Annotated in this window: 104 protein-coding genes and 1 riboswitch (1 of these 105 cut by a window edge); of the genes, 59 read left to right on the plus strand and 45 right to left on the minus strand. The window is 68.1% G+C overall.

The features are described 5' to 3' along the window. Nucleotides 1–776, minus strand: a 776-nt coding sequence (locus ACXJ3V_RS10030; protein WP_457100155.1) for a hypothetical protein, incomplete at its 3' end; no start/stop codon positions are given. Nucleotides 777–827: 51 nt separating this feature from the next. On the opposite strand from ACXJ3V_RS10030, the gene ACXJ3V_RS10035 reads away from it, so the two are divergent. Then, the gene (locus tag ACXJ3V_RS10035; protein ID WP_457100156.1) at nt 828–1,601 is read left to right on the plus strand and encodes a hypothetical protein; all 774 of its coding nucleotides are present in this window, start codon (nt 828–830) and stop codon (nt 1,599–1,601) included. A gap of 158 nt (nt 1,602–1,759) precedes the next feature. Further along, nucleotides 1,760–3,286: a hypothetical protein gene (locus ACXJ3V_RS10040; protein WP_457100157.1), complete on the plus strand. Its 1,527-nt coding sequence runs from the start codon at nt 1,760–1,762 to the stop codon at nt 3,284–3,286. A gap of 332 nt (nt 3,287–3,618) precedes the next feature. Here the strand turns inward: ACXJ3V_RS10040 and ACXJ3V_RS10045 are convergent, their stop codons facing one another. Continuing rightward, a complete protein-coding gene (locus ACXJ3V_RS10045) occupies nt 3,619–5,307 on the minus strand; it encodes an AAA family ATPase (protein ID WP_457100158.1) in 1,689 nt (562 codons plus the stop codon). Nucleotides 5,308–5,465: 158 nt separating this feature from the next. Between ACXJ3V_RS10045 and ACXJ3V_RS10050 the strand changes: the two genes are divergently transcribed. The 4 genes from ACXJ3V_RS10050 to ACXJ3V_RS10065 all read left to right on the plus strand — a co-directional run bounded on the left by ACXJ3V_RS10050 (nt 5,466) and on the right by ACXJ3V_RS10065 (nt 13,639). After that, the gene (locus ACXJ3V_RS10050; protein WP_457100159.1) at nt 5,466–6,461 is read left to right on the plus strand and encodes an NINE protein; all 996 of its coding nucleotides are present in this window, start codon (nt 5,466–5,468) and stop codon (nt 6,459–6,461) included. Between the two features lie 160 nt (nt 6,462–6,621). Beyond that, nucleotides 6,622–7,140 carry an HNH endonuclease gene (locus ACXJ3V_RS10055; protein WP_457100160.1) on the plus strand — a complete coding sequence of 173 codons (519 nt, stop codon included), beginning with the start codon at nt 6,622–6,624 and terminating at the stop codon, nt 7,138–7,140. Nucleotides 7,141–7,160: 20 nt separating this feature from the next. Continuing rightward, nucleotides 7,161–10,298, plus strand: a complete 3,138-nt coding sequence (locus tag ACXJ3V_RS10060; protein ID WP_457100161.1) for a PD-(D/E)XK nuclease family protein — start codon at nt 7,161–7,163, stop codon at nt 10,296–10,298. Then, complete coding sequence (locus ACXJ3V_RS10065) at nt 10,295–13,639, plus strand: UvrD-helicase domain-containing protein (protein ID WP_457100162.1); 3,345 nt, start codon at nt 10,295–10,297, stop codon at nt 13,637–13,639. The genes ACXJ3V_RS10060 and ACXJ3V_RS10065 overlap by 4 nt, the downstream gene beginning before the upstream one ends. Before the next feature lie 121 nt (nt 13,640–13,760). Here the strand turns inward: ACXJ3V_RS10065 and ACXJ3V_RS10070 are convergent, their stop codons facing one another. The 7 genes from ACXJ3V_RS10070 to ACXJ3V_RS10100 form a co-directional block, all read right to left on the minus strand. After that, a complete protein-coding gene (locus ACXJ3V_RS10070) occupies nt 13,761–14,618 on the minus strand; it encodes a hypothetical protein (RefSeq protein WP_457100163.1) in 858 nt (285 codons plus the stop codon). A gap of 294 nt (nt 14,619–14,912) precedes the next feature. Beyond that, complete coding sequence (locus tag ACXJ3V_RS10075) at nt 14,913–15,305, minus strand: hypothetical protein (RefSeq protein ID WP_457100164.1); 393 nt, start codon at nt 15,303–15,305, stop codon at nt 14,913–14,915. A 22-nt stretch (nt 15,306–15,327) separates the two neighbouring features. After that, nucleotides 15,328–16,227 carry an FRG domain-containing protein gene (locus ACXJ3V_RS10080; protein WP_457100320.1) on the minus strand — a complete coding sequence of 300 codons (900 nt, stop codon included), beginning with the start codon at nt 16,225–16,227 and terminating at the stop codon, nt 15,328–15,330. 40 nt (nt 16,228–16,267) lie between these two features. Continuing rightward, complete coding sequence (locus tag ACXJ3V_RS10085) at nt 16,268–17,239, minus strand: N-formylglutamate amidohydrolase (RefSeq protein WP_457100165.1); 972 nt, start codon at nt 17,237–17,239, stop codon at nt 16,268–16,270. 44 nt (nt 17,240–17,283) lie between these two features. Next, nucleotides 17,284–17,556 (minus strand): hypothetical protein, encoded by a 273-nt coding sequence (locus ACXJ3V_RS10090; RefSeq protein ID WP_457100166.1) that lies wholly within the window; start codon nt 17,554–17,556, stop codon nt 17,284–17,286. Further along, on the minus strand, nt 17,549–17,905 hold the full coding sequence (locus ACXJ3V_RS10095; protein ID WP_457100167.1) for a protein-tyrosine phosphatase family protein: 357 nt from the start codon (nt 17,903–17,905) through the stop codon (nt 17,549–17,551). The genes ACXJ3V_RS10090 and ACXJ3V_RS10095 overlap by 8 nt, the downstream gene beginning before the upstream one ends. A 30-nt stretch (nt 17,906–17,935) precedes the next feature. Next, a complete protein-coding gene (locus tag ACXJ3V_RS10100) occupies nt 17,936–18,997 on the minus strand; it encodes an ADP-ribosylglycohydrolase family protein (protein WP_457100168.1) in 1,062 nt (353 codons plus the stop codon). Nucleotides 18,998–19,040: 43 nt separating this feature from the next. Here ACXJ3V_RS10100 and ACXJ3V_RS10105 point away from each other — a divergent pair, with 43 nt between their 5' ends. The 6 genes from ACXJ3V_RS10105 to ACXJ3V_RS10130 all read left to right on the plus strand — a co-directional run bounded on the left by ACXJ3V_RS10105 (nt 19,041) and on the right by ACXJ3V_RS10130 (nt 27,026). Next, entirely contained in the window at nt 19,041–20,486 is a 1,446-nt protein-coding gene (locus ACXJ3V_RS10105; RefSeq protein ID WP_457100169.1) for a DUF2130 domain-containing protein, read from the plus strand. Beyond that, nucleotides 20,483–22,519 carry a hypothetical protein gene (locus ACXJ3V_RS10110; RefSeq protein ID WP_457100170.1) on the plus strand — a complete coding sequence of 679 codons (2,037 nt, stop codon included), beginning with the start codon at nt 20,483–20,485 and terminating at the stop codon, nt 22,517–22,519. The genes ACXJ3V_RS10105 and ACXJ3V_RS10110 overlap by 4 nt, the downstream gene beginning before the upstream one ends. A gap of 314 nt (nt 22,520–22,833) precedes the next feature. Further along, nucleotides 22,834–24,141, plus strand: coding sequence for a hypothetical protein (locus ACXJ3V_RS10115; protein WP_457100171.1), 1,308 nt, complete (start codon nt 22,834–22,836; stop codon nt 24,139–24,141). After that, entirely contained in the window at nt 24,134–25,405 is a 1,272-nt protein-coding gene (locus ACXJ3V_RS10120) for an FG-GAP repeat domain-containing protein (RefSeq protein ID WP_457100172.1), read from the plus strand. Before ACXJ3V_RS10115 ends, ACXJ3V_RS10120 begins: the two co-directional genes overlap by 8 nt. 116 nt (nt 25,406–25,521) lie before the next feature. Further along, a complete protein-coding gene (locus tag ACXJ3V_RS10125; protein ID WP_457100173.1) occupies nt 25,522–26,031 on the plus strand; it encodes a hypothetical protein in 510 nt (169 codons plus the stop codon). 29 nt (nt 26,032–26,060) lie between these two features. Continuing rightward, nucleotides 26,061–27,026, plus strand: coding sequence for a 5' nucleotidase, NT5C type (locus ACXJ3V_RS10130; RefSeq protein ID WP_457100174.1), 966 nt, complete (start codon nt 26,061–26,063; stop codon nt 27,024–27,026). A gap of 25 nt (nt 27,027–27,051) precedes the next feature. Here the strand turns inward: ACXJ3V_RS10130 and ACXJ3V_RS10135 are convergent, their stop codons facing one another. Next, nucleotides 27,052–27,432 carry a DUF7882 family protein gene (locus tag ACXJ3V_RS10135; RefSeq protein WP_457100175.1) on the minus strand — a complete coding sequence of 127 codons (381 nt, stop codon included), beginning with the start codon at nt 27,430–27,432 and terminating at the stop codon, nt 27,052–27,054. A gap of 144 nt (nt 27,433–27,576) precedes the next feature. Here ACXJ3V_RS10135 and ACXJ3V_RS10140 point away from each other — a divergent pair, with 144 nt between their 5' ends. The 3 genes from ACXJ3V_RS10140 (at nt 27,577) to ACXJ3V_RS10150 (ending at nt 28,981) form a co-directional block, all read left to right on the plus strand. Further along, nucleotides 27,577–28,245: a response regulator transcription factor gene (locus ACXJ3V_RS10140; protein WP_457100176.1), complete on the plus strand. Its 669-nt coding sequence runs from the start codon at nt 27,577–27,579 to the stop codon at nt 28,243–28,245. A gap of 108 nt (nt 28,246–28,353) precedes the next feature. Continuing rightward, nucleotides 28,354–28,704: a hypothetical protein gene (locus ACXJ3V_RS10145; RefSeq protein WP_457100177.1), complete on the plus strand. Its 351-nt coding sequence runs from the start codon at nt 28,354–28,356 to the stop codon at nt 28,702–28,704. Between the two features lie 130 nt (nt 28,705–28,834). Further along, nucleotides 28,835–28,981: a hypothetical protein gene (locus ACXJ3V_RS10150; RefSeq protein ID WP_457100178.1), complete on the plus strand. Its 147-nt coding sequence runs from the start codon at nt 28,835–28,837 to the stop codon at nt 28,979–28,981. A gap of 54 nt (nt 28,982–29,035) precedes the next feature. Here ACXJ3V_RS10150 and ACXJ3V_RS10155 read toward each other — a convergent pair whose 3' ends face one another. Continuing rightward, nucleotides 29,036–30,025 carry a LacI family DNA-binding transcriptional regulator gene (locus tag ACXJ3V_RS10155; protein WP_457100179.1) on the minus strand — a complete coding sequence of 330 codons (990 nt, stop codon included), beginning with the start codon at nt 30,023–30,025 and terminating at the stop codon, nt 29,036–29,038. Between the two features lie 84 nt (nt 30,026–30,109). Here ACXJ3V_RS10155 and ACXJ3V_RS10160 point away from each other — a divergent pair, with 84 nt between their 5' ends. The 4 genes from ACXJ3V_RS10160 to ACXJ3V_RS10175 all read left to right on the plus strand — a co-directional run bounded on the left by ACXJ3V_RS10160 (nt 30,110) and on the right by ACXJ3V_RS10175 (nt 33,995). Then, nucleotides 30,110–31,132, plus strand: coding sequence for an alpha/beta hydrolase (locus ACXJ3V_RS10160; RefSeq protein ID WP_457100180.1), 1,023 nt, complete (start codon nt 30,110–30,112; stop codon nt 31,130–31,132). Beyond that, the gene (locus ACXJ3V_RS10165) at nt 31,129–32,121 is read left to right on the plus strand and encodes an alpha/beta hydrolase fold domain-containing protein (protein WP_457100181.1); all 993 of its coding nucleotides are present in this window, start codon (nt 31,129–31,131) and stop codon (nt 32,119–32,121) included. Before ACXJ3V_RS10160 ends, ACXJ3V_RS10165 begins: the two co-directional genes overlap by 4 nt. 24 nt (nt 32,122–32,145) lie before the next feature. After that, nucleotides 32,146–33,423, plus strand: coding sequence for an MFS transporter (locus tag ACXJ3V_RS10170; protein ID WP_457100182.1), 1,278 nt, complete (start codon nt 32,146–32,148; stop codon nt 33,421–33,423). Nucleotides 33,424–33,623: 200 nt separating this feature from the next. Further along, nucleotides 33,624–33,995, plus strand: coding sequence for a hypothetical protein (locus tag ACXJ3V_RS10175; RefSeq protein ID WP_457100183.1), 372 nt, complete (start codon nt 33,624–33,626; stop codon nt 33,993–33,995). A 36-nt stretch (nt 33,996–34,031) separates the two neighbouring features. On the opposite strand, the gene ACXJ3V_RS10180 is transcribed toward ACXJ3V_RS10175, so the two are convergent. From ACXJ3V_RS10180 to ACXJ3V_RS10190, 3 genes are all read right to left on the minus strand, one after another. Next, on the minus strand, nt 34,032–34,370 hold the full coding sequence (locus ACXJ3V_RS10180) for a type II toxin-antitoxin system PemK/MazF family toxin (protein WP_457100184.1): 339 nt from the start codon (nt 34,368–34,370) through the stop codon (nt 34,032–34,034). Beyond that, on the minus strand, nt 34,363–34,602 hold the full coding sequence (locus ACXJ3V_RS10185) for a hypothetical protein (RefSeq protein ID WP_457100185.1): 240 nt from the start codon (nt 34,600–34,602) through the stop codon (nt 34,363–34,365). The genes ACXJ3V_RS10180 and ACXJ3V_RS10185 overlap by 8 nt, the downstream gene beginning before the upstream one ends. 83 nt (nt 34,603–34,685) lie before the next feature. Beyond that, the gene (locus tag ACXJ3V_RS10190) at nt 34,686–35,957 is read right to left on the minus strand and encodes an amidohydrolase family protein (RefSeq protein ID WP_457100186.1); all 1,272 of its coding nucleotides are present in this window, start codon (nt 35,955–35,957) and stop codon (nt 34,686–34,688) included. 110 nt (nt 35,958–36,067) lie between these two features. On the opposite strand from ACXJ3V_RS10190, the gene ACXJ3V_RS10195 reads away from it, so the two are divergent. Next, a complete protein-coding gene (locus tag ACXJ3V_RS10195) occupies nt 36,068–36,739 on the plus strand; it encodes a TetR/AcrR family transcriptional regulator (protein ID WP_457100187.1) in 672 nt (223 codons plus the stop codon). Nucleotides 36,740–36,787: 48 nt separating this feature from the next. On the opposite strand, the gene ACXJ3V_RS10200 is transcribed toward ACXJ3V_RS10195, so the two are convergent. Next, nucleotides 36,788–37,654 carry an AraC family transcriptional regulator gene (locus ACXJ3V_RS10200; protein WP_457100188.1) on the minus strand — a complete coding sequence of 289 codons (867 nt, stop codon included), beginning with the start codon at nt 37,652–37,654 and terminating at the stop codon, nt 36,788–36,790. 117 nt (nt 37,655–37,771) lie between these two features. On the opposite strand from ACXJ3V_RS10200, the gene arfB reads away from it, so the two are divergent. After that, nucleotides 37,772–38,209 carry an alternative ribosome rescue aminoacyl-tRNA hydrolase ArfB gene (gene arfB / locus ACXJ3V_RS10205; RefSeq protein WP_457100189.1) on the plus strand — a complete coding sequence of 146 codons (438 nt, stop codon included), beginning with the start codon at nt 37,772–37,774 and terminating at the stop codon, nt 38,207–38,209. An 11-nt stretch (nt 38,210–38,220) separates the two neighbouring features. Here the strand turns inward: arfB and ACXJ3V_RS10210 are convergent, their stop codons facing one another. Together ACXJ3V_RS10210 and ACXJ3V_RS10215 are read right to left on the minus strand one after the other, a co-directional pair. Beyond that, complete coding sequence (locus tag ACXJ3V_RS10210; RefSeq protein ID WP_457100190.1) at nt 38,221–38,505, minus strand: putative quinol monooxygenase; 285 nt, start codon at nt 38,503–38,505, stop codon at nt 38,221–38,223. A gap of 14 nt (nt 38,506–38,519) precedes the next feature. Next, on the minus strand, nt 38,520–38,852 hold the full coding sequence (locus ACXJ3V_RS10215) for a cupin domain-containing protein (RefSeq protein ID WP_457100191.1): 333 nt from the start codon (nt 38,850–38,852) through the stop codon (nt 38,520–38,522). Nucleotides 38,853–39,169: 317 nt separating this feature from the next. On the opposite strand from ACXJ3V_RS10215, the gene ACXJ3V_RS10220 reads away from it, so the two are divergent. The 3 genes from ACXJ3V_RS10220 (at nt 39,170) to ACXJ3V_RS10230 (ending at nt 42,510) form a co-directional block, all read left to right on the plus strand. Then, nucleotides 39,170–40,609, plus strand: a complete 1,440-nt coding sequence (locus ACXJ3V_RS10220; protein ID WP_457100192.1) for a DUF222 domain-containing protein — start codon at nt 39,170–39,172, stop codon at nt 40,607–40,609. 126 nt (nt 40,610–40,735) lie between these two features. After that, complete coding sequence (locus ACXJ3V_RS10225; protein ID WP_457100193.1) at nt 40,736–41,338, plus strand: EamA family transporter; 603 nt, start codon at nt 40,736–40,738, stop codon at nt 41,336–41,338. Between the two features lie 23 nt (nt 41,339–41,361). After that, nucleotides 41,362–42,510: an alpha/beta hydrolase gene (locus ACXJ3V_RS10230; protein WP_457100194.1), complete on the plus strand. Its 1,149-nt coding sequence runs from the start codon at nt 41,362–41,364 to the stop codon at nt 42,508–42,510. A gap of 51 nt (nt 42,511–42,561) precedes the next feature. Here the strand turns inward: ACXJ3V_RS10230 and ACXJ3V_RS10235 are convergent, their stop codons facing one another. Then, nucleotides 42,562–44,046, minus strand: a complete 1,485-nt coding sequence (locus ACXJ3V_RS10235; protein ID WP_457100321.1) for a CitMHS family transporter — start codon at nt 44,044–44,046, stop codon at nt 42,562–42,564. A 213-nt stretch (nt 44,047–44,259) separates the two neighbouring features. On the opposite strand from ACXJ3V_RS10235, the gene ACXJ3V_RS10240 reads away from it, so the two are divergent. From ACXJ3V_RS10240 to ACXJ3V_RS10270, 7 genes are all read left to right on the plus strand, one after another. Continuing rightward, nucleotides 44,260–45,921: an ATP-binding protein gene (locus ACXJ3V_RS10240; RefSeq protein WP_457100195.1), complete on the plus strand. Its 1,662-nt coding sequence runs from the start codon at nt 44,260–44,262 to the stop codon at nt 45,919–45,921. Next, nucleotides 45,918–46,574, plus strand: coding sequence for a response regulator (locus ACXJ3V_RS10245; RefSeq protein ID WP_457100196.1), 657 nt, complete (start codon nt 45,918–45,920; stop codon nt 46,572–46,574). Before ACXJ3V_RS10240 ends, ACXJ3V_RS10245 begins: the two co-directional genes overlap by 4 nt. Nucleotides 46,575–46,633: 59 nt before the next feature. Further along, nucleotides 46,634–48,025, plus strand: a complete 1,392-nt coding sequence (locus tag ACXJ3V_RS10250; RefSeq protein WP_457100197.1) for a sigma 54-interacting transcriptional regulator — start codon at nt 46,634–46,636, stop codon at nt 48,023–48,025. 132 nt (nt 48,026–48,157) lie between these two features. Then, on the plus strand, nt 48,158–50,200 hold the full coding sequence (locus tag ACXJ3V_RS10255) for a vWA domain-containing protein (RefSeq protein WP_457100198.1): 2,043 nt from the start codon (nt 48,158–48,160) through the stop codon (nt 50,198–50,200). Between the two features lie 59 nt (nt 50,201–50,259). Next, nucleotides 50,260–51,576: an MFS transporter gene (locus ACXJ3V_RS10260; RefSeq protein WP_457100199.1), complete on the plus strand. Its 1,317-nt coding sequence runs from the start codon at nt 50,260–50,262 to the stop codon at nt 51,574–51,576. A gap of 184 nt (nt 51,577–51,760) precedes the next feature. Beyond that, nucleotides 51,761–52,363 carry a hypothetical protein gene (locus ACXJ3V_RS10265; RefSeq protein ID WP_457100200.1) on the plus strand — a complete coding sequence of 201 codons (603 nt, stop codon included), beginning with the start codon at nt 51,761–51,763 and terminating at the stop codon, nt 52,361–52,363. 49 nt (nt 52,364–52,412) lie between these two features. Continuing rightward, nucleotides 52,413–54,077, plus strand: a complete 1,665-nt coding sequence (locus ACXJ3V_RS10270; RefSeq protein WP_457100201.1) for an ABC-F family ATP-binding cassette domain-containing protein — start codon at nt 52,413–52,415, stop codon at nt 54,075–54,077. 77 nt (nt 54,078–54,154) lie between these two features. Here the strand turns inward: ACXJ3V_RS10270 and ACXJ3V_RS10275 are convergent, their stop codons facing one another. Next, complete coding sequence (locus tag ACXJ3V_RS10275) at nt 54,155–54,505, minus strand: LysR family transcriptional regulator (protein WP_457100202.1); 351 nt, start codon at nt 54,503–54,505, stop codon at nt 54,155–54,157. A gap of 282 nt (nt 54,506–54,787) precedes the next feature. Here ACXJ3V_RS10275 and ACXJ3V_RS10280 point away from each other — a divergent pair, with 282 nt between their 5' ends. Further along, on the plus strand, nt 54,788–56,575 hold the full coding sequence (locus ACXJ3V_RS10280) for a hypothetical protein (protein ID WP_457100203.1): 1,788 nt from the start codon (nt 54,788–54,790) through the stop codon (nt 56,573–56,575). A 236-nt stretch (nt 56,576–56,811) separates the two neighbouring features. Continuing rightward, a complete protein-coding gene (locus ACXJ3V_RS10285) occupies nt 56,812–58,734 on the plus strand; it encodes a hypothetical protein (protein WP_457100204.1) in 1,923 nt (640 codons plus the stop codon). On the opposite strand, the gene ACXJ3V_RS10290 is transcribed toward ACXJ3V_RS10285, so the two are convergent. Further along, complete coding sequence (locus ACXJ3V_RS10290) at nt 58,718–59,179, minus strand: phage tail protein (protein WP_457100205.1); 462 nt, start codon at nt 59,177–59,179, stop codon at nt 58,718–58,720. The genes ACXJ3V_RS10285 and ACXJ3V_RS10290 overlap by 17 nt on opposite strands. A 101-nt stretch (nt 59,180–59,280) precedes the next feature. On the opposite strand from ACXJ3V_RS10290, the gene ACXJ3V_RS10295 reads away from it, so the two are divergent. Both ACXJ3V_RS10295 and ACXJ3V_RS10300 read left to right on the plus strand, forming a co-directional pair. Then, entirely contained in the window at nt 59,281–59,859 is a 579-nt protein-coding gene (locus ACXJ3V_RS10295; protein WP_457100206.1) for a carboxymuconolactone decarboxylase family protein, read from the plus strand. 93 nt (nt 59,860–59,952) lie between these two features. Next, nucleotides 59,953–61,443 (plus strand): hypothetical protein, encoded by a 1,491-nt coding sequence (locus ACXJ3V_RS10300; protein ID WP_457100207.1) that lies wholly within the window; start codon nt 59,953–59,955, stop codon nt 61,441–61,443. Nucleotides 61,444–61,504: 61 nt separating this feature from the next. Here the strand turns inward: ACXJ3V_RS10300 and ACXJ3V_RS10305 are convergent, their stop codons facing one another. The 9 genes from ACXJ3V_RS10305 to ACXJ3V_RS10345 form a co-directional block, all read right to left on the minus strand. Beyond that, nucleotides 61,505–62,197, minus strand: a complete 693-nt coding sequence (locus ACXJ3V_RS10305) for a hypothetical protein (protein ID WP_457100208.1) — start codon at nt 62,195–62,197, stop codon at nt 61,505–61,507. Nucleotides 62,198–62,483: 286 nt separating this feature from the next. Then, nucleotides 62,484–62,669, minus strand: a complete 186-nt coding sequence (locus ACXJ3V_RS10310) for a hypothetical protein (protein ID WP_457100209.1) — start codon at nt 62,667–62,669, stop codon at nt 62,484–62,486. Nucleotides 62,670–62,807: 138 nt separating this feature from the next. Beyond that, nucleotides 62,808–63,494, minus strand: a complete 687-nt coding sequence (locus tag ACXJ3V_RS10315; protein ID WP_457100210.1) for a response regulator — start codon at nt 63,492–63,494, stop codon at nt 62,808–62,810. Further along, nucleotides 63,491–66,022 (minus strand): DUF4118 domain-containing protein, encoded by a 2,532-nt coding sequence (locus tag ACXJ3V_RS10320; RefSeq protein WP_457100211.1) that lies wholly within the window; start codon nt 66,020–66,022, stop codon nt 63,491–63,493. The genes ACXJ3V_RS10315 and ACXJ3V_RS10320 overlap by 4 nt, the downstream gene beginning before the upstream one ends. Before the next feature lie 24 nt (nt 66,023–66,046). Next, nucleotides 66,047–66,655: a potassium-transporting ATPase subunit KdpC gene (gene kdpC / locus ACXJ3V_RS10325; protein WP_457100212.1), complete on the minus strand. Its 609-nt coding sequence runs from the start codon at nt 66,653–66,655 to the stop codon at nt 66,047–66,049. Nucleotides 66,656–66,683: 28 nt separating this feature from the next. Next, nucleotides 66,684–68,936, minus strand: coding sequence for a potassium-transporting ATPase subunit KdpB (gene kdpB / locus ACXJ3V_RS10330; protein ID WP_457100213.1), 2,253 nt, complete (start codon nt 68,934–68,936; stop codon nt 66,684–66,686). 3 nt (nt 68,937–68,939) lie between these two features. Next, on the minus strand, nt 68,940–70,631 hold the full coding sequence (kdpA, locus tag ACXJ3V_RS10335) for a potassium-transporting ATPase subunit KdpA (RefSeq protein ID WP_457100214.1): 1,692 nt from the start codon (nt 70,629–70,631) through the stop codon (nt 68,940–68,942). Continuing rightward, nucleotides 70,631–70,720 (minus strand): potassium-transporting ATPase subunit F, encoded by a 90-nt coding sequence (locus ACXJ3V_RS10340; RefSeq protein ID WP_457100215.1) that lies wholly within the window; start codon nt 70,718–70,720, stop codon nt 70,631–70,633. Before ACXJ3V_RS10340 ends, kdpA begins: the two co-directional genes overlap by 1 nt. After that, complete coding sequence (locus tag ACXJ3V_RS10345; protein ID WP_457100216.1) at nt 70,717–70,878, minus strand: hypothetical protein; 162 nt, start codon at nt 70,876–70,878, stop codon at nt 70,717–70,719. The genes ACXJ3V_RS10340 and ACXJ3V_RS10345 overlap by 4 nt, the downstream gene beginning before the upstream one ends. Before the next feature lie 137 nt (nt 70,879–71,015). On the opposite strand from ACXJ3V_RS10345, the gene ACXJ3V_RS10350 reads away from it, so the two are divergent. From ACXJ3V_RS10350 to ACXJ3V_RS10360, 3 genes are read left to right on the plus strand one after another with little or no spacing between them, the layout of a single operon-like run. Further along, on the plus strand, nt 71,016–71,522 hold the full coding sequence (locus tag ACXJ3V_RS10350; RefSeq protein ID WP_457100217.1) for a sigma-70 family RNA polymerase sigma factor: 507 nt from the start codon (nt 71,016–71,018) through the stop codon (nt 71,520–71,522). Beyond that, nucleotides 71,519–72,244, plus strand: a complete 726-nt coding sequence (locus tag ACXJ3V_RS10355) for a zf-HC2 domain-containing protein (RefSeq protein WP_457100218.1) — start codon at nt 71,519–71,521, stop codon at nt 72,242–72,244. The genes ACXJ3V_RS10350 and ACXJ3V_RS10355 overlap by 4 nt, the downstream gene beginning before the upstream one ends. A 39-nt stretch (nt 72,245–72,283) precedes the next feature. After that, nucleotides 72,284–73,120, plus strand: a complete 837-nt coding sequence (locus ACXJ3V_RS10360) for a DNA-formamidopyrimidine glycosylase family protein (protein WP_457100219.1) — start codon at nt 72,284–72,286, stop codon at nt 73,118–73,120. A 170-nt stretch (nt 73,121–73,290) separates the two neighbouring features. Here the strand turns inward: ACXJ3V_RS10360 and ACXJ3V_RS10365 are convergent, their stop codons facing one another. Next, a complete protein-coding gene (locus ACXJ3V_RS10365; protein WP_457100220.1) occupies nt 73,291–74,808 on the minus strand; it encodes a DHA2 family efflux MFS transporter permease subunit in 1,518 nt (505 codons plus the stop codon). Nucleotides 74,809–75,057: 249 nt separating this feature from the next. Between ACXJ3V_RS10365 and ACXJ3V_RS10370 the strand changes: the two genes are divergently transcribed. Then, nucleotides 75,058–77,046: an ABC transporter ATP-binding protein gene (locus ACXJ3V_RS10370; RefSeq protein WP_457100221.1), complete on the plus strand. Its 1,989-nt coding sequence runs from the start codon at nt 75,058–75,060 to the stop codon at nt 77,044–77,046. A 5-nt stretch (nt 77,047–77,051) separates the two neighbouring features. On the opposite strand, the gene ACXJ3V_RS10375 is transcribed toward ACXJ3V_RS10370, so the two are convergent. From ACXJ3V_RS10375 to ACXJ3V_RS10400, 6 genes are read right to left on the minus strand one after another with little or no spacing between them, the layout of a single operon-like run. Then, entirely contained in the window at nt 77,052–78,011 is a 960-nt protein-coding gene (locus ACXJ3V_RS10375; RefSeq protein WP_457100222.1) for a glycosyltransferase family 2 protein, read from the minus strand. After that, complete coding sequence (locus ACXJ3V_RS10380) at nt 78,008–79,159, minus strand: cysteine desulfurase family protein (protein ID WP_457100223.1); 1,152 nt, start codon at nt 79,157–79,159, stop codon at nt 78,008–78,010. Before ACXJ3V_RS10380 ends, ACXJ3V_RS10375 begins: the two co-directional genes overlap by 4 nt. A 2-nt stretch (nt 79,160–79,161) precedes the next feature. Then, complete coding sequence (nadC, locus tag ACXJ3V_RS10385; RefSeq protein ID WP_457100224.1) at nt 79,162–80,037, minus strand: carboxylating nicotinate-nucleotide diphosphorylase; 876 nt, start codon at nt 80,035–80,037, stop codon at nt 79,162–79,164. After that, entirely contained in the window at nt 80,037–81,692 is a 1,656-nt protein-coding gene (nadB, locus tag ACXJ3V_RS10390; RefSeq protein ID WP_457100225.1) for an L-aspartate oxidase, read from the minus strand. Before nadB ends, nadC begins: the two co-directional genes overlap by 1 nt. Beyond that, nucleotides 81,689–83,038 carry a quinolinate synthase NadA gene (gene nadA, locus ACXJ3V_RS10395; protein ID WP_457100226.1) on the minus strand — a complete coding sequence of 450 codons (1,350 nt, stop codon included), beginning with the start codon at nt 83,036–83,038 and terminating at the stop codon, nt 81,689–81,691. The genes nadB and nadA overlap by 4 nt, the downstream gene beginning before the upstream one ends. An 11-nt stretch (nt 83,039–83,049) precedes the next feature. After that, nucleotides 83,050–83,766 (minus strand): NUDIX hydrolase, encoded by a 717-nt coding sequence (locus ACXJ3V_RS10400; protein WP_457100227.1) that lies wholly within the window; start codon nt 83,764–83,766, stop codon nt 83,050–83,052. Nucleotides 83,767–83,882: 116 nt separating this feature from the next. Further along, nucleotides 83,883–83,974: riboswitch (glycine riboswitch) on the plus strand. A 290-nt stretch (nt 83,975–84,264) separates the two neighbouring features. Here ACXJ3V_RS10400 and gcvT point away from each other — a divergent pair. The 3 genes from gcvT to gcvP are packed head-to-tail and all read left to right on the plus strand — an operon-like array spanning nt 84,265 to nt 88,654. Further along, nucleotides 84,265–85,401, plus strand: coding sequence for a glycine cleavage system aminomethyltransferase GcvT (gene gcvT / locus ACXJ3V_RS10405; protein ID WP_457100228.1), 1,137 nt, complete (start codon nt 84,265–84,267; stop codon nt 85,399–85,401). Next, nucleotides 85,398–85,781: a glycine cleavage system protein GcvH gene (gene gcvH / locus ACXJ3V_RS10410; protein ID WP_457100229.1), complete on the plus strand. Its 384-nt coding sequence runs from the start codon at nt 85,398–85,400 to the stop codon at nt 85,779–85,781. The genes gcvT and gcvH overlap by 4 nt, the downstream gene beginning before the upstream one ends. 53 nt (nt 85,782–85,834) lie before the next feature. Further along, nucleotides 85,835–88,654: an aminomethyl-transferring glycine dehydrogenase gene (gene gcvP / locus ACXJ3V_RS10415; protein ID WP_457100322.1), complete on the plus strand. Its 2,820-nt coding sequence runs from the start codon at nt 85,835–85,837 to the stop codon at nt 88,652–88,654. Between the two features lie 37 nt (nt 88,655–88,691). On the opposite strand, the gene ACXJ3V_RS10420 is transcribed toward gcvP, so the two are convergent. Continuing rightward, nucleotides 88,692–89,510 (minus strand): CPBP family intramembrane glutamic endopeptidase, encoded by an 819-nt coding sequence (locus tag ACXJ3V_RS10420; protein ID WP_457100323.1) that lies wholly within the window; start codon nt 89,508–89,510, stop codon nt 88,692–88,694. Between the two features lie 193 nt (nt 89,511–89,703). Between ACXJ3V_RS10420 and ACXJ3V_RS10425 the strand changes: the two genes are divergently transcribed. The 3 genes from ACXJ3V_RS10425 (at nt 89,704) to ACXJ3V_RS10435 (ending at nt 94,257) form a co-directional block, all read left to right on the plus strand. Beyond that, the gene (locus tag ACXJ3V_RS10425; RefSeq protein WP_457100230.1) at nt 89,704–91,560 is read left to right on the plus strand and encodes an ABC transporter family substrate-binding protein; all 1,857 of its coding nucleotides are present in this window, start codon (nt 89,704–89,706) and stop codon (nt 91,558–91,560) included. A 104-nt stretch (nt 91,561–91,664) separates the two neighbouring features. Then, nucleotides 91,665–93,176, plus strand: a complete 1,512-nt coding sequence (locus tag ACXJ3V_RS10430) for an ABC transporter permease (protein ID WP_457100231.1) — start codon at nt 91,665–91,667, stop codon at nt 93,174–93,176. Between the two features lies 1 nt (nt 93,177). After that, complete coding sequence (locus ACXJ3V_RS10435; protein WP_457100232.1) at nt 93,178–94,257, plus strand: ABC transporter permease; 1,080 nt, start codon at nt 93,178–93,180, stop codon at nt 94,255–94,257. Between the two features lies 1 nt (nt 94,258). Here the strand turns inward: ACXJ3V_RS10435 and ACXJ3V_RS10440 are convergent, their stop codons facing one another. Further along, nucleotides 94,259–94,852 (minus strand): PH domain-containing protein, encoded by a 594-nt coding sequence (locus tag ACXJ3V_RS10440; protein WP_457100233.1) that lies wholly within the window; start codon nt 94,850–94,852, stop codon nt 94,259–94,261. Between the two features lie 102 nt (nt 94,853–94,954). On the opposite strand from ACXJ3V_RS10440, the gene ACXJ3V_RS10445 reads away from it, so the two are divergent. The 4 genes from ACXJ3V_RS10445 (at nt 94,955) to ACXJ3V_RS10460 (ending at nt 99,800) form a co-directional block, all read left to right on the plus strand. Then, the gene (locus tag ACXJ3V_RS10445) at nt 94,955–96,652 is read left to right on the plus strand and encodes an ABC transporter ATP-binding protein (RefSeq protein ID WP_457100324.1); all 1,698 of its coding nucleotides are present in this window, start codon (nt 94,955–94,957) and stop codon (nt 96,650–96,652) included. 89 nt (nt 96,653–96,741) lie between these two features. Then, nucleotides 96,742–98,652: a translational GTPase TypA gene (typA, locus tag ACXJ3V_RS10450; protein ID WP_457100234.1), complete on the plus strand. Its 1,911-nt coding sequence runs from the start codon at nt 96,742–96,744 to the stop codon at nt 98,650–98,652. An 81-nt stretch (nt 98,653–98,733) separates the two neighbouring features. Next, nucleotides 98,734–99,489, plus strand: coding sequence for an AzlC family ABC transporter permease (locus tag ACXJ3V_RS10455; RefSeq protein ID WP_457100235.1), 756 nt, complete (start codon nt 98,734–98,736; stop codon nt 99,487–99,489). Then, complete coding sequence (locus tag ACXJ3V_RS10460; RefSeq protein WP_457100236.1) at nt 99,486–99,800, plus strand: AzlD domain-containing protein; 315 nt, start codon at nt 99,486–99,488, stop codon at nt 99,798–99,800. The genes ACXJ3V_RS10455 and ACXJ3V_RS10460 overlap by 4 nt, the downstream gene beginning before the upstream one ends. 15 nt (nt 99,801–99,815) lie before the next feature. On the opposite strand, the gene ACXJ3V_RS10465 is transcribed toward ACXJ3V_RS10460, so the two are convergent. Further along, a complete protein-coding gene (locus ACXJ3V_RS10465; RefSeq protein ID WP_457100237.1) occupies nt 99,816–100,256 on the minus strand; it encodes an acyltransferase in 441 nt (146 codons plus the stop codon). A 165-nt stretch (nt 100,257–100,421) separates the two neighbouring features. On the opposite strand from ACXJ3V_RS10465, the gene ACXJ3V_RS10470 reads away from it, so the two are divergent. The 5 genes from ACXJ3V_RS10470 to ACXJ3V_RS10490 all read left to right on the plus strand — a co-directional run bounded on the left by ACXJ3V_RS10470 (nt 100,422) and on the right by ACXJ3V_RS10490 (nt 105,352). Continuing rightward, complete coding sequence (locus tag ACXJ3V_RS10470; protein WP_457100238.1) at nt 100,422–100,793, plus strand: DUF6113 family protein; 372 nt, start codon at nt 100,422–100,424, stop codon at nt 100,791–100,793. 9 nt (nt 100,794–100,802) lie between these two features. Continuing rightward, on the plus strand, nt 100,803–101,120 hold the full coding sequence (fdxA, locus tag ACXJ3V_RS10475; protein ID WP_457100239.1) for a ferredoxin: 318 nt from the start codon (nt 100,803–100,805) through the stop codon (nt 101,118–101,120). A gap of 1 nt (nt 101,121) precedes the next feature. Beyond that, a complete protein-coding gene (gene dapC, locus ACXJ3V_RS10480) occupies nt 101,122–102,231 on the plus strand; it encodes a succinyldiaminopimelate transaminase (protein WP_457100240.1) in 1,110 nt (369 codons plus the stop codon). Between the two features lie 118 nt (nt 102,232–102,349). Beyond that, nucleotides 102,350–103,648 (plus strand): citrate synthase, encoded by a 1,299-nt coding sequence (locus ACXJ3V_RS10485; RefSeq protein WP_457100241.1) that lies wholly within the window; start codon nt 102,350–102,352, stop codon nt 103,646–103,648. Nucleotides 103,649–103,741: 93 nt separating this feature from the next. Next, on the plus strand, nt 103,742–105,352 hold the full coding sequence (locus ACXJ3V_RS10490) for an L-lactate permease (protein ID WP_457100242.1): 1,611 nt from the start codon (nt 103,742–103,744) through the stop codon (nt 105,350–105,352). A 6-nt stretch (nt 105,353–105,358) separates the two neighbouring features. On the opposite strand, the gene ppk2 is transcribed toward ACXJ3V_RS10490, so the two are convergent. After that, nucleotides 105,359–106,168 (minus strand): polyphosphate kinase 2, encoded by an 810-nt coding sequence (gene ppk2, locus ACXJ3V_RS10495; RefSeq protein ID WP_457100325.1) that lies wholly within the window; start codon nt 106,166–106,168, stop codon nt 105,359–105,361. Between the two features lie 25 nt (nt 106,169–106,193). Then, nucleotides 106,194–107,150 (minus strand): 2,3,4,5-tetrahydropyridine-2,6-dicarboxylate N-succinyltransferase, encoded by a 957-nt coding sequence (gene dapD / locus ACXJ3V_RS10500; protein ID WP_457100243.1) that lies wholly within the window; start codon nt 107,148–107,150, stop codon nt 106,194–106,196. A 42-nt stretch (nt 107,151–107,192) separates the two neighbouring features. On the opposite strand from dapD, the gene dapE reads away from it, so the two are divergent. From dapE to ACXJ3V_RS10515, 3 genes are all read left to right on the plus strand, one after another. Further along, nucleotides 107,193–108,269, plus strand: a complete 1,077-nt coding sequence (gene dapE, locus ACXJ3V_RS10505) for a succinyl-diaminopimelate desuccinylase (RefSeq protein WP_457100244.1) — start codon at nt 107,193–107,195, stop codon at nt 108,267–108,269. After that, nucleotides 108,251–109,468, plus strand: coding sequence for a mannosyltransferase family protein (locus tag ACXJ3V_RS10510; RefSeq protein WP_457100245.1), 1,218 nt, complete (start codon nt 108,251–108,253; stop codon nt 109,466–109,468). Before dapE ends, ACXJ3V_RS10510 begins: the two co-directional genes overlap by 19 nt. A gap of 105 nt (nt 109,469–109,573) precedes the next feature. After that, nucleotides 109,574–109,747, plus strand: coding sequence for a DUF3117 domain-containing protein (locus ACXJ3V_RS10515; protein WP_127095811.1), 174 nt, complete (start codon nt 109,574–109,576; stop codon nt 109,745–109,747). Between the two features lie 58 nt (nt 109,748–109,805). Here ACXJ3V_RS10515 and ACXJ3V_RS10520 read toward each other — a convergent pair whose 3' ends face one another. Next, nucleotides 109,806–110,441 carry an O-methyltransferase gene (locus ACXJ3V_RS10520; RefSeq protein WP_457100246.1) on the minus strand — a complete coding sequence of 212 codons (636 nt, stop codon included), beginning with the start codon at nt 110,439–110,441 and terminating at the stop codon, nt 109,806–109,808. A 74-nt stretch (nt 110,442–110,515) separates the two neighbouring features. Between ACXJ3V_RS10520 and ACXJ3V_RS10525 the strand changes: the two genes are divergently transcribed. After that, nucleotides 110,516–110,890, plus strand: a complete 375-nt coding sequence (locus ACXJ3V_RS10525; RefSeq protein WP_457100247.1) for a Sec-independent protein translocase TatB — start codon at nt 110,516–110,518, stop codon at nt 110,888–110,890. 21 nt (nt 110,891–110,911) lie between these two features. Here ACXJ3V_RS10525 and ACXJ3V_RS10530 read toward each other — a convergent pair whose 3' ends face one another. The 3 genes from ACXJ3V_RS10530 to ACXJ3V_RS10540 are packed head-to-tail and all read right to left on the minus strand — an operon-like array spanning nt 110,912 to nt 113,882. After that, nucleotides 110,912–112,054: an Mrp/NBP35 family ATP-binding protein gene (locus ACXJ3V_RS10530; protein ID WP_457100248.1), complete on the minus strand. Its 1,143-nt coding sequence runs from the start codon at nt 112,052–112,054 to the stop codon at nt 110,912–110,914. Beyond that, nucleotides 112,051–112,590: a DUF1003 domain-containing protein gene (locus ACXJ3V_RS10535; RefSeq protein ID WP_457100249.1), complete on the minus strand. Its 540-nt coding sequence runs from the start codon at nt 112,588–112,590 to the stop codon at nt 112,051–112,053. The genes ACXJ3V_RS10530 and ACXJ3V_RS10535 overlap by 4 nt, the downstream gene beginning before the upstream one ends. Beyond that, on the minus strand, nt 112,590–113,882 hold the full coding sequence (locus ACXJ3V_RS10540) for a magnesium transporter MgtE N-terminal domain-containing protein (RefSeq protein WP_457100250.1): 1,293 nt from the start codon (nt 113,880–113,882) through the stop codon (nt 112,590–112,592). Before ACXJ3V_RS10540 ends, ACXJ3V_RS10535 begins: the two co-directional genes overlap by 1 nt. Before the next feature lie 45 nt (nt 113,883–113,927). On the opposite strand from ACXJ3V_RS10540, the gene ACXJ3V_RS10545 reads away from it, so the two are divergent. Continuing rightward, on the plus strand, nt 113,928–114,433 hold the 5' portion of the coding sequence (locus tag ACXJ3V_RS10545) for a general stress protein (RefSeq protein ID WP_457100251.1). Its footprint extends 112 nt past the window's final position; the window shows 506 of its 618 coding nt (coding positions 1–506); it begins with the start codon at nt 113,928–113,930; its stop codon lies off the right edge, out of view.

Below are 114,433 nucleotides of genomic sequence, written 5' to 3' on the forward strand. Positions count from 1 at the left end.
GCGAAGAGCTGGTTTACCCGAGCTCCTGCGACGATTTCTGTGCAGAACTGGTCGAGCGTGCTGACGGATGGTTCGCCGTGGCTCAGGTCGGAAGCGAGCTCCAGTGTTTGCCCGTCAGATTTGCGAGATCGAGTGTCCTCGGCGCGCGTCTCGATCGAACCCGTACTGTTTGCCGAAACTGCCGGCTCATGCTCAGTCGGTGGCAAATACTTCCCGGCGGAATGCTCCTCCGCACTCTTGGAAACGACGCCAGGATCGGTTTGGTCGCGACGGTCGGTCTGGATTGCGGGCGTTGCCGCGTCCGTCAGTTCGAACAGAAATGGCCAACGGGCGCGCGCATCATCTGGCAGAAGATCCGGTCGATCTTCCGAATCCCAAGTCAGTCGCTTTCCTTCGCGTGGTGACACACCAGCGATCTTTCGGAACTGGGTGCTCAGACGATCCCACTCTTTCTGAGCAAGTGCGGGAGTACCGAGGTCTTGGGCCCTCTTGCGGAGGATGCGGAAGAAGGTCGCGTCGCCCTGCTCGCTGAGGATCAAGGCAAGGATCTGGGCGGAAGACTCGGGATTAGCCCAGGCGGCATCCCAAACATCCGGGAGGGCGTAGCGAATGAAGGTGGAACTTCCAAACTCGGTGTCTAGAAAGGCGCCGGACTGCACTGTTTGGAAGCTGCMATCCTCCCACTCGACGTCKAGCGACTCGCCGGACTTCGATCTCAACCTACCGACGCGGGCGGGCGAGTTCCTCTCGAAGACGACTGTGGGGCGATCAGGCACGGCACGAGTCTATGGTTTCGGCGCCCGCGGAGAATCTGAGAGTGTATGGCTATGCGTCAGCTCTTCGTATTCGAGACCGTTGATGGTGATGATCGGGTGGCTGAAATTGCGTGCCTTGCGGTGAGCGAGCAGGAGGCGCTCGAAATGCTCGTGGCAGAAGGGTACGAAGGATCGCTTCTCGGGGCGGTCGCCCTCGGCGGAGAGCCGTTTAGGGCGCGCCGGCCGGAGGACCAATCAGCCAGCGAGACCGACGTCGCGTGGCCGGATGACATCGGCGAAGTCCCTGAAGCTACGGCGCCCCTGGAGGTTCAGTCGACGGACGGTTCGCAGATCGGCGACAACATGGGTGCGGTCGCCGAGGAATCCGGAACGCAGCCTGTGTCCGCGGAACCTGGTTCCGATCAGGATGTGACACCAACGGTCCCGCCGCTGACTGGGCTCCACATCGTCGCACGTGACTATGCAATGGTGAGCGTGTACGCGGTAGGTCTGGATGTAGCGAGCGTGGCGGGCGCGGTCGGCGTCACTCCGCGCGAAGCGGCGCGTCGTCTCGCGTTCCATCTGCTCGGCACCGTTGACGAGGGTTCGCAACGTGCAGACGCGAGTCGAATGGTTCTCGAGATCGACGAAAGGCTCGCCTCCGTCGCTGACCTTTACCTAGGCGGTATGTCGATCACCGAAATGGCCGATGCCTTGGGTCACAGCGGTTCAGATGTCGTGTGGGCTCTGCTGGACGCACCCTCGCGGGTCGTCGCCGTAACGCCCGCAGTTCTTCGCTCGCTGAGAAGTGACCTCGATATTCGCAGAGGTGTGGCGGCTCGCTGATCTGCCTGCTGCCCACTCCGCGCGGTGATCTGGGCCTCGCCTACAGCTCCCATCCAGGCTCCCGCGGGCGAGTGGGAGACAATGATATGGGCTCGCGATGGCGTGAGCTCGATCAGACGTGAATCGCGTCTCGAGTGGACGCGCTCCTGGGGTAGTTGATGGACTTTCTGGCTGTGCTCGCGACGATCATCGTCGTCTTGGCATTGGTGTTTGTGGTGTCGTCGCTTACTGAGCTGAGACGCGACAGAGTTCGCCGTAAGGCCATGGAGTCGGAGCGACTCCGCGTCCACGCCGAAAGGGCGAAGGCGGAAGCCGCACGACGAGTCGCAGTTGCGAAAGCCGCCAAAGCCGCGGCCGCCGCGGCCGCCGCGGCCAAGGATGCCGACGCGCGCCGAACCCAGATGCTCCAGGACGTCGCCGCGCAGCGGCAAGCTTCACGACCTGTACCCCCGACGCCATTGATGAACCCGCGCGACGAGGCGTTTCATATCGAAGCTGCGAAGAAGCGGGATCAACAGGCACGAGCGGATGTCCTCCGGACCGCGGCTCAGCAGAAGCCGGCCGCTCCCAAGGTCGTGTCGCGGACTAGCACCGCCCGAGTTCGGCAACTCAGCGAACCATCCAACGACAGCGAGCGCGAATGGGCCGCCGGCGAGGACCTTGAGCTCATAAGACTCTATGAAACCCACGCTCCCGTCGTCGTCATTGCTCAAACTATGCAGATCGACCAACTGCAAGTTGCGCGACGTCTCGTGCGGGTCATGCTGAACCCGCGCGGAGAGATAAACGATCGCGAAGGATCACCGCGATCCGGCGCCGCCTACAGTCACGACGAACGGGCCAAGCTGATCGCATGGCATCACGCAGGGGTTCCGTTGCCGGTAATCGCTGTCAATGTGGAACGGACGCAGCTTGGGGTTGGGTGGCAGATCGTCGAGCAGGGGCATCTTGATGTGCCGCTTGCCGTCAGGGAGCGGCTGAAGGCGGGCAAGACCGCGATCTCCACAGTGTGGCTTGCACGGCAGCGAAGCAAGAATGACGACGCACAGTCTCGTCGCCCAGCACCTGCCATCGTTAGTCCGGGAGATGTCTCGTCCGCCTCGCTCAAGTCGAGACCTGTCGCTCCGATTCACACGCGACCTGTACCCGCTTTAGCGGCGCCGTCGATACCGCGGCCTATCCCGAAGGCGAGTCTCGCGCCGGCGGCAGCTGCGGTGGGTAGTCCGCACAAGGTGGCTGCCTCGAAACCTGCCGCGTCAACCTCCAAGCCGAAGGATCAGCGGCCGTCGGGTGCAGCGTTCCCGCATCGCAGATGGTCGATCGAGGAAGATAATCAGCTGGCGGCGATGTATGTGAGGAACGCAGACCTCGCTGACATCGTGGACGAGGTGGGGGTCGAGTTGCGCCAAGTTGTTCATCGGCTCGTCGACATTGTTCTCGACAACATGCCTCACGGTGACCGCGTGACGTGGCCTGTCGAAGATCGAGAGCTCCGAGACGACGATTTTCGACGGATCAAGGCCGACTACGAAGCTGGCGCGCGAGTGAAAGCAATCGCGAGCGCCATGAATACGCACCGCGACGTCGTGGGTCGGGCCATTCTCGTTCACGTCCGCCCGAGGATCCCCGCCGAGGTCGTCGAGCGCGCACGCAGGGGCGAGCGACTCACGGAGAGCGATCACTGAGTCGCGCCGAGTAGAACGCGAACCCGCTGCTCGGGGTTGAACGAGCGGAGCGAGACGAAACGGCGCGGCCGTTTACCTACTGGGGCGGGGTCTCCGCGGAGCCGTCGAGCTTCTTCCGTTTGGGCGCGGGGGCGAGGAGCTCCGCGGACCCCGGCCGCAAACGTCGAGCAGTACCGATTCGAGCGTCAAACGTTGATATTCCAACTGATGGCAGCCACCACGCAGGAGTCCTCCCGGTGGGCGCCAAAGTAGATGAGCGCTCTTGGGGAAACGATGCGCGAAGTTCTGGAGCGAGCAGAGAGCGTTCCTGCCACGACGCATGAGGATCGGTCTCAGCCGAGCCCGTCCCACGCTGTCAGCACCACGAGCCGGTCAGTCGCGCGCGTCGCGCCGGCGTAGATGAGGTCGAGCATCCGATCGCTGCGCTGGCCCGAGATGTCCGTGAGGATGACCGCGGGTGCCTCCATCCCCTTGAACTCGTGGATCGTGCCCCATCGCACGTACGAGGCGTCGCGGATGCCGGAACCCAGCGTCGACACGAGCTTCCTCTCCATCGACCGCAGGGCAGCCGAGTCGCGGAACGGGGCGAGGATCACGACATCCTTCGGTCCGTAGCCTTCCGACCGCAGTTGTCGGACGGCGGCGTCGAGCAGACCGATCTCGTCCTCGCGGGAGCCGAACCGCTGGACGGTGACGGCGTTCTCGTCGTAGCCGTCGCGCCGATAGGTCGCGCAGAGTCCGTCACGCCCGCTGGCATGCTCCGCCCACGCGCCGATGTCGCGCCGGTTGCGGCAGTTCGTGTTGAGGTCGACTGGTGTGGCATGGGGGATGCGCCGCTCGAACACTGCGCGTGAGTCGCCGGTGCCCGACTTGTAGATGTTCTGGTTCGAGAAGTCGCCGAGTACGAGCAGTCGTCCGAGTGAAAGCCCGCCGACGAGGAGCGCGTCGAGGAAGTCGAGGTTCACGTCTGTCGCGACATCCTGCGCTTCATCGATCACGAGGTAGTCGTACAGCGGCTCGAACCCCGCGGTGGTGGCGGCATCCAGCGCGCGCAATGGCAGCTCGATGCTGTACCAGTCGGATGCGACGTCCGCGCCGTCGGCGGGGGAGGCGACGCCGGCTACCCGTTCCATCTCGGCGTGCAATCGTCGCACCGTGACCCCGTCGACATCGTTCAGGTGCTCCTGCAGCTGCTCCTCGAGCAGGCGGTTGAAGCACACCACGAGCACCTGGTCGCCCTGCGCGGCATGCCGGCGTGCGGCGGCTTCGGCCATGTACGTCTTGCCCGTGCCCGCCGGCCCTTCGACGATCACCTGCCGCGCACGGGCGACCATGTCGAGCACCGCTAGTTGGTCCGCGGTGTGCTTGAGGAGTTCGCCCTCGCGCCGCCGTTTGCGCTCGGCAGGCTTGATCTCCGCATCGAACACCGGGGAGAGCGCCGCGCGGATCCGCTCCACGCGCTCCGCCGACGGCTCGCCGTCGACGTGCCGATATCCGACCTTCTTCGCGGGTGTGTCACGGTCGATCGCGCCCAGCACCCGACGGACCGCGGATGCCGCGTTCCCCAGGTCTGCGGCATCCATCACTGCCCACTCGTGCCAGCCGATCGCCGAAGGGATGTTCTGCCGCGCGATCGCGGTGAACCACACCGCATACCCTGCCGGGTAGGAAACCGGCTCGAGGGACCGCTGCCGCAGGAACTCCATGATGCTGTGGAACTCGCCGCTGGCCTGCTGGAACGGAGAGCGGGTGGTCCAGTCGTCGTTGCCGAGCTTCCAGCGAGCGGACGCGTCGGCCTGCACGCGCAAGTGCGACTTCACCTCGATCACCAGGATGCCGTGACCCGGCGCGAGCACGACGAAGTCCGCCTCGCCCTCGAACTGGCTCACGTGCCGGCCGATGCCGAGCGAGTGGAAGACGACCCAGTCGTCGGTTGCGGGGGCGTCGCGGAGCGATTCGAAGGCCGCGTGCTCGCCCGGTGGTGCGTCGTCGGCGATCGTGGCCGGGATCATGCGCGACATGATCGGACTCTACCGAGCGACGGTGGCGCACGGTTGATTCGCGGTCGCGCGCCGCCTTCGCCCTGCGGATGTCGGTGCCAGGTCGCATAATGGCGAGTGCCGGACGGCACTGCCGCCGACTCGGGCAGCCGAGGGGTGCTGAAGAACCAGCATCCAGCGTGAACAACGAAGGGGAAGGCTTGTCCAGTATCCCGCCGCCGCGGATGTCGCCTCCGCCGGCCGCACCTGAAGTGCCCGAGGGCGACAAGAGCTTCGTCGTGACGGTGCTTCTGTCTTATCTGCTGGGCGTCCTCGGTGTTGATCGCTTCTACCTCGGGAAGATCGGTACGGGGTTCCTCAAGCTCCTCACTTTCGGCGGCTACGGCATCTGGTGGCTCATCGATCTGCTGATCACGCTCTTCGGCGCCCAGCGCGACGCGTCCGGCAGGCGTCTGGCGGGATACGACGAATACAAGAGGTCGACATGGGTCGTCGCGGGCGTCGTCGTGGCGTACCCGATCTTCATCCTCTTCGTCGCCGGCATGATCAGCGCGGCCTTCGGCACCACCGATTCGGGGCGATTCGGATGGATACTGCTGGGACTTCTCGCGGCTACCGCGGTCGCCGGTGTGGTGATTTGGCTACGGTATCGGCGCCGCAGGCCCGGTACGGATACGAGCGCCATGAGTGCGGCGCGACAAGTCCCGGCTCACATCCGCACGCGCATCGAGAAACTTCTGGGGCTCCAACAGGTCTATGTGGAGCGTGCCTCTATCGGGGACGAAGTCTCTGCGACGGTCGTCGGGCAGGTGGATTCGCTCGTCGCGAATGTCACCGAACTGTTCCGGCGGCTGGGGCTCAAAGCCGACAAGGCGCAGCGGGGTCTCGCCCAGGCTGAGTACGAAGACAAGTTGGACAAGCTCATCGCGGCTCTTGACCGCGACTATCTGCTGGACCTGCTCGCCAACCCTCGATTGTGGGACAACCCGGAGCACCGCGTCCAAGAGGTGCACACGGCGATCGACGCCGTGGATTCCCAGTTGCTCGAGAGCATCAAGCAGGTCAACGCTCGACGGGGGCTGGTGTTTCGGGTCCCGCTCGGCAGCCTGATCGGTCGACGTAAAGCCCTGGACGACTGGCAGCGCGACTTCGACAGTGCCTCGGGCGCCGAGTAGTGCGGGTGCGCGGGCTGCAGTCGTGGTGCAACAACGTGAGGCTGGGCATCGGAACCGGCATGGATGAGGATTAGCGCACGTGGCCCCTTCAGCATTTCGTTTCGCAATGCCCAAACCTGTCCGGATCACAGGCAGGTCGTCGAGCATCACGAACTCCTTCGTGAATGGCATCGTGCCGATCATTTGGCCGACCGAGGACCAGATCGACGAGGCGCTTGCGATTCTCGGCATGAGCGCCATGGTCGTCTGCGCCTATTGCGGCGACGGCGCCACGGAGTGGGATCATCTGCGTCCGCTGGTCATCGGCAAACAGCCGACGGGTTACATCCACGAGATCCACAATCTTGTCCCGGCATGCGGCAAGTGCAACCAGAGCAAGGGCAACAAGGCCTGGCAGGCGTGGATGTTCGGGCCGGCGAGACTCTCACCGCTGACCCGCGGAGTCTCAGGCCTGGAGGCGCGCGCGGAGCGACTTACGGCGTACGAGGAATGGGGAACGCCGACGCAGGTCGACTTCGCCGCAGTCGTCGGCGAGGAGTTGTGGGCCCAGCATTGGCGCAACCACGAAGCCATCCTTCAGCTCATGCGGGACGCCGAAGCGACGGTGAATCTGATTTGCGACAGGGTGGCGGCGTCGAGCTCAACGCTCGAGCCACCGCCGCTCGCTGCGAGTGAGTAGCATCGCCGGAGGGAGGCCGCATGCCCACGCATACGACCGCGTATGGCGATGACGCCGTCGCGAAACTGAGGGACCTCGTGGCGGAGGCGAAGGCAGGTTCGCCACTCGCGCCCGTCACCGTCATAGTTCGCGACAACATCGCCGCGATCAGCGTGCGCCGCGCGCTCGCTGTCGGCGTCGGAGGCCAACGCGGAGTCGCCGCCGTCAACGTGACGACGCTCCGTCGCCTCGCGGAGCAGCTGCTCGCCGCGGCGGGCGACACGCTGCCACCGGTCACATCGGCACTGCTGACAGCGCTCTGGCGGCGCGAGCTTGCAGATGATTCCGGATGCTTCGCCCCGGTCGTCGAGCATCCCGCCACGGTTCGCGCACTCGTGCGGGCGCACGGCGAACTTCGGGAACTCGACGACCAGCAGCTCTCTGTCATCGCCGAGTCGAACGAGCTGTCGGCAGATCTTGTTCGGCTGCACCGACGAGTCGCAGAGCGCGCACTTGCGGGCAGGCGCGACGAGACGGCCGTGATCGAGGCCGCGACGACCTTGATCGCCGAGGGCGGAGCGCAGAGCGCCGAGCTCGGGCCGGTCATCCTGTACGTTCCCGACGATCTCGCTCCGAAGGAGCTGGGCCTGCTCGCGGCGTTGGATGCGGCATCCCGTGTCACAACGCTCCTCGGACTCACGGGGGAACCGAGCGTGGACGGGGCGCTGTTCGAAGGGTTCGGCGAGACCGGCGACGCGGACGCTTCGACAAGCTCAGCGACCGCGCTGGGCTCAGCGACCGCGCCTGGCGCGACGACCGGGGCTCATCGGGTCCTGCACGCGTCGGACTCCGACGACGAGGTGCGCGCGATCGTGCGCGAGGTGCGTGCCCTGCTCGCGGACGGCGTCCCAGCGCACCGGATCGCGGCGCTCCATCCGGTTGCAGGGCCGTACGCCCGGTTGCTGCATGATCACCTCGCGGCATCCGGAATCGCGACCAACGGACCTGGGGTACGACCGCTGCGCGACCACGCGATCGCCGACGGGTACCTCGCACTCCTCGCCCTCGACTCGGACGACCTGCGCCGCGACGCGTTCTTCGACTGGCTGGGACGGGTGCCGGTGCGCATCGGCGACGGCACGGCGACAGTTCCCCGCACGCGGTGGGAGCGACTTTCACGTGAGGCCGGCATCACCGGCGGCGATTGGGCCGAGCGCCTCGCCGATCACGAGGCCCGGCACCAGGCTCGTCTCGATGCGGATCGGGACAATCCCGACGCGAGCGAGCGATCTCTCGCCTACCGCGAACGCTCCATCCTCGAAACGCAAGAGTTCGGGGCTTTCGTCGCCGAGCTGCGGCATCGACTTCAAGAAGGCCGCGCGCTCACCGGCTGGGCAGCACTGGGGGAGTGGGCGCGGGCGATGTTCCGCCGATACGTGGGTCCCGCCGACGCGATGACCCGGCTGCCCGAGCCCGAGCAGCGCGCCGCGAGCGCGATCGATGTCGTGCTCGGAGCGATCGTCGAGCTCGAAGGCATCGGGGACTCGCCACGGCTGAGTGAGCTCGTCGAGATCCTGGAGGTCGATCTCGACGCGCGCAAACCCCGCGTCGGTCGGTTCGGCGACGGGGTGTTCGTCGGGCCGATCTCCGCCGCCCCCTCGCTCGACGTCTCGCATTTGTTCGTGCTCGGGCTATCCGAAGACCTCTACCCCGGCCGCCACCGGATCGATCCGCTGCTCTCCGAGCCCCTCCGCATTGCCACGGGTGGGGCGCTTCCGACCGCCCGGGATCGACTGCGGCGAGACCATCGTGCTGTGCTTGCGGCGTTCGCGGCCGGAGACCAGGTCGTCGCGAGCTTCCCGCGCGGAGATCTGCGCCGCGGCGCGGAGCGCCTGCCGAGCCGTTGGCTGATGCCGACCCTTCGCGCCTTGACCGAGCAGCCCGAGCTCGAGGCGACGCGCTGGGCCGAGGCATCCGGTGCGGAACTGCGCTCGGTCGCCTCGCACTGGGAAGGTGTCTCGCGCGCCGATCGTCCGGGCAGCGAGCAGGAATGGCGACTGCGGCACTTCGCCGGCGGCGGCGTACTCGTCGACGACGATGCGCTCGGCAGCGCCCTAGAGCACATCGATGCCCGTCGCGCGGATGACTTCACCCGCTTCGACGGCAATCTCGAAGGCGTCGAAGGTCTGCCCGACTACGCCGACGGCTCCGCGCTGATCTCGCCGACCGCGCTCGAGCGCTACGCGGACTGCCCACATACGTTCTTCGTGGAGCGGATGCTGAACGTCAAACCGCTCGAGACGCCCGAGGAGATCATCACGATCCGACCGTGGGACCTCGGCTCGATCGTGCACGAGGTCATGGACCGCCTGACGACCGAGGCCGACGCACTGCCCGGGTACGGCGAGCCGTGGAGCGCCGCAGATCGCGAACGGATGCACGCCATCACCAACGAGGTCATGAGCGACTTCGAGCGCCGTGGACTCACCGGCCACCCGCGACTCTGGGATCGCGAGCGCGACCGCCTTCACCAGGACCTCGAGGCGATCCTCGATCTGGATGACGCGGCACACCGCACCCGCGACTCGCGCGTGGTGGCGAGCGAGCTGCCCTTCGGCATGCGCGGACACGCCCCCGTGCGCATCGAGCTCGAAAAGGGCTCGATCGCCATGCGCGGCAGCGCCGATCGTGTCGACGAGACCCGCGACGGAACCTTGATCGTCACCGACTTCAAGACGGGCAGTGCGAAGAGCTTCACCGACATCTCCAAGGACCCGGTCGTCGCGGGCAAGAAGCTGCAGCTGCCCCTCTACGCGCACGCTGCTCGCGCCGCCTTCGGCAACGACAACGTCGATGCCGGGTATTGGTTCATCGGCCGACGAAATCGCGGCGAGCGTGTCGATGTGCGGCTCGACGCTCACCTCGAGGAGGTCTACCGTTCTGCACTCGAGACGCTGACCACCGGCATCCGAGACGGACGATTCATCGCCCGACCCCCGGCATCCGATGACTTCGCGTGGGTGCAATGCGCGTTCTGCAACCCTGACGGTGTCGGCTACGGACACGTGCGCGGCGCCAGCGAGCGCAAGAGGGCGGATGCCGCGCTCGCGAACCTCTTCGCTCTGCTCGACCCGTCCGTGCTCAGCGCGTCGGCATCGAACGGGGAGGTGAGCGAATGACCCTCGCCGATGAGCCGGACCGCGGCGATGAACCGCCCCTGGCCGATCAGCCGGCCCGCGACCAGATCCGCGGCGAGCTGCACGAAAACCTCTTCGTCGACGCCGGTGCGGGAACGGGCAAGACCTCCGCCCTCGTGGATCGCGTCGTCGGCTCGGTGATGGTCGACGGAGTGCCGCTCGCCGAGACGGCCGTCGTCACGTTCACCGAGAAGGCCGGAACCGAACTGCGGGATCGGCTGCGCGCCGCGTTCGAGAAGGCCCACACGGCAGCCGACGATCGGGCGACCCGTGCGCGCGCGCAGACTGCGCTCGATGACCTCGACGCGGCGGCGATCGGGACGCTGCACTCGTTCGCGCAGCGGGTGCTCTCGGCCTTTCCGATCCAGGCGGGCATGCCGCCGCTCATCGAAGTGCTCGACGAGGTCGGTTCGTCGGTCGCGTTCGACGCCCGCTGGTCGGTGATGTGGCGACGGATGCTGGACGACGACGCCCTCGCCGAGCCGCTGGAGCTCGCCCTCGCGGTGGGCCTCAACGCCGATCAGCTGCGCTCGCTCGCGCGTGCGTTCGGCAGCGACTGGGACCTCATCGAGTCGCACGTGCTGGCCGATGAGCCACGACCGATGACGATGCCCGACACCGGCGCGCTGCTGCGCCGGGCGATGCTCGTGAGCGAGGAAGGCGGGCGCTGCACCGACGACTCCGACCTCTTCCTCGGCGTCACCGGCAAGGTCACCGCCTGGGTGACGGCCTTCGCGGGGGCGAGCGACGACCGCGAGCGCTTCGCACTCGTGCGCGACCTCGGCGGGCTGAAGCTCGGTCGCGGCGGCCGAGCCGGGAACTGGCCCGATCTGCCTGGTCTCAAGAACGAGTGCAAAGAGCTCGCTCTTGACGCGTCTGCGGTGGCCAAGGCGTACGGCGACGCGGCGCTCCGCCCGCTCGCACGCTGGATCGCCTCCGCGGTGCTCGACGATGCGCGTGCGAGGGTGGCATCCGGCGCCCTCGAATTCCACGACCTGCTCGTCGCATCGCGCGACCTGCTGCGGACGAACGCCGACGCACGGGCCGAGCTGCAGGCGACGTACCGACGGCTGCTGCTGGATGAGTTCCAGGACACCGACCCGATTCAGATCGAGCTGGCCGTGCGGATCGCGGGCGGGCGGGAGGCCGTTGCCGAGGACTGGCGAGACGTGGCCGTGCCAGCCGGCTCCCTCTTCGTCGTCGGCGACCCGAAGCAGTCGATCTACCGCTTCCGCCGCGCGAGCATCTCCACGTACCTCGACGCGGGCCAGCGACTCGGACGCCGACTGTCGCTCGTCACGAACTTCCGCACGCTGCCCCCGATCCTCGACTGGGTGAACGCCGTCTTCGGCGTCGTGATTCAGGAGAAACCGGGCGCGCAGCCGGCGTACGAGGCGCTGAGCGCCCACCGCACGCTCGATCCGGTCGGCGGTACGACCTTCTCGGGAGCTTCGGTGACGGCGCTCGGCGCTGCGGCGCATGCCAAGGGGACCTTGGTCGGAGTGCAGCGAGAGGCGGAAGCGGCGGACGTGGCATCCGTCATCCGCACAGCCCTCGCGGAGGGCTGGACCGTCTTCGACGAGCGGGCGAAGGAGTGGCGCCCGATCACCGCCCGTGACATTGCAATCCTGATTCCGGCGCGCACGTCCCTGCCTGCGCTGGAGCAGGCACTCGATGCGGCGGGCATCGCGTACCGCACCGAGTCGAGCTCGCTCGTCTACCAGTCGACCGAGATCCGATCGCTCATGGCGGCGGCGCGCGCAGTCGCCGACCCCAGCGACCAGCTCTCCTGCGTGACAGCCCTGCGCTCGTCGCTGTTCGGCTGCGGCGACGATGACCTCTTCGCGTACAAGCGCGACGGCGGTAGCTTCACCGTGAGCGCGCCGGTGAAGGAGGAATTGCTCGACACCCCGGTCGGCCGTGCGATGACGTACTTGAACGACCTCTTCCGCGGCAGTCGCTGGGCGACACCCGCTGAGCTGCTGACCAGTCTCGCCATCGACCGGCGTGTGCTGGAGGCCGCGACCGCGAGGGAGCCTTCATCGCGTGCTCGCGACCAGTGGGGGCGTGTGCGGTTCGTCATGGATCAAGCGCGCGCATGGTCGGATGTCGAGCACGGCGGGTTGCGGGAGTACCTCGCGTGGGCCGCCCACCAGGCGGGGGATTCCGCGAGGGTCGCCGAATCGCTGCTGCCCGAGACCGATCTCGACGTCGTCCGGATCATGACCGTGCACGGGGCGAAGGGCCTCGAGTTCGGGATGGTCGTGCTGTCCGGCATGACGAGCCACCCGCGCCGGCAGAATGGCGTGCGACTGCTCTGGGGTGACCGCCGCTACTCCGTGCACCTGTCTGGCTCGATCGAGACCAACGACTTCGCCGAGGCGGCGCCGCTCGATGAGCAGATGGACGGCGAGGAGCGCCGACGCCTGCTGTACGTGGCCGCGACCCGCGCCCGCGACCACCTTGTCGTGTCGCTGCACCGTGCCGAGCGCGACGGAGATCAGAAGACAGCGGCCGAGATCTTCGTCAACGCGGGTGCGCTGGAGGCGCCGGGCGTGACCGTCTTCGAGGGCGGTTCCGGCGATCTGCCCTCAGCGGTGAGCCGGCCCGCACCGGGCCCCGGACCCTCGTGGGAGTCGTGGGCTGCGGAGACGGATGCCGCACGCCGGCGCTCCCGCGCGCCTTCCGCGCGGACGGCATCCRGTCTGGAGGGCACCGAGCCCGAGGTCGTGTGGGCTCTTGCCGAGGCGTTGGCGGACGGCGATTCGGAGTCTGCGGATGTCGTCGCCGGGCGAGCCAAGGGCGCTCGCGACGTCGAGCTCGCGCCCTGGATGAAGGGCCGGTACGGCAACCTCATCGGCCGTGCTGTGCACGGCACGCTTCAGGCGGTGGGCGGCGATTCGGCTTTGGTTGACGCTGTCGCGTCGGCCCAGGCGCTGGCGGAAGGCATCCCGGATCTCGCCGCGACCGTGGCGTCGTTCGTCCGGTCGGCGCTGGCGACCGACATCGTGCGCGACGCCTTCGCGCGTGAGCATTGGAGCGAGCTCTACGTCGGCACGGTCGAAGACGACGGACTGGTGCTCGAGGGCTTCATCGACCTGGTGTTCCGCGAGGAGGCGGGCGCGCTCGTGATCGTCGACTACAAGACCGACACGATTCGGGATGCCGCGACCCTCGCCGAGCGGGCGACCTATTACAAACCGCAGCTCGACGCCTACGTGCGCGCGCTCGAGGCGGCGACGGGGGAGCGGGCGCGGGCGGAGCTGGTGTTTCTCGACTCCATGGGTGCGACTGGGCGGGTCGTGCCCGTGCCCGGCGGCTAGGTCGGGGGCGCTTCCGGTCTTCTCGACCGTCGGCAGGTGCATCAGGGCGTCAGTCAAGCCGGTGTGATCGCGACCGCAGTTCAGTCTGCGGCAGGGTTCGCGGCCGCGATCACACAATCGCCTAGGTGCTCGGAACTTGRATGAGTTCCATGGCGGGCTCGGACTCGAGGGCTAGGACAATCCGCGCCGCCTCGATTCCGGAAGCGTCCGACTGGGTCCTTTCAAGCTGCTGTACGAGCTCCTCGACCACTTCCGTGGCGGCAATCTGCATATCAAGATGCTCCTTTGCTGCCGCGATCGCAGTGGTTCGCTGTTCGAGGAGTGTGTCGCGATGCTGCGCCGCATGGTTTACTGCCGTCGCGAACTTACGCACGTTCGCCCCGTCATCCGGGTCACAGGTCAGCATCGTTGCAAACTCGGCACCCTGGATGAACAGGTAGAGCTCGCGCATGTCATGCATCTTGCGCTTCTTGGCGGACGCGCCGACGATCGCGCCGACCGGGCCGAACAGAACCGCGCCTGCGGCGACGCGCGTCGCCGTGGTCCGGCTGCTTGTAGCGAAGTTCCCCGCGGTGTCCACGGTCGCCGTGACACTGGGATCCAGCCGGAAAGTACCCTGCGGAACGGTAATCGCGAACTCCGTCGCGGAAACCTTGCCGTCCTTCGCAGCGTACGAACCGATCTTTCGGGATCCGATCTGTTCCGCAGCAGCGACTTCGCGACGGGCCCGCCTAACGGCCTTGTCGTAGGCGGATCGCCCGTGCGCCAGTTCCTTCTCCGCGGACTTGACGTGCGAAGCGTGCTCCTTCTCCGCAGCGGTCAGTCCCTTCGCTGCCGTCTTCAGGCGCTCTGCGTGCGCAATAGCCTCGTCGTGGGCTTCGCGTTCGGCGGGCGACATCGCTTCGATGCGCGCACGGTTTCGTCGACGTCGCATCCATACGATGCCGGTGACCGCAGTCGCGATCAGGAGGAGTGCCAAGAACACAACCATTGTTCTTCAACTACTTTCTACCGTTGACCTTCACGCGGCGTCCCGTTGCGTAGTGCTGACTCGCGAGGGCGTCCTGATCATGCCGCTGGCCGACTGGCAAGAGCGGAGTGGTCACTCACAGTGCGGCTGAGTCTGGGTGCAGTCGCGACCGGTCAGACTCAACAGCAGGCGTAAAGTTGTGTGGTCTGACCATACTATCGGACCGCCTAACCGCAAGCTGGGAACTTCTCGGGTTCTCCCAGGTCATGGGCAAGTTAGGGGGGACTCAGCCGCCCGGGCCTGTCAGCCAGTGAGCTTCGCGGAGCGGGTCGCCGTCCAGGTCTTCTCGACGGTCGGCAGATCCATCAGGTCGTTCGCGTAGCCGAGCATGATCGCCTCGATGACACGGTTCATGTTCGTTCGGTCGGCGATGGCGCGAACTTTCGCACGTTCCCAGACATCGTCGCTCGACCGAATCGAGTGGGTGGAGGTTGCGGCATCCGACGAACTGCTCGTGGGGCGCGACACCGACGGCAGATCGATCCGCTCGAGGGCGTAGCCCTCGAGGATCTCGGTGATCGCAAAGTTCGTTGTGACACCTTCGCGATCAGCGCGCGCTTTCGCGCCGATCCACGTCTGCTCCGTGCACCGGATCGAGTGCACGCTCGTCTGCCTGCCCAGTGAGTACTCCGTCATTGCGATGCTCGATTCCTCAACCTCAGACGATCGATTCCGGCCAGCGCCTGACGAAGTCTGACAACCCCTCGATGTCTGCGTAAACACTCGAGAACCCGTATCCGAATCGGTTCTCGAGCTGATCGCGAATCTCCGCCTTCGCCTCGGGCGTGATCCGAAATGTGAAGACCGGCGCCTTCTTGGGCAGTCGATCCTCGCCGACGTGCGTGAGCCGCATCGGCACCGATGCGAAGCGCCGCAGTTCGGATGCCGCCCACTTCGATCGGCCGTCACGACGATCGCTGCCGGCATCCAGCGCGTCGATCGGTGCGCCGTCGAGAATGAACGCGGCATTCTGCGCGGGGATCCGGTTGTGCAGCGCCGGCGGTCGCCAGATCTTGCGGCCCAGGCCGGTGCCCCAATCGACTGATCGTCGCGCCTTGTCGTCTGGCAGACGGTGCCAACGCGGCGTGTTCGTGTTCCAGCCGGTGTGGAGCTGGAGCGGGTTGTTGCTGTCGGTGAAGACCAGCAATCGAGCGGGCAGCTCATCGGTCTTTTGATCTCGCGCGACTGCGAACCACGCGGCGATGAGGGGGTTGAAGGTGACGTCGAGCAGTCGCGTCGGCACACCGACATGCTGCATCTGCGCAAACAGCTGCAGGGCCGGGATCCCGTCGAGGCGCCACTGTATCCGGGCGAGATTGAGAAGCTTCCGCTCTGCGGCGACGAGCTGGTCTTCCGTCGGAGGTGCGCCGCGCTGCTCTGTGAGCACCCGATAAAGAGAGCTGCGCAAACCCCAGCGCGCATCCGACTGTCCGCGCCAGACGAAGTGCTGATCGTGGTAGGTCGAGGTGAGGTTGTTCACTTCGTACTGGAACGACGCCCAGCTGTCGATGTGGCCCTCCCATTCCTCGAAGAGGTCACTCGCATCTGGGTCTGTCATCGACGTCACGCGCCGATCCTGGCAGAAGTCGCGTCGGCAGTCACGCTACGAGTTCCACGAGCGTCCTCACGCGCTTCGCGATGTCGTCCAGACCGGCGCGCCGGACCGATCCGCCGGTCATGTACATGTCCCGGCGCACTTCGAGCATCACCGCATGTACTCGCGGCTCGGTGCGGTAGAACCGCCGCGGCACGTAGGCGCCTTGGAACGGTTCGTTCTCGACGATCTCCCACCCATCGAACGCGGTAGCGACGGCATCCGTCAGTTCCTGGTTTGCGTGGAACGGGTCGAACCCGACGCACAGCTGAGGGCGGCGCAGGTCGGCATGGAGTTCATAGGGGAGGGGATCGCGAGGGAACGAGTGGATGTCGATGATGACAGCGCGATCGTGGTGCGCGAGTGCGGTCGAGGTCAGCCGTTCGATCGCCCAACCGTAGTCTTCGTAGAAGCGCCTGAGTTCGGTCGTGTCGGTCGCGGCCAGGTCGCGGATCGGCTGCCGCTTCGTGTCATGCGTGTAGAGCATGCCCATGCCGACCTCGTTCATCTCCTCGGACTCGTCGTCGAAGCGCTCGACGTCGACGACGAACCGCGAGAGCCGGTTGATGACGCGGCTGGTGCCGATGACGGCCGCGGCGACTTTGTCGGTGCCGCGATCGGTGAGGGCGACGATCTCGGACTTCAGTTCGTCGTCAGTGATCGCGAAGGGCGCGCGATGCCGCGGGGGCACGCGCGTTCCGCCGTGCGGCGCGTGGACGATGATCGGCGACGTCGCCGTTGCGTCAGCGAGCCGGACCAGTGAGGTCATCATCCGCCCGTTCACCTCGGACAGGCCCCACGCGAGAGCGCACGCCCGGCAGCGCCACGCCGTGGCACCGGGTTCGATGACGCAGCCGGCAGCGATCACTCCCGGAGGCGGCGAGCCGGCCGGCATGCCGTATTCCACGCGCCACGGATCGGGTGTGCGGCAGTCGGGGCAGGCGTCTCCGCGGGAGAGGTCGGTGATCGTGGGCATTCGTGCAGCTTCCTGTCGATGGCGGGGATTCTTCGCGGAGGTGATCAGTCGTCCATGTCCATCCACACGAACGCCGTGTGGAACGGGATGCCGTGATCATTGAGCCAGGCGATCGTGGCCGACGGACCGTCGCCGGCGTCGAGGTCGCGCCAGCCGTCGGGGATCCTGTCGATCGGAACGCCCAGCGCCGCTGCCAGCAGTGCAGCGTCGGCCTCGGCGACCTCGTAGTACGCCTCGACCCAGCGGCTTTCGGCGTGCACCACGATCACGCCATCCTCGCGTCGAGTGATCTCCGTGAAGGCCCATGGATCAGACAATGGTCACCTCCGCCGCCACGCGCGCGACCGCCTCCCGCAGGAACCCCTGCGGGGCGAACTTCGGCAGCGTCGCGCGCACGTCGTCCCAGGCCTTGTCGAGCCGGACCCCGCGATGCCGCGCGCCGTACAGCGCCGCAACGGATGAGGTCCGTGAACGCCCCTCGGCGCAGTGCAGGAATACGTTGCGACCTTCGGCGCGCAGCGTGGCCACAGCATCCGCCGCCTCCGCGAGGACGAAGTCGAGATTGTCGTTGCGGTCGGGCTGGTCGATGAGCCATACCTGCACGCTCTCGAGCCCGGCGGGCACCTGATGGGTGCCGACGCGGCACAGCGAGACGACGGCATCCACCTCCGCGGGCAGGCGATCCAGCGCGGCGATTCATCCGATCCAGACGCGCTCATCGTGCGGATGTGGGAAGAGAAAGTCGCTGGACGGATACACCGTCGCAAGCCCGGCGAGCGGCCACCCTTCGCGGTCGGTCCTGCCGTGGCGGACGGCGAGGGCGGCAAGCCGAGTCAGCTCGTTCGCGTCGATGCCGGGCCAGCCGTGCAGCCGGCGCTTCCAGGCGAGGCGCACCGCGCTGCCGCCATGCACCGCGCCGGCGAGCGAGCCCGCGATGGCGGCCACCGTGTCGGTGTCGCCGCCGCCGCGAACCGCGCGCTCGAGGGCGTCCGTCAGCGACACAGCTCCGGTGATGGCGGAGAGGGCGCCCTGGAATGCCCGCAGCACCCCGCCATTGTCGGGGGAGAAGTCCCGTGGATGGGTCCCGGGTTCGAGAGCCTCGTCGATCAGTGCGGCCCAGCGGTCACGCCGCGGCGCGGCGATGAACGCGAGCTGGGCCCGCACGTCGAGCTCTCCGTAGAGGATCGCGTGACGGATGGCGAGGCACCAGATCGCGGACGCGTCGGCGTTGTCGTCGTCCCAGTGCGTCAGGCGCGCGATGCGGCCTGCGGCGGAGGCGAGTTCTTCGGGGGAGCGGTCGAGGTAGCCGAGCGCGATCGGACCGGTGCGCATCAGCGATCCGTTGCCGGTGCTGTGCCCGGATATGCGGTGCACCGACTCGGAGCGGGCAAGTGCGGCGGCGGCGGTCGGCTCAGCCAGATGCGACAGCACGCTGCGGGTCTGGTTGCCGACATCCTTCGAAGTCCTCGACCAGTCGCGCCAGCTCACGACGATTTGGTCGAGGGTCAGGCTGTCTTCGAGGGCGTGACCGTCCGCGAGTGAGCGGAGGATGGGCATGGCCATGCTGGTGTCGTCGGTCCATTCGCCGATGCCGTGGCCGAAGCATCCGATTCCGAACTCCGGTGTGACGTCGTCGGCCAGTGACGGACCGAACTCATACCGCGAGCCAAGCGCGTCGCCGGCGGCGGACGCGAGGATGGCGCCGACGGCGCGGTCGAGCTGCTGTGCGGACAGGTGCGTAATGGTGATCCTTCCCACCCTTCCTTTCGATCACTCCTGCGTTATTTCCTTCACTCTCAGTATGGCCGACCCCTCCGACATTGCGCGATTGTGCGCAAATGAGGCGCGCGAGAGATACAGAACGCTCTCAGCATGTGGTCAGACCACACCGTTATGCTGTTGTTATAAACCGAATTCAGGGCTGACGGAGGTAGAGGAAATGCACGAGATCAAGTGCCCGCACTGCGGGACCGTATTCACCATCGATAAGGCGGAGTACGCAGACATCGTGCAGCAGGTGCGAACAGTGGAGTTCGAGAAGGACCTTCACGCGCGTCTGGCCGAGGCCGAGAAGGCAAAGCGGACCGAGATCGCGCTCGCTGAAGCAAAGGTTGCTCAGCAGGCGCAGCAGGCTGCTGCGGAGAAGGACGCCGAAATCCTGCGCCTGAAGGCCGAGCGCGAGAGCGCGGACACCGCACAGGAGCTCGCAGAGGCGAAGGTCGCCCAGCAGGCGCAGAAGGCCGTTGCGGACAAGGATGCCGAAATCCAGCGCTTGACGTCAGAGCTCAAGGCCGCCGCGACTGACCAGGAGCTCGCCGTGACCAAGGCCGTCGCGGCTGTGGAGCAGCAGCTGGGCGAGGCCGAGCACAAACTGGCTCTGGAGTCGGCCGAGCAGAAGGTCCAGGCGGCTGCGCTGAAAGAGTCACACTCCAAGGAGGTCGCGCTCAAAGACGAGATGATCGATCGCCTCAAGGACCTGAGAGCCAAGCTCTCGGTGAAGCTCCTTGGCGAGACCCTCGAACAGCACTGCGAGCTCGAGTTCAATCGCGTTCGCTCGCTTGCGTTCCCGAACGCGGAGTTCAGAAAGGACAATGACGCCTCTGGGGGCAGCAAGGGCGACTACATCTTCCGCGACTTCAGCGATGACGGGGTCGAGTTCATCTCGATCATGTTCGAGATGAAGAACGAGGCCGACGAATCAGTGAACAGGAAGAAGAACAGCGACTTCTTCGCCAAGCTGGACAAGGACCGCAACGACAAGGGCTGCGAATATGCGGTGCTCGTGTCGATGCTCGAAGAGGATTCCGCGCTCTATACCGGCATCACCGATGTCTCGCATCTGTACCCGAAGATGTTCGTCGTCCGCCCGCAGTTCTTCCTCCCCATCATCGGACTGCTGCGCAACGCGGCCGAGGACACGATCCTGGTCAAGGCCGAGCTGGAGCAGGTCAAGCAGCAGAACATCGACATCACCACCTTCGAGACCGAGCTCGACGACTTCAAGACGGCGTTCGGCAAGAACTACGACCTTGCCAAGCGCAAGTTCGACACGGCCATCAAGGACATCGACGCCGCCATCGATCGCCTTCAGAAGGTCAAGGAAGGTCTGCTCGGGTCTGAGAACAACCTCCGCCTGGCCAACGACAAGGCGACGGCCCTGACCATCCAGAAGCTCACCAAGGGCAACCTGACCATGCAGGCCAAGTTCGCCGAACTCGAATCCCCGGACGAGCTGGAAGCCGCATGAGCGAGGCCGAAGCCGAGGAGATGGAGTGGAGTGCCATGCAGGATGCCGGGGGCGACTTCGAGTCCCCGTACTTTGATTGGGCGCACGACCGACTCTTCGACGCGAACACGCGTGCACTCATCGATCGCATTGCGGCAGATCCACGATTTTCCGCAGGGTGGGAGGGAGTCGGAGTTGTTTCAGAGCTCGCAGGCGACCGCACCGAGCAAGAGCAGCGTGACATCCAGCACGCCGCATGGCAGGTCTTCAACCTCACCGTCGGTGCAGACCTGACAGCCCGAGCATCGGCGCTCGTTGCCCGTGCGATCGCAGACCCCGAATTCGAGTGGTTGCCGACATTCAACGGGGAGGATCCCAACGACGACTACTTCGCCAGGCACTCCCCGGATCAAKACCCCCGACTGCGCGTCGAGTTCGAGGGTCAGCTGTGGGCGACCAACGACTTCGCGCAGAAGCAGGAGCTGGCTCGCACGGAGGTCGAGCAGTTCGCCGCGACCATCCTCCAAGAGCTTCCGCGTAAGACACGGGACAGATTGGTGCTCGTGAGTCGGAACGCCGACAGGGAAGCACTCCTCGCGCCGTGGATCGGGGACGTGTCGTCCCGACGCCTGGGCTGGGTGGCCTACTACGCCCAGCGATTGGCGAAAGAGGCAGACGGCGATACAGTCCTCGACCGCTACTCGGCCGCCACGAAGATCTTGAGCGCACGAGGCTGGAGCAAGAAGTCTCTTGCGCAGGCGCTCGACATCAGCACGAGTCGGGTGGACTCGTTCGTCGATCGAGCGACGGGGACAGACCTGGACGACTGTGACCCTTTGTGTGAGTTGGTTCCTGAGCTGCGCGGTTCGGGCGCCGAATGGCGTGCGGCGACGTCTGCGCAATCGCTTCAGAAGCCGAAGCCCTTCTCTCGGTTGACCGTCGACGAGCGAGTCCTCCTCGCGGCGGAGTCTCACGACCCAGCGATGCTCGAACGACTGGCCCGGCAGGGGTCACGGCGCATCTCGGAGGAGCGCGTTGATCGCCATGGGCGGATCGGGGACGTCAGCGACGACATCCTGCTCGCCATACTGTCCACCTACCCAAGTCCATGGATGCGCGAGGAGATGATCGACGCACACCGCAGGCGACCACTCCCGCAGCGGACCGTCCTGGCTATGGCCGAGGAGGATCCGGAGGTACTGCTGCACGCCGATGACGACAGCGCCTTGCGGGCCGCCGCACTCGGTCGGGAGGAGTTCGATGCCGTTCTGGCGGTTTGCGATTCCGACGTCGAAGCGATGCAGCGAATCCTCGCGGAAGACCCTTCATCCCCGCGGATGCAGCGACTCATCGGACTTCTCTTGGAGCTTCCGTTGGGCGCGGCCATGCTCGAATCCGCTGACCTGCTGAAGGCGCTTCTTCACGTGGCAGAGCGGGCCGAAGATCCGGCACTCGCTGCAACGTTGCGGCTGATCGCCTGCCAAGACCGAGCAATTCTCGACGATCACATTCGTGCCGGCGTGGCAGGATCTGTTCAAATGGCGCCGGCGACGCTCGTGACGGTCGCGCTCGGCGCGTATCACTTGTCTCGTTCCCAAGGGAGGGGTGGTGTGCGTCCGAGCGCCCTCGCGCTCTGGTCTTCCGCCGACCTCACAGTGGAGCATCGTCTCGCAAGGGCGGCGATCGCAGACCGTGGCAGCGATGTCGTGACTGTGGAAACAGCCCACAACATCTACGTGGCAACCGCTGACGCGATCCGCAGTTTCAGCAAGTCAGAGACCACTGCTTACACATACGTCCATATGCATCTGACTGCAGCGACCGAGATCCAGTTTGCGGGCGGCGTGATCCGGTTGCCGTCCAGCCTTCCGGCGCTGCCGTACCACCGGGAGATGCGACCACACCCGTCGGACCCAGACGGACCCGAGGTGGAATCGATTGTGTGGCCGATGCTCTTTCAGCCCGCAATCTACTCACTCGAACTTGGACTCGGGGACCCTGCTGCGTTCATCGCGGTGAGCGACGGACGGGTGGCGATCGTCGATGATCTCTGATTGCACCTGTCACAACCTCCGCCTCGGCATCCGCAAATGAACGGCCGCAAGCCTCGGGCGGGCTTGGTTGTGCTCGTCAGGAGTCCCGCATTTGCCGCAAATAGACTGACGGAGACGCGCATCATGACAAACGGGCGTCGATCGGCGCCATTTCGCGCTGCTCGATGGGCCCCGAAGTGTCATGGCGACGGCGTCCGGGTAGACAACCGCCGCAATGGTGCGCGGGTACCCGGTCGCAGTGTCGTAGTCGCGCGCCATAGTGGGACGATCATCCGTCGCGCGGGTAACTCCTGCCGACAGTTCAGGAGCCAGTGTTGAACACCGATATTCAGCTGATCAGCGACGGAGATGGGCTGGCGGTGATCGGTGATCCGGCGGCTGTCGAACGGTTCCTCGTTGCCGAAGGTCTGCCGTCGAAGGACCTCGGTCTGCAGCGACTCAGAACTGTCGCCCGTGCCGGATCCGCAATGGCGCAGGCCGGCTCCGAGCTCGCGTCCAACTCAGGTCGCTGGGTGCAGCTCTCCAGCGACTCGGCGAAACTCGCAGCGAAATACCCGATGGTGACGAACTCGTCGACCGGCCTCAGCACCGGCGTGCTGCGCGGAGACAACGGCCAGTTCGTCGGCATGCTCCAGTTCGCGAAGGACTCCGGATCGCTGGGATCGATGCTGGCCAACCCGGCGATTCTGGCCGGCGCGGCGGGGATCATGGCGCAGGTTGCGATGCAGCAGGCCATGGACGAGATCACCGAGTACCTCAAGACGATCGATGAGAAGCTCGACGACGTGCTGCGCGCCCAGAAGGACGCGGTGCTGGCGGACATGATCGGCGTGCACCTCATGATCGAGGAGGCCATGACGGTCCGCGATCACATGGGGCGGGTCTCTGAGGTGACCTGGTCGAAGGTGCAGGCCACTCCGTCGACGATCGCAAGAACTCAGGCGTACGCCATCCGTCAACTCGACGCACTCGCCGAGAAGCTGGAGCGCAAGAGCCAGATCGGCGACGTCGCCAAGGCGGCCAAGGAAGCTGAGGCCAAGATCCAGGAGTGGCTCGCCGTTCTTGCCCGCTGCTTCCGGCTGCAAGATGCGATCGCCGTGCTCGAACTCGACCGCGTGCTGGACACCTCCCCTGACGACCTCGACCGGCACCGCCTTGCCCTTCAGGCTGCCCGGCGGAACCGGCTGCAGCTCATCACGCGGAGCACCGAGAATCTGCTCGCGCGCATCGCTGCGGCCGCGCGCAACGCGAACACGAAGGTTCTGCTGCACCCGATGGATTCGCGGGCTGTCGTGCATTCGAGCAACCAGGTCACGGGTGCCGTCGTCGACTTCCACGGAGTGCTCGGTATCGACGGCGGTCAGCAGGCCCTGGAGGCGAAGCGCTGGGTGGTCGCCGCCACGGAGGCCAAAGACAAGGCACTCGAGACGGGTGCCGACGGTGTCGATACCGCCCTGCGCGTCAGCAACGAGACGTTCACGCGCGCGAAGTCGCTGACGGACAAGTTCTCCACCAGGCTCACCGAGCGCGCGCTGCGACGGCGTGGCGACGACGGAAACGAAACGGATGCCGCGGCCGCCGCAGACGACGAATTCACGCACGGAGAGCCGAGCCATGACTGAAATCCCGACGATCGTCGTCGAAGCCGAACTGACCCAGCAGGCCGCCGATCGGGCGATCGAGCGCGCAGTCAAGGGGCGGCCCGCGGTCGCTCGCCAGTATGTCCGGTGGGTCCGTCGCGCCCAGCCCGAAGCCACGCCCGCGCAGCTCATCGCCTCACTGAGCCGCCATTACATCACCGCCATCTCGGCCGAGGGTGCGATCGTGGCGGCTGCCGCGATCGCCGTCGAGACCGCGATCGCTCTTGCTGTCGACGACCCCGCAAAGCCGGCCAGTGGCGGCGCCATGAAGGCCGCCGCCAAGGGTATGGCGAAGGATGCGGCGAAGTCCGGTGCGCCGACCGCTCTCGTGGCCGCCGACCAGAAGCTTCAATTCGAGCTCACCGCGATGTACGCCCTCGCTCTGGCTGACATCCACAGCATGAGCCTCGACAAGGCTCAGATGCGCGCGCTCGTCCTTGGCCTGTCGAACGGACGCGTCAGCCAAGGCCAGATCGCGGCGATGGCTGCGGACCTCGCGCGATCTCAGTCGAGTTCGATGGATGTCGGAAAGAACATCGCATCGGGACGCCAGGACTGGTCGCACTGGGCTGAGACGCTTGCGCATTCGCTGCCGGCGGGCGCCGCTCAGGAGCTTGTGCGGGGCGTGGAGACCGGTCGCCTCGAACAGGTGCGCACCGGGCTGGGAACGAAGAAGCAGGGAGCAATCGAGTACGGCGTCGGGGCCGTCGTCGGCGGCGTCACCCAATTCCAGTTCGGACGTCACGTCGTCGCCGCCGCACAGGAGGCATTCGCGCAGCCGCCGACCCACTTTCCGGCGCATCTCTCCGTGGCGATGAAGGAGAAGCCAGGGAAGGTCGATGAACCGAATCGGGCAGTGCTCGCTCTGCAGGAGGCGGCGCGTTCCACCGCACGCGTGGCGGGCGGCTCTGCCCACGCGATCGGGACAGGTGTTGGGGCTGCGGCCGGTACGGTGACTCGTCCGTTTCGGAGCGTCGACCTGGACGGTGACGGCATCCCGGACGCGCCGAGGGCTCTCACTGCGGTGAAGGGCGCGGGCAGCAAGATCGCCGGCGGTGCGAGTGCTGCGACGAGCCCGTTCCGGAGCGTCGACCTGGACGGTGATGGCATCCCGGACGCGCCGAGGGCTCTCACTGCGGTGAGGGGCGCGGGCAGCAAGATCGCCGGCGGCGCGACCGCGGTTGCAGGAAAGGTCTCGAACCCGGTGAAGCGCAAGGCCGTGGAGCCGGAGACGTCCGGATCCTGACCTCGGTCGTTCGCTCGGCGCGCTCGAGCAGATCGTCCTGTCCCAGCATTTAGCGCGGTCCTGCGTGAATGTCGGAGGTCCCTGAGATCATTCAGGTGTACCGAGAGAGGACCTGGATGCAAGAGACGTGGACGCCCGAAGTACGGCCTGAGGTGGCGCCGATCATCGCCACCGCGAATGAAATCGTGTTCGCCGCCGATGTCGAGGAGTGGCTCCGCACACGCCGGCACGTGCCGGTGACCTGGAGCCCCCGCGGGAATGGGCTCCTGGCTGTGCGCGACGTCGCCGAAGTCGCCGCGCGTGTCGGAGAGCTCCGCGACGAAGGCCAGTGGGGTCTTCTGCGGCGCGAGAACGCCGCGCGATGGGCGCAGTGCATGAGGGTGGACGGGGGATGGATCGTCGAGGTCAACGGCATCCCTGGTCCAGAGTGCTTCGCGCGGCGTGTGCAGCGCGTGGCGAAGCCGCGTCGCACGCTCCGCGGCCCACGTCGCGTGAGCGATAAGGGCCGACTCATGGCGATCTACCTTCCCCAGGACGTGGTGCCGACAGCGCTCGGCGTGGCCGAGATCATGTGGTCGTGGCTGCGCGGGTCGGTGCTTGACGGATATGCGCTGCGTGACCTCTGAAATCCGCAGCAGACGAGGAGAAAAGAAGAATGACTGAAACCAAGACGAAGAAGATCCTGTACGTCGACATGGACAACACGCTCGTTGATTTCAAGAGCGGAATCGACCAACTCGCACATGCGCTGCAGATCGAATACAAGGACAAGCTCGATGAAGTGCCCGGCATCTTCGCGCTGATGAAGCCGCTGGATGGCGCTGTCGAGGCGTTCGAGGAGCTGTCGAAGAAGTTCGACATCTACATTCTCTCGACAGCGCCGTGGAAGAATCCCTCGGCGTGGCAGCACAAGGTCGAGTGGGTTCACCTGCATTTCGGCACTGCCGACGGCACGGTCGCTCATAAGCGGCTCATCCTGTCCCACCACAAGAACCTGAACCGGGGTCACTTCCTGGTGGATGACCGACCGAACAACGGCGCCAGCGAGTTCGAGGGCGAATGGATTCAGTTCGACTCGGATCAGTTCCCCGACTGGAAGACCGTGACCGACTACCTTCTGGCGCGGGCGGAGATCACGTCAGTCCGCGATCTCAGTGCCGACGAGCGCGCTGAGCAGGTCGCGCGGGCGAAGGCGATCGCAGTCGCCGCGCACACCGGACAGCCGGACAAGCTCGGCGTCGACTACATCCAGCATCCCGCCGCTGTCAGTCGGCACTTCGATGCCAAGACGCAGACCCTCGAGCACTGCGCGGCGTGGCTGCACGATGTCATCGAAGACACGCCGGTGAAGGCCGACCGGCTTCTGCTCGCCGGCGTCCACCCCGAGGTCGTCGAGGTCGTCGAATTGCTCACCCGCGCAGAGGGGGCCGGCGACGAATACTACGAACGGATCGCCGCGCACCCGGCGGCCCGGGCGGTCAAGTACGCGGACATCACCCACAACACCGACCCGAGCCGCACCGCACAGCTGGATGAAGATACGCGGGCGGGTCTGCGCGAGAAGTACGAGCACGCGCTTGACGTGCTCGGCCTCGAATGGCCCAATCATCCGCAGGCTTAACTCGTCGCTGGCTTGATGTTGGTGGTCATACTTTCAGGATGTCTTCGACCCGGCCGTCAGCTCGGGCGGATTCACGGTGAGGTATCCCGGTGCCCGGTGTTTCGAGCGCGGGCTCTGCGGGTTCGGGGAGGATGGTAAGGCCCTTCGGGCCGTTCGCGGCGGTCATCAGCAGTTCGATCCACGCACGGTTGAGTCGCGGACTGCGGCTGCCGAAGAACTGAAATTGGATAGGGACGGCGGCGTTGATCCAGAAGCTGCGGCTGCCGCTGCCGTCGCCCATCGTCAGGTCGAACATGAACGATTCGGAGCGGCGCAGCTTATTCATGACGACGACCCGGATGTGAGCAAGGGTGCGGTCCTCGATCTCGAACGCATTGGTCGTTGCTCCATACATGAATCTGCCCACCGCAACCTCCTCACAGGGATCGGTTCGAACGCACGAACGACGCGGCATCCCGACATCCGGAGTACCCGACCGCAAGATGCGATACACCGACTGAAACACCCCTACGGGTGTAGCGGCACACCCCTGAGGGTGAAAAGGTGAATCATGTCCGTCTCCTCCCGCCGACCTGTCACTGTGGCGTTGGTGGACGACTATGAGGTCGTCCTCAAGGGGTTGGCGCATCTGTTCGACGACTACCGCGACCGCGTCGCGGTAGTCGAGATCGATGCGAATGCAACCGTGGCTGACACCGTCGACGTCGTCCTATACGACTCCTTCGCGCAACCGGAGTCGGATCAGGACCAGATCGCCGAACTGATCGCCAACCCCCGCGCTCGCCACGTCGTCGTCTACACGTGGAACCTGCAACCGGAGCTCATCGACGCCGCCCGACGACTGGGCGTGCACGGTTACCTGTCCAAGACCCTTCCCGCGGCCGAACTGGTCGCGGCGATCGAGGCGGTCAGTTCGGGCCAGAACGTGATCAGCGATCAGCGTGGTCGCGCCACGAGCGCTGCCGGGCTGGACTGGCCGGGCAGACGGGAGGGCATCACGGATCGCGAATCGGAGATCCTCGCGCTGATAACACAAGGGATGAGCAACGCAGACGTGGCGCGTCTGACATACCTGAGCCCGAACACCGTCAAGTCCTACATCCGCTCCGTTTACCGCAAGATCGGCGCCACCAGCCGGGTCGAGGCGGTGCTCTATGGCGTCCGCCACGGATTCACCCCCGACACGAACCGGATTGAATACTGGCGCGGAAGTTCATGAACCCATCGTCGAACGGTCGTTGGTCGCCGCGACAGGGTAGGCCCGAGGCCCACACGACACAAGCCCGCTGACGACGGGCACGCCGATCGCGATCATTGAGTGATGCGGATGCTGCACTACACGGGCGACGCCGTCCTGGTGGCGGATGACGTCTGCCACGCAATGCTGCGGTACGCCCTATCTCTCGCCGAGACGCAGCGCTCCGACCTTGTCACCATTCCGGTGATCGCCGACGACGGCTCGACGACCTTCGCCGACTTCCTGATCGGACCAGCCAGCCAGCTGTATGCAACCGCCGCGCCCCACCGCCCGCACCAGGCCTACAATCCTGACGCCGTGGGCGAGCTCGATCGCCGAACGCGTCGACTGCACCCCGTCGCCATTGTTGAACGATTCGACTCGGATGCCCCGGCGAACCGCTCAACTGCCCACGACTGGTGGGCAGACGAAAGCATCTGACTGACCGGCTAGTTGCTGGCGCGAATGCCATGCGCCCGCCGCTCGACCTCTAGCAACGGCCGGTGGTTCCCGGATAGCCTCTGCGTGTCGGACGACGTGGTCCGGCGTCTTCGACCCGAGAGGAACTCACATGCCAAACAACAAGGCCGCCGCCGGCAACAAGGCCGCCGCCGGCAACAAGGCGGCCGCAGGCAACAAGGCGATGAAGGGCGGCCCGGCGGCCGCCAAGATCCCGGCGCCGAAGGGCCATTCCCCGAAGGGCCTGGACAAGCAGTAACGGGCTGAAAGGCTCTCAGTCGACGAGGCTGAGAGCCTTTCGCCAGTCGCGGCGCTACGTGCTCGACCGAACGACCAGCGACGGAACCAGGTCGACCCGGCGAACGGGTATGTCGATGCCCGCGGCGATGCCCAGCACGAGGTCCAGCGCCACCCGGCCGGACTCCTCGAACGGCTGTCGCACGGTCGTGAGGCCGAGCCCATCGGCGAGCGGCCCGTCATCGAAGCCGACGATCGCGACATCGTCGGGCACGGAGAGGCCGCTCTTCGCCAAGCCCCGCCAGGCGCGCGCGGCGAGCTCGTCGTGATTGGCCATGATCGCGGTCGGGGCGTGGGGTCCTGAGAGGGCCGCGAGGAGGGCCGGGGTGGGGTCGGCCTCGAGCGGGCAGGTGACGAGCGTCATCGCCACATGCTCGGACAGCCCCTGCATGCGCAGCATCCCTGCGGAGATGTAATCCTGCGAAAGCTGCGGCTCGCCCAGGTAGATCACCCGTTCGTGCCCGCGTTCGCGCAGGTGCTCGCCGGCCAGGCGTCCACCGGCTTCGTCGTCCATCAGCACGACTGGTGCGTCGTCGCCGACGGGCCTGGCGCGACGCACGTCGATGAGCACCAGGGGGAGCGCGGCCTCGCGGCTCGCCCGCATCGCGGCGCTGCCGAGCGGCACGCCCATCACGATCAGACCCTCGATACCGCGCCGGGCGGGCAGCGCGTCGAGCAGCGGGGCACGGACGCTGGCCGCCGACTCGAGGTCGTGGGCAGTCAGGTCGATCGCGGTTTCACGCGCCCGCACGAGCATGCCCGCGAAACGACGGAAGTACGTCGCGTAGGTGCTGAACGGCGCCGCCACGGCGATGCGGGTGCCACCGCTCGGGCGTCCCTTTGCGGTTCCAGCACGGTAGCCCAACGCGCCGGCGGCCGCGACGACCCGGGCGCGGGTCTCCTCGCTGACCCGATGCGGCGCGTTGATGGCGAGCGAGACGGTGGAGATGCTGACGCCCGCGCGCTCGGCGACGGAGTAGATCGTCACCTTCGCGGCGCCGGGCATCGGCATCCTTCCTTCAAAAAAGAACTTCATCGAAGTACTTCGATGCCTTCAGACTAGTCCCGAGACCAAAGGAGGTCCACCAGGATGAATCTCAAGAAGGCGCGGACGGACGCATTCGTCGCCGCCGTCGAGCAGCGCCTCGCGCCGCTCCAGCCACCCCAGGGCAAGACCGCCCAGGAGCGTCGTCGCAACGCCGAAGCGTTCGATGTTGTGATGACCACCGAGCTCGGCATCGCGCCGATCGACGTCGCGACCGAGGAGCACACGATCCTGGTGCCCGGTCACCCCGACGCACGACTGCGCGTCTACTGGCCGACTCCGGAGCGCAGCGATCCTGTAACCGCCGGCGGCCTGCCGATCCTCGTCTACTTCTTCGGCGGCGGCTTCGAGATCGCCGGGATCGACTGGGTCTGGTGGGACGCCTCCTTCCGCGATCGTGCTCGGGATGCCGGCATCATCGTCGTCGCCGGCGAGTACTCACACGCACCCGAGGTGCAATACCCGGCGCAGCCCGAGCAGTGCTGGTCGGTGTTCGAATGGGCCGCGACGAATGCTCGCCAGCTCGGCGGCGACCCGGAGCGCCTCGCGATCGGCGGTGGATCCTCCGGCGGCAACCTCGCCGCCGCGACGGCTCTGATGAACCGCGACCGCGCCAACCGCCCGGTGCGGCTGCAGCTGCTCGAGGTGCCGATCCTCGACCTGACCGCCGGGCACCTCGACCTCGACGCACAGGCATCCCTCATGCCGAAGCCGCTGCTCCGACGGCTGGTGCAGATGGTCATCGGGCAGTACGTGGGGCGCACCAAGGCGACCCGGCGCGAGCCCTACGCCTCGCCGCTGCTCGCCGAGTCGCTCCAGGGCATGCCGCCCACGGTCATCTACACCGCCGAACTCGACGCCCTCCGCGGCGACGGCGAGGCCTACGCCCGCGCCCTGAGCGACGCCGGAGTGCCGGTCTCGTGCGTTCGCATGATCGGCCAGAACCACGGCTCCGCGGGCTACCGCGGCTACGTGCCCGCGGCCGATCACCTGCACCGCGACATCGTCGCCACCTTGCGCACGCTGCAAGACGAACAGATCACCTACCCGGAAGCCGCGACACGATGACCACGCTCGCCGACCTGACCCTCGACAGCGGCATCCTCCGCTGGATCGCCCGCATCGAGGAGCTCGCGCCCGGTCTCCCCGATCTCGCCAACCCCGATCCGCTGCTGCAGCGCGTCGCCGCGCGCGAACTGTCCGACCTGCTCGCGGTCGATTTCACGCTCCCGATTCCGGACGGCGTGGAGATCGACGATTTCGAGATCCTGGGGCGAGGCGGTGCGCTGCGGATGCGCCGCTACCGGCCCTCCGGCGCGGAAGGCCTCATGCCATCCCAGCTCTGGCTGCACGGCGGCGGGTTCTACGCGGGCACGATCGACGAGATCCTCAACGACCGGCTCTGCGCCCGCCGCGCACTCGACAGCGGGGTGCAGCTCTTCTCGCTCGAGTACCGCCTTGCGCCCCAGCATCCGTATCCCGCACCCGTACTCGATGCCGTGGCGGCCCTCGAGGCGCTGGTCGCCGATCCGGCGCGGTTCGGCGTCGACCCCGATCGCCTGGGCATCGGCGGCAACTCCGCCGGCGCGGCCATCGCTGCGAGCACCGCGCTGCGGATTCGGGATGCCGGGGCCCCGCGCCTCGCTCATGTCGATCTGGAGGTGCCGCCGACGGCGATGCACCCGGTGGGCCAGTCCGCGGTGGACTACGCGATCGGATTCGGGCTCGATCGGATGGACTTCATCGTCGCGATGTACGCCGGAGCGGACGGACCCGCCGACGCGAACATCTCGCCGCTCGACGTGGATGACGTCGGCGGACTGCCGCCGACCCTCATCATGGCGGGGGAGCACGACCCGCTGCGCGACTCGGGAGTGCAGTACGCCGACCGACTGCGGCAGGCGGGCGTGCCCGTCGAGCTGTTCGTCGGTGCCGGGCACCTGCACGGCACCCCGGGCATCACCGCCGCCTTCGACGGCGCCCGAGAGTGGCAGGAACAGCACGCTCGCTATCTCGCGGCCGCCTACAACACCCACCCCGTCCCGCTCGCCCGCTGACCTCCCACCACCAAGGAGACGATGATGTCCCAGACCACCCTCGACCCGATCGGCGCCGTCGGCCCCGACGTGATTCCCGGCAGCAAGCAGCCCCGGGGCTTCCTGTTCGCCTACGTCGCCGCCTGGTTCGGCATCAGCCTGGTGCTCAGCACCCTCGGCGGCGCGGCGATCCCCAAGGTGTTCGCGTTCCTCGACGACGCCACGAAGGGCGTCAACCTCTCCATCGTCGCGGCGATCGGCGGCGTCGTGGTCATCGTGATCACCCCGCTCTTCGGCCGCTTGAGCGACCGCACCATGTCGAAGCTCGGCAAGCGGCGCCCGTGGATCCTGGGCGGCGCACTCGTCGGCATGGCGGGCGTCGTCGTGCTCGCCTTCTCCACGGCGCTCTGGCAGGTCATCGTCGGGTGGGCGATCATCCAGACCGCCTACGGCGCGACGAACAGCGCCGTGCACGCACTCCTCGCCGATCAGATCCCCACGCGCATCCGGGCGCGCGTCTCGGCCGCGGCGAGCGTCGCCAACGCGCTCGCGCTCATCGTCGGCTCGCTCATGATCGCGGCGCTTCCGAACGACCAGCAGTGGACCTGGTTCATCGTGCCGGGCGTGGTGGGCACCGCCTTCAGCGTGCTGCTCTTCTTCCGCCTGCACGACATCGTGCGCACCGAGAAGCCCGAGCCCTGGCGGTGGTCGGACGTCCTCTCGACCTACTGGCTGAATCCGGTGAAGTACCGCGACTTCTTCTGGGCGTGGGCGTGCCGACTGTTCGTCACCATGTCGCTGTTCATGGTGTCGACCTACCTGCTGTTCTTCATCATCGACCGGTTGGGGATTCCGAAGGAAGAGGCATCCGGAGTCTTCGCGATGGTCCTCATCGCCTTCACACTCGCGAGCATCCTGACGACCGTCGTATTCGGCTGGATCTCGGACAAGACGGGCCGGCGCAAGGCGATCGTCTGGGTATCGGCCCTCCTCTCGGCAGTCGGTCTCACCGTCGCCGCGCTCGCACCCGACCTGTCGGTGTTCATCATCGCGATGGTGTTCGTCGGCGGCGCGCAGGGCGCGTTCATCTCGGTCGATATCGCGATGATGACCGAGGTGCTGCCCACTTTCGACGAGGCGGGCAAGGACCTCGGCATCGTCTCGCTGTCGTACCAGGTGCCGCAGGTGCTGGTGCCGGTGCTCGCCATCCCGCTGCTCGCGATCGGCGGCAGCGGTGAGAACTACACGGCGCTGTTCGTCGCCGCGATCGTGTTCTGCGTGGTCGGCGCGCTCTGCGTGCTGCCCATCAAGAGCGTCAAATAGACGAGGCGGATGCCGGGGCGACGGCGGATGTCAAGGGGTCGGTCGAGACGGATGCTTCGTCCTACGGTCGGGGATGAACCCTGACGACAAGACGCGATTCGCGGCGAGCGAGGCCTGTACCCATGAGCGCTCTGATCATCTGTTGGAACCGTGACAAGTGGGACGGGTGGGACACGCCATACGAAGCTATCGTGGCGGCGATGCGCGATCCTGCGTTCCGGTACGTGTGTCGCTGGTCGGTCGGCGCGCGTCGCGAGGTGCCTATCGGGACGGATGCCTGGCTTCTGCGACAGGGCAGGATCCGCGGCCTCATCGGTCATGGTCGAGTGCTGTCGGAGCCGTTCGAGGACGTCCACTTCACGGATCCTGGGAGGACTCGTCAGTACGTGACCGTGGAGTTCGACAACCTTCTCGAGGAGTCGGATGCCGTGCCGGCGCATGTGCTCCAAGCCGTGGTGCCTCAGGTCGCGTGGGCATATCAATTCCAGTCAGGCAACTCCGTGCCGGCCGATGCCGAGGCGCGGCTGCGCAACCTGTGGGCGGACGCTACCGGACGCGCCTTAGACGGCTGAGCCGGGCGTTTGGCGAGCTCCGCTTCAACGTTCGCCTCAGAGGTCGAGGAAGTCGCCGAGCCACATCCGAACGCTCGCGAGACACTCTTCGCTGACGGCACCCGCGACTGCGGTGAGGCGCTCGCGGGTGAGCGTGCGCGGCTGCTCCGTCATGATCCATGACGGGCGCTCCAGACCGCTCGCGCCCTCGACACGAACGTGATTCGGCCACCCTCGATTCACTGTCGTGATCGGCAGGACGATCGCAAGGGTCGTCACCGCGTCGAGGTATCCCGCGGAGGCGATGACGAGGACCGGACGGTGCCCGCCCTGTTCTCGGCCGCGAACAGGCTCGAGTGACGCCCATGCCACGGCGCCGGGCGCGAGGTCACTCACGGGGCAGGTCGGTCAGCTCTGCGCGCTCCCACGAGGTCGACTCCACGGCGTGGGATGAGAGATCTTCGTTGGACGATCCTGCGATCGCCTCTCTGAGCGACGCCAGGCGGTCACGCCGATCCGCGGCATCCGCGAGCACAGCGAGGTGCGCACCGAGCGTCAGCCCCGCTCGCGAGGCCTGCGTCTTGAGCCGGTCGCGCAGTTCATCGCTGACCTTGATCGTCGTGGTCATACTTTCAGTATACCGACGCCAAGAGCGGCGGCATGGCTGGCGGAGGTGGGCGCACCCGAAGCCGGGGCGCCCACCTTCGTGCATCAGAGGGGGAGGAGTGCTGCCCCGCGCCGCCACACCTGGCGGATGTTGAGGGTGTCGCTGATGTCTGTGGTGGGGTCGCCGTCGACGAGGAGCAGGTCGGCTCGGAAGCCGGGGGCGATTCGTCCCCGATCCGTGAGGCCGAAGCGCCTTGCCACCGTGGCGGTCGCTGCCCGCAGCGCCTGCACGGGGGAGAGGCCGGCACGGACGAAGAGCTGGAGTTCGTGATGGACGCTGGCGCCGTGCGCGAGACCGCCGAACGACGGCACGGGCACTGACGCGTCCGTGCCGACGAGCAGGTCGACGCCGGCATCGCTGAGCGCCTTCACACTCGCCAGCACATCATCCAGGTCACCCAGCGGGTACCTGTCGAAGCTGCTCGACAGCGTGGCCAGCCACCCCTCACTCAGTCGAGATGCGACCCGTGGGTCGGCGGCGAAGGCTTCGCCGGTGATGCCCATCATCGAAGCGTTCAGCACCACGCACGGGACGACGAACGCGCCGGACCGGGCGACCAGCTCGATCACCTCGGCGGTATGCGGCTTGTCCATGAACAGATGCGCAAGTCCGTCGATGCCAGCGTTGATCGCCGTCACGGTGGAGTCGATCGTCAGGGCATGGGCAACGGTCAGCATCCCGAGGCGGTGAGCTTCGGCCACACCTGCTGCGACGGTTGCGTCGTCCAGGAAGGGAAGACCGACCGCGCCTTCGACAGTGCCATCGTCGATCATGAACTTGATGTAGTCGGAGCCGGCCTCAACGAGCTGCGGGATGAAGGCGACAGCCTCTTCCGGGGTGGAGGAGAAGGGCATGACGATGTTCTCCCACGACTTGCCGCCACGGCCTTCCTTGCGGCCCTCTCGGGGCGCGGCATCCGCCTGATCTTTGCCGCCGTGCTTGTCGCCGCCGTGCGCGAACAGCTCGCTGGGGTGCCCTCCGGGAGGCGTGATGCCGAAACCGGCAGACCGCACGTCCGCGACCCGGTCGTTGTTCGTGATCTCCTTGCGGTTCTTCTTCGTGTGGGCGCCCTGCATCTCAAGTTCGGTCGTGACGCCGAAAGTGAGCGCGAGCTCGAGGGACTCGATCGACGTGTGCACATGGGCGTCGATGAAGCCCGGCGTCAGGGTAGCGCCGCTCGCATCGATGATGTCTGCGTCGGCGGGTGCATCCTCTCCGATGGAAAGGATGATGGGGCCGTCCAAGACGACGGTGGTGGCGTCGAGGACGGTCTCGCCGTCGAAGATCCTGACGTTGATCAAGGCTGTCTTACTCATGGCTTCTGCTCCTGCACTCGGGTCGGCGTCGAACATGTTCTGAACGAACATGTTCGCAACCGTAGCACAGAACCTGTTCGGCACGAACATGTTCGTGGTAGGTTCATGCCATGACCAATCCCGACCGCCCGCTGAGTCGCCGTGAGCGACCCGCTAAGCCCCCGCTGACCCGAGCCGGCATCGTCGCAGCGGGCCTGTCGGTGCTCGAAGCCGAGGGGATCGAGAAGGTCACGATGCGGCGAATCGCGGCCGAGCTCGACACCGGCGCCGCCTCGCTCTACGTGTACGTGCAGAACACTGCGGACCTGCACGCGCAGATGCTCGACGAGCTCCTCGCAGGCGTCACGCCTGCCGAGACCGGACCATGGCGCACGCGCCTGATCGACCTGCTCAAAAGCTACGCGGGGGTGCTCTTTCAGCATCCCGAGATCGCCCGGCTCTCCATGTCCACCCATACGTCCGGGCCCAACTATCTGCGTCTGCTCGACACCATCCTCGGGCTGCTCGACGAAGGTGGCGTTCCCGAAAATCAAGCCGCGTGGGGTGTGGACATCCTTCTCGCGTACCCCACCTTCCTGGCCGCCGAACGAGGCTCGCGTACTCAGCGCCCCAACAACCGTGATTTCGCCGACCTCGCAACTCAGGTCGCGACCGCCGATCCGCTCTCGCTCCCTCACGTCGCTGCCGCCGGTGACGAAATCGTCTCGGGAACGCCTGCGGCACGCCTGCGGTGGGGCATCACGGTGCTGATCAACGGCATCACCCAGACCGAAAGAGCGTGACGTCCGGCTCCGCCGACCGGATCATCGTCCCGCCGGCGGACCACCCGATCAGGCCCGTTCCACCGGCAGCCACAGTTCGCAGATGGCCGTGCTGAAGTCCGCGGCGCGGTCCAGAACCRCCACAATGGACGGGCCAGGCCGAAGCCGCCAGGGATTCGACGGGAACCAGTCCGTGGCTGTGGCCGCCCACGCCGACTGCAGCGCCGCCGGGTACTCACCCTCGGTGCGGAACACCGCCCAGGTGCCGGCCGGAAGCTCGATGGTGGTGAGATCCGCGGGTACGGGCGTCGTGTCGGCGACGGCGACGCCGTGGAGGTAGGTAAGCTCGCTGCCCTCGGTGTAATCGGGGTCGACGTCGGCGCTCACCTGCAGCAGTCCGGCCGGCTCGGTGCTGCTCAGATCCTTGAGCCGCGCGTGCTCTTCGATCGGCAGGGCAGCGATATGCGCCTGGATGTGCGGGTTGACGCCCTCGTGGATGAGCGGCACCCGAGCCGAGTGGCCGATGAGCCGGAAGGCCGGTCGTTCTACGATGCGAGTGTCCATGGCGGTGTTCCCTTCTACGGTCAGGCGAAACCTGAGCTGCGGTTGCATGCGAAGGGGGCCGCCGTCTCGGCGCGCGTCGCCGGGGTTGACACCGTGCACGGATCGGAAGGCGCGGCCGAAGGCCTCGGTCGAGCCGTAGCCATATCGCACCGCGATTCCCAGCAGGTCGCCGTCCGCGATAACGTCCGCTGCGGCGACCGTCATGCGACGCCGCCGGATGTACTCCGACAGCGGCATGCCGGCCAGCGAGGAGAACATCCGGCGGAGGTGATACTCCGTCGTGCCCAGGCTTGCGGCCAGGCCGGCGATGTCGATCTCCTCCGTGAGGTGCTCCTCGACGAAGTCGACGAGGTGATTGAGCGCTGCGATCACGGTTCCCCCTTCGACCTCAAGCCTGCTTGATCGCTGCGATCCGCACCCTACTATCGCGGTCCGATCCGATCATCACCATGTGTGCTTCCGAGGGACGCGCCAGAGGATGATGGGTTCATGCCCGCCGCCCATCGCCCCGGTCTTCGGGTCGACTCGGAGATCACGATCCCCGAGTCCGAGCTGTCCTGGCGGTTCTCGCGGTCTTCCGGTCCCGGCGGGCAGGGAGTGAACACCGCCGACTCCCGAGCCGAGCTGGTGTGGGATGCCGCGGCCTCGGCCGTGCTCTCAACGCTCCAGCGCGAGCGACTCCTCGAACGGCTGAGTGGTCGCCTGGTCGACGGGGTGCTGACGATCGCGGCATCCGAACACCGCGCGCAACTGCGCAATCGAGATGCGGCGCGCGACCGGCTGGCCGCCATCGTGGCCGACGCCCTGCGGCCGCCTTCGCCGACGCGGCGCTCGACGAAACCGGGTCGAGGCGCCAAGGAGCGGCGCCTGAAGGCGAAGAAGCAGCGCACCGACGTCAAGCGGCTGCGTCGACCGCCCCTGGACTGACTGTTCGTCTTTCAGCGAGTGAGACCTTCGATCGAGTAGCGGCGCTCGATTCCCAGTGTCATCCGCCCCCACTCACTGTCGGAGACACGATCTCGGTGTGCCAGGAACACCGCTTCGCTCACGTAGCGCTCGTCGACGTGCCAGATCAGCGGGTCGGCCGTCGGGGTGACCTCGAAGGAGAGGCATCCGGGCTCCGCGCGTGTGAGAGCAAGGTGCGCCGGAAGGTGCTCGATGACGAGCTGCGCCTCATCGAGGTTCTTGCACACGAGTTGGCCGCTGAGGCGCACATCAGTCATGTGCTCAACGGTAGTCAGATCTTCTTCACCACGGTGAGGAGGAAGACGGAGTCTTCGATGGCATCGACCGAGTGCCGTCCCTCGGGGATGATCATGAGGTCTCCCGGCGATCCGTTCCAGGACACATCGCCGGATTTGAGCAGGATGCGACCGTGGAGCACCTGCAGGGTCGCCTCGCCGGGATTCGGGTGCTCCGTCAGACTCTCGCCCGCACGCAGCGCCATCACCGTCTGTCGAAGCTGGTGCTCATGACCGCCGAAGACGGTCTTCGCGCTTCTGCCGCTCGAGGCCCGTGTCGCCTGGCCCAGCTCGTGCCGCGCGAGAGCGATCAATGAGGTCTTCTGCATGGTGATCGTTCCGATCCTGGGATGTGCCCAGAGCGTACTCGCCCCACCGTCGGGGCAATAGGCGTCGACCGCTGGGTGGCGTCCATTGCGCGGGCGGTCGAGAATACGCGCATGACTCGGAACGCAGACGATGAACAACGATGGGCTCCCGCCACGGTCGCATCGCTCGCCGGACCCGCGTATCGCGAGCCCCATCGTCTACGGCGGCGGCCGGCGCGCGGCACCGTCACGAGACGATCCGAATCCGATTCCCGAATCCACCTGTTTTATCCCTCTGACCTGGGCGGAATGTCGGAGGCCATCGGCAGAATGAGGGTATGAAAAGCCCCATCGACCCACTCTCCGACCTGCGGGTGCAGGTCGCGGAAGGGTTCCACGGGGTGAGCGATCCGCATCTCCTCCATCACGCCTCGGATGCGGATCTGGCGGCCGCGATGGCGATCGTCGGTGACATCGCCCGGCTCGTCGAGGGGGTTCTGATCGACGGGGTCGCCGAACTCGCGGAGCGGTCCAGCAGTCGGGTGACGGATGAGCGGTTGACGACCCGGCTGGGCTGCCACAACCTGAACGAGCTCATCCAACGGCTCATCCGGTGTTCGGCGCAGACCGCCGCACGGCTGGAGCGGGCGCAGCGCGCGGTCGCTCCCGCGTGGGACATGATCACCGGCGAGGAGCGTCCCGCTCGGCTGCCCGCCCTCCGCGCGGCGCTACTGGACGGGCATGTCGGCGCCGACGGCGTGCTCGCCGTCGCGGGCCCGCTGCTGGAGATGGACCGGCGCGTGCCCCGCGATCAGGTGCTCCTCGCCGATGACGTGATCGCCGCCCATGCGCGCGGCGAGGGACCGGATGGCGAGCCGCCGGCCTGCGCCGATGTGCTGCGGGTGCATGCCCAGGTGTGGGCGACGGCCCTCGACCAGGACGGCGCCGAACCCCACGAGCGCGACATCGCGTTCCGCCGTGGACTCACCCTCGGGCGCGCCCGAAACGGGGTGATCCCCATCCGCGGGGACCTCCTGCCCGACGTCGCCGCCCAGCTGCAGCGGATCTCCGACGCGACTTACACCCCGCCGTCCTCGGTCGGGTTCGTCGACTCGACCGAGACCGCGGAGCCGAGCGAAGAGCCCGACGACGAGGCCGCGGGGTTCACGTCGATCCTCGATAATCGCACCCGGGCGCAGCGGCTGCACGACGCACTCGCCCTGGCCCTCGGCGTCGCCGCGCGCAGCGGCGAACTGCCCACGATCGGCGGCGCTGCGCCGACCCTGATCGTCATGACCCGCGCTGAAGACCTCCAATCCGACACCGGATGGGCGACGATCGAGGGCTGCGACGAACCCGTCTCACCGACCGTGGCCCGTCATGTCGGCTGCGCCGGGGTGATCCAACGTGTCGCCCTCGCGCCGAACGGCCGCATCCTCCGGCTCGGCACCGAAGAACGCCTCTTCAACCGCCACCAGCGTCGCGCGTTAGCCCTCCGCGACGGCGGGTGCATCATCCCCGGGTGCAGTGTGCCCGCGGGATGGTGTGAAGCGCATCATGTGACCGACCATGCCAAGGGCGGCCCCACCCACACCGACAACGGCGTCCTGCTCTGCTGGTGGCATCACCGCTACATCGACACCTTCGGCTGGCACATCCGGATGAACCGGGGCGTGCCCGAAGTGCAAGCACCACTCTGGCTCGACCCCACCGGACGATGGCGACCCGTCACCAAATCCCGCATCCGCATGCTCGAACTCCTCAGCCCTCGCACCTGACACGCCAACCCACGGACCGTCATGCTGACAGTCGGACAGCTTGTTCTCTGGTGGCCTTGGCGATGATGCGAATGCCGCGCCTGATCTGCTGCTCGTCGACGTTGCCGAAGCCCAGCACGAGAGCCGGTGGGAGAGCTCGCGCGGGGCCGGATGGGCCTGGTCGCGCCGATCTCGGCGGTCGGGGCCGCGGCACTTCCGGTCCTGGCGGGCGTGGTCTTCGGTGAGCGCCCCGGCTGGCTAGTCTGGGCCGGATTCCTCGCCGCCCTCCCGGGAATCTGGCTCGTCTCCCGCACCACAACCTCTGATCGACCGACCGAGGCACGAGGAACGCTCATCGACGGCACCCTCGCAGGCGTCGGCTTCGGCATCCTCTTCATCGCACTGGCGCAGATCTCCGACGGCGCCGGCCTGCTGCCGCTGGCGGCCAACCAGCTGTGCGGAGCGATCCTGACGATCGTCGCCGGCGCCGGACTTCGGCAGGTCTGGCCCCCCTCGCCCGGCGTGCTCGGCTGGGGTAGCGTGTCGGGCGTGTTCGGCGCTTCGGGCACGCTCGCCTTCGTGGTCGCCACCGGAGCGACCAGCCTCGGAATCGCGGGAGTGCTCACGTCCCTGTACCCGGCCGTCACCGTGCTGCTCGCGGCCGGGCTCCTCAGGGAGCGGGTCGCGGTCGGTCAACGGGTGGGCATCGGCATCTGCACCCTCGCCGTCGCCGCGATGGCGCTGGGCTGACGCCACCGAAGGAAGGTGATCTCGTGGGTCTGCTCGTCACCACCGTGATCTGGGCGCTGTTCGTGGCGACGACCCTGTGGTTCCCGTTTCGTCGTGGACCGGTCGGCTTCGGCATCTACATCGTCACCGTGGCCTGCAACGAGATTCCGCTGGTGCTGCTGGCGGTGTTCGTCGTGTCGGTGGTGCTCAGTCTGGAGGACGCGGCGGCGGAGCCGACGGCGATGATCGCGGCGCTGGTCATCGCATGCTTCGTCACGCTCGGGATGGTGTGGCTGCAGGTGCGCGCGCGGAGCGTTCAACCGGCGTTCGAGGCGGCGCTGACCGCGGGCCTGGGCACCGACTGGCGCGTGTCGATCCGACCCGATTCAAAGACCCCGTGGAAGCCGACCGCACCGTGGGTGCCCGGCATCCTGCTGCCGTTCCAGCGGCACAAGGCCACCGTGAAGCGCGTGCGCAACATCCCCTACGCGTCGGGCGGACGCGCTCACCTCCTCGACCTCTATCGACGGACGGATGCCTCGACCCCGCGTCCCGTCGTCATCCAGCTGCACAGCGGGGGCTTCGTGCAGGGTGGCAAAAGCCGCGAGAGCGTCGCGCTGCTGAACCAGTTCGCCGATCACGGCTGGCTCTGCGTCAGCGCGAACTACCAGCTCCGTGCCGAAGGAGCGTTTCCCGAGTCTCTGGTGGACACGAAGCGGGTGATCGCGTGGGTGCGAGCGCAGGCGATCGAGTACGGCGCCGATCCGGATCAGATCTTCCTGGTCGGCGCGTCCGCGGGCGGGCATCTGGCGGTCTCGGCGGCGCTCACACCGAATGACCCGCGCTTCCAGCCCGGTTTCGAACAGGCCGACACCCGCGTCGCAGGAGCGGTGTCGGTCTACGGCTACCTCGGCCCGCGCAGCAGCGATCCCACCAGCTCTCCGGCCGGGCTCGCCCGTCCGGATGCGCCACCCCTGCTGATCGTGCACGGAGCGAGAGATACCGCGCTTCCGCTCGGTCTCGCGCGCTCGGTGGCTGCCGAGCTGCAGTCCGTTTCGAGGTCGCCGGTCGTGTACGCCGAGCTCCCCGACACGCAGCACGGCTTCGACCTGTTCGCCTCCGTCCGCGCCCGGGTCGCGGCGAACGCCATCGAGCAGTTCATGGGCTGGGCTCGCTCCCGATCGTCGCTCTGAAGGAGTGGCGCACCCGCAAACCGGATGCGCCACTCCTTTCCTGCCTGATGCTCAGCCGAAGGGGATCGCGCCCACGAGCACACCGACCAGCAGCATCACCAGCGAGATCACGCACGCGCGCCAGAGCACCTTCTTGTGGTGGTCGCCCAGGTTGACCCCTGCGAGCGAGACGAGCAGGAGGATGGCCGGAACCAGCGGGCTCTGCAGATGGACGGGCTGGCCGGTGATCGAGGCGCGGGCCATTTCGACGGGGGCGATGCCGTAGGTCGCCGCGCTCTCGGCGAGCACGGGAAGGATGCCGAAGTAGAACGCGTCGTTCGACATGAAGAACGTCATCGGAATGGAGAGCACTCCGGTGATGACCGCGAGGTACTGACCCATCGAGGCGGGCACCACCTGAACCACCCAGTCGGCCATCGCGGTCACCATGCCGGTGCCGTTCAGCACGCCGACCAGTACGCCTGCGGCGAGCACCATGGAGACGACGCCGACGATGCTGGGGGCGTGGGCCACGATCTCGTCGGCCTGGCTGCGAAGCTTGGGGAAGTTGATCACGAGGGCCAGCGCGGTGCCGACCATGAAGATGTAGGCCAGCGGCATGAGGTCGAGCACCAGCAGCACCATGACCGCGAGCGTCAGGGCGAGGTTGACCCAGATGAGCTTGGGCCGCAGTGTCGGGCGATCCGCTCGCAGCATGGTGTCAGCCATCATCGTGTCGAGATCTTCGTCCTCGAGTACCTTCTGCTCGGCGATTGCAGCCAGTCCGGCCGGCATCCGCTGCCCCCGGCGCACGGTCACGAGACCGGTCGTCGAGAGGGTGGCTGCCGCTCCCGGCTTGACGTCGGCGCCGCGAACGACTCGGTTTCCACCGATGATCCGGCGCCAGAGGGTCGGCGGCTCGCCGGCGGCGGCATCCGTGGAGGCAAACGCCGATGAGTACTCGAGCGAGCCGATCCGCTTGCGCTCGCCCAGGCCCAGCATCCACGCGAACACGAGGGCGATGACGAGCCCGGTCGCCAGCGAGGGCAGCATCGGTACGAAGATCTCGGTCGGCGAGACGCCGAGCGCTGACGCCGCTCGAACGGTGGGACCTCCCCACGGCACGATGTTGAGCGTGCCGTTCATGAGGCCTGCCACGCACGTGAGCACGACGGGGCTCATGCCCAGGCGCAGGTAGATCGGCAGCATGGCCGACGTCGTGATGATGAAGGTGGTCGATCCGTCGCCGTCGAGCGAAACTGCGCCGGCCAGGATGGCCGTTCCGAGCACTACTTTCGCAGGGTCGTTGCCGAGGAACCGGGTGATGAACCGAATCAGCGGATCGAACAGCCCGACGTCGATCATGATGCCGAAGAACATGATCGCGAACATGAGCAGCGCCGCCGTCGGCGCGAGATTTCCGATGGACTCGATGATCATGTCGCCGAGTCCGAGACCAGCGCCGGCGAAGAGGCCGAAGATGGTGGGGACGAGGATGAGGGCGACCATCGGGGTGAGTCGCCTGGTCATGATGAGCACCATGAAGGTCAGGATCATGGTGAATCCGAGGATGACGAGCACTTCGACTCCTTTGTCTGGATGGTGCGGACAGATCGGCTGATGCCGGATGCCTGCCACTGCCGCAGCGAGTGGCGATTCGCCGAACCTAGCCGCGGCATCGGCGCGGCATCCGGTATCTCGCTTTGATGCACGTATTGCGCATATCGTGAGTTCTGCGCATTTCGCTCAATGCGCCGCGAGGAGGCGGCGATGCGGTTCTCGACGCAGCTGCTGCTGCTTCAACTGGCCTGCGTGACCGCAGTCGTCGCGATCTGCACCGGGGTTTTCGTCGGGATCGGCGTGCAGCAGCTTCGGGCCGAAGCGGAGAGCTCTGCCCTGTCCATCGCTCGTACGATCGCCGCCGACTCCGACGTACGCAGCGGCGTGGCGCGGATCTCGGCGGATCCCGGCACGCCGACCAACGCCAGCCTGCGCGGCGGGCCGCTCGCCGAACTGGCGACCGCGGCAGAGGCCGAAACCGACGCGCTGTTCATTGTGATCACCGACGACCACGGAATCCGCCTCGCGCACCCAGACCCCGCTCTGCTGGGCGCGGTCGTCAGCACAGACTTCTCGGACGCGCTCGCCGGGCGCGAGACCGTCGCATGGGAGTCGGGCACGCTCGGCGAATCGGCCCGGGCGAAAGTCCCTGTCCGTGACCCCGATACCGATGAGCCGGTCGGCGAAGTCAGCGTCGGATTCGCGACCACGAGCGTCTTCCAAGAGCTTCCGCTGCTGCTCGGAGGAGTGGCCCTCGCCGCCGCTGCGGCGCTGTGCCTCGGTGCGATCGTGTCGCTCGTGCTTCGGCGGCGCCTCGAACGGCTCACCCTCGGTGTGCAGCCCGAGGAGCTCGCCGCCCTTGTGCAGAATCAGGCGGCCGTGCTCGACGGTGTCGGCGACGGGGTGCTCGCCTATGGGCCAGACGGCATCGTGACGGTCGCGAACAATACGGCGACACGACTGCTCGGAGTCTCAGACCTGGTCGGCCGTCGCGTCGATGGACTCGACCTTCCGCCTGCGGTGCTGAGCGCCCTGTCCGGGTCGACGACGGACGGGCGAGAATCGGATGCCGCGGAACCCCTCGTGCTGGCCGACCATGTCGTGTTCATCGACACTCGCCCGGTGTCGCGCGCCGATCGGGATCTGGGCCTGATCGCCGTGATCCGGGATCGCACCGATGTCGTGACCCTCACGGATCGCCTCGAGACGGTCGCGTCGATGACCGATGCGCTGCGCGTGCAGCGCCACGAGTTCGCGAATCGTCTCCATGTCACGGCGGGTCTCATCGACGCCGGGCGCGTCCCGGATGCGCGGGACTACCTCGACGAGGTTCTCGAGGCGTCGCAGACCTCTGCCGCCCTGCCCCTGGGGGACCACATGACCGAGCCGTTCCTGGCGTCGCTGTTGGAGGCGAAGGCCGTGCAGGCGGCTGAGCGCGGAGTGCGACTGACCGTGAGCGCTGACTCCTTGGTGCGAGGCATCGTCGCGAAGCCGGAAGACGTGGCGATCGTGCTCTCGAACCTCGTCGACAACGCGGTCGCTGCGGCGGTGCGCGGCGAGGAGCCGCGATGGCTCATCGTCGAACTCCTCGATGACGACGAGACGCTGGTGATGGCGGTCTCGGACTCGGGTGCAGGAGTCGCCGAGGGCGAAGACCCGTTCACCGATCGACCGCGCGCGGACCCGGACCCTGACGCGGTTCACGGTCGAGGCATCGGCCTGCCGCTGATCCGGGAAGTGGCAGCACGTGCGGGCGGGGATGTCTGGCTCGCCGCCGCTGGTGACCAGGAAACTTCTGGGGCGGTCTTCTGTGCACGGCTTCCCGGCGTCATGACCGCGCCCACTCAACCGCAACGCGAGGGAACCCGATGACAGATCAGATCACCGTCCTCGTCGTCGACGACGACTTCCACGTCGGAGGCCTCCACAGGGACATCGTCGCCGCGCAGCCCGGCTTCGCCGCGCTGGAGCCGGTGCGAGGAGTTCGCGCCGCACGCGCGGCGGTTCGCGATCTGCACCCCGCTCTCGTGCTCTGCGACGTCTACCTGCCTGACGGTGACGGAATCACCTTCGTCGCCGAGATCGACGTGGATGCGTTCGTGATCAGCGCGGCGTCGGATGGCGGTACGGTCCGCCGGGCGTGGCGGGCCGGCGCCCTCGGCTACCTGATCAAGCCCTTCGAACCGGCGCTGCTGAGCGAGCGACTCGAGGCGTATCGGCGGTTCCGCAATCTCGCTGTGGACGATCGCCGTCTTGACCAAGACACGATCGACAGGGCGCAGCGCGTGCTGCTTGGTCGGGATGCCGGAGCGGCCTCCGCCTCGCGTTCGACCACCGAGAAGCTGCTCATCGACCTGCTGCAGGGCGGTGAGTCGTCCGCGAGCGACATCGCCGGCCGAGCGGGTCTGTCTCGGGCGACGGCACAGAGACACCTCGCCGCAATGGCGACCCGGGGGGATGTGGAGGTCACTCTCCGCTATGGATCAACTGGTCGCCCGGAGCACCGCTACCGCATTCGAAAATGACCGTGGGCAATTTGCGGCATCCGGCCCTCAGTCCTGCGCAGGCGACCTACTCTCTCGTCATGACCTCATCGCCTTCCGCCATCGCCACGACCGGACAGCTGCGCGCGTCGGGGCACACGTACCGGCCGCTGCGCGTCGAACTGCGCGAGAATCTCCTGTCGGCCCTCGCGGACGGACGCGATCCGTGGCCGGGCATCCACGGATTCGACACCACCGTGATCCCGCAGCTGGAGCGCGCCCTGCTCGCGGGGCACGATGTCGTCCTCCTCGGTGAGCGGGGTCAGGGTAAGACCCGCCTGCTGCGCAGCCTCGCCGGCCTGCTCGACGAGTGGTCTCCGGTCATTGCCGGATCGGAGCTGGGCGAGCATCCCTTCCACCCGGTGACCCCGGCATCCGTCCGTCGCGCCTCCGAGCTGGGCGATGACCTTCCGGTCGCGTGGCGGCACCGCGACGAGCGGTACGTCGAGAAGCTGGCGACTCCCGACACCTCGGTGGCCGACCTGATCGGCGACGTCGACCCGATCCGCGTCGCCGAGGGGCGCTCGCTCGGCGACCCCGAGACGATCCATTACGGGCTCATCCCGCGCAGTCACCGCGGCATCGTCGCCATCAACGAACTGCCCGATCTCGCCGAGCGCATCCAGGTGTCGCTGCTGAACGTCATGGAAGAGCGCGACATCCAGATCCGCGGCTATGTGCTGCGCCTCAACCTCGACGTGCTCGTCGTGGCCACCGCCAACCCCGAGGACTACACCAACCGCGGCCGCATCATCACACCGCTCCAGGACCGCTTCGGCGCGGAGATCCGCACCCACTACCCGCCGACGATCGAAGAGGAGGTCGCGGTCATCCGCCAGGAGGCCGACCTCGTCGCCGCAGTGCCCGCGCACCTGCTGGAGGTGCTGGCGCGCTTCACCCGCAATCTTCGGGAATCGGATGCCGTGGACCAGCGTGCCGGAGTGTCCGCGCGGTTCGCGATCGCGGGCGCGGAGACCATCGCGGCGGCCGCGCTGCACCGCGCGACGCGTCAGCACGAAGATGTCGGGGTGGCGCGACCCGTCGACCTGGAGACGGCCGTCGACGTGCTGGGCGGCAAGATCGAGTTCGAGACCGGCGAGGAGGGCCGCGAGCGCGCGATCCTCGAGCATCTGCTGCGCACCGCGATCGTCGAGACCGCGAGGACGCACCTGCGCGGGATCGACGCGAGAGCGCTCGTTGACGCGTTGCACGATGGGGCGACGGTGATGACGGGCGAGCAGGTGCCCGCCGCCGACGTGCTCGCGGCGATGCCGGTGCTCGGCGAGTCCGAGTTGTACGAGGAGGTCGCCGAGCGGCTCGACGCACACACGCCGGGGGAGCGCGCGGGTGCGCTCGAACTGCTGCTCGAGGCGCTCTACCTGGAACGGCGGATCAGCAAGGACAGCGCCGATGGCGAGACCGTGTATGGCTGAGAGCCAGAAGGTCTGGTCCCTGAGCTTGTCGAAGGGCCCGGAGTCGCATCGGACGCTTCGACAGGCTCAGCGACCGATGCTCGCTCAACGACCGGCGGGGAACCGGTTCCTGAGCTTGTCGAAGGGCCGCTGATGGTCCGCGGATTCCATCGCGCGGCCGCGCACACCAACCGCTACGGACGCTACGCCGGCGGGCCGGATCCGCTCGCTCCGCCCGTTCCGGTCCAAGAGGCACTGGAGGCGATCGGGCTCGATGTGATGTCGGGCACCTCCGCCGAGCGCGCGATGCGCGAGTACCTGCGCCGCGGCTCCCGTGACCGGCTGGGCCTCGACGACCTGGCGCGGCGCGTGCGCGAGCGGCGCGCCGAACTGGTCTCTCGTCATCGTCTCGACGGCACCCTGGAGGAGGTGCGGCGGCTCCTCGACCACGCCGTGCTCGAAGAGCGCAAACGCCTCGCCAACGACGTGGACCTGGACGACGACGCCCGTGAATTCGCCGAGATGCGGCTCGAGAACCTGCCCGACAGCACCGCGGCCGCCGTGAACGACCTGACCGACTACGAGTGGCACAGCCCCGCGGCGCGTGCCGATTACGAGCGCATCAAAGAGCTGCTCGGCCGTGAAATGCTCGACCAGCGGTTCGCGGGCATGAAGAACGCTCTGGAGAGCGCGACGGATGCCGATCGCCAGGCGATCCGCGACATGCTCAGCGATCTCAACGACCTGCTCGAAAAGCGTCGGCTCGGAGAAGACACTGCGGAGGACTTCGACGAGTTCATGCGCAAGCACGGCGACCAGTTCCCCGAGAACCCGAAGAATCTCGACGAGCTGCTGGACACGCTCGCCGAGCGCGCGGCGGCAGCCCAGCGGATGCTCAACTCGATGACTCCCGAGCAGCGCGAGGAGCTTGCGAGTCTGGCCGCGCAGGCGTTCGGCTCGCCGGAGCTCATGCAGTCGCTGTCGCGGCTCGACGACAACCTGCGCTCGCTCCGACCCGGCGAGGACTGGAGCGGGTCGGCATCCTTCTCCGGAGAAGAGGGCGTCGGTCTCGGCGAGGCGACCGGGATCATGCAGGATCTCGCCGACCTCGACTCCCTGTCGGATCAACTGGGTCAGTCGTATCCGGGCGCGCGCATGGACGACATCGATGTTGATGCGCTCGGGCGGCTCGTCGGTGACGATGCCGCCGTCAGCGCGCGCGCCCTGCGCGACCTCGAGCAGGAGCTGAAGGACACCGGGATGCTGCATCGTGCGTCAGACGGGGCGCTCCGGCTCACCCCTCGGGCGATGCGGCAGCTGGGCCGTGCGCTGCTGCGCGACATCGCGACACGTCAGTCCGGGCGCACCGGCCGCCGCGAGACGCGCAACGCCGGCGCCGCGGGCGACCGCACCGGCTCGACTCGAGAGTGGGCGTTCGGAGATACCGAGCCGTGGGACATTCCACGCACGGTCTCGAACGCGGTGCTGCGAACCGTCGCGGATGGCGGGGACGCGGCATCCGGAGTCCGACTCGAGACGCGCGATGTCGAGGTGGTCGAGACCGAGGAGCGCACGCAGGCCGCCGTCGCGCTGCTCGTCGACACGTCGTTCTCGATGGTGATGGACGGGCGATGGGTGCCGATGAAGCGCACGGCACTCGCACTGCATCACCTCATCTCGAGCCGTTTCCGCGGCGACAGTCTGCAGTTGATCGCGTTCGCACGGCACGCGGAGGTCGTCGACATCGAGGAGCTGACCGCGAAGGACGGCGTGTGGGACAAGGGCACGAACCTGCACCACGCGCTGCTGCTCGCCCAGCGGCACTTCCGGCGCAACCCGACTGCGCAGCCGGTGCTGCTGATCGTGACCGACGGCGAGCCGACGTCGCATCTCAACCCGGACGGCTCGGTGCATTTCGCCTACCCGCCGGATCCGCGCACGGTCGCCGTCACGGTGCGGGAGCTCGACACGGTGCATCGGCTCGGCGCCCAGACGACCTTCTTCCTGCTGGGGGACGACCCCGGCCTCGCGCGATTCGTGGGCGCGCTCGCGCGCCGCGCCGGCGGCAGCGTCGTCACTCCCGAGTTGGACGACCTCGGGCGAGCGGTCGTGGAGAGCTACCTCGGCTCCCGCCACACCGGGCGGGGTGCGCCGGAGGACTTCGGCGAGATGCTGCGGGGCCGGTACTGGTGGTGACGGCGGGATAGTCTGGACGAAACCACGCCCCTCGACGTCGGACTTCTGTGACCCTTCCCATGCGCTCCACGTCGTCGTGGCGTGCGTGGCTGATCTGGGGCGTCGGCGTCGCCGCCTACGTTCTGGCGGTCACGAACCGGACCTCGCTGGCTGCGGTCGGCGTCGATACGGCCGATCGATTCAACGTCGATGCCTCGACCCTCTCGCTGTTCGCGGTGTTGCAGCTCGGCGTCTACGGATTCATGCAGATCCCGGTGGGGGTGCTGCTCGATCGCTTCGGGTCACGTCCGGTCATGGCGATCGGGATGGTGCTGATGGCGGTTGGGCAGCTGGTGATGGCCTTCTCGCCCAACGTGGGCGTCGCCATCGCGGCGCGCATGCTGCTCGGTGCCGGAGACGCGGCAGTCTTCCCCGGTGTCCTCCGGCTCATTTCGACGTGGTTCCCGGCTCAGCGCGCACCCGTGATGGTTCAGCTGACCGGGATCTTCGGGCAGCTCGGCCAGATCATCGCGATCATTCCGCTCGCTGCGCTCCTGCACGCGACCACGTGGTCGATCGCGTTCGGCAGCCTCGCCGGGCTCGGCGTGCTGTTCGCCGTTCTGGTGTTCGGCGTCATCCGGAATCACGCTCCCGACCGCACGGCGGATGTCTCCGTGAATACCGACACGGGAGCGATCAGGGTCGTCACGTCCGCAATCGACAACCGCGTCGGCATCCGGGCTGCGTGGTCGCACCCGGGCACCCGGCTCGCCTTCTGGTCTCACTTCACGACGCCGTTCGCCGGCACCGCCTTCATCATGCTGTGGGGCATCCCGTTCCTCACCGAGGGCGAAGGCACGACGCCCGCCCAGGCCGCGGCGATCACGACGACCATGGTGCTGGCCGGCATCGCGTTCGGGCCAGTTCTCGGTGCTCTGTCCACCCGCCTGCCGCACCTGCGCTCCCACGCGCTGGTGCTCCCGACGGTGGCGATCCAGATGCTCGTCTGGCTCGTCGTGATCGCGTGGCCGGGACCCGCCCCGCTGTGGCTGCTGTTCGTCCTGGCGATCGCGCTGGCCACCGGTGGCCCGGCATCGATGATCGCGTTCGACCATGCGCGCACGCACAACCCCAGCCATCGGCTCAGCACGGCGACCGGCATCACCAACTCAGGCGGGTTCCTCGCCGGCCTGATCGCGATCTACCTCATCGGTGTTGCTCTGGACCTGCAGGGTGCCGGGACTCCCGACACCTATTCGCTCGAGGCGTTCCGGTTCGCCTTCCTCATGCAGGTGCCACTGTGGCTCATCGGCATGGCCTTCATCATCTTCGAGCGCAAGCGCACCCGCATCCGCATCGGCCTGGACAAGCCTCGAGGGCCCAAGCGCGCGAGGTGAGCCTCCGCTGAGTGGACTGTCTGGCGCGCCACGTAGGATTGCGCGTGAGGGTCGAAGCGCTGGGGCGCTATCCGATCGACCCGTGTGGGACTGGCGGTCAAACGCCAGCACCTTTGTCACGCTGTCGTGCGCCGAAAAGGGGATCTATGAGTGTTCGCGTCGTATCTGCGATGGGCATGAAGTCATGAGGCTGTACTCCGACTATGGCCCTCGCCGGACCCGCCAGATCCTCGGCGACCTGCTCGCCCTCGCCATGATGGCCCTCTGGGTGTGGCTCGGGATCGGCGTGTACAGATTGGTCGACAAGCTCGCCGTATTCGGTCAGAAGATGGCAGAGGCGGGCGATGGCTTCGAGCACACCATGACCGACGTAGGCGATTTCCTCGGTGGAGTGTTCGGTATAGGCGAAGCAATCAGGGTCCCCTTCGACGCAGCAAGTGAGGCTGGTGCGATGCTCGAGGCTGCGGGGGTCAGCCAGCAGGAGGCCATCCACCAGCTCGCCATGTGGCTCGGCATCGGGATCGCGCTTCTGCCGATGCTCACGATCATCCTGCTCTGGTTCGTGCCGAGGTTCCGATTCGCGCGCAAGGCGGGCCACGCCAAGGCGATGGTCAAGTCAGGCGTGGGCGTCGACCTTCTCGCGCTGCGGGCCCTCGCCACCCAGAAGGTCTCGGCGCTCTCGAAGATCGATCCCGACGCGATGGCCGCCTGGCGGCGCGGTGACGAGGACGTCATGCGTGCGCTGGCCAATCTCGAGCTCAAGAGCTCAGGGGTGCGCGCTCGCTAGGAGTCGGGATGGTGCATTATGCACCCGAGCGCTCAACGAGAATTGATGGATGACCGCAACACTCGTGGCCCAGGGCCTCGCCGGAGGCTACGGCCATCGCACCCTCTTCGACTCGCTTGACGTGACCGTCGCCCCGGGCGACGTGATCGGGGTCGTCGGTGCGAACGGAGCGGGAAAGTCCACCCTGCTGCGGCTGCTCGCCGGCGTCGACGAGCCGCAGGCGGGCACCATCGCACTGGCGCCCTCCGATGCTTTCGTCGGCTGGCTGCCGCAGGAGCACGAACGCGTCCAGGGCGAGACCGTCGCCGAGTACATCGCGCGGCGCACCGGATGCGCTGAGGCGACGAGTGAGATGGATGCCGCGGCCCAAGCCCTCGGCGACCCGTCGCTGAGCGAGAACGGCGCCGATCCAGCTGACGTCTACTCGGCGGCGCTCGATCGCTGGCTGGCCAGCGGCGCGGCCGACCTGGATGAGCGTCTCCCGGTCGTGCTCGCCGACCTCGGCCTCGACCTCAACGGGGCAGCGGCCGAGCAGGCGACGATGACCTCGCTCTCCGGCGGTCAGGCGGCCCGCGTCGGGCTCGCGGCGCTGCTTCTGTCTCGCTTCGACATCGTGCTGCTCGATGAGCCCACCAACGACCTCGACCTCGACGGCCTCGAGCGGCTCGAGGCCTTTGTCCGCGGCATCCGTGGGGGAGTCGTGCTCGTCAGCCACGACCGCGAGTTCCTCGCCCGCTGTGTGACGCGCGTGCTGGAGCTCGATCTCGCGCAGAACTCTAACCGGCTCTACGGCGGCGGCTACGACTCGTACCTCGAAGAGCGCGCGACCGCCCGGCGGCACCAGCGGGAGAAGTACGACGAGTTCGCCGACAAGAAGGCCGACCTCGTCGCGCGGGCTCGGACCCAGCGGGAGTGGTCGAGCCAGGGTGTGCGCAACGCGATGAAGAAGGCGCCCGACAACGACAAGATCCGGCGCAAGGCGGCGACCGAGTCCAGTGAGAAGCAGGCGCAGAAGGTGCGCCAGATGGAGAGCAGGATCGCCCGGCTCGAAGAGGTCGACGAGCCGCGCAAGGAGTGGCAGCTCGAGTTCACCATCGGCTCAGCGCCGCGGTCGAGCTCCGTGGTCTCGACGCTGAGCTCGGCGGTCTTCCGGCAGGGGGCGTTCACCCTCGGCCCCGTGTCGCTGCAGGTGAACGCGGGGGAGCGCATCGGCATCACCGGGCCGAACGGCGCCGGCAAGTCGACGCTGCTGCGCGCGCTGCTCGGCACGCAGCAGCCGGACGAGGGGACGGCGAGTCTCGGCGCCAGCGTGCAGGTCGGCGAGATCGACCAGGCGCGCTCGCTGCTGGTGGGAGTTCAGCCGCTCGCCGCGGCGTTCGAAGAACTCGTTCCGGCCCTCGCGTCCGGCGAGGTGCGCACCCTGCTCGCCAAGTTCGGGCTCAAAGCCGATCACGTCAATCGCCCGGTCGATGAGCTGTCACCGGGGGAGCGCACGCGCGCCAGCTTGGCGCTGCTGCAGGCGCGCGGGGTGAACGTGCTCGTGCTCGATGAGCCGACGAACCACCTCGACCTGCCGGCCATCGAGCAGCTCGAGCAGGCGCTCGAGTCCTACGACGGCACCCTGCTGCTCGTGACCCACGACCGCCGGATGCTGGCGACGGTCGAGACCGACCGGCAGTGGCGGGTCGAAGCGGGTCAGGTCATGGAGCTGTAGGCCACTGCATTCCCTGAGCTTCCACCGCGGTCCCTGAGCTTCCGCTCCGGTCCCTGAGCTCGTCGAAGGGGCCGCTGCTAGCGGCCCTGGCGCTTCTTGTACGGCTTCGGCTGCCCCTTGAGCACCTTGCCTCGTCCCTTGCCCTTCGAGGCCTTGGCCTTGCCGCCCGCGGGCACCTTAGGCTTGTCCGCCGGGGCAGGAGCCGCCGCGATCTGTCGCTTCGCTTCTTCCAGGAGCAGCGTTCCCGCGGGGGACAGAATCGGCCCGTTCTTGGTGTTGGTCAGGAGTGGATGGCCGACTTCTTCTTCGAGCTTGTCCATCGACGAGTAGAGGGACGGGAGCGGGATGCCGAGGGCCTCGGCGGCCCGCGGAAAGTGCACGTCTTCGTCCACGAGTGCGACAAACCGTTGAAGGTCAGAGATCTTCACAGGGAACCTTTCATTCGTCCGCACGAGGCGCTTCCGTCAAGCGTGCCCGACGACGAGACCTGCTGTTGCTCAACGGCCAGGATACGCGCCGAGGACGGTGCTGACCCGCGACGAGTCGCTGTGTCAGGTGTGCTCTTGTGATGCGTGTGGGGCCACTGCTACGGTCAGCCTCACTGGGGGCCTGTCTGGACGACTGGGGATCGTCGCGTGCGGCAAGCGCGCGACGTGGTCATATTGGGGATGCCTTGCGGGACACAACGTTGTGCTCGAAGGGACATCGAAATGGCTATTCATCGTGCGCTCGGAGTTCGTCGGATCGCGATCGGGGTGGTGGCCGCGTTCGTGCTCGCGGGCGCAGCGGCGGTCCCTGCGGTGGCGGCGACCGGTTTCGACGAGACCGAGCTCGAGCCGACCGCCGGCGCCGTTGGCAGCCAGTTCGGGTATTCGGTGGCAGTGGATGGCAACCTGGCGGTGGTCGGAACTTTCCTGGATGACGTCAACGGTGACGATTCAGGGTCGGTGTCGGTGTACCAGCGCGATGGCGCAGGCACCTGGGGGACGGGGATCAAGCTGCTCGCGCCCGATGGCACCGCCCGCGACGGCTTCGGACTATCGGTCGCGGTGGATGACGGCCTGGTGGTGGTCGGCGCCCCCCGCGATGACGAAAACGGCGTCCGTGCGGGGTCAGCGTATGTGTATCAGCAGGATGATTCCGGCGTCTGGGTAGGGACCAAGCTGGCCAACGGCGCAGCCGGCGACCAATATGGCTACTCCGTCGCAGTGGACGGTGGCCTGGTGGTGGTCGGCGCCCCGAACAACGACCAGCGGCAGGCTGAGGCGGGGGCTGTCTGGCTATACGAGCGAAATGCTCTCGGCGATTGGGTGGGGACCCCGACAGTGGCCTACGACGGCACTCCCGGCGATTTCTTCGGGGGCGCGGTGGCGGCGGGTGGTGGCCTTGTGGTGGTCGGCGCTTTCCAGGATGACGAGAAGGGCGCCGGTGCGGGTTCGGCCTACCTGTATGAGCGGGGCAGCGACGGCCTGTGGAGCGCGACCAAGCTGACCGCGACCGACAGCGCAATCAACAATGGGTACGGGTTCTCGGTGGCGACGGACGGCGGCCGGATCGTGGTCGGCGCTAACGGGGATGATGAGAAGGCCCCGAATGCGGGGGCGGCGTACGTGTATTCGCCGGCCACGACAACCGCCGGGTGGACCGCGACGAAGCTCACCGCGACGGACGCCGCAACCGGCGATGCCTACGGAAGCTCAGTGGCGGTGGATGGCGGCGTGGTCGTCGTCGGCGCCTACGGCGCCGCCGTGCCCGACGGGGCCGGCGGGGTTGCCGGCCATGCGGGCGCGGCGTATGTGTACAAGCCGGTCGGCTCCGGGCTCGGCGCCGGGATCAAGCTCACGGCGTCCGCTCCCGAGTTCTTCGACGAGTACGGCTGGTCAGTCGCAGTGGATGACTCCACGGTGGTGGTCGGCGCCTTCACCGACGAAGACCTCGACCGCGCGGGTTCGGTGTACGTGTACGAGATGACTGCGGGCGGGGTGCCGCCGGTCATCACCGTCCCAGCGCCGATCACCGTCCCCGCCACCATGCTCGCCGGCGCGCTGGTGACGTACGTGGCATCCGCCACCGATGCGGTCGACGGGGTCGTCCCCCTGGAGTGCGCGCCGTTGTCCGGGTCGGTGTTCGGGCCGGGAACGACGGTCGTGAACTGCACCGCAACCGACCTGGATGGCAATCCCGCGCAAGCGTCGTTCGATGTCATCGTCAACGTTCCAGCGGGTGCGGCGGGTGTGACCCTCTTGGTGCAGGGGATCAACGGGCTGGGGCTGCCGAAGAAGGTCGCGGTGAGTCTCGCCGCACCCCTCAAGCAGGCCGTGAAGGTTCTCACCGACAACAAGCGCGGCAATGACGGGACGGCCTGCGGCAAGCTCCTCACGTTCCAAGCCAGCCTCGAGCCCCGCACCGACGATGGCACCCTCTCACGCGCCAACGCGGACCTGCTCTACAACTACTCCGCCGCGCTGACCACAAGCCTCGGCTGCACGACGCCCTGACGCCTTCGCGAGTTCGTCCCCCGGGATGGTTATCGAACCATGCGCGCATCGGTGATGTTCGGCGCGCCTGAGGCAGCAGGTCGGCGTAGGTCTCACGCCAGGCCGCGACGTGCAGATCCGCGATTGCGGGCGCATCCGAGAGTTCGGGCCGCGTGACTGAGAAGTTCATCAGTCGATCCTTGCGGAATCCGGCGCGAGCCCAACAGGTCCCGACAAAAGCCAGGACAATCATCTTCGTGGAACTGATCTTCGACAGCGACCCGCACGGAATGAATTGGCTGCGCCCGGACTATCCGTACGCCGACGTGCGCTTCGCGTCCCTGCATTCGGATGAGGCCTCGGGCGACCTGGAGGCGACGGTGTCGACCGTCCGTGACGGCGATGCGGTCCGCACCGAGATCGTCATCACGAACGTGAGCCAGGCACCGGTGTTCACGTCGGTGGGCGACATCGGCATCACGCTGCCGCTCGAGGATCGGTACGACCTGGGCGGCGACCAGGACACGCAGCGCTGCAACGCGCACGTGTTCTGCGGTGGCACCTCGAGCTTCGTCCTCGCGCTGCGGATGGGCGGCGCCGCGCCGCATCTCGGCCTGGTGCTCACCGAGGGTGACCTCGTCGCGTACAGCATCGAGCGGGACGTCGCCCTGCAGAGCAATGACCGCGGATGCTTCATCCTGCATCCCGCGCCGCTCGCGCTGCAGCCGGGGGAGCGGTCGATGATCGCGTGGGTGATCTTCCCGTGCGAGGACAAAGACGACTTCTTCGTCCAGGCTGCGCGGCGCACCCGATTCGTGCGTGCCGAATGGGACCAATACGTCCTCTTCACCGGAGAGACCACCACGCTCCGGCTGACCCCGTCATTCGCAGCAGCCGATGTCACGGTGAACGGCGCATCGGCGACGCCGCAAGGTGACGGCACCTTCTCCGCCGTCTTCGACGCGACCGCGCCGGGCGAGCACGCGTTCGTCGTGCAGGCCGATGACCGCACGGTGTGCACCAGGATCCTGGTCAAAGAACCGCTGCCCGTCCTCCTCGAACGCCGTTGCGCGTTCATCGCCCGGCATCAGCAGTACAACGGCCCGATCGAGATGCTCGAGGGTGCGTTCCTCGCCTACGACAACGAACACGACGCGATCTTCTACAGCCGCATCAACGACTACAACGCCGGCCGCGAGCGCATCGGGATGGGCATCCTCCTCGCCGACTACCTCTCTGCGCTGCGCGACGGAATCGCCTCCGCGTCGGACCCCTCCGTCGCGAGCCGGCTGAGGTGGAGTCTCGCCCGCTACGTCGAGTTCGTCGAGCGAGAGCTGGTGGATGTCGCCACCGGAGCGGTCTTCAACGATGCCGGCCGCGATGCCAGCCAGGAGCGGCTGTACAACGCCCCTTGGGTGGCGACGTTCTACCTCGCCCTGCACCGGCTGGACGGCGACGCCGCACGCGTGTTGGTCGCCTATCGCGTCATCCGGGCGTTCTATGCCGCAGGCGGCGCCGCGTTCTACCCGCTCGAGCTGCCGGTGCTGGAGCTCTGCGACGCGCTGCACCAGGCCGGTTTCGATGCCGAGAAGGACGAGGCATCCGCCCTCTTCCATCACCATTCACGCACGCTGGCATCGACCGGACGGAACTATCCGCCGAGCGAGGTCAACTACGAGCAGAGCATCGTCGCGCCCGCCGCGGACATCCTGCTGCAGACCTTCCTCCTGACGGGAGATCCCGCGCTGCTCGTGGCCGGCGAAGAGCAGCTGACTATCCTCGACCAGTTCCACGGGGTGCAGCCCGATCACCACCTCCACGATGTCGCGGTGCGGCACTGGGACGGCTACTGGTTCGGGAAGCGGCAGACCTACGGCGACACGTTCCCGCACTACTGGAGCGCACTCACCGGCAACGTGCTCGCGCTCCACGCCCGGATCACCGGCGACGCCGCCACCGTTCCCCGCGCGGAGAACATCATCCGCGGGGTGCTGCCGCTGATCTTCGACGACGGGCGCGCATCATGCGCGTACGTCTTCCCGCACAGCGTGAACGGMGAGCGAGCCGACTACGCCGACCCGTACGCGAACGACCAGGACTGGGCACTGGTGTTCGCGCTGCGCTCCCTGCGCGGCCGCACCGTGGCCGCGGCATCCGATCCGGTCAGTATTCGCTCTTGATGACGAAGTAGGAGCCGCGGATCGTCCCGGCGAGCTTCGAGCGCTGCCGGGCGAACTTGAACTTCGAGAGTTCATCGGGCTCGTCCATGCCGTCGGAGAGCTTGAAGCCGACGGCTCGCTTGCCGCCGTCTTCGATCGTGTACATCACGTTGATCGAGAGGCCGCTCTCGTAGAACACGTACGCCATGCGGATGCCATCCACCTCAAAGGCCGTCGCCTCGAGCGCGGGGGAGGCGATGACGATATCGCGCTCCTCCTTGAGGATGAAGCTCACCCAGTCGACGGTCGCCTGCGCCTCGGCGGCGGACTCCACGGTGAAGACGTGGTCGTACTTGTTCCTGAAGTAGCGCGCCTCGTTCGCGCGCAGCCCCGCAAGCGCGTCGGCGTGCGGCGACGACTCCAGACCGATGGTCGAAACGGTGGTGAAATCAACGGCGTAGCTCATGACTCAGACACTATCCGCCCCTGCACCTCTGCCCGGCTCCTGGGAGGAGTGACAGGCTGGTGTCCTCGGGTCGACAGACTCTCGGCCGTGAGGAGGCCATGATGATCGTCGTTCCACCTGCCCTCGATGAGGCCGAAGGCCATGTCGACGACATGTACCAGTCGGATCTGCGGGACAACGGGTTCGTCTTCAGCCACACCCAGGCGATGGCGATCAACCCTGAGGCGCATCAGGCGTGGGAGGCGCTCATCCGGGCGATCGTCCCGTCGATCGGCGTGCGCACCTTCGAGCTGGCGACCCTGGCCGCTGCGCGCGCGATCCCGTCGCCGCACTGTCTGCTCGCCCATGGCCGCAAGACGCTGCGGGCGCAGGCCCTCACCGAAGATCAGCTCGAGCGTGTCGCCCGAGACTACGAGTCCGCGGGTCTCTCCGAGGCGGACGTCGCCGTGATGCGCTTCGCCGAGAAGCTGTCGACGGATGCCGGGGGCATGACCGACGGCGATTCTCAGTCGCTCCGCGACATCGGCTTCACCGACCGGCAGATCGTCGACATCGCGCTCGCCGCGGGAGCGCGGAACTACTACAGCCGGACGCTGCAGGCGCTCGCGGTGCCCGTCGAGTCGGTTCCTGGGCTCAGCACCGCGCTGACAGCGGCGCTCCTGTCGCCGCTCGAGGACTGAGTTTCGCCGGCGGGGTATCAGGCCGCCAATCCGACACTCCTCACAGCCGACGCTCGGTCACCGGGACCGGGCGCACTGCAGAGGAGCACAACGATGGCCGAATCGTGGACGATTTCGCTGGACCGGCTGAAAGTGAACAATGCCGATGAAGACAGTTTCTGGAGCGATGGAGACGAGCCCTACGTCGTCTTGGTCGGCTTCCGATCCAAGTTCCGAACACCGGGTTCCACTCAGGTCTTCTGGAGCGGGGTGCTCAACGACGACTGGGCGGACGGGATCGACGGCGGCCAGTCTGCCAACATCCCAGCGAACCAGGGGCGCGTCCGCTTCGACAACGTGAGCCGGCCGACGCAGGCACAGGTGCTAGCAGGGGACTTCCCGGAGCTGCTCGGAGCGCTCGCGATCGTCTTCGAGTCGGATGCCACCCCCTTCACCGCGGTGCGAGGGCTCATCAACGATCTCGTCAGCGCCGCGCGGACGGAACTCTCGAATCTCGTGGAGAAGGGCAACCTGAATCTGGCGGACCCTCAGGCGGACATCGAGAAGGCCGTCAAGGCCGTGGTGGCGGCGATCGAGCCCTCGACGCTGGGCAAGATCGGGCTGTTCCTGCAGTCGTGGGGCGACCCGGACGACCTCATCGGCGTTCGGCCTCTGATCTTCGCTGCGGTCGATCCGTCGATTTCGCTGCCGATCCCTGTACTGCAGCAGCAGGCCGTCAACGTCGCCTTCACGCCGAACGGGGTCGACTACCGGATCAGCGGCAACGTGTCGCAGGTCCCCTCGGGGATCGGGTGGGAGTCGCTCGGCGGCGTGGTCAAGTCCGGGCCTGGCGCGGCATCGTGGGGGCACGGGCGGCTCGACATCGTGGCGCAGGGCACCGACAACGCGCTGTGGCACAAGTGGTTCGACGGCTCGTGGCACGACTGGGAGTCTCTCGGTGGTGAGATCACGGCGGACCCGGCAGGGGCATCGTGGGCGTCGGGCCGTCTCGACCTGTTCGCGCGCGGCACCGACAACGCGTTGTGGCACCGGTGGTTCGACGGCTCGTGGCACAACTGGGAGTCGCTCGGCGGCGGGCTGAGCTCCGGGCCGGCGGCATCGTCCTGGAGCAACGGGCGCCTCGACGTGTTCGTGCGCGGCACCGACAACGCGCTGTGGCACAAGTGGTTCGACGGGTCGTGGCACAACTGGGAGTCTCTCGGCGGTGGCCTGACCAGCGATCCGGCGGTCGCGTCGTGGGGACCGGGGCGCCTCGACGTGTTCGCCCGAGGCACCGACAACGCGCTGTGGCACAAGTGGTTCGACGGCTCGTGGCACAACTGGGAGTCGCTGGGCGGCATCCTGTCGTCGTCACCCGGCGTGGCCGCCTGGGGATCAGGTCGACTCGATGTCGTGGCGCGGGGCACCGACAACGCGGCGTGGCACAAGTGGTTCGACGGGTCCTGGCACGACTGGGAGTCTCTGGGCGGCGGATTCAGCTCGTCGCTCGACATCGCCTCGTGGGGGCCGAACCGGCTCGACATCGTCGGACGCGGTCTCGACAACGCCGTGTGGCACGGCTGGTGGGAGAACGGCTGGTCGTAGACGCGAGAGGGCGGCGGGGTTCCGGCGGATACCGGGAGTCCCGCCGCCTTCGCGAGCGCTGCTAAGGCAAGGCCGCCGAGTCGATTGTCTCCGTCTGATCCCGGCAGTTGCCGAGCGAGATCGCGCCGAGTTCGAACCAGCAGTACTCCTCGTGCGTGATCTCGGGAATGAGAACCTCGGTCGAACGTGCGTGCGGATTGAGAAATGCCCAACCCCACCTGCCGTTCTCGTCGGCGATCGTGGTGCACCCGTAGCCGCACGAGTCCGCCCGTGCCAGGACATCGTCGATGAAGGCGGAAAGGTCCCCGCAGGTCGCCACCGATGCGGGGCTCAGCGACGAGCCACCGAAGTCCTCGAAGGGAGACTGTGGTGCGAGGCACACGGTGTTGTACATCGCGACGTGCATGTTCACGCAGTTGTTGTAGTCCTCGTCGCCTCCGCAGATCTGCTCGCCGGAGATGAGATCGATTCCGCCCGCCTCCTGAATGGTCTGCTCGGGCTGGTCGACCACGGTGAACGAGTAGGAGTTGTTGAGGCCCGCGACGATCAGGATCGCGAAGAGCCCCGACACTGCGGCCGCAGTGATCAGCGCGCTCACGGCTGCGGCATCCGCGATGCGTCTGCGAAGGGATGCATCGACCATGAGGACAGTGGCCGCGACGAGCGTCGCACCACCGGGGATCGCGAACCAGCCGGAGGCGAAGGCGGCGATCATCCCGACGACCGAGAGCCCGAGGATCAGCCAGTAGAACACCCGAGTCCCCGTAGTGAGCGGACTCCACACCCGCTTTCCGCACGCTGGACACCGGAAGACGCGGAATCCGAACGGTCTGCTGACAGGCTCGGCCGAGAACGTTTCGCCGCACGACCTGCAACGGAGAAGGTCTGCTTCGTGTCCGTCGACGGTAGCGGTCTCAGCGTTCGGCATGGATTGATTCTGGGGTATCGGTAAGCACCCTGCGAACCGAGATCTCGACCGCCTTCGCGCTCAGAAGTCGACGGTGGTCACCTCGGGGGGTGGACTTGTCGCCGGCGAACTCTCAGGCCTGTTCGTCCTCCTCCGGCTCGAAGTTCGAGGCTGTCCCGGTGTGCCCGGCTGCGACGCCGTCGGGGTCGGGCGGAATCGTGCCGTCCTGTCCCAGCCCACCGCGCTTCTCGGTTGCCTCGTCCGACTCCGCCGGTGACTTCGCGTCCTGCGTCCGGTCGTCGTTCTCTCGCTCGGTCATGGTTCCTCCGTAGTGTCTCTTCCGCCGACGTTAGATCCGCGCGTCTCGTGGGTCGCCGGGGTTGACAAAACCGCGCTTCCGGCGTCGCGGCTGCCCGCATGAGCGTTCGCGCCGGGTCGAAGACGCTTGTCCAAGGCCTCAGCCGGGGGAGCCGTCCAGGACGAGCCGATAGCCCATGCCCGACTCGGTCAGCAGATGCGCCGGGTTCGCAGGATCGGCCTCGAGCTTCTTGCGCAGCTGGGAGATGTACAGCCTCAGGTAGCCGGAGTCGGTGACGCTCTCGCTCGCCCAGATCTCCTTGAGCAGCGTCTGCCGGGTCACCAGGGCACCGGCGTTGCGCGCGAGGAACTCCAGCATCCGCCACTCCGTCGGCGTGAGGTGCACGCGTGCGCCGGCCCGGCTGACCGACTTCGCGGCGAGATCGATCACCACATCGCCGAACGAGATGACCGGGTCGCCGCCTGGGGCACCGGTCCGTCGCGACAGGGCCCGCAGCCGCGCGAGCAGCTCATCGATCTGGAACGGCTTCGTCACGTAGTCATCGGCCCCGGCGTCGAGCGCCTCGACCTTGTCGGCCGAGCCGGTGCGGCCCGAGACGACGATGATCGGGACAGACGTCCAGCCCCGCAGCGCCTGGATAACGCGCACACCGTCCAGGTGCGGCATGCCGAGATCCAGCAGCACAATGTCCGGGTGCGACTGTGCGGCGAGAGTGACGGCCGCCGCGCCGTCCGCGGCCGCGACGACCTCGTACCCGTGTGCGCCGAGCGTGATCCGGAGGGCCCGCACCAGCTGCGGATCGTCGTCCGCGACCAGGATCTTCATGAAACGCCTTCCGGAATTCCTTCGGCGGAGACGGATGCCGCGGCCACCGGCAGCGCGACGACCATGGTCAGCCCGCCACCCGGGGTGTCTTCGGGCGTGAGACTGCCGCCCATGCCCTCGGTGAATCCCTTCGACAACGCCAGACCCAATCCGAGGCCGGTCGAATTGTCGGTGTCGCCGAGGCGCTGGAAGGGGGCGAAGATGTCGTCGCGCCGGTCGGGCGAGATCCCTTCGCCGTGGTCGACCACCCGGATCTCCGCAATGCCGCCGAGTCGGCTGGTCGCCACGCGCAGCCGCCGACCGGGTGGCGAGTGGCGCATGGCGTTGGCGAGCACGTTCACCAGCACGCGCTGCAGGAGCACCGGGTCCGCCTGCAGCGGGGGCAGCTCAGGATCGAGGGCGAGCTCGACATCGTCGGGGCCGGCGCCGAGTTCGTCCACGGCAGCCAGCACCGCCCCGGCGGAGTCGACCGGACCAAGCGAGACCGCGAGAACGCCGGCCTGCACGCGGCTGACGTCGAGCAGGTCGGTGACGAGCGCCGACAGCGTCGCCAGACTCTCGTCGGCGGTCGCCAGCAGCTCTGCGCGGTCATCGGGCGTCAGGCCGGCACCCGCGGTCCGCAGGCCCCCGACCGCCGCCACCGCGGCCGCGAGCGGGCGTCGGATGTCGTGACTCACGGCGGACAGCAGGGCGGTGCGCACGCGGTCCGTCTCCGCGAGCACCCCGGCTTCGCGTGCCGCCTCACCGAGCTCGAATCGCTCCAGTGCCGCTTCGAGCTGCGTGACGATGACGTCGACGAGACGCCGCTCCGAGGCATCCAGCTCCCCGCCGTGAAGTTCAAGGGTGGCGCGCGGGTGGTCCTCGGGTCCGATCGGAAGACGGATGACGCGCCCGTCCGGCACCGGTTCGCCATCGGTCCCCAGCACCGTGCCGTCGTGCGCGACGAGGCGCACGCCTGTCATGCCGAAGGCCTCGCGGGTGCGGCTCACGAGGGCGGGCACCGCGCTCTGGCCGCGCAGGACGCTTCCTGCGACGGTGGCGAGCAGCTCGGACTCGGCGGCGGCGCGCTGCGCCATCCGTGTGCGGCGAGCGGCCTGATCGACGATGTAGCTCACCAACACGGCGATGATCACGTAAAGGACGAGGGCGAGGGCGTGCAGCGGATCGGCGATCGTCACGGTGTAGAGCGGCTCTACGAAGAGGAAGTCGAGAGTCAGCCCGGACAGGACGGCGGCGAACAGCGCCGGCCAGATGCCCCCGATCAGGGCCACGATGACGACGAGCAGCTGGTACGCGAGCACCTCGGAGGTGATCGATCCCTCGGTGCGGAAACTGGCGAGGAGCCACGACAGCAGCGGGCCCACCACCAGGGCGACGCCGAAGCCGAGGACGCGCCGCTTGACGCTCAGTGCGCCGCCGGCGAGGCGGGGGAGCACATAGCGCCCACCAGCCGAGGAGTGCGTCACGATGTGGACGTCGATGTCGCCGGACTCCCGGATCACGGTCGCGCCGATCCCCGGCCCGGTGAGCGCGGCCGCGAGGCGGCCTCGCCGGCTGACGCCGATCACCAGCTGGGTCGCGTTCACCGACCGCGCGAATTCCACGAGGGAGATCGGCACGTCGTCGCCCACGACCTGGTGATACGTGCCGCCGAGCGATTCCACGAGGTGTCGCTGCGCCGCGAGCGCTCCAGGCGCCGACGTGCGCAGCCCGTCCTGGGTCGAGACGTGGACGGCGAGCAGCTGGCCACCGGCCGATCGGGCGGCGATCCGTGCCGCGCGGCGAATGAGGGTCTCGCCCTCCGCTCCACCGGTGAGGGCGACGACGATCCGCTCGCGGGCCTGCCACGTGCCCGTGATGCCGTGTTCGGCGCGGTAGCGCGTCAACGCGCTGTCCACCTCGTCGGCAAGCCAGAGCAGGGCGAGCTCCCGCAGCGCGGTGAGGTTGCCGAGCCGGAAGTAGTTCGACAGCGCGGCGTCGACGCGCTCAGCAGGATAGACGAACCCGGCGGAGAGCCGGTCGCGCAGCGACTGCGGGGCGAGATCGACCACCTCCACCTCATCGGCGGACCGGACCACGGCATCCGGCACCGTCTCCTGCTGCACCACGCCGGTGATCTGCTCAACGACGGCGTTCAGCGAGGCGATGTGCTGCACGTTCACCGTCGTGATGACGTCGATGCCGGCGTCGAGGAGCGCCTCGACGTCCTGCCAGCGCTTGCCGTGCGGTGATCCGGGCACGTTGGTGTGCGCGAGCTCGTCGACGAGGGCGAGATCCGGATGCCGCGCCAGCACCGCGTCGAGGTCCATCTCGGTGAGCTCGACGCCACGGTGTGCGATTGTGCGGCGGGGCACGAGCGGAAGGCCGTCGATCCGCGCCGCGGTCGCGGCCCGATCGTGGGTCTCGACGACGGCGATCACGACATCGCGGCCGTCGGCGCGCAGCCGCTGGCCCTCTTCGAGCATCTCGTAGGTCTTGCCGACGCCAGGCGCGGCGCCGAGGAGCACCCGCAGACGGCCCCGCTTCATCGGTCGATCCTCTCGCGTTCGCCGTCAGCCCTGGAGGGCGTCCAGCGCGAGGTTGAGCTCCAGCACATTGACCCTCGGCTCGCCGAGGAACCCGAGGTCCCGTGCCTGAATCCTAGACTCCACGAGGGTGCGCACGGCCGCCTCGTCGAGGCCGCGCGCCTCCGCGACGCGGTCGACTTGAAGGAGCGCATACGCCGGGCTGATGTCCGGGTCGAGGCCCGACGCAGAGGCCGTCACCGCGTCGGCGGGGATGTCGGCCGCATCGACCCCTTCGAACGCGGCGATCCCGGCCTTGCGCTCCTCGATCGCGGCGATGAGGTCGGGGTTCTCGGGCCCGAGGTTCGAGCCGCTCGATGCCCCGCCGTCGTAGCCTGCGCCGGCGGCAGAGGGGCGGGACTGAAAGTATCCGGGCAGCGGTGCGCCCGAGGCATCCGTCCACGACTGCCCGATCAGAGACGACCCGACCTGCCGGTCGTCGACGGACACCGCCGATCCGTTCGCCTGCCATGGCAGGGCGAGCTGGCCGATCGTGGTGATGAGGAGCGTGTAGCCGATCCCCAGGACGACCGTGAAGACGAGCATGGCGCGGATCGACACACTCGCCTGTCGAAGTGTGGCGCGGGTGATGGACATTGTGGATCTCCTTCGGAGTCAGAAGCGGTCAGAAGCCGGGGATGAGGCGCACGACGAGGTCGATCAGCCAGATCCCGATGAAGGGTGCGACGATGCCGCCGAGCCCATACACGGCCAGGTTGCGACTGAGAATCTGGGACGCACTCGCGGGCCGGTACTTCACCCCGCGCAGCGCGAGGGGGATGAGGGCGACGATCACGACCGCGTTGAAGATGATGGCGCTCATGACCGCCGATGCCGGGGAGTCGAGTCCCATGACGTTCAGCACCCCCAGCCCGGGGAAGACGCCCATGAACATCGCCGGGATGATCGCGAAGTACTTCGCGATGTCGTTGGCGAGCGAGAACGTGGTGAGCGCTCCGCGGGTGATGAGCAGCTGCTTGCCGATGCGCACGATGTCGATCAGCTTCGTCGGGTCGGAGTCGAGGTCGACCATGTTGCCGGCCTCTTTCGCCGCCGACGTGCCGGTGTTCATCGCGACGCCGACATCCGCCTGCGCGAGCGCGGGCGCGTCGTTCGTGCCGTCGCCGGTCATCGCGACGAGACTGCCGCCGTCCTGCTCGCGCCGGATGAGCGCGAGCTTGTCTTCGGGCGTGGCCTCCGCGAGGAAGTCGTCGACACCTGCCTCCGCTGCGATGGCCTGGGCGGTGAGCGGGTTGTCGCCGGTGATCATGACCGTGCGGATGCCCATGCTGCGCAGCTCGTCGAACCGTTCGCGCAGGCCGTCCTTGACGATGTCCTTGAGGTGGATGACGCCGAGCGCGCGCCCCGCCCCGGTCGCTGAGCCTGTCGAAGCGCTCTTCACAGCCACCACGAGCGGGGTTCCGCCCGACTGCGCGATGGCGTCGGTGGCGGCGGTGAGCTGTGCGCGCACGGCCGGATCCACCTCGGCGCCATCCCCGGACAGCCAGGCCAGCACGGCGGATCCGGCGCCCTTGCGGATCTGCGATCCGTCGGCCAGATCGAGGCCGCTCATGCGGGTCTGCGCCGTGAACGGCACCACCACCGCGCCGGGGGGCTGTTGGATCCGGATGCCGCGTTCCTCGGCGAGGGCGACGACGGAGGTTCCCTCGGGGGTGGGATCGGCAAGGGAGGCGAGCGCCGCCACGCGTGCCAACTCGTCGGCTGCGGTTGCTGAGCCCCCCAGTCCGGTTGCTGAGCCCCCCAGTCCGGTTGCTGAGCTTGTCGAAGCATCGGTCAGCGGCACGAACTCGCTCGCGCGCCGGTTGCCGTAGGTGATCGTGCCGGTCTTGTCGAGCAGCAGCGTCGTGACGTCGCCCGCGGCCTCGACCGCGCGCCCGGACATCGCCAGGACGTTGTGCTGCACGAGCCGGTCCATGCCGGCGATGCCGATGGCCGACAGCAGGGCGCCGATCGTGGTGGGGATGAGGCACACCAGCAGCGCGACGAGCACGGTGATGCTCACCGCCGATCCGCCGTCGGCGCCGAGGACGTACGACGCGATCGGGTTGAGGGTCAGCACGACCAGCACGAACGCGATGGACAGGCTCGCGAGCAGGATGCTCAGGGCGATCTCGTTCGGCGTCTTCTGCCGGCTGGCACCCTCGACGAGCGCGATCATCCGGTCGACGAACGTCTCGCCGGGCTTTGAGGTGATCCGCACCACGATGCGATCGGACAGCACACGCGTGCCGCCGGTGACGGCACTGCGGTCGCCGCCGGACTCGCGGATGACGGGCGCGGACTCCCCGGTGATCGCCGACTCGTCGACCGTGGCGATGCCCCAGACGATGTCGCCGTCCCCGGGGATCAGCTGTCCGGCGATCACGACGACGGTGTCGCCGAGCGTCAGGTCGGACGAGGCCACCTCGGTGGTCGCGGCGCGATCGGCCGCGGCATCCGTCGCTGCGTCGTAGTCGTCCACGCGATAGGCGATCGTGCTCGTGCGCGTCTTGCGCAGGCTCGCCGCCTGCGCCTTGCCGCGCCCCTCGGCGACGGACTCGGCGAGATTCGCGAACAGCACCGTGAGCCAGAGCCACACGGCGATGCCTGCGGTGAAGCCGAGCGGCACCGGGGTCCCGGCGGAGTCGCCGGGACCGCCGAGGAAGGGCTCGGCGACGGCGATCGCGGTAGTGAGGGCCGCGCCGACCCACACCAGGAACATGACCGGGTTGCGCCAGAGCGCCGCCGGGTTGAGCTTGCGCACGGCGCCGGGGAGCGCCTGGACGACCTGAGACCAGGTGAATGCGCGCGAGCGCGAGGGCGCCGGTGCGGGTGCACCTGAGGCGCGCTCCGCGGGACGGAGTGTTGCGGTGGACATGGTTCAGACGAGCCCTTCTGCCAGGGGACCCAGCGTGAGCACCGGGAAGTAGGTGAGTGCCGTGACGATGATCGCGACGCCCGCGAGCAGCCCGGCGAATTGAGGGGTGTAGGTCGGGAGCGTGCCGGCCGTCGAGGGGACGACATCCTGCTTGGCGAGCGACCCCGCGAGCGCGAGCACGAGCACCATCGGCACGAACCGGCCGAGGAGCATCGTGATCCCGAGCACCGTGTTGAGCCACGGGGTGTTCGCCGTCAGCCCCGCGAAGGCCGAGCCGTTGTTGTTCGCCGCGGAGGTGAAGGCGTACAGCACTTCGCTGAGCCCGTGGGCGCCGGGATTCCAGATCGAGACGGACTCGACGTCGTCGCGTACCCCGGGCACGGCGAAGCTGAGCGCCGTGCCCATGAGCACGAGAGCGGGCGTCACCAGGATGTACAGGCTCGCCAGCTTGATCTCCTGGGGCCCGATCTTCTTGCCGAGGTACTCCGGGGTGCGACCCACGAGCAGACCGCCCACGAACACGGCGATGACGGCGAGCACCAGCATCCCGTACAGGCCCGATCCGGTGCCGCCCGGAGCGACCTCGCCGAGCATCATGTTGATCATCGGGAGCATGCCGCCGAGCGCGGTGAAGGAGTCGTGCATCGAATTCACTGCGCCGGTCGAGGTCAGGGTCGTCGCGCCGGCGAACAGTGTCGAGCCGAAGATGCCGAAGCGCTGCTCCTTGCCCTCCATCGCACTGCCGGCGAGCTCGGGCGCGGCGCCTTGACCCGATGCCTCGAGAAACGAGAGGACCGTGACGCTGACGAGGAAGATCGCCGCCATCACGCCGAGGATCGCGTACCCCTGCCTGTTGTCGCCGACCATCCGGCCGAACGCCCGGGGCAGCGCGAACGGGATGGCCAGGAGCAGCAGGATCTCGAGCATGGTGCTCCACGGGGTGGGGTTCTCGAACGGGTGCGCGGAGTTGGCGTTGAAGAACCCGCCCCCATTGGTGCCGAGCTCTTTGATCGCCTCCTGCGACGCGACTGGGCCGCCCGGCAGCACCTGGGTACCGCCCGTGATGGTGTGCACCTCGGTGAAGCCGTTGAAGTTCTGCACGACGCCCGCAGCGAGCAGGGCGATGGCCGCGACGATCGACAGCGGCAGCAGCAGCCGGAACGTGCCGCGCACCAGGTCGACCCAGAAGTTGCCGAGGGTGTCGGAGCGTCGCGCGGCGAAGCCGCGGACGAGCGCGATCGCTACCGCGATGCCGACGGCCGCCGACACGAAGTTCTGCACCGCCAGGCCGGCGAACTGCACGGTGTAGCCCATCGTGAGTTCGGGCGAGTAGGACTGCCAGTTGGTGTTCGTGACGAACGAGACTGCCGTGTTGAAGGCCAGCCCTTCGGGCACGGAAGGCAGACCGAGCGCGTACGGGAGCACCGCCTGCAGGCGCTGCAGCGCATAGACGAAGAGGACTCCGGTGGCTGAGAACACCAGCACGCCGCGCAGGTACGCCTGCCAGGTCTGCGCGGATGCCGGGTCCACCCCGATCAGTCGGTACAGGCCGCGCTCGATCCGCAGGTCTTTCCGGCTCTGGTAGCTGTGCGCGATGTAGTCGCCGAGCGGCCGGTACAGCAGCGCGAGGATCAGGATGAGCGTGGCCAGCTGAAGGACCCCGGACCACAGGGCGGCAGAGGTGAGGCCGCCCATCAGAACCGCTCCGGCTTGACGAGGGCGATGACGAGGTAGACGATGGCCGCGACCGCGAGTGCGGCGGCGATGCCGGCGAACACCGTCATAGCTTCTCGACCCCCTTGGCGATCAGGCCGACGAGCGTGAACAGCGCGAGCGTCGCGGCGAGATAGATCACATCGAGCACTGGAACTCCTGTCGATCCCGGGCGGACCCGGTGCGTGCCACGCGATTGCTGTTCGCGCGGATGCCCACTGGCGGGCACGATCGATGCAACACTCGGCTCGACGCCCCGAGACCCGTCCTTACGGAATCCATACGGGCGGATGCCGGATCCTCACGTCACCTGTACGACAGTGAACTTTCGGCACGGGTGTCTCGTGTCCCTTTCAGGAGGTCTGCATGCCACGCGACGATGCCGTGCGGCTGAGCGCGCTGTACGAGGCGCACGCCGCGCCGGTCTGGCGCTACGTCGTGCATCTCACCGGCGACCGCACCGGCGCGGACGACGTCGTGCAGGAGACTCTCCTGCGTGCGTGGCGCACCCCGCGGATCCTCGAGCAGGATCCGGCGACCGCCCGCGCCTGGATGTTCACGGTGGCCCGCCACATCGTGATCGACGGGGTGCGCAGCGCGCACAGTCGACGCGAGATCGCCGTCGCCGATACTCCGGACGTCGCGACCGCCGATCTCACCGACGCCCTGTTCGAGGCGATCCTCGTCGAAGAGGCGCTGGCCTCCCTGTCGGCCGACCATCGCGGCGTCGTCGTCCGGGCGTACTTCGGCGGGCTGGCCGTGGCGGAGATCGCCGCCGAGCTCGACATCCCCGAGGGCACGGTCAAATCACGGCTGCACTATGCACTGCGGGCACTGCGACTCGCCCTGCAGGAGAAGGGGGTGACGCGATGAACCCGGATCACGCGCACTTCGCGGATTGGGATGCCGCGTATGTCCTCGGGGCGTTGAGCCCGTCCGACCGGCGGCTGTTCGAAGCCCACCTGCAGGAGTGCGACGCCTGCCGCGCGGCGATCGTCGAGGCGGCGCCCACCCTCGTGCTGCTCTCGCGGGTCGCGTCCGAGCGTGCGGAATCACTGCTCGACGAGCCCCAGAGCAGCATCGGTCCGGATCCTGGCCTGCGCCGCGACGTCATCGCCAGAGGTGTCCGCGAGTCGCGCCGCCGCCGGCGCACCTGGTGGGTCGCGGGCGCCGCGGCGGCGGCCKCGATCGTGGTGGCTGTCGTGATCACGACGAGCATCTCGATCGGCGGCTCCACTCCGCCCGGCGGCGAACTGGTCACGCTGGATGCCATCGCCGACGTCCCGCTGACGGCGACCGTCGAGCTCGTCGACGTCGCGTGGGGAACCCGGCTGCAGATGACGTGTCGCTACGCCGCCGAAGCCGAGTCCGAAGCGGCGGAGCAGGGATGGCCGTACGCGCTCGTGGTGACCTCCGTCGATGGCACGACCAGCGAAGTCTCCAGTTGGCGTGCGCTGCCGGGCAAGACCGCCCGGATCGAGGCGGGCACGGCCCTCGATCCCGATCAGATCGCCTCTTTCGAGGTGCGCTCCGTGACAAGCGGTCGAGTGCTCATGCGGACCGAGCTGAGGGACACCACCGGCACCGGAGGATGAGCCCGGCACGGCGTCGGGTGGGAGTGGCAGGATGGCGGCATGCCGGAATCCCCTGAGGTGCAGGCACTCGCCGACTTCCTCGACGCGCGGGTCACGGGCCGCGCGATCGCCGACGTCGACATCCTCGAGTTCCGCACGGTGAAGACCCGCACCCGCCCGCCCGCGCAGCTCGTCGGCGAGGCGGTCACGACGGTGCGCCGCATCGGCAAGCACGTCGATCTGCAGTTCCCCGATCGGCACCTCGTGCTCACCCTCGGTCGATACGGCTGGGTGCGGTGGGGCGAGCCCGGCGCGCCGGCGCCGGTGCTCGACGACCCGCCCCCGACGCTGGCGACGATCGGCTTCGACGACGGGGGAGTGGCGGAGGCGACGGATGCCGGCTCCTGGGTCTCGCTCGCGCTCTGGGTGGTCGACGACCCGCGGGACGTTCCCGCGATCGGCAAGCTCGGGCCCGACCCCGCGGATCCGGCGTTCGCGCGCGCGGACTTCGACCGCCCGTTTGCTGGGCGGCGCAAGCAGGTGAAGGCGATCCTGCAGGACCAGGAATCGCTTGCCGGCATCGGCAACGCCTATTCGGATGAGATCCTGCACACCGCGAAGGTGTCACCGGTGGTGCAGGCGGCGACGCTGTCCGCCGAGGAGATCGATCGGCTGTACGACGCGACCACGGGTGTCATCCGTGACACGACCGCCGCCCGGCGCGGCGTCCCGATCGATCAGCTCAAGGCCGCGAAGGTCGCCTCGATGCGCGTGCACGGCCGCACCGGGCAGGCGTGCCCGGTCTGCGGCGACACGATCCGCGACTTCGCGTTCGCGAGTACGACCGCGCAGTACTGCCCGACGTGCCAGACCGGCGGGGCGGTGCTGCCCGGCTGATCCACGCGCAGCCGGGTTAGGATCGGGTCATGGCGACCTCGAACCTCCCCCTCCCCACGCTCATCCCGGTCGGCGATGCGACCCCGCTCACGGTACTCGCGACCGATGCGTCGTGCTGCGGCGGCGAGAGCTGCTGCATCTAGCAGCTGGGCTGCCCGCACGCCTTCAGCTCAGTGCCCCGCAAAAGGCGCGGCGTCCTGGTCGTCCGCAGGCTTGCGGATGAAGAACGCCCCGACGAGCAGAGGCAGTGAGACGATCGCCGCGAGCAGGAACGCCGCGTGCGCTCCGGCCGCACCGGCTTCGGCGAGCGACGCCCCCGACTGCGCCGCGGAGGCCGTGACCGCCGACATGACGGCGATCATCAGGGCGATTCCCGCCGCGCCGGCCACCTGCTGGACCGTGCCGACCACGGCGGAGCCGTGGGAGTAGAGCTTCGGCCGCAGTGAGCCGAGCGACGCGGTGAACAGCGGGGTGAAGGACATCGCGAGACCCAGCGAGAGGATCGTCTGGGCGATCGCGACCACCCAGATCGACGTGTTCTCATCGAACGTCGTGAAGTACCACAGCGATCCCGCGGCGATGATCGAACCGGGGATCAGCAGCACCCGGGTGCCCCAGCGGTCGTAGATCCGGCCGATGAGCGGACCGGTGAAGCCCATCACGAGCGCGCCGGGCAGGGCGACGAGGCCGGTCTGCAATGCCGAGACCCCGAGAACTGCCTGCAGGTAGAGCGGAAGAACGGTGAGCGTTCCGAAGAACGCGACCGAGAGCAGCCCCATCTGGCCGATCGACAGCGAGAAGTTGCCGGAGCGGAAGACCCGCAGATCCATCAGCGCGTCGTCCTCCTTCTGCAGGTGCAGCTGCCGCCAGATGAACAGCCCCAGCGCGATGACGCCCACCGCGAGGGAGACGATCATCGAGATCGTCGAGAGGGAGGATGCCGCGGCATCCGCTTCTGTCACCCCATGCGTCGCCGCGCCCCCGACCTGGCTCAGCCCGAACACGATCCCGCCGAAGCCGAAGGCGGAGAGGATGATCGAGAGTACGTCGAGCGGCGCCTTGGTGGTGCCGCCGAGGTTGTGGATCCAGCGGGCGCCGATGAACAGCGCCGCCAGTGCGATCGGCAGGATGATGCCGAAGATCCAGCGCCAGCTGAGCGTGTCGAGCAGGAACCCGGACAGCGTCGGGCCGATGGCCGGCGCGAGCGAGATGACGACGCTGACGCGCCCCATCATGCGACCGCGCGCGTGCGGCGGAACGACCGTCATCATCGTGGTCATCAGCAGGGGCATCATGATCGCGGTGCCCGATGCCTGGACGACGCGTGCGACCAGCAGCACCGGGAACCCCGGCGCGAGCACGGCGATGAGCGTGCCGAGCGAGAACAGGGTCATCGCGGCGATGAACACCTGGCGCGTCGTGAAGCGCTGCAGCAGAAAGCCGGTGATCGGGATGACGACCGCCATGGTCAGCATGAACGCGGTGGTGAGCCACTGGGCGGCGACCGCGGTGATGCCGAGGTCGACGATGAGGTGCGGGATCGCCACGCCCATCGTGGTCTCGTTGAGGATCGCGACGAACGCGGCCGCGAGCAGCAGCCAGATGACCCGGTTCTCTTCGCGCCCGAGTACGGCGCGCGCGGGCACGCGAATACTGCCAGTGCCGGGGATCGCATCCGTCATGGCCATGGTCGTCTCCTCGTGTCGGGGCGGGGCAGGCGACCACCGAAGTGGCGCATGATCAACGGTAACGGCCTCGTCCGACACCGCATTCCCGGATTGGGTGCCAGCATTCGGATATGGCCGCGACATCTCTGCCCCACACCGCCCTCGCGCTCTAGTCCGATCCGGTCGGGGGGATCGACTTCCACCAGAGCGAAGACCCGATGCACAGCGACTCCGAGCCCGACGTCCCCGGCGCTGATTAGGCTTGCGAGCATGAGTCTCGGCGGAATGCACGGTCCCGGCGGGCCCGGCGGCGGTGCCGGCGCTTCCGGAGCGCGCGGCGGTGCCCGAGGCAGTGCCGGTGGCGCCTCCGGCGGCGGTGCGACCTTCCGCGGCGTCGACATCGCGGCGCAGAAGCGGCTCAACGCCGCCGCCCCCGTCATCCCGGATCTGGGCCACCGGGTGATCGCGCTGTTCCGTCCGTATATCGGGCGGCTCGTGTTCACGGGGCTGCTCGTCGTCGCCGGCGCGGCGATCGCCGTCGTCCCCGCCCTCATCGTGCAGCGCATCTTCGACGACGCGCTGTTCCCCGTCGATGGCGGCAGCCCCGACATCCCCCTGCTCATCCGGCTCGTGCTCCTCATGATCACGCTGTTCCTCTTCTCCGCCGGACTCGGCGTTGTGCAGACGTGGCTCACCGCGACCGTCGGCAACAACGTCACGGGCGACCTTCGGGTGCGACTGTTCGATCACCTGCAGTCGATGGAGCTCGCCTTCTTCACGCGCACCAAGACCGGCGTCATCCAGTCCCGCCTGCAGAACGATGTCGGCGGGGTGTCAGGAGTGCTGACCAACACCGTCACGAGCATCCTCGGCAATCTCGTCACGGTCATCGCGTCGCTCATCGCCATGATCCTCATCGACTGGCGCCTCACGCTCATCGCGGTCGTGATGATGCCGTTCCTCGTCTTTGTCCAGCGCCGCGTCGGCCAGGTGCGTGCGCGCATTGCCGGCCAGACCCAGGAGTCGCTCTCCGAGCTCACCGCCATCACGCAGGAGACCCTCAGCGTCTCGGGCATCCTGCTTTCGAAGTCGTTCAACCGCCAGCGGGCGGAGTCCCAGCGGTACCAGGACGAGAACCGTCACCAGGTGGGTCTGCAGGTCCGCCAGTCCATGAGCGGTCAGGGCTTCTTCGCGGTCGTCCAGGTGCTCATGTCATCGGTTCCGGCCGTGATCTACCTCGTCGCGGGGTACCTCATCACCGGCAGTGTCGATGAAACGATCACCGCCGGCACGATCGTCGCCTTCACGACGATCCAGGCGCGGCTGCTGTGGCCGCTCATGGGCCTCATGCGGGTCGCTCTGGACGTGCAGACCTCCGCGGCGCTGTTCTCGCGGATCTTCGAGTATCTCGACCTGAAGCCCGCCATCAGCGACGCGCCCGACGCTGTCCCCCTGTCGGGCGCACCAGGCCAGCTCGGGCGCGTCGAGTTCCGCGACGTGTCGTTCCGGTATCCGGATGCCTCGGCCGAGGGTCGACCGACGCTGCAGGGAGTCTCGTTCATCGCCGAGCCCGGCCAGCACGTGGCCTTCGTCGGTCCGTCCGGGGCGGGCAAGACGACCGTGCTGTATCTGACCCCGCGCATGTATGAGGTGTCGTCCGGCGCCGTGCTGTTCGCGGGCGAGGACGTGCGTCGCCTCACGCAGGAGTCCATCATCGCCAACGTCGGGATCGTGTCGCAGGAGACCTACCTGTTCCACGCGACGATCCGCGAGAACCTGCGGTACGCGAAGCCGGATGCCACCGATGCCGAGCTGGTCGAAGCCTGCCGGGCGGCGAACATCCACCACGTCATCGAGACCTTCGAGAACGGGTACGAGACGATCGTGGGGGAGCGCGGCTATCGGCTCTCCGGGGGCGAGAAGCAGCGCATCGCGATCGCGCGCGTGCTCCTGAAAGACCCCGCGGTGCTGCTGCTCGACGAGGCGACCTCGGCGCTCGACACGGTGTCCGAGCGGGTGGTCCAGGAAGCGCTGGACGCCGCAGCCCGTGGCCGCACCACGCTCTCGATCGCCCATCGCCTCTCGACCGTCATCGGCGCCGACGTCATCCATGTCGTGGACGGCGGCCGCATCGTCGAGTCGGGCACCCACACCGAGCTCCTCGCGCGCGGCGGGCTCTACTTCGAGCTGGCGGAGCAGCAGCTCGCCTCGTCCCGCATCCTCGAGATCGAGTCCTCCTTGCCGCAGCCGGGGGCCTGACGCAGCTACCAGAGGCGGGCAGCGGCAGCGAGGAAGGCTGCGTCGTCCGGCACTTCCGCGGCGGGGCCGCCCCGCGACCACAACTCGCGCGTGAACACTCCGAGGGCGCGGCGGTACCCGTCATCGGGGTGATCCTGCGCGATCCGCACGAGGGGCGGGAGGTCCATCGCGAGGATCAGACGCACCCGCGCCTGCACGGCGGCTGGGTGCCCCGCGGCGTCGAGTTCGGCGATGCCCCCCGACATCCCCTCGAGGTACTCGCGCAGCACCGGCACGGCGTGCTTGCCCTGCGAGATCGACGAGCCGTCCGCGCGCTCGCGCCAGTGCGCGACGACATCGGGGATGACGTCGAAGCTGCGGGCGCTCGCGTACATGCGCTGCGCGACCACCTGGTCCTCATACAGTCGTCCGACCGGGAACCGGAGCCCCGTCCGCCGCCAGAATTCGAGCCGGCTCACCTTCGACCAGGCGACGATGTTGCCGGATGCCTCGGGGTGCTGGTCGATCGTCACCGCTCGGCGCTCCGGCGCGGTCGCGGCCGCGACCCATGGCTGCACGACACCGGGGGCGTAACCGCCGTTCCCGTCCGGTCGCAGCCGCACGTAGGCGCCGGCGGCGAAGTCGCTACCGGTCTCGTCGAGCACGCCCACGAGTCGCTCAAGGGCGGTCGGCGTCAGCGCGTCATCCGCGTCCAGGAAGCCGATCATCGGCGTGGCCGCGAGGTCGAGTCCGGTGTTGCGCGCGGCGGCGAGTCCTTGGCGATGCTCGTGCCGGACGACGCGGAAGCGCGGATCCGCGGCGGCCGCAGCGGTGAAGATCGCGCCCGTCTCGTCGGTCGATGCGTCATCGACCAGGATGGCCACCCAGTCGTCGCGCGTCTGCCGTTGGAGCGAGGCGAGCGCCTCCGCGGCGTAGGGCGCGACGTCGTACCCGGGCACGATGACGGTGACAGCGGGCTTATTCATCTGCCCGATTGTATGGCCGCCACGGATGCCGCGACCGCGTCGGCGACACCGTCCAGCGGCTCGCGCAGATCGTGCGGGAACGAGAAGCGCACGGCGGTCTGCGCGACCTCTCGCGGCACGCCCATCGCGACGAGCACGTGCGAGGCCTCGTCGCTGCCCGCCGCGCAGGCGGAGCCGCTCGAGGAGACGATGCCGCGCCGTTCCAATTCCAGCAGCACCGCCTCGCCGCTCGTCCCCGCGAAGGTGAAGCTCGCGGTCGCGGGCAGGCGGTGCACCGGGTCTCCGGTCAGCCGCGCGGACGGCACGCTGTCGAGCACGCGCCGGATGAAGGCATCCCGCAGCACGATCAGCCGGGTGGATGCCTCGATCCGTTCGGCTTCGGCGAGTTCCAGGGCGGTAGCCAGCCCGACGGCGCCTGCGACGTCCTCGGTGCCGCTGCGACGACCGCGCTCCTGACCGCCGCCGTGCAGCAGCGGTTCGAGCGGGATCCGACCGCGGACGCCGAGCGCGCCCGTGCCCTTGGGCGCCCCGACCTTGTGCCCGGCGATGGAGATCGCATCGACGCCGAGCTCCGCCGCCGACAGCGACAGCCAGCCGGCAGCCTGCACCGCGTCGATGTGCACGGGGATGCGGCGGGCTCGGGCGATGGCGGCGATGGCGGCGACATCCTGGATCGTGCCGACCTCGTTGTTCGCGTAGCCGATGCTCACGAGCGCCGTGTCGTCGCGCAGCGCGCTGCCGACGTCGGCGGGGGAGACCCGCGCGGCGGCGTCGACGGGCACGTGCGTGACTTCGAACCCGTGCACGCGGGCGAGGTACTGCGCGGACTCCAGCACCGACTCGTGCTCGATGGGCGTCGTGACGACGTGGCCGGCACCGCGCCCGAGCTGCGCGGCGATCGCGATGCCCTTGACCGCGAGGTTGTTCGCCTCGGTGCCACCCGAGGTGAAGACGATGTCGCCGGTGCGCAGGCCGAGCACGCGCGCCACGCGGGCCCGGGCATCGGCGAGGGCTTCGGCCGCGGCTTCGCCGACGGTGTGGTGGCTCGAGGGGTTTCCGAACCAGTGGGTGAGGAACGGCATCATCGCCTCGAGCACCTCGGGCCGCACCGGGCCCGTCGCGGCGTTGTCGAGGTAGCGGAGCGCCACGGTCAGTCCTGCAGCACGGTGGGATCAGTGTCGATGCGCACGTCGAGCCCCAGATCGAGAGCGCGCGCGGAGTGGGTCAGCGCACCCACTGAGATGACGTCCACGCCCGTCTCCGCGATGGCGCGGACGGTCTCCAGAGAGACGCCGCCGGATGCCTCCACCGTGGCGCGGCCCGCCACTTGGGCGACGCCGCGGCGGAGGTCGTCGAGCGAGAAGTTGTCGAGCATGATCGTGTCGATTTCGGCGGCGAGCACCGGCTCGATCTGGTCGAGTCGGTCGACCTCGACCTCGATGTGGGCGGTGTGGGGCAGACGGGTCTTCGCCGCGAGCAGTGCGTCGGTCACCGAGGCATGCTTCTGCGCCAGCACCGCCAGGTGGTTGTCCTTGGCCATGACCGCATCGGACAGCGAGTACCGGTGGTTGCGTCCACCGCCGTTCACCACGGCGTGCCGCTCGAACGCCCGCAGCAGCGGAGTGGTCTTGCGCGTGTCGGCGATCCGGGCGTTCGTGTGCGCGACCTCGGCGACGTACCGACCGGTGAGGGTGGCGATGCCCGACATCCGCTGCACGAAGTTGAGTCCGATCCGCTCCGCGGTGAGCACGGACCGCGCCGGGCCCGTCACCACCGCGAGCACCGCGCCGGCCTCGAACCACTCGCCGTCCTCGACGACGAGCTGCACCGCGACCCGAGGGTCGGTGAGCCGGAACGCGGCTTCGAAGACGGCGCCGCCGCTGAACACGCCGGGCTCGCGAGCGACCAGATCTGCGCGTGCCACGGCGGTCTCGACGATCAGGTACTCGCTCGTGAGGTCGCCCCAGGGGGCATCCTCTTCGAGCGCGGCCGCGACGACGCGGTCGATCACCGCAGGCGTGAGCATCAGGCGACCGCCGGCGTCTGCGCGGATGCCGCGAACGCGTTGTCGCCGTGTATGTCGTCTCGGCGATAGTGAGCGCCGACGGACTCATGACGCGCACGCGCCGCCGCGACGAGCTGCTCGGCGACCGCGAGAAGGTTCTCGTCCTCGAACTGCGCCTCGGTCCGCGGTGTCCGGTGGGCGGCGTGCCAGCCGGCGAGGACGGATGCCGCGTGCCGCAGCCCCTCTTCGTCCCGGACGAGTCCGGCGTCCTCCCACATGAGCTCCTGCAGGGCGGCGCGCGAGAACGGCGGCACCGACACTCCGGGTTCGAGGTGTCCTGGGTCGACGTCGCGGCCGGCTGCGCCCGCGACCGGCCACACGCCGGTCTCGAGGTCGGCGGCGATCGCATCGCCCGCGCGGGCGCCGAAGACAGCGCCCTCCAGCAGAGAGTTCGATGCGAGCCGGTTCGCACCGTGGACGCCCGTGCGGGCGACCTCGCCGACCGCATACAGCCCGGGGATCGACGTGCGGCCCTCGATGTCGGTGACGACCCCGCCCATCAGGTAGTGCGCGGCGGGAGTCACCGGGATCGGGTCGCGAGCCCAGTCGAGCCCACGGTCGCGCACGGCGCGGTCGATCGTGGGGAAGCGCCGCGCGAGGAACTCGGCACGCTCCTCGTACGTGGGCCGCAGTCCGGTCGCGTCCAGGCGCACCGGGCGTCCGCCCTGCAGCTCCATCTGCCGCGCGATCGCGCGGGCGACGACATCGCGGGGGGCGAGTTCGCCATCCGGGTGGGCGTCGAAGGCGAACCGGCGGCCGTCGTCGTCGATCAGGGTCGCGCCCTCGCCGCGCACGGCTTCCGACACCAGGAACGAACCGGCAGCGGCGTTCCCCTCCAAAACCGTCGGGTGGAATTGGAAGAACTCCAGGTCATCGACGGCAGCTCCCGCGCGGATCGACGCCGCGATGCCGTCCGCAGTGGCGACCGGCGGGTTCGTCGTGTGGCTGTAGAGCTCGCCCGCTCCACCGGTGGCGAGCACTACCGCGTCGGCCGCAATCTCCTCGCGGCGCCCCTCGACAGCGGGGGTCGCGGCGGTGGCCGCCCGGTCGCCGACGAGCAGGTCGACGCCCCGCACGCGTCCGTCCCGGAGCACGAGATCCATCAGGAACGCGTGCTCGATGACGCGCACGCTGCTGGCCCGGAGCCGCGCGACGAGCGCCTTCTCGATCGCGGTGCCCGTGGCATCCCCTCCCGAATGCAGGATGCGCGGATACGAGTGCGCCGCCTCCAGTCCCTTGACGAACGCGCCCTCGGCGTCGCGGTCGAACGAGACGCCGAGGTCGACGAGTTCGCGGATGCGCGCGGGCCCCTCTTCGGCAAGCACGCGCACGGCGGCGGGGTCGTTGAGGCCGGCTCCCGCGGTGAGCGTGTCGCGGATGTGGTCGGCGATCCGGTCGTCGTCGAACATGACGCCGGCGATGCCGCCCTGCGCGTAGCGGGTGTTGGCGTGCTCGAGCACGTCCTTCGTCACGAGCGTGACGTGGCAGCCGTGCTCGACCGCGTGCAGCGCGACCGTGAGGCCGGCGATGCCCGATCCGACGACGACGACCTCGACAGCGAGATCATCCGGCCCCTGAGCCTGTCGATCGGGCCGCTGAGCCTGTCGAAGGGTCATGACGCGTTCTCCCAGGCTCCGACCGGCGCTGCCGGCGGCTTGGCGGCCAGCATCCGCTCCAGCGCGAGGCGTGCGGGGTCCGCGACATCCTGCGGCACCGTGATGCGGTTGCGCACCTCGCCGTCGACGAGGCCCTCGAGCACCCAGGCGAGGTAGCCGGGGTGAATGCGGTACATCGTCGAGCAGGGGCAGACCACCGGGTCGAGGCAGAAGATCTCGTGCTGCGGGTTGGCGGCGGCGAGACGCTGCACGAGGTTCACCTCGGTGCCGATCGCGAACGTCGTGGGCTCGGTCGCGGCCTCGATCGCCCGGCGGATGTAGTCGGTGGATCCGGACTCGTCGGCGGCGTCGACGACGGCCATCGGGCATTCCGGGTGCACGATCACGCGCACGCCGGGGTGCTCGGCGCGGGCCTTGTCGATCTGGTCGACGGTGAAACGGCGGTGCACCGAGCAGAAGCCGTGCCACAGGATCACGCGCGAGCCGAGCAGGTCGTCGGCGGATGCCCCGCCCAGCGGCTTGTTCGGATTCCACATCGGCATCTGCTCGAGCGGGACGCCCATCGCCTTCGCGGTGTTGCGGCCGAGGTGCTGATCGGGGAAGAACAGCACGCGACGGCCGCGCTCGAACGCCCACTCCAGCACGGTCCGCGCGTTGGACGAGGTGCAGACGATTCCGCCGTGGCGGCCGACGAAGCCCTTGATCGCGGCGGAGGAGTTCATGTAGGTCACCGGGATGACCGGCACGAGACCGTCGGCATCTGGGGTGTCCATATCGCCGTAGATGTCCTCGAGCTGCTCCCAGCACTCTTCGACCTGATCGATGTCGGCCATGTCCGCCATCGAGCAGCCGGCCGCGAGGTTGGGCAGGATCACGGCCTGCTCGGGTCGGGAGAGCAGATCAGCGGTCTCGGCCATGAAGTGCACGCCGCAGAACACGATCGCCTCCGCCTCAGGGTGCGCCTGCGCGGCGTTCGCGAGCTGGAACGAGTCGCCGACGTAGTCCGCGTGGGCGATCACCTCTTCGCGCTGGTAGAAGTGGCCGAGGATCACGACCCGGTCGCCGAGCGTCGCCTTCGCCGCGACGATCCGCGCGTCGAGTTCGTCGTCGGATGCCTCGCGGTACTCGGCGGGCAGCTCGCCCTGGCGGGGCGACCCGGTGGGGATCACGTCCCCCATCGAGGAGCCGGGGCCGTAGCCGGGGCGGGTGTCGAAGTTCCAGGGTCCGGCGGCGAGATCGGTGTTGCAGGTCTCGGCCGTCGATGCTCCGGCGACGATCGCCTGGATCTCCCGGTCGACCGACGGGTCGATGGGCCGAGGCTGGAGGGTGAGGTTCACGGCAGACATGGGGACTCGATTCACTGGGCGACGCTGAGCGGGCCGCGTTCGGCGAGCTCGACGTCACGGTCGTAGCGGTACAGGCGCGCGGGCCGGTGGCTGCCCGTGCGGAAGCGGTCGGTGGGGATCAGGTTTCCGGACGTCTCGACCTGGCGACGGAAGTTCGCGGGGTCGAGGCGTCGGCCGAGGATCGATTCGTACACCTCGCGCAGCTGCGCGAGAGTGAACTCATCGGCGAGGAGGCCCTGCGCGATCCGGCTGTAGCCGACCTTGTTGCGCAGACGCCAGAGGGCGTACTCGACGATCTCGTTGTGGTCGAACGCCAGTAGCGGCAGATCGGCGACCTCGAACCAGGCGACGTTCTCCTGGGTGGCGGTGAACGAGACGTCCTCGCGCACGAGCGCCCAGTACACGATCGACACGACGCGGGTGGGGGAGCGGTCGACCGCGCCGAAGGCGTAGAGCTGCTCGAGGAAGCTGGGGGCGAGTCCGGTGGTCTCGGCGAGGGTGCGGGATGCCGCGGCATCCAGGCTCTCCGCGATGTCGAGCCAGCCGCCTGGCAGGGCCCATGAGCCCTCGAAGGGGTCGCGGGTGCGGCGGACGAGCGGCAGCACGACCACCGGGCGGTCCTGGCCCGGGTGGCGCCGCAGGCTGAAGATCACCGTCGAGACCGCGACGCGCGTGGTATCGCCGTCTGCGATCGCAGTCTCCGTAGGGAGCAGCTCGGTTCGTGTCATGGTGACCTTATCTGTCGATCCGATCTTATAGTCACCTCGACCAAAAGGCAAACCGCTTGCGCTCGCCGCTCCCGGCCCGGATCGGTATGCTGGATCAGCAACTTAACAAAGGCCGCATGACGTGTGCGGGAGAGCCCCGACCTCGGTCGGGCACCGAAGGAGCAAGCCTCCCCGCCAATCTCTCAGGTCCGCGTACCGCAGACGTCCGGCCGCTCTGGAAAGCGATTTCGAGCGAGCGAAGCGAGCAAGAAATCGGGTTGAGTAGGCGCCCCGGCGCCGTATCGAAACCTCCCAGGCGAGACGACCGCAACGCGTCTCCATCTCGCCCTGGGAATCGAAAATCAACGCGATTCGCAAGCAAAATCGAAATCCGCCGACGGTGAAAGCCGCGGCATCCGTCCTTCGACGCGATGCCCGGTGAAACTCTCAGGCCGATGACAGAGGGGGAGTTCAACAGGAGCCGTCCGGCGACTGCCCGCCCGTGACCCGGGAGAACTCATGACCGACCCTCGCTCCACCCCGCTGCACGAGCGCCACGCGGCGCTCGGCGCGTCATTCATCGACTTCGGCGGCTGGATGATGCCGGTGCGCTACTCGTCCGACCTCGCCGAGCACCACGCGGTGCGCACGGCCGCGGGCCTGTTCGACATCTCGCACATGGCCCAGTTCGTCGTGACCGGACCCGACCGCGACGCGTTCCTCGCGTACGCGCTCGCGCTCGACCCGGGCCCGCTCAAACTCTCGCGGGCGAAGTACACGATGGTCCTCGCCGCGGACGGCGGGATCATCGACGACCTGATCGTGACCCGCACAGGCGAGGACCGCCTGCTTATCGTCGCGAACGCCGGCAACCGGGACGTCGTCCGCGAGGCGCTCCAGGACCGCATCGTAGGCTTCGACGCCGTCCTGACGGAAACGGATGACGCGCTCATCGCCGTCCAGGGCCCGCGGGCGCAGCAGATCCTCGAGCAGACCGACGGTCTCGCACACGACGATGCGCTCGCGATGGGCCACACCCTCGAGACTCTCCCGTACTACGCCGCCATGGGCATGCGATTCGGCGCGAGCACGGTGCTCGTCAGCCGCACCGGCTACACCGGCGAAGACGGGTTCGAGCTGAGCGTCGCGGCCGACCGGGCCGGCGAGCTCTGGGACGCGCTCCTTGCGGCCGGCGCACCGCTCGGCCTGGTTCCGGCCGGCCTCGCCGCCCGTGACACGCTGCGCCTCGAAGCCGGCATGCCGCTCTACGGCCACGAGCTGTCGCTCGACATCGTGCCTGCCCAGGCCGGCCTCGGCCGCGCCGTGCCGCTCGCGACCAAGACTGCGAACTTCGTGGGTCGCGCGGGCATCGAGGCCGCCGCATCCGGCGCCGCCACTGAGGGGCGGGTCCTCGTCGGCCTCGTGAGCGAGGGTCGGCGCGCCGGCCGCGCCGGCTACGCCGTGCTCGACGCATCGGGCGCCACCGTCGGCGTGATCACGAGTGGCGCGCTGAGCCCGACGCTCGGGCACCCGATCGCGATGGCGTTCGTCTCGCCAGCCGTGAGCGCACCAGGCACCGAACTCTCCATCGACGTGCGGGGAACCAGCATCCCCGCGACCGTGACCGCCCTGCCCTTCTACCGGAGGAAGAAATGACCGATCTCGCCAGCCTCAAGTACACCGCCGAGCACGAGTGGGTCGCCGTGGACGGCGACGTCGCGACGATCGGCATCACCGACTACGCCGCCGACAAGCTCGGCGACGTCGTCTACGTCGATCTGCCCGCAGCGGGTTCGACCGTGACGGCAAACGACGTCTGTGGTGAGATCGAGTCCACGAAGTCGGTGGGGGAGCTGTACGCCCCGCTGACGGGCGAGGTCGTCGAGGTGAACGACGCCGCCCTCAGCGACCCGTCGCTGGTCAACTCCGCCCCGTACGGCGACGGCTGGCTGATCAAGCTCCGCGTCGACGCGAGCGCGGTCGACGGCCTGCTGGATCGCGACGCCTACGTCGCGCTCACGGGCGGCGACGCGTGAGCGGCGCATTCGCGAACCGGCACATCGGAACGGATGCCGCGGCCCAGCGTCACATGCTGGCCACGGTCGGGTACGACAGCGTCGAGGCGCTCGTCGAGGCGGCGGTGCCGGCATCCATCCATGTCAGCCCCAGGGAGACCACCGACATCCCCCCGGCGGCGACCGAGGCGGAGGCGCTCGCGGAGCTGCGGGCGCTGGCGTCGCAGAACCGCACGGCGCGCCCGATGATCGGGCTCGGCTACTACGACACGCTCACGCCGTCGGTGATCTCGCGGAACGTGCTGGAGAACCCGTCCTGGTACACGGCGTACACGCCCTATCAGCCGGAGATCTCGCAGGGCCGACTGGAAGCCCTCATCAACTTCCAGACGATGGTCACGGATCTCACCGGCCTCACCACCGCGAACGCCTCGATGCTCGACGAGTCGACCGCCGTGGTCGAAGGCATGCTGGTCGCGCGGCGCGCCTCGAAGTCGACGTCCCCCGTGTTCGCGGTCGATGCCGACTCCTTCCCGCAGACCAAGGCGCTGCTGCAGGCTCGCGCGACCGTCGTGGGCATCGAGATCGCCGAGGTCGACTTCGCGCGCGGTGAGACGCTGCCCGACGAGATCTTCGGTGTGTTCGTGCAGTACCCCGCGGCGTCCGGCCGGATCTGGGACCCCACCGCCGTCATCGATGCCGCGCACCTGGCCGGCGGTCTCGCCGTGGTCGCCGCAGATCTCCTCGCCCTCACGCTGATCGCTTCCCCCGGTTCGCTCGGCGCCGACATCGCAGTCGGCACGACGCAGCGGTTCGGCGTCCCGCTCGGCTTCGGCGGTCCGCACGCCGGTTACATGGCCGTGCGCGCCGGCCTGGAGCGGCAGCTCCCTGGCCGACTCGTCGGAGTGTCGCAGGATGCCGCCGGCCACCCCGCCTACCGGCTCGCCCTGCAGACCCGCGAGCAGCACATCCGCCGCGAGAAGGCGACCTCGAACATCTGCACCGCTCAGGTGCTGCTCGCCGTCATGGCCGCGATGTACGCGGTGTATCACGGCCCGGAGGGGCTGAAGGCGATCGCCACCGAGGTCGCGCAGAAGGCGCAGGCGCTGGCGGAGCGGCTCCGCGAGTACGACCTGCACCTCGCGTCCGACTCCTTCTTCGACACACTGCGGGTGGTGACGCCAGGACCCGCCCAGCGGGTCGTCGACCGTGCACGCTCGAAGGGGTACCAGCTGCACCTGGTGGACGAGGCGACGGTGGGGCTCTCGGTGGATGAGACCACGACCGCCGACGATCTCGCCGCTGTCGCGTGGGCCTTCGGGCTGCCGGCTGCCGACGCGCACGATGTGCGCGACATCCGCTTCGACGATGCGGTGGCGCTCGCGGGCGTGACGGCCGCGCTGCACCGCACCGACGAGTTCCTCACGCATCCCGTGTTCACGAGCCATCACTCCGAGACGGCGATGATGCGCTACCTCAAGCAGCTCGCCGACCGCGACTATGCGCTCGATCGCGGCATGATCCCGCTCGGCTCCTGCACGATGAAGCTCAATGCCGCCACCGAGATGGCGGCCGTGTCCTGGCCCGAGTTCTCCCGCGTGCACCCCTTCGCCCCCGAGGCGGATGTGCACGGCTACCTCGCCATGATCGAGCAGCTCGAGGTCTGGCTCGCCGAGGTCACCGGGTACGACGCGGTGTCGCTGCAGCCGAACGCCGGGTCGCAGGGCGAGCTCGCCGGGCTGCTCGCGATCCGCGGCTACCACGACGCCAACGGCGACACCCGTCGCGTCGTGTGCCTGATCCCCTCGTCGGCGCACGGCACCAACGCCGCCTCGGCGGTGCTCGCCGGCATGAAGGTCGTCGTGGTGGCTTGCGACGAGGCCGGCAATGTCGATCTCGCCGATCTGCGTGCGAAGATCGCGCTGCACGCCGAGGCGCTCGCCGCGCTCATGATCACCTACCCGTCGACACACGGCGTGTACGAGCACGACGTGCTCGAGATCACCCAGGCGGTGCACGACGCCGGCGGCCAGGTGTACGTCGACGGCGCCAACCTGAATGCGCTGCTCGGCTTCGCCCGCTTCGGCGACCTGGGCGGCGACGTCTCGCACCTGAACCTGCACAAGACGTTCGCGATCCCGCACGGCGGCGGTGGACCGGGTGTCGGTCCGGTTGCGGCGAAGGCGCACCTCGCCCCGTTCCTGCCCGGTCACCCGTTCGCCCAGCGCAAGGATCACGCGGGCGGCGTCTTCCAGGGTGGTCCGATCTCGGCCGCTCCGTACGGGTCGGCGGGGATCCTGCCGATCTCGTGGGCGTACATGCGCATGATGGGCTCCGAGGGCCTCCGCGCTGCCACCGCGGCGGCCGTCCTGTCGGCCAACTACATCGCGGTGCGGCTGTCCGAGCACTACCCGCTGCTGTACGCGGGCGAGGGCGGCCTGGTCGCCCACGAGTGCATCCTGGACCTCCGGCCCCTGCGGGACGCCACCGGCGTCGCCGTCGACGACGTCGCCAAGCGACTCATCGACTACGGCTTCCACGCACCGACGATGTCGTTCCCCGTCGCGGGCACCCTCATGGTCGAGCCGACCGAGTCCGAGGACCTCGGCGAGATCGACCGCTTCATCGACGCGATGATCGCGATCAAGGCCGAGGCCGATGCGCTGGCTGCGGGGGAGTGGCCGGCCGATGACAACCCGCTGGTGAACGCCCCACACACCGCGCAGGCCGTCGTCGCGGGCGAGTGGACCCACCCGTATTCGCGTGAACTCGCGGTCTACCCGGTCTCCGCGCTCATCCGCACGAAGTACTGGCCGCCGGTCCGCCGGATCGATCAGGCCTACGGCGACCGCAACCTCGTCTGCGCCTGCCCTCCGATCGAGGCCTTCGCCTGAGGAAGACGGATGCCGCGGCCCGCGGCATCCGTCCCTCTCAGGAGGTGGCGGTCGGGGTGGGAGTCGGCGACGGCGTGATCGCCGGCGGCGCGAACACCCCCGGCCAGAGCGCTGCCGCCAAGGGATACCCAACGAACGCGACGATGTCCAGCAGCGTGTGCGCGATGATCAGGGGCATCACGCGGCCCCAGCGCCGGTAGCACCAGCCGAACACCACGCCCATGATGAAGTTGCCGACGATCGCGCCGAAGCCCTGGTACGCGTGGTACGCCCCGCGGAGCGCCGCGGTGGCGAGGATCACCGACCACCACGACCAGCCGAGGCGCCGCAGCCGGTCGAAGAGGTAGGCGATGAAGATGACCTCCTCGGTCAGAGCCGCCCGCACGGCGGCGAAGACGAGGAGCGGCACCGTCCACCAGGACGGGTCGAGCGGCGAGGCATCCACCTGCAGGGTGATCCCGAGCGCGCGGCCGGCCGCATAGAGGGCGAGCCCCGGAACGCCGATCACGACGAAGAGCAGGATGCCGCGGCCGAGGTCGCCGCCGAACCGGTGGAAGTCCAACCCGATCCGCCGGAGCGCGTTCGATCCGGGCTCCCAGAGCAGGTAGACCGCGAGAGCGACAGGCGCCAGGGCGAAGAACAGCGCGAGGAACTGGTAGAGGACGTCCCAGAACTGCTGGGCGTTCGCGGACGGGTTCAGCTGAGTCTGCTGATCGCCGAGCGCCTGCTCGCGCTGCAGCGCCTGCACCAGCTGGAGCACGGAGTACAGCGCGAGTCGACCCACCGACAGGGCCAGGACGATCGCAATCTCCCACCACAATCGCGCGCGGCTGGGCGGATTGGTGGGAAAGGACATAGCCGGCGGCAGTTCTGGCGCGCTCACGTTGTCAGAATGTCACACCCGGCGACGGTTGAGTTAAGGGTTTGTAACGTTTTCCCGGGATGTTTTGGCCATCGCGTCAAGCGTGCTTACCCTTGCGGTATCCGTGTCCGGATCACGAAGTCCTGATCATGACATGTGTCTCCACATCCCTTGCACAGGAGGAAAATTGAAGCACAAGCGCATAATCGCCGCTGGAGCGCTCGTCGCTGCCGGCGCGATGCTGTTGAGCGGCTGCACGCCGCCCCGCGCCTCTGAGGTCGTGAAGGGCACCAAGATCACGGTCGCCATGAACGACGTCTTCAGCGGCTACAACACGAACCTGACCAACCTCAACAGCCTCTACAACGCGCAGGTCGCGTACATGGCTCTGGACACGTTCTCGTACTACAACGACAAGCCCGATCTGGTGAAGAACACCGACTTCGGCTCGTACGAGGTCACCAGCGAAGACCCGTGGACCGTCAAGTACACCATCAAGGATGGCGTGAAGTGGTCGGACGGCACCGCCGTCGACGCCGCGGACATGCTCCTGTACTGGGCTGCTCTCACGACGCACGAGACCGACGGCGAGGCAACCGTCGACGAGGAGACCGGCTCGGTCACCGACCAGACGGGCACCGTCTGGAACACCGGCGCAGCCGAGGGCATCGGCTTCGACAACGTCGTAGAGGTTCCCACGCTGAGCGACGACAACCGCAGCATGACCGTCGTCTACGACAAGTTCTACGCGGACTGGGAGCTCGTCAGCCCCATCGGAGTCTCGGGCCACGGCACCGTGCAGCTCGCCTACCCGGGTGACTACGACGGCGAGGACGGCGCGAAGAAGGCCAAGACCGACCTCATCAAGGCGATCCAGGACAAGGACTACGACTTCCTGGGCCCCGTGTCGAAGGCGTACAACACCGCCTACGCGTTCAACGAGATGCCCGAGGGTGGCAAGGACTCGCCCGCGCTGTACTCGAACTACGCGTACACGATCACCGACATGAAGGCGGACGAGTACGTCACGCTGACCGCGAACCCCGACTACACGTGGGGCCCGTCGCCGAAGTTCGAGACCATCACGGTTCGCGCCGTGCCGGACTCGCAGGCGCAGCTGACCGCACTTCAGAACGGCGACATCCAGATCGCGGCCGGCCAGCCGACGCCTGACATCGCCACCGCGCTTGCCAACGGCATCGAGAACATCGACTATGTCGGTGCTCCGGAAGGCTCGTTCGAGCACGTCGACCTCCAGGTCACCAACGGCGGCCCGTTCGACGCGGCCACCTATGGCGGCGACGAGGACAAGGCTCTGGCTGTGCGCGAGGCCCTCTTCAAGACGCTCCCGCGTCAGGAGATCGTCGACAAGCTCATCGTTCCCCTGCAGGCCGACGCCGAGGTCATGAACACCCTGGTGTTCTTCCCGGGCACCGATGGTGCCAAGGCGGCTGCTGAGGTCAACGGCTACTCGGACTTCGAAGAGCCCGATGTCGACGGTGCCAAGGCGCTCCTCGCCGACGCAGGCATCACGACGCCGGTCGACGTGCGCGTGCTGTTCAGCCAGGCGAACGTCCGCCGCAACGCTGAGTTCCAGCTGTGGCAGCCGATCGCCGCTGAGGCCGGGATCAACCTGATCAACGCCTCGAGCACCACGTGGTCGGCTGACCTCGACACGAAGCAGACGTCCTACGACGTCGCGCTCTTCGCGTGGATCCTCAACAACACGGGCCGTACCAGCAACGCGCCGAACTACATCACCGGTGGAGCGAACAACTTCTACGGGTGGTCCTCTGACGCGGTCGATGAGCCCTTCAAGGCTGTCGACAGCGAGAAGGACGGCGCCAAGGCGGACGAGTCGCTCGTCGAGGCCGAGAAGGCCATGGGCGAGCAGTTCTGGTCGATGCCCATCTTCCAGTTCCCCGGCATCACCGCCTGGGACAAGTCCAAGGTCACTGGCGTGACGGCGATGCCGATCACCCCCCAGTACTTCTGGAACTTCTGGGAGTGGACCCCGGTCACCGGAGAGACGCCGAGCGAGTAGCGTTTCCGATCCGGATCATCGGAGGGTGTCGGGGCAAAGCCCCGGCACCCTCCGCATGACCGCGACCAGGCGCGCTAGAGTCCGTTTCAGAAAGGGGATTGCCCATGTGGAGTTACGTCGGACGACGACTGCTCATCGCGGTGTTCGTGATCTTCGCGGCGAGTTACCTCGTCTACGTGCTGTCCGCGAACTCGGGTGACCCGCTCGAGGCGCTTCGCGGGTCCACGGCGCCCAACAAGGAGCAGCTGATGGCTGCCCTCACGGCACAGCTGCACCTGGACGTGCCGCCGTTCCTGCGTTACTTCATCTGGCTGGGCGGCGTCTTCCACGGCGACCTCGGCACCACGATCTCCGGCATCTCGGTGAACACGCTGCTCGCGCAGTCGGCGTGGTCGACGATTCAGCTCGTCACGACGGCCACGATCCTCGCGATGTTCTTCGGAATCTCGATCGGAATGATCTCGGCCCTGCGTCAGTACAGCGGCTTCGACTACTCGGTGACATTCGTCGCCTTCATCTTCTTCGCACTCCCGACGTTCTGGGTCGGGCAGCTGCTCAAGCTCAACGTCGCCATCGCCTTCAACAACTTCCTCGCGAACCCGTTCGTCGCGCCGATCGCGATCTTCCTGCTTTCGCTGGCCGGTGCGTTCATCTGGGCGAGCGCCATGGGCGGCCAGCTCAAGCGCTTCTCGATCAACTTCGCGGGCGCGTTCGTCGCGGTGGCCGCGGTCCTGATCTACACGAACCTCACGGACTTCTTCCAGTACCCCAACCTCGGGCCGGTGTGGATCGGGCTCCTGGGCGGTGCGGCAGCGATCGTGATCACCCAGCTGACCACGGGCCTCTCCAACCGCAGGGCGCTGTACTCCGCCCTCACCGTCGCGGCGCTCGGCGTAGCACTGTGGTGGCCGGTCCAGTACGCCTTCTTCTACTGGCCGACGTGGGGGGCCGTGCTCGTGCTCGCCGTGTGCGCGCTCGCCGTCGGTGCACTCGTCGGCTGGCTGTGGGGCGGCGACGACCGCGCGGTCTCGATCCGCACGGCGATGCTCACCGCCTTCGTCTCCGCACTGCTCACCTTGATCGACCGCATCATGGGCGCCTGGCCCGACTATGTCGCCAACACCGGCGGCCGGCCGATCGCCACGATCGGCTCAGAGACCCCCGGTCTTGAAGGATCGATCTGGCTCGAGGCGGTCGACACCTTCTCGCACCTGCTGCTTCCGACGCTCACGATCATGCTCATCTCGCTCGCGGCCTACAGCCGGTACTCGCGCGGCAGCCTCCTCGAGGTCATGCGCATGGACTACGTGCGCACGGCGCGGGCGAAGGGCCTCAACGAGCGCACCGTGATCATGCGACACGCCTTCCGCAACGCGCTCATCCCGATCGCCACGATCGTCGCCTTCGACCTCGGTGGGCTCATCGGCGGCGCGGTGATCACCGAGACCGTCTTCGCCTGGCGAGGGATGGGCACGATGTTCGTCACGGCGCTCCGGAATGTCGACGTCAACGCGATCATGGGCGTCTTCCTCGTCACGAGCATCTTCGCGCTCGTCTTCAACCTGCTGGCAGATATCGCATACTCCGTCCTCGACCCACGGATCCGGGTGAGCTGAAATGACCAACGAATTCGCGAGCCTCCCCACGGAGGTCCCGTCCGACATCATCACGATCGAGCAGGAGGAGGTCGCCGGCCTCAGCCAGGGCGCCATCGTCCGAAAGCGGTTCTTCCGCCACGTCGGCGCGATGATCTCCCTCGGCGTGCTGATCTTCATCGTGCTGCTCGCGTTCACCTCGGTCGGCTTCGACGTCTTCGGATTGAAGATCCCGGGGTGGTGGATCCACAACTACACGACGCCCTACCCGATCTACCTGCCTGGTGGTGCGCCCACCTGGGTGCTGCCATTCGACTTCGGACCGTTCCCGTTCGGCCAGGACGACATCGGTCACGACGTGTTCGCGCAGGTCATGCGCGGCACCCAGCAGTCGATCATCGTCATGGTCGTCTACGGCCTGATCGCGGGCCTGGTCGGCATTGTGATCGGCGCCACCGCCGGCTACTACCGCGGCTGGACCGACGCGGTGCTGATGCGCTTCACCGACGTCATCATCATCATCCCCGTCGTCCTCCTCGGTGCGATCGTCGGCCGGACCTTCGGAAGCCTGGGAGCCTGGGGCCTCGCGCTCATGCTCGGTTTGTTCGGCTGGGCGGTGCTCGCCCGTCTCGTGCGCGGGGAGTTCTTCAGCCTTCGCGAGCGCGAGTTCGTCGATGCCGCGCGGGTGGCCGGGGCGTCGGACGCGCGGATCATCTTCCGCCACATCCTGCCCAACACCGCGGGTGTGCTCATCGTGAACATCTCGCTCACGATGGCCGGCGCCATCCTCCTCGAGGCGGCCCTGAGCTACCTGGGATTCGGCATCAGCCCGCCGGACGTCTCCCTCGGCCAGCTCCTGAGCCTCTACCAGACGTCGTTCAACACGCGGCCTTGGCTGTTCTGGTGGCCAGGCTTCTTCATCATCACGATCGTGCTCACCATCAACTTCATCGGCGACGGACTGCGCGACGCGTTCGACCCGAGGCAGCGCCGGATGCCGGGCAAGATCGGGCCCTACCGCGAACTCGGCATGCTGATCGCGAAGCCGTTCCGTCGCGGGAGCAGGGATGCCGCCGCGGTGCGGGAGGAAGCGCCCCGATGAGTCAGGTCAGCGACGTGATCGACCAGCCGATGAGCACCACCGAGATCGCGATCACGAGGAAGTTCCACGACGTGGTCACTCCGACGTACGGCTCGCCCGTCTGTGGGACCTTGGTGCGCCCGGACTGCACGCGGCGGATGATCTCGGCCGCGTCCGGCTCGGACGGCCGGCGCGACACATCCGGCGCCACGTACTCGCGTCCGCTGCGCCACGTGCGGGCGCGCGCCACGAACTCGGCCCGGCGGTCGCCCAAACCGGTGTTCGGCGGGGCAGCCCACGCCGACACCGGTCCGGCAGACGTCGTGATGACGAGGGAGCCGCGAGAGTCGATATCCCGCACTTCGTCCCATGGCAGTCGGGTGGTGCGCAGCGGGTTTCGGACTTCGATCCCCTCGCCGGCGATGCGCACGCTCGGCCACCACAACGCCACCCAGACCAGCCAGCCCACCGTTCCGACGGCGGGGGCGATGAACCACAGCTCCGAGCCGGGTCCGTCGCCGACGAACAGCAGACTGATGAGGATGATCGCCGCGATGACCCAGATCACGACCGTCACCATGATGCCCGACGAGGGCCTGAGAATGATGGGCCGCATGACCTCATCCTCGCACGCGGCAGGAGCGGACCGATGAGCGGGACCGACGACCAGGGTCTGAGCGACGCACCGGAAAGCGACCCCACGGTCGCCAAGTACCGGATGACGCGACGCGCCGGCAAAGAGGCGCAGAAGCGCGGCAACGAGGAGCCGATCATCGAGGTCGAGAACCTCGGCATCGACTTCTGGGTCAACGGCAAGTGGATCAACGCCGCGCGCGAGGTCAACTACGTGGTCCGGCCGGGCGAGGTGCTCGCGATCGTCGGCGAGTCCGGCTCGGGCAAGACGGTCACCTCCATGTCGCTGCTCGGTCTGCTGCCTGGCAACTCGCGCTCGACAGGAAGCGTCAAGCTGCACGGCCGTGAAGTGCTCGGGATGCCGGAGCACGAGCTGTACCGCATCCGTGGCAGCCGGATCGCGGTGATCTTCCAGGAGCCGATGACGGCGTTCAATCCCGTCTACAAAATCGGCTTCCAGATGATCGAGTCGCTGCGGACGCACTTCATCATGTCGCCGGCTGAGGCGAAGGTGCGCGCGCTGGAGCTGCTCAGCCTCGTGGAGATGCCCGACCCGGAGAAGGCGTTCAACTCCTACCCGCACCAGCTGTCAGGTGGGCAGCGTCAGCGCGCCATGATCGCCATGGCGATCTCGTGCGACCCCGACCTGCTGATCGCCGACGAGCCCACCACGGCGCTCGACGTCACGATCCAGGCGGAGATCCTCGATCTGCTGCGCGAGCTGCACCACCGGCTCGACTCCGCGATCATCATCATCACGCACGACCTCGGGGTTGTGGCCGACATCGCCGACAACATCATCGTCATGCGCGAAGGCGTCGTGGTCGAGCGGGGCACCGTCGACGAGGTCTTCAACCACGCGCAGCACCCCTACACCAAGCAGCTTCTCGCCGCGGTGCCGCATCTCGGCGTGACCGAAGCGGCTGATCGCGCGGTCGTCACCGAGAATCCGCTCCTGGTGCTCGAGAACGCCTCGATCGACTACCCCAGTCTCGGTCGGGTCCCCGCGTTCCGCGCGGTGGACGGGGCGAGCTTCAAGATCTATCCCGGCGAGGTGGTGGGCCTGGTCGGCGAGTCCGGCTCGGGCAAGACGACCGTCGGCCGCGCCATCGTCGGGCTGCTGCCGTTCGCCGAGGGCACGGCCAACCTCCTCGGCCGTGAGCTCGTGGGCATCAAGTCCGACACGCTGCGGGAGGTGCGCCGCGAGATCGGCATCGTCTTCCAGGACCCCGGCGCATCGCTGAACCCGCGCTGGCCGGTCGGCCAGTCGATCGGTGAGCCGCTCGAGCTGTCCGGCACCGTGTCACGGACGAAGATCGGCGAGAAGGTAGAAGAGCTGCTCGATCAGGTCGAGCTGCCCCGCTCCTTCCGCAACCGGTACCCGCACGAGCTCTCCGGCGGTCAGCGCCAGCGCGTCGGCATCGCACGCGCACTCGCCCTGAGCCCGAAGCTGCTCATCGCCGACGAGCCGACCAGCGCGCTGGACGTCTCGGTGCAGGCGCGGGTGCTCGATCTGTTCGAGAAGCTGCAGGCCGATCTCGGCTTCGCCTGTCTGTTCATCAGCCACGACCTCGCGGTCGTCGACCGCCTGGCCGACCGCATCATCGTGATGAACCTGGGCAAGCTGGTCGAGCAGGGCCCGACCGACGAGATCCTCCGCAACCCGCAGCAGGACTACACCAAGCGTCTGATCGCCGCCGTGCCGGTGCCGGATCCGGCCGAGCAGAAGGCGCGCCGAGAGGCTCGCGCCGCCCTGCTCGCAGCCGAGCGCGACCAAGCCTGAGCCGTTCCCAGGGCGTCACGCCCGCTGGACGGTAGAATGGGGTGCACCCGACTCCGGGTGCACCCCAAATTCTTCGCAAGGACCTCATCATGGCGCGCGCTCTCCGTCCGGATCTCCGTAATGTCGCGATCGTCGCGCACGTCGACCATGGGAAGACCACGCTCGTCGACGCGATGCTCCGCCAGACCGGCTCTTTCGGCTCCCACGAGCACATGGAAGAGCGCGCGATGGACTCCAACGACCTCGAACGTGAAAAGGGCATCACGATCCTCGCCAAGAACACGGCGATCACCTACTCGGGCATCCACACCGACGTGCCCGTGACCATCAACGTCATCGACACCCCCGGTCACGCCGACTTCGGCGGCGAGGTCGAGCGAGGCCTGTCCATGGTCGACGGCGTGGTCCTGCTGGTCGACGCGAGCGAGGGCCCGCTGCCGCAGACGCGCTTCGTGCTGCGCAAGGCGCTCGAGGCGAAGCTTCCCGTCATCCTGCTCGTCAACAAGACGGACCGTCCCGATGCCCGCATCGCGGAGGTCGAGGAAGAGGCGCACGACCTGCTTCTCGGCCTCGCGAGCGACCTCGTGGACGACGTGCCCGACCTCGACGTCGATGCGCTGCTGGACGTGCCCGTCGTGTACGCGAGCGGACGCGCCGGCGCGGCATCCCGCAACCGTCCCGAGAACGGCACGCTTCCCGACAACGACGATCTCGAGCCGCTCTTCGAAGCGATCCTCGAGCACGTGCCGGCGCCGTCCTACGACGATGAGGCGCCGCTGCAGGCGTGGGTCACGAACCTCGACTCCAGCCCGTTCCTCGGTCGCCTCGCACTGCTGCGCGTCTTCAACGGCACGCTCAAGAAGGGCCAGACTGTCGCGTGGGTGCGCGCCGACGGCACCGTCAGCAGTGCGCGCATCACCGAGCTGCTGAAGACCCGCGCGCTCGAGCGCTACCCGGCCGACAGCGCCGCCCCCGGCGACATCGTCGCGATCGCAGGCTTCCCCGACATCACGATCGGCGAGACGATCGCCGACCCCGATGACGTGCGCCCGCTGCCGCAGATCCACGTCGACGACCCGGCCATCTCGATGACGATCGGCACCAACACCTCGCCCCTGGTCGGCAAGGTGAAGGGCCACAAGCTCACCGCGCGCATGGTCAAGGATCGCCTGGACCGCGAGCTCGTCGGCAACGTGTCGCTCAAGGTCGTCGACATCGGCCGCCCCGACGCGTGGGAGGTGCAGGGGCGTGGCGAGCTCGCCCTCGCGATCCTCGTCGAGAACATGCGCCGCGAAGGCTTCGAGCTGACCGTCGGCAAGCCGCAGGTGGTCACCAAGAAGGTCGACGGCAAGACCTATGAGCCCTTCGAGCACCTGACGATCGACGCGCCCGAGGAGTATCTCGGCGCGATCACCCAGCTGCTCGCGACGCGCAAGGGCCGTATGGATGGCATGTCGAACCATGGCACCGGCTGGGTGCGCATGGAGTTCATCGTCCCGTCCCGCGGGCTCATCGGATTCCGCACCGAGTTCCTCACCACGACGCGCGGCACCGGCATCGCGAACGCCATCTCGCATGGCTACGAGCCGTGGGCCGGTCACATCGTGACCCGCCAGAACGGCTCGATCGTCGCCGACCGCACGGGCGTCGTGACGCCGTTCGCGATCATCGCCCTGCAGGAGCGCATGTCGTTCTTCGTGCAGCCCACGCAGGACGTGTACGAGGGCATGGTGGTCGGCGAGAACTCGCGCAACGACGACATGGACGTGAACATCACCAAGGAGAAGAAGCTGACCAACATGCGTCAGTCCACCTCCGACACGTTCGAGGCGATGACCCCGCCTCGCCTGCTCACCCTCGAGGAGAGCCTCGAGTTCGCCCGCGACGACGAATGCGTCGAGGTCACGCCCGAGATCGTCCGCATCCGCAAGGTGAACCTCGATCAGAACGAGCGCGCCCGGGCGACCTCGCGTCTGAAGCGCCAGGACGCCAACGCCTGAGCAAAGGTCGCGAAAGGGTGGATTCAAGCCGGTTCAGCCGCGCGGGTATCCACCCTTTCGCGTGTCGCTAGGCTCGACCGGGTGACCCTGAATCCGCACTTCGACGATGCGCACAGCGGGGGTGAGGCCCGGCGTGCGGCACGCCAGGGACTCGGCGTCGCCCTCGCCACCAGCGCCTACGGGATCTCGTTCGGTGCGCTCGCGGTGGCTGCCGGATTGGATGTCTGGCAGACCTGCGTCCTGAGCCTCGTGATGTTCACGGGCGGCTCGCAGTTCGCCTTCGTCGGCGTGATCGCCTCAGGAGGGATCGCCGCGGCGCCGGCCGCGATCGCCTCCGCGGGCCTCCTCGGCCTCCGCAACGCCGCCTACGGCGTCCGCATGTCGCCAGTCATCGGCAGCGGGGTGTGGCGTCGCGCGGCCGCCGCGCAGTTCACGATCGACGAGTCCACGGCGGTCTCGCTGGCGCAGACCACCCCGCATGCTCGGCTGGTGGGGTTCTGGGTGACGGGGCTCGCCATCTACATCGGCTGGAACATCTCCACTCTCGCCGGGGCGCTCCTGGGCGACGTGCTGGGAGACCCGAGAGCGTATGGATTGGATGCCGCGGCCGCGGCAGCCTTCCTGGCCCTGCTGTGGCCGCGACTCCGGCGCCGCCAGGCCATCGCGGTCGGTGTGGCCGCGGCGATCGTGGCGACCGCGCTCACTCCGACGCTGATGCCGGGGCTTCCGGTCCTCATCGCCGCGCTCGTCGCGATCATCGTCGGCTGGTTCAACTGGCTCGGATCGCCGCCCGAACCAGAACCTGACGACGTCTCAGAGCGCGAGGGACTGCCGTGACGCTGTGGACCGCGATCCTGGTGGCATCGATCATCTGCGTCGCGCTGAAGACGCTGGGATATCTCGTGCCGCCGAAGGTGCTCGACGCACCACGCCCGGCACGGATCGCCGACCTTCTGACCGTCGCGCTGCTCGCTGCGCTCGTGGCCGTCCAGACGCTCGGGGCGGGGCAGGCCATCGTGATCGACGCCCGGGTTCCTGCGGTCCTGGTCGCCGCGGGGCTCCTCGCCCTGCGTGCGCCATTCCTCGTCGTCGTCGCCGCAGCAGCGCTCGTCGCGGCACTCCTGCGGTTCTGGGGCTTCGCGGACTGAATCCAGCGGGCTGGGTCACTTATAGGCCGTCAGCTGACCATCCGGAAACGTCAGACTTCGGACGACGCGGGCGGGATTGCCGGCGACGAGGGTGTCGTCATCGACGTCGTGGGTCACGACGCTCCCGGCTGCCACGATGGCTCGACGGCCGACAGTCACTCCAGGAAGGATTATGGAATTCGCTCCGATCCACGATCCTGAGCCGATCGTGACAGGAAGGCGTCGGGGCRGGCGCCCCTCGTAGCCGTGCAGGTCGCTGTCCATGATCACGGCGCCGAAGGCGACGAGGATATGGTCGCCGAAGATGATCTCGTGGTGACACTCGATTCGCACGCCGCTGTTCAGATAGACGTCGTTGCCGAACCGTAGACGCCCCGCACCGCGGATGACCGTGGTCGCCTCGATGCTGTGCACCCGGAATGTGTAGCCGGCGGCCGCATCGGTTGCGTCGATCAACGGTCGGCCGCGGCACTCGGCCCAGCGCCCTACGGAGAGAGGACGCAGCCGTCGCTCAGCCCGGAACTGCGCGATCCGATAGCAGATGCCCACATGGTCAGAGTACGGCGTGGGCACTCGGCGACGCTCTGTGGTGCCTTCCCACCCGGCCGCTAGAGTCGGGGGGTGCGCACCTCTGTTCCCATCCGCATCGTCACGTGGATCGTGGCGCTGCTGGTCGGCGCCCTTTACGGGCTGGCCGGGACGATCGCGCACACGTTCACCGTCGGATGGTTCCCACTGGGATTGATCCTCGCGATCATCGGAACTGCCGCGCTGCTGCTGGCCGTGCGACTGCTCACCTCGGATCGCTGGGCCACGCTCGCGACCGGCATCGGCATGATGGTCGCGACCCTGCTCTTCTCCGGCCGCGGACCCGGGGGATCGGTCATCGTCCCGGACTCGTCGCTCGGGATCGTCTGGACGATCTCCATTCCGATCCTCATCGCCATCGCGGTAGGCCTGCCTGACCGCATCCGCTTCCGACCGGAGAACTAGACTGGGCTCGTGACGTATGTGATCGCCCTGCCGTGTGTGGACGTGAAGGACCGCGCGTGCATCGACGAGTGCCCGGTGGACTGCATCTACGAGGGTGACCGGAGCCTGTACATCCATCCGGACGAGTGCGTGGACTGCGGCGCCTGCGAACCGGTGTGCCCGGTGGAGGCGATCTACTACGAAGACGACCTCCCCGAGGAGTGGTCGGACTACTACAAGGCGAACGTCGAGTTCTTCGACGAGGTCGGGTCGCCCGGTGGGGCTGCGAAGGTCGGCGTGATCCACACCGACCACCCGATCATCGCCGCACTGCCCCCACAGGCCTGACGTGGGGGTCGCCGACCTCGCCGACTACCCGTGGGACGCGGTCGCACCGTACGCACAGCGTGCCCGCGCCCACGCCGACGGCATCGTCGATCTCTCGATCGGCTCGCCCGTGGACCGCACGCCCGCGATCGTGTCGGATGCCCTCGCCGCGGCGACGGACGCCCACGCCTACCCGCAGACGATGGGAACTCCCGCTCTCCGCGCGGCGGTCGTCGACTGGTATGCCCGGCGCCGCGGCGTGCCTGGCCTGACCCCCGCGCACATCCTTCCGACGATCGGGTCGAAGGAGCTCGTCGCACTCCTTCCGCTCCTGCTGGGACTCGGATCGGGTGACGTGGTCGTGCACCCGCGCGCCGCGTATCCCACCTACGACGTCGGGGCCCGGCTGGTGGACGCGACGCCCGTCGCGGCCGACGATCCGGCCGAGTGGCCGGCAGACGCGCGCCTCATCTGGATCAACACGCCCGGCAACCCGGATGGAAGGGTATGGGATGCCGCGCACCTGCGTGCCGCGGTGGCCCGCGCCCGGGAGATCGGAGCGGTGCTCGCGTCGGACGAGTGCTATGCCGAACTGGGCTGGGAGGCGCCCTGGGACGCCGAGCCGATCCCCTCGGTGCTCGATAAGCGAGCGACCGGCGGCGACGTCACCGGCATCCTCTCGGTCTACTCCCTGAGCAAGCAGTCGAACCTCGCGGGCTATCGCGCGGCGTTCCTCGCGGGCGATCCGGAGATCATCGGCCCGCTGCTCACGGCCCGCAAGCATCTCGGGCTCATGCTTCCGGCTCCGGTTCAGGAAGCCATGGTCGCGGCCCTCGGCGATGAGGCGCACGTCGCCGCGCAGAAGGAGCGCTACCGCCACCGGCGCAGCGTGCTCAAGCCCGCGGTCGAGGCCGCCGGCTTCCGGATCGACCACAGCGAGGCCGGTCTCTATCTCTGGGCCACCGAAGGCCGAGACGCCTGGGACAGCATCGGACGCCTCGCGGATCTTGGGATTCTGGCCGGCCCGGGCCACTTCTACGGCCCGCACTTCCCACGGCACGTGCGGCTCTCGCTCACCGCGACCGACGAGCGCATCGCCGCCGCGGCGGAACGGCTCCACCGCGCCCACTAGGCTGTAAAGGCGCGGGGGAGCGGCATCCGCCTCCCGCACGCAGGCTCGTCAGGCGCTCTACAGGCCCCGTCCCGAGCCGACGACCCCCCGGATCGAACAGAAATCGCGAGGAGGCGCCGTGAGCGACGCGGGCACAAAGCAGGACAAGGCAACCCTGATCATCGGCGATCGCACCGCGGCGCTTCCGCTGCTGCGCGGCACCGATGGCGTGCCGAGCATCGACATCTCCACCCTCACGCGCCAGACCGGTCACACGACGCTGGACTACGGGTTCGTGAACACTTCGGCGACCAAGTCGGCGATCACGTACATCGACGGCGACCAGGGCATCCTGCGCTACCGCGGCTACCCGATCGAGCAGCTCGCGCAGAACAGCACCTACCTCGAGGTGGCGTGGCTGCTCATCTATGGTGAGCTGCCGACCCCCGACGAGCTCGCCGACTTCGATGAGCGGATCCGCCACCACACGCTGCTGCACGAAGACCTCAAGCGCTTCTTCTCGTCGCTGCCGCACACCGCGCACCCGATGTCGGTGCTGTCGTCGGCGGTGTCCGCGCTGTCGACCTATTACGAGCACCAGTCCGATCCGAACAACCCCGAGCACGTCGAGCTCAACACGATCCGCATGCTCGCGAAGCTGCCGGTGATCGCCGCCTACGCGCACAAGAAGAGCATCGGGCAGGCGTTCCTCTACCCCGACAACGGCCTCGGATTCGTCGACAACTTCCTCAAACTCAACTTCGGCGTCCTCAGCGAACGGTACGAGCTGAACCCCGTCATGTCGCGTGCGCTGGAGCGGCTGCTGATCCTGCACGAGGACCACGAGCAGAACGCCTCGACCTCGACCGTTCGGCTCGTCGGATCCACCGGCGCCAACCAGTTCTCGTCGATCTCTGCGGGCATCAACGCGCTGTACGGGCCGCTGCACGGCGGCGCGAACGAGGCCGTGCTCGACATGCTGGCGCGCATCCGCGATTCCGGCGAGAGCGTCCAGCGCTTCGTCGAGCGGGTCAAGAACAAGGAAGACGGCGTGAAGCTCATGGGCTTCGGGCACCGCGTCTACAAGAACTACGACCCGCGCGCGAGGCTCGTCAAGGAGTCCGCCGACGAGGTGCTGACCGAGCTGGGCGTGCACGACCCGCTGCTCGACCTGGCGAAGGAGCTCGAGGAACTCGCACTGAGCGACGATTACTTCCGCGAGCGCCGGCTCTACCCGAACGTCGACTTCTACACCGGCGTGATCTACAAGGCGATGGGCTTCCCGACGCGGATGTTCACCGTCCTGTTCGCCATCGGCCGTCTGCCCGGATGGCTCGCGCACTGGCGCGAGATGCAGTCCGACCCGCAGACGAAGATCGGTCGCCCGCAGCAGCTCTACGTCGGCGCCGCCGAGCGCAACTACCCGGGCGTGAGCTGACCCGCGCCGGCCTTCTGGCGCTGACAAGCGCGCGTTCGCTAGGTTGAGCGCTGGCGGGTGCATCCGCCGCCCCTCGGCGAATGGACAACGGCCATGTGGATTCAACCCTCGGACCCGCTCGGGATCCTCTGGCTCTCCGCGCTCGTCGCCGCCGTCCCGATCCTGCTCTTCCTGGTGTGCCTGGTCGTCTTCAAACTGACCGGCATCATCGCGGCCCTCATCGCGGTCGGCGCCGAGATCGTCGTGGCGCTGTGGGTGTTCGGGATGCCGGCTTCCGCAGCCGCCGGCGCCGGGCTCTACGGGCTTCTCAACGCGCTCTGGCCCATCGCCTACATCATCGTCATGGCCGTGTGGCTGTACCGGCTCGCCGTGGCGAGCGGACACTTCGAAGTCGTCCGCGGCTCGATCAGCAGCATCTCCGCGGATCAGCGCATCCAGGTGCTCCTCATCGCCTTCGCCTTCGGCGCCTTCCTCGAGGGGGCGGCGGGGTTCGGCGTGCCGATCGCGATCTGCGCGGCCCTCCTGGTGCAGCTCGGCTTCCGTCCGGTCAAGGCCGCCATGATCTGCCTGGTCGCCAACGTGGCGGCCGGCGCCTACGGGGCGATCGGCATTCCGGTCATCGTCGGCGCGAATGTCGGCGGCGTCGACGTCCAGGACCTGTCGCGGATGCTCGTCCTGCTGCTGCAGCCCCTCACCTTCTTCGTGCCGTTTCTGCTCGTCGTGATCATCGACGGCTGGCGCGGGCTGCGCGAGACGTGGCTTGCGGCCCTCGTGGTGAGCGTGGCGTTCAGCCTGGTGCAGGGCGGCGCGCTGTGGTTCCTCGGTCCGGAGCTCGCCGATCTCGGCGCGGGGCTCGCCGCGATGGCGGCGATCGTGGTGCTGTCGCGCTTCTGGAAGCCCCGGCACACGTTCCGCGAAGGCGGCGGCGAGGCGCCGGCTGTGCACCAGTACCCGGTACGGGAGATCGCGGTCGCCTGGAGCCCGTTCTACATCCTCACCGCCTTCATCCTGGTGTGGAGCATCCCGGCGTTCAAGGACCTGTTCGCCGAAGGCGGGCCGCTCGCGTGGGCGGTGTTCAAGGTCCCCATTCCCGGGCTCACCGGCCAGGTCGAGACCGCTGCGGGTGCGACGGTCACCCAGACCTGGGACTTCACGCCCCTGAACGCGACCGGCACGGCGATCTTCCTCGCCGCGATCGTCGCGTTCTTCTTCATGCCCAAGCTCACCGCCCGCGACCTCTGGGCAGAGCTCGGCCGGACAGTCCGAGACCTGTGGCAGGCGATCACGCTCATCGCGCTCATCCTTGTGCTCTCGAACATCGCGAACTACTCCGGGGGATCCGCGACCATCGGGTCGGCATTGGCCGCCATCGGGCCCCTCTTCCCGCTGGTGGCGCCGATCATCGGATGGTTCGGTGTGTTCATCACGGGTTCGGTCGTCAACAACAACACCCTCTTCGCACAGCTGCAGGTGACGACGGCGAAGGCCATCGGCGTGCAGCCGACGGTGCTCATCGCGGCGAACACCGCGGGCGGGGCGACCGGAAAGGTCATCTCACCGCAGTCCATCGCGATCGCGGCAGGCGCCGTCGGGCTCTCCGGCCGCGAGTCCGAGATCCTGCGTGCGGCGATCGGCTACAGCCTCGGGATGCTCGCCGTCATCTGCGTGTGGACGTTCACGCTGTCCCAGATCGTTCCCGGCTGACCTCGGTCACCCTCCGACGGCGCGCTGGGGTCGCTGCTCGACCGTGGCAGCGTGGTCGGGCACGTAGTTCTCGATGTTGCGAGGGGGCCGCTCGTAGCCCTTCGAGGGCGACCGGTCGGGCACCACGACCTCCTCGCGCTCCACCATTTCGTAGCGCACCTGCGAGAGCAGGTGATGGATCATGTTGATGCGGCTCCGCCGCTTGTCGACCGACGGCACCTCGAACCAGGGCGCCTCGGGAATGTCGGTGTGCACGAACATCGTGTCCTTCGCGCGGGAGTAGTCCTCCCAACGGGTGATGGAGAGCACATCATTGGGGGAGAGCTTCCATCGACGCATCGGGTCTTCGGCACGGGAGCGGAAGCGGGCCTCCTGCTCCTGCGGCGACACGCTGAACCAGTACTTGAGGAGCACGACGCCGTCTTCGACCAGCATCCGCTCGAAGATCGGCGCCTGGTGCAGAAAGCGGTGGTACTCGACGTTGGTGCAGTAGCCCATCACCCGCTCGACACCCGCGCGGTTGTACCAGGAGCGGTCCATGAGCACGATCTCGCCGGCCGCGGGCAGATGAGGGATGTAGCGCTGGAAGTACCACTGCGTCTTCTCGCGCTCGGTGGGCGTGGGCAGGGCGACGACGCGTGTGACGCGAGGGTTGAGGTACTCCGACACCCGCTTGATCGTGGAGCCCTTGCCTGCGGCATCCCGGCCCTCGAAGATCACGACGATCCGCGCGCCTGTCGCCTGCACCCAGGCCTGCATGTCGACGAGCTGCGCCTGCAGACGCCGAAGCTCGTCCTCATACGCCTTCTTCGGCATCCGATCCGTCATGTGCGCGATCCTCTCACGCGTGGAGGGCTTCGTTGAGCGTGACGCCCACTCCCTTGCGGCGGACCGCCTCGATCGCACCCGTGAGCGAATTGCGGCGGAACAGCAGTCCGTCGCGGCCGGACAGATCGGCGCCCTTGACCACAGGCCGCGAGCCGTCGTGCCGGGGCGCCTCGTCGGCGAGGACGATCTTCGACCCTGCGGTGACGTACAGCCCGGCCTCGACGACGCAGTCGTCGCCGAGGGATATGCCGATGCCGGCGTTCGCGCCGAGGAGCGTCCGCGCGCCGATCGACACCTTGTGCGCCCCGCCGCCGGACAGCGTCCCCATGATGGAGGAGCCGCCGCCGATGTCGCTGCCATCGCCGACGACGACGCCCTGCGAGATGCGGCCCTCGACCATCGATGTGCCGAGGGTGCCGGCGTTGAAGTTGACGAAGCCCTCGTGCATGACAGTCGTGCCGGGGGAGAGGTAGGCACCGAGGCGCACGCGCGATCCATCCGCGATGCGCACCCCCGGCGGGGTGACATAGTCGAGCAGCCGCGGGAACTTGTCGAGGCCCTGCACCTGGATGCCGTCGCGCTGCAGGAAGGGCCGGAGCCGCGTCAGCTCGTCGGGGTGCATCGGCCCGGCGGTGGTCCAGGCCACGTTCGGCAGATGGCCGAAGATGCCGGTGAGGTCGAGATCGTTCGGCTGCACCAGCCGATGCGAGAGCGCGTGCAGCCGAAGGTAGGCGTCGGGAGTCGACGCCGGCGGTGCGTCGAGATCGATCTCGATGGTCACGACGTCGACCGACACCGCCCGGCGGGCGTCGGCGACGGCGAGCCGCTCAAGGTCCTCTGGCGGCATCGACGGGTCGAGCCCGAGGGGGATCTTCCCGATCTTGGGTTCCGGAAACCAGGTATCCAGGATCGTGCCGTCTGCCGCGGTCGTCGCGAGGCCGATGCCCCATACCCATCGCTGATCGCTCATCGTTCCACGGTAGCGCCCTCGGGCGCTCGGTAGGATCGGGGGATGCCGCAGCTCGATCTCTCCGCGACCTCTGTCGACCTCACTCGCGCGATCTGCGACATCCCGAGCGTCTCCGGCGATGAGCGGGTGCTGGCCGATGCGATCCACGAGGCCCTCCGCGGTCTCGCCCATCTCACGATCCACCGCGACGGCGACACCATCGTGGCCCGCACCGACCTCGGTCGGGAGCAGCGCGTCGTGATCGCGGGGCACATCGACACGGTGCCGATCAACGGCAACGTACCCACCCGCGACATCACAGAGGAGGGGCAGGCGTTCATCTGGGGGCGCGGCACCGTCGATATGAAGGCCGGCGTCGCCGTGCAGCTGAAGCTCGCCGCGGAGCTCGTCGACCCCCGAGTCGACATCACCTGGATGTGGTACGACCACGAGGAGGTCGACGCCGATCTCAACGGCCTGACCCGCCTCGCCAAGACCCGCCCCGACCTGTTCGCCGCGGACTTCGCGATCCTGGGCGAGCCGTCGGACGGCGAGGTCGAGGGGGGCTGCAACGGCAATCTCCGCGCGATCGTGCGCACCACGGGGGTCCGCGCGCACAGCGCACGGGCGTGGATCGGCGAGAACGCCATCCACAAGGCCGCGCCCGTGCTCGCCCGGCTCGCCGAGTATCAGCCGCGCGAAGTGCCGGTCGAGGGTCTGGTGTATCGGGAAGGGCTTAACGCCGTCCGCATCTCCGGCGGGGTAGCGGGCAACGTCATCCCCGACCTCTGCGAAGTCGAGGTCAACTACCGCTTCGCCCCGAGCCGGTCCGCCGAGGAGGCCGCGCAGCACGTGCGCGACGTCTTCGCCGGCTACGACGTCGAGGTGGTCGACATCGCGGAGGGGGCGCGGCCGGGTCTGGACGCCGCTCTCGCGCGGGAATTCGTCGCGGCGGTGGGCGCACAGCCGAAGCCGAAGTACGGCTGGACGGATGTCGCGCGGTTCTCCGCCCTCGGCGTGCCCGCGGTCAATTACGGACCAGGCAACCCGCACCTCGCCCATCACGACGAGGAGCGCGTCGCGATCGCCCAGATCGAGGATGTCGAGCGCGGGCTTCGGGCGTGGCTGACGACCTCCTGACGCCCACCGCGCAGCGCCGCCGGATCCCGGTCGCGGCTTCCATCGCGATCGTCTACCTTCTCGCGCGCATCGTGACGACGGGCATGCTTCTGGTCGCCGCGGAGCTGTCCGGCCAGGTCTCGCGTTTCGGCGCGAACGCGACCATCGGCGACCTCATGGTCGGGTGGGACGCCCAGTGGTACTGGTTCGTCGCGGTGAATGGGTATCCGGCCGACCTGCCGCTGACGGAGTCTGGGCTGGTCGCCGAGAACCAATGGGCTTTCATGCCGCTGTATGCCTACCTGGCGGCCGCGCTCGGGGGGCTGCTCGGCTCGTGGATCGCCGGTGCCGTCGGGATATCGGTCGTCTCGGGGTACCTCGCGTGCCTGGTGCTGTACCGGATCACGCGGATGCACGCCGACCGCACCACCGCGATGTGGGCGGTCGTGTTCCTCGCCGCAGCGCCCCTCGCTGCCCTGTTCCAGGTCGGCTATGCCGAGGCGCTCTTCCTTCTCTGGCTCTTCCTCGGCCTGTGGGTCGTACTGCAGCGCCGGTATGCGTGGCTGTACCTGCTCGTGCCGCTGATGGGGTTCACCCGACCGGGCGTGCTCGCGTTCGCGCTGTTCCTCGGCCTGCATGGCATCCATCGCTGGCTGACCCGCCGACGCGAGCCGCTGCCTGTGCGGCACATCGTGCACATCGTCGCCACCGGACTCCTGGCGGTCATCGTCGGGTTCGCCTGGCAGGTCGCAGCCGGGATCGTGACCGGGGACTCCGAAGCGTACCTCTCCACAGAACTCGCCTGGCGCCGCAATTGGCTGCTCGATCCGTCCCCGCACTTCCTGCCGTTCGACGGCTTCGTCGCCGGGTCCGCCTTCTGGTTCGGGATCTGGGGTGTGGGAGCCGCGACCGGATACGTCGTACTGGCCCTCGGCGTGCTCGCGCTGGCCGCGCTGCTGCTGTTCGAACCGCATGTCCGGCGGCTGGGCGTCGACCTGCGCCTCTGGGGCGCGAGCTATCTCGTCTACCTGCTCGCCGTCTTCTTTCCGCAGTCGAGCATCTTCCGTCTGCTAATCCCGCTCTCGCCGCTGTGGGGCGCAGTGGCGATGCCGAAGTCGACCGCGTGGCGAGTCGGCGTGCTGATCGCCTGTCTGGCCGGTCAGTGGTGGTGGATCTACAACATGTACGCACTCGGGAATACCTTCTGGCAGATCCCGTGAGTCGGCGGCGGCGCGCAACAGGGCGTAGTCATCCCCAGCGGATTATCCGGTGTGTTGCCTGAGAGATAAACTTGATTCTGCAGACTACGACGAAAAGGAGCCGCGATGGCAGCGATGAAGCCGAGAACCGGAGACGGACCGATGGAGGCCGTAAAGGAGGGTCGCCTCATCATTGTGCGCGTGCCCCTCGAAGGAGGCGGCCGCCTCGTCGTCTCCGTGAACGACGCTGAGGCCAAGGAACTGTACGACGTGCTCGGCGGTGTCGTCGCCCCCGCGTGACGCTCCAGTGAAACGATGAACGGCCGGTCTTCGGACCGGCCGTTCTCGTCTGCGCGCTTCAGTCCGCTGCGACGGTGGTGAGCTGGAGCAGGCCCTCGCCGACGATCGAGAGTGCGCCGATCACGGCCGGCGAGGCCTGCGTCTCCTGGATGAGGGTGCGGTATGCCACGGTCACCGCGTCGCGGCGCACCGGGTCTGCGACGGCCCCGCCGCCCATGACGCGGGGGACGAGCACCGTTCCGCCCGGGCGGATGAGCCGCAGCCCGTGCTCGACGTAGTCGATCACGCCTTCGGGGTCGGCATCCACGAGCACGATGTCGTACGACGCCTCGTTCATCCGCGGGAGCACTTCGGCGGCGCGTCCGGTGATGAAACGCGCTCGTGCCGCGGGAATCCGCGCCTCGGCGAACAGCTGACGGGCGACCGCGAGGTGCTCCGGTTCGGTGTCGATCGTGGTCAGCGTCGCCCGCGGAGCGCCGTGCAGCAGCCAGAGGCCGGAGACCCCGGCACCGGTGCCGATCTCGACGATGTTCAGCGCTCGTGATGCCGCGGCGATGACGGCGCACTGGGCGCCCACTGCTGCCGAGATCGGAGCGGCGCCGAGCTCCAGCGCGTGCGCGCGCGCACGCGCGATGTGCTCGGGTTCGATCGTCGCCTCGTTCGCGAAGCGATAGTTCGCATCCTGCTCGGCCATTGGCGGTTCCTCCATGGTCAGCGTACGGTCCAGGGCGGGATCGAACTCTCAGGCGCGACGGTAACCTTGGGAGCATGTTCTTCGGGTTGACGATCGAGAAGCTCTTGGTGATCGGTGTGATCGCCGCGCTCATCATCGGCCCCGAGCGTCTGCCGCGGTACGCCGAGACGCTTGCCCGCTTCACGACCCAGGCGCGCGACTACCTGCGCGTCGCGCGCACCCGCGTCAAGGATGAGATGGGCGAGAACTTCGACGACGTCGACTGGCGCACGCTCGATCCGCGGCAATACGATCCCCGGCGGATCATCCGGGAGGCCCTCCTCGACGACGCGCCGGTGCCGCCGGTGCGCGCCGCTGCGGCGGCAGCCGCCGTGGTCGCGACCGCCCCGCTGGAGAGCAGGACCTTCACGCCCGACGAGACCCCGCCGTTCGACACGGAAGCCACCTAGGCCACGACGTCACCGCGGGGTTCAGCTCAGACGCAGCGGCAGGGAACGGCCGGACAGACCGCGAGGCTGGCCGGCGATGCCCGCTGCCAGGGCCGCGATGGCGACGGCGGCCGGATCCTCGGGATGGGCGATCACGACAGGGATGCCGGCATCCGCGTCCTCCCGAAGGGACGTGCTGAGCGGAATCGAGGCGAGCAGCGGCACGGTCTCACCCTCGGCTGAGAGGGTGCGCGCGACGCGGTCGCCCCCGCCGGTGCCGAAGAGGTCGAGCACCGAGCCGTCCGGGAGGACCATCCCCGACATGTTCTCGACGACTCCGGCGACGGTCTGGCCGGTCTGTCGTGCGACGAGTGCGCTGCGGACGGCGACGTCGGATGCCGCGACCTGGGGTGTCGTGACCACGATGACCTCCGCGTGGGGGAGCAGCTGACCCACCGAGATGGCGACATCGCCGGTACCTGGCGGCATGTCGAGCAGCAGGATGTCGAGGTCGCCGAAGAACACGTCGGTGAGGAATTGGTTCACCGTCCTGTGGAGCATCGGCCCGCGCCATGCGACTGCTGAGCCCTCCTCGCCCGCACGAAGGAACATCCCGATCGAGATGGCCTTCACGTCGTGGGCGATCGGCGGCAGGATCATGTCGTCGATCCGCGTCGGCTTCGTCGTGCGGCCCTGCTCGTCGACCAGTCCGAGCAGCCCGGGGATCGAGAAGCCGTGCACGTCCACGTCGATGAGACCCACCGAGAGCCCGCGCGCGGCGAGTGCCACCGCGAGGTTGGCCGTCACCGTCGACTTGCCGACGCCGCCCTTTCCACTGGTGACCGCGATCACCCGGGTGAGGGAGTCCGGCCCGAACGGCATGACACGGACCGTATTGCCGCCGCGCAGCCGCTCGGTGAGCGCACGACGCTCGTCCGGCGACATCACGCCCACATCGAGTGCGACCTGATCGACTCCGGGGACGGCGGCCGCGGCATCCGTCACCTCCCGGCGGATGCGGTCGGCCGCGGGACAGCCGACGATGGTGAGCACGATGCCCACCGATGCGAGGCCGCCGACCACGGCGACCTCGCGGATCATGCCGAGGTCATCGAGCGTGCGGCGCAGCTCCGGATCGATCACCGCCCCGACCGCGGCCCGCACGGCCTCGGACGAAGCGCTCACCGCGCCTCGGAGTCGGCGGCCGGCGCCGGCCGCGCGGCGCGGGACTCGAGCTGCTCGAGGAGTGTCTTCAGCTCCGCACGAAGGACGTCGCGGGTCATGATCTCGTCCGAGAAGTCCGTGACCGCCATGCGCAGAGCGACGACCTCGCGGGCCAGGTATTCGGTATCGGCGAGGTTGCGTTCCGCGCGCTGGCGGTCCTGCTCGATCTGCACGCGGTCGCGGTCGTCCTGGCGGTTCTGGGCGAGCAGGATCAAGGGCGCCGCGTACGACGCCTGCAGGGACAGGATGAGCGTCAGGAGTGTGAAGTTCGTGGCCGCCGGGTCGAACTGAAGCTCCACCGGCATGAAGATGTTCCAGCTGAGCCAGACCAGCACGAACACGGTCATGCCGATCAGGAAGCCGGACGTCCCCATCCCGCGGGCGAAGGACTCGGAGAACCGGCCGAAGCGATCGCGGGACGGCTGCGGCGTGCGCTGGAGCACGCCCGAACGGCCCCGGGGCGCGTCGAGCGTCGCCTGGCGCGACTGTCGTGCCATCAGCGCCTCCTCGGGATGCTCGCGGTCGTCGTCGGCACGACCTCCACCGGCTCGTTCGCGTCTTCGTGAGAGCGCCAGTCCTCGGGCAGCAGGTAGTCGAGCACATCGTCGACGCTCACGGCGCCCACCAGGCGATGCGCCTGATCCACGATKGGCACGGAGACCAGGTTGTAGCTCGCGAGCAGGCGGGCGACGTCCGCGGCGGACGCGGTGGCCGGCAGCGGATCGAGGCTGTCGTCGATGATCGCGCCGAGACGCTCGTGCGGGGGATAGCGGAGCATGCGCTGGAAGTGCACCGTGCCCAGCAGCCGTCCGGTCGGCGTCTCGTACGGCGGCAGCGTCACGAAGACCGCGGCGGCGAGTGCGGGGTGCAGCTCGTGGCGACGGATGGTCGCCAGCGCCTCGGCCACGGTGGCGTCGGCGGAGAGCACGATCGGCTCGGGTGTCATCAATCCGCCGGCGGTGTCAGGTCCGTACTGGAGCAGCGCGCGGACGTCTTCCGCCTCTTCGGGCTCCATCAGGTCGAGCAGCGTCTCCAGTCGCCCCTCCGGCAGCTGGCCGAGCAGGTCGGCGGCGTCGTCAGGCTCCATCGCGTCGAGGATGTCGGCCGCGCGTTCGTCGCCGAGGGCCTCGAGGATGTGCACCTGCTCATCCTCGGGCATCTCCTCGAGGGCATCCGCGAGGCGGTCGTCGGTGAGCTCCTCGGCGACCTCGATGAGGCGATCCTCGGGCAGTTCGAGCAGGGTGTTCGCCAGGTCGGCGGCCTTGAGCTCGGAGTAGGTCGCGACGAGCTGCTCCGCGGACTGCGCTTCGCCTGGCACGCTCTGCTCGCGCACCTCCGCCCACGTCGCGAAGGTGGTCGGTCCCTTGGCGAAGGGCGCGGCGCTGGTCTTCGGCCGACGGAGGAAGAGCTGGCCGATGTCCCACTCACCGAGGCGGTTGCGCTCGATCGCGACGTCCTCGATGACGGCGACCCCCGAGCCGTCCCGGAGGTAGACCTTGCGTCCGAGCAGCTCCGCCATCACGCGGACCTCGCCGCCGCGCTGCTGGAATCGGCGGACGTTGATCAGGCCGGTGGAGATGACCTGGCCAGGGGCGATCGAGGCGACGCGTCCGATCGAGACGAAGACATGGCGGCGGCCCGGAATCTCCACGATGAGGCCGATGACGCGCGGCGGATCGTCCTTGCGATAGATGACGACGACATCCCGGACCTTGCCGAGTCGGTCGCCCGCAGGGTCGAAGACAGCGCACCCGGTCAGGCGCGCAACGAATACCCTCTGCGTGCTCACCAGTCCAGCGTAGCCCCGGTCCCATGGGAGGATGAGGAGGTGAGCATGATGGGCGGAAGGGTCCCGCAGTCCGCGGGCGAGCTCGGCCAGGTCGTGGCGTCCTTCGCCACGTACGAGGCCGCGCAGAAGGCTGTGTCGACCCTCATCGCGGCCGACGTCCCGGCGCGCGACATCGCGATCGTCGGCCAGGGACTGCGCTCCATCGAGCGGATCACCGGAAGGCTGGGCTACGCCTCGGCGGCCCGGACGGGCGCCATCAACGGGGTGCTCCTGGGCCTGCTCTTCTCGGCCATCCTCGTGCTCGGGTCACCCACCGTGCCCATCCAGGCCTTCGTGGGCGTCCTCTTCGTCGGCGTGGCGATCGGAATGCTGATGAGCATCATCGCCTTCGCCTTGGTGCGTCGCCGTCGTGACTTCGCCTCCGTCATGCAGGTGCTCGCCGACCGCTACGAGGTGAGCGTGGCAGACGGCAGCGTGCAGCGCGCTCGACAGGTCCTCGGGCCTCAGTCCGTGTCCCCGCCCGCTGCGGCGCCGCAGCCGGCGTCCGCCGT

Source organism: Microbacterium sp. P5_E9, assembly GCF_054049175.1.

Coding starts and splice junctions, on each gene's coding strand:
- ACXJ3V_RS10080 (WP_457100320.1), bottom strand. CDS start 16,227: ATGACAGACCCAGATGCGAGTGACCTCTTCGAGGAATGGGAGGGCCAC.
- ACXJ3V_RS10250 (WP_457100197.1), top strand. CDS start 46,634: ATGACCTCATCGCCTTCCGCCATCGCCACGACCGGACAGCTGCGCGCG.
- ACXJ3V_RS10445 (WP_457100324.1), top strand. CDS start 94,955: ATGACGCGACGCGCCGGCAAAGAGGCGCAGAAGCGCGGCAACGAGGAG.
- ACXJ3V_RS10280 (WP_457100203.1), top strand. CDS start 54,788: ATGGCTATTCATCGTGCGCTCGGAGTTCGTCGGATCGCGATCGGGGTG.
- ACXJ3V_RS10210 (WP_457100190.1), bottom strand. CDS start 38,505: ATGACTGATGTGCGCCTCAGCGGCCAACTCGTGTGCAAGAACCTCGAT.
- ACXJ3V_RS10220 (WP_457100192.1), top strand. CDS start 39,170: ATGAAAAGCCCCATCGACCCACTCTCCGACCTGCGGGTGCAGGTCGCG.
- ACXJ3V_RS10420 (WP_457100323.1), bottom strand. CDS start 89,510: ATGTCCTTTCCCACCAATCCGCCCAGCCGCGCGCGATTGTGGTGGGAG.
- ACXJ3V_RS10195 (WP_457100187.1), top strand. CDS start 36,068: ATGACCAATCCCGACCGCCCGCTGAGTCGCCGTGAGCGACCCGCTAAG.
- gcvP (WP_457100322.1), top strand. CDS start 85,835: ATGCTGGCCACGGTCGGGTACGACAGCGTCGAGGCGCTCGTCGAGGCG.
- ACXJ3V_RS10290 (WP_457100205.1), bottom strand. CDS start 59,179: ATGAGCTACGCCGTTGATTTCACCACCGTTTCGACCATCGGTCTGGAG.
- ACXJ3V_RS10340 (WP_457100215.1), bottom strand. CDS start 70,720: ATGACGGTGTTCGCCGGCATCGCCGCCGCACTCGCGGTCGCGGCCATC.
- arfB (WP_457100189.1), top strand. CDS start 37,772: ATGCCCGCCGCCCATCGCCCCGGTCTTCGGGTCGACTCGGAGATCACG.
- nadC (WP_457100224.1), bottom strand. CDS start 80,037: ATGCTCACGCCTGCGGTGATCGACCGCGTCGTCGCGGCCGCGCTCGAA.
- ACXJ3V_RS10185 (WP_457100185.1), bottom strand. CDS start 34,602: ATGACCACGACGATCAAGGTCAGCGATGAACTGCGCGACCGGCTCAAG.
- ACXJ3V_RS10255 (WP_457100198.1), top strand. CDS start 48,158: ATGGTCCGCGGATTCCATCGCGCGGCCGCGCACACCAACCGCTACGGA.
- ACXJ3V_RS10245 (WP_457100196.1), top strand. CDS start 45,918: ATGACAGATCAGATCACCGTCCTCGTCGTCGACGACGACTTCCACGTC.
- typA (WP_457100234.1), top strand. CDS start 96,742: ATGGCGCGCGCTCTCCGTCCGGATCTCCGTAATGTCGCGATCGTCGCG.
- ACXJ3V_RS10165 (WP_457100181.1), top strand. CDS start 31,129: ATGACCACGCTCGCCGACCTGACCCTCGACAGCGGCATCCTCCGCTGG.
- ACXJ3V_RS10170 (WP_457100182.1), top strand. CDS start 32,146: ATGTCCCAGACCACCCTCGACCCGATCGGCGCCGTCGGCCCCGACGTG.
- ACXJ3V_RS10145 (WP_457100177.1), top strand. CDS start 28,354: ATGCTGCACTACACGGGCGACGCCGTCCTGGTGGCGGATGACGTCTGC.
- ACXJ3V_RS10105 (WP_457100169.1), top strand. CDS start 19,041: ATGGCCGACCCCTCCGACATTGCGCGATTGTGCGCAAATGAGGCGCGC.
- dapE (WP_457100244.1), top strand. CDS start 107,193: ATGCCGCAGCTCGATCTCTCCGCGACCTCTGTCGACCTCACTCGCGCG.
- ACXJ3V_RS10235 (WP_457100321.1), bottom strand. CDS start 44,046: ATGATCCTGACCTTCATGGTGCTCATCATGACCAGGCGACTCACCCCG.
- ACXJ3V_RS10400 (WP_457100227.1), bottom strand. CDS start 83,766: ATGACACGAACCGAGCTGCTCCCTACGGAGACTGCGATCGCAGACGGC.
- gcvT (WP_457100228.1), top strand. CDS start 84,265: ATGACCGACCCTCGCTCCACCCCGCTGCACGAGCGCCACGCGGCGCTC.
- ACXJ3V_RS10370 (WP_457100221.1), top strand. CDS start 75,058: ATGAGTCTCGGCGGAATGCACGGTCCCGGCGGGCCCGGCGGCGGTGCC.
- ACXJ3V_RS10520 (WP_457100246.1), bottom strand. CDS start 110,441: ATGGCCGAGCAGGATGCGAACTATCGCTTCGCGAACGAGGCGACGATC.
- ACXJ3V_RS10265 (WP_457100200.1), top strand. CDS start 51,761: ATGAGGCTGTACTCCGACTATGGCCCTCGCCGGACCCGCCAGATCCTC.
- nadA (WP_457100226.1), bottom strand. CDS start 83,038: ATGTCTGCCGTGAACCTCACCCTCCAGCCTCGGCCCATCGACCCGTCG.
- kdpC (WP_457100212.1), bottom strand. CDS start 66,655: ATGTCCATCACCCGCGCCACACTTCGACAGGCGAGTGTGTCGATCCGC.
- kdpA (WP_457100214.1), bottom strand. CDS start 70,631: ATGGGCGGCCTCACCTCTGCCGCCCTGTGGTCCGGGGTCCTTCAGCTG.
- ACXJ3V_RS10085 (WP_457100165.1), bottom strand. CDS start 17,239: ATGCCCACGATCACCGACCTCTCCCGCGGAGACGCCTGCCCCGACTGC.
- ACXJ3V_RS10175 (WP_457100183.1), top strand. CDS start 33,624: ATGCGCGATCCTGCGTTCCGGTACGTGTGTCGCTGGTCGGTCGGCGCG.
- ACXJ3V_RS10430 (WP_457100231.1), top strand. CDS start 91,665: ATGTGGAGTTACGTCGGACGACGACTGCTCATCGCGGTGTTCGTGATC.
- ACXJ3V_RS10300 (WP_457100207.1), top strand. CDS start 59,953: ATGGCCGAATCGTGGACGATTTCGCTGGACCGGCTGAAAGTGAACAAT.
- ACXJ3V_RS10490 (WP_457100242.1), top strand. CDS start 103,742: ATGTGGATTCAACCCTCGGACCCGCTCGGGATCCTCTGGCTCTCCGCG.
- ppk2 (WP_457100325.1), bottom strand. CDS start 106,168: ATGCCGAAGAAGGCGTATGAGGACGAGCTTCGGCGTCTGCAGGCGCAG.
- ACXJ3V_RS10150 (WP_457100178.1), top strand. CDS start 28,835: ATGCCAAACAACAAGGCCGCCGCCGGCAACAAGGCCGCCGCCGGCAAC.
- ACXJ3V_RS10120 (WP_457100172.1), top strand. CDS start 24,134: ATGACTGAAATCCCGACGATCGTCGTCGAAGCCGAACTGACCCAGCAG.
- kdpB (WP_457100213.1), bottom strand. CDS start 68,936: ATGTCCACCGCAACACTCCGTCCCGCGGAGCGCGCCTCAGGTGCACCC.
- ACXJ3V_RS10040 (WP_457100157.1), top strand. CDS start 1,760: ATGGACTTTCTGGCTGTGCTCGCGACGATCATCGTCGTCTTGGCATTG.
- ACXJ3V_RS10375 (WP_457100222.1), bottom strand. CDS start 78,011: ATGAATAAGCCCGCTGTCACCGTCATCGTGCCCGGGTACGACGTCGCG.
- ACXJ3V_RS10315 (WP_457100210.1), bottom strand. CDS start 63,494: ATGAAGATCCTGGTCGCGGACGACGATCCGCAGCTGGTGCGGGCCCTC.
- ACXJ3V_RS10525 (WP_457100247.1), top strand. CDS start 110,516: ATGTTCTTCGGGTTGACGATCGAGAAGCTCTTGGTGATCGGTGTGATC.
- ACXJ3V_RS10295 (WP_457100206.1), top strand. CDS start 59,281: ATGATCGTCGTTCCACCTGCCCTCGATGAGGCCGAAGGCCATGTCGAC.
- ACXJ3V_RS10260 (WP_457100199.1), top strand. CDS start 50,260: ATGCGCTCCACGTCGTCGTGGCGTGCGTGGCTGATCTGGGGCGTCGGC.
- ACXJ3V_RS10155 (WP_457100179.1), bottom strand. CDS start 30,025: ATGCCCGGCGCCGCGAAGGTGACGATCTACTCCGTCGCCGAGCGCGCG.
- ACXJ3V_RS10140 (WP_457100176.1), top strand. CDS start 27,577: ATGTCCGTCTCCTCCCGCCGACCTGTCACTGTGGCGTTGGTGGACGAC.
- ACXJ3V_RS10240 (WP_457100195.1), top strand. CDS start 44,260: ATGCGGTTCTCGACGCAGCTGCTGCTGCTTCAACTGGCCTGCGTGACC.
- ACXJ3V_RS10035 (WP_457100156.1), top strand. CDS start 828: ATGCGTCAGCTCTTCGTATTCGAGACCGTTGATGGTGATGATCGGGTG.
- ACXJ3V_RS10215 (WP_457100191.1), bottom strand. CDS start 38,852: ATGCAGAAGACCTCATTGATCGCTCTCGCGCGGCACGAGCTGGGCCAG.
- ACXJ3V_RS10160 (WP_457100180.1), top strand. CDS start 30,110: ATGAATCTCAAGAAGGCGCGGACGGACGCATTCGTCGCCGCCGTCGAG.
- ACXJ3V_RS10075 (WP_457100164.1), bottom strand. CDS start 15,305: ATGACGGAGTACTCACTGGGCAGGCAGACGAGCGTGCACTCGATCCGG.
- ACXJ3V_RS10190 (WP_457100186.1), bottom strand. CDS start 35,957: ATGAGTAAGACAGCCTTGATCAACGTCAGGATCTTCGACGGCGAGACC.
- dapD (WP_457100243.1), bottom strand. CDS start 107,150: ATGAGCGATCAGCGATGGGTATGGGGCATCGGCCTCGCGACGACCGCG.
- gcvH (WP_457100229.1), top strand. CDS start 85,398: ATGACCGATCTCGCCAGCCTCAAGTACACCGCCGAGCACGAGTGGGTC.
- ACXJ3V_RS10365 (WP_457100220.1), bottom strand. CDS start 74,808: ATGGCCATGACGGATGCGATCCCCGGCACTGGCAGTATTCGCGTGCCC.
- ACXJ3V_RS10515 (WP_127095811.1), top strand. CDS start 109,574: ATGGCAGCGATGAAGCCGAGAACCGGAGACGGACCGATGGAGGCCGTA.
- ACXJ3V_RS10535 (WP_457100249.1), bottom strand. CDS start 112,590: ATGGCACGACAGTCGCGCCAGGCGACGCTCGACGCGCCCCGGGGCCGT.
- ACXJ3V_RS10310 (WP_457100209.1), bottom strand. CDS start 62,669: ATGACCGAGCGAGAGAACGACGACCGGACGCAGGACGCGAAGTCACCG.
- ACXJ3V_RS10320 (WP_457100211.1), bottom strand. CDS start 66,022: ATGAAGCGGGGCCGTCTGCGGGTGCTCCTCGGCGCCGCGCCTGGCGTC.
- ACXJ3V_RS10045 (WP_457100158.1), bottom strand. CDS start 5,307: ATGTCGCGCATGATCCCGGCCACGATCGCCGACGACGCACCACCGGGC.
- ACXJ3V_RS10440 (WP_457100233.1), bottom strand. CDS start 94,852: ATGCGGCCCATCATTCTCAGGCCCTCGTCGGGCATCATGGTGACGGTC.
- ACXJ3V_RS10350 (WP_457100217.1), top strand. CDS start 71,016: ATGCCACGCGACGATGCCGTGCGGCTGAGCGCGCTGTACGAGGCGCAC.
- ACXJ3V_RS10130 (WP_457100174.1), top strand. CDS start 26,061: ATGACTGAAACCAAGACGAAGAAGATCCTGTACGTCGACATGGACAAC.
- ACXJ3V_RS10360 (WP_457100219.1), top strand. CDS start 72,284: ATGCCGGAATCCCCTGAGGTGCAGGCACTCGCCGACTTCCTCGACGCG.
- ACXJ3V_RS10435 (WP_457100232.1), top strand. CDS start 93,178: ATGACCAACGAATTCGCGAGCCTCCCCACGGAGGTCCCGTCCGACATC.
- nadB (WP_457100225.1), bottom strand. CDS start 81,692: ATGACCCTTCGACAGGCTCAGCGGCCCGATCGACAGGCTCAGGGGCCG.
- ACXJ3V_RS10270 (WP_457100201.1), top strand. CDS start 52,413: ATGACCGCAACACTCGTGGCCCAGGGCCTCGCCGGAGGCTACGGCCAT.
- ACXJ3V_RS10060 (WP_457100161.1), top strand. CDS start 7,161: ATGCCCACGCATACGACCGCGTATGGCGATGACGCCGTCGCGAAACTG.
- ACXJ3V_RS10125 (WP_457100173.1), top strand. CDS start 25,522: ATGCAAGAGACGTGGACGCCCGAAGTACGGCCTGAGGTGGCGCCGATC.